Genomic DNA, 108,608 nt, shown 5'->3' on the forward strand with positions numbered 1-108,608 from the left:
GGGGACAGGGGGGCGGGACACGCAGGGGACAGCGAGCGCAGGGACAAGTAGTGCGACGGCCCGGGCGAAGCCCGACAGCTCGGCTTCGGCGCGCAGGCGGGACTCGCGCTCGTGGAGCAGCGCCTCATCGCTGCGGGCGAGCTCGGCGCGCACGCGCTCCAGTTCGTCAGCGTGGGAGCAGGACTCGTCACCGGGAAGCTGGTGGCCGACGTCGGGCGCGACGTCCGTGGGCGTTGGCCAGCGCGCCTCGGGCGGCAGGTCGCCGGGGATCACCTGGCTCGCGTCCTCCTCGGTGACGAGCTGCCCGGACAGCAGGCGCACCATGCCGGCGGGAACGGGCTCCTGGGCGGACACCTCCAGGGACGGAGGCATCACGGGACGTCGGCGAGGGCGAGCGGGAGGTGTGGGGCAGGTGCTCATGGGCTACGACTCCTCGGAGGTGTCGGACGCGATGGGGTGGGGCGGGGCCAGCCACGTGGGCGGCGTCAGCACGCAGGGCGGGTGCCGGCAGCAGCTGGGCGGCACGGGCTGGTCCACGCAGTCGGCCTGCCAGGCGATGCCGTGACGGCAGGTGGGCCACGGGCCCGGGTGCTTCCCGCGCACCGCCTCGGAGGCAGTGCGCGGGGCGTGGGGCGACGGCAGGCCCTCGTTGGTGATGGCGTCGCCCAGTCGGATGGCTCCGCAACGCTCGCAGCGCACGGCGGGCAGTCGGCAGCGGCTCACGGGGACCCCACCGCGGCGCAGGTATGCGGCGGGCAGCCGGGCGCAGTGCAGCGCCAGGAGCGGCACGTGCGACAGGGCGTCATCGCGCGCCGGCATGTGCACATGCGCAGGACGCGCTCGCGGAGAGTGGCGGGCTCACGGCTCTCTGCGCGCGCGGCACGGGCCTCGTAGGTGTCCCAGCGCGCCCGGTCCGCCTGGGCCACGGAGCCGAAGGCCAGACGCACGCGGGCCAACGTCGGCGCGGGCAGCTCCCACAACGCGTCCGCCGGACCGGGAGGGCAAGCCACCGGCTCCGGCAGTGCTACCGGCTCCTCCAGCCAAAGCCCTACCGGGCCCACGTACCAGCGCGACTGCTGCTCGCCGTCCGGCCACAGTGACACCGCGGCGACGCGAGCCACCGCCACAACCGCGCTGGTGGGCACCTCGCCCGCGCGTGGGGCGCTGACGCCCGGCCCGTGCCAGGAGGCCATCCACTCGGCCAGTTCGGGCACGTACTCCGCCGCCGCGCACACCGCGACGTAGGTGCCCAGGACATCCGGCGCCGGGGGCCGATGCAGGTTGAGGACGGGCGCGTTGCGGACCTGGACAGCCCAGGCCCACGGCTGGAGTGCGGTCGCGCCGAAAATGGGCACGCGCATGGGGGCGTCGCAGGGGCTCATGCCGCCTCCAGCTCCTGAAGGGCGACGACGACGCGGAGGACAGCGAGCGCGACGAGGACGCCCGCTAGCGTGAGCAGGTCACGCATGGGACGCCTCCTCACCGACAACGGCGCGGACCTGCTGCCGCCAGGACGCCTCCCGACTGCGCGCCTCGCTCCACAGCTCGCGGCACCGCTCGCTGCTGCACGTGCCCGCCGGTACGTCGGCGCGCTCGTGGTAGACCTCCGCGAAGGACCGCGGCGCCCAGCAGACGGCGCAGCCGCCGAGCTGCATCAGCTGCGCCTCGTCGTGGAGGCGCTTGCGCAGTAGCCCCAGCTGGCTCGCCGGCGTCGTCTCCAGCAGGTAGGCCACGGCCGTCCGGCGCATGGCGGGAGTCGTCAACAGGGGCGAAAGGGCAGGCGGGGGGAACACGGCCACAGCGGCGCGGAGCTGCTCGACGTTGACGCTCACGCGCGCCTTGCCGCGGACGTCGAGCACAATGACGTGCCCCTGCGTCTGGGCATCGTCGGCCTCATCGCGCAGATTCAGGGTGGTGCGGGCCCAGTCCACCAGCGGGCGCACCGCTTCGACCTGCGCCCGGAGCGCCACCAGCTCGCGCTCCAGGGTGTCGACGGCGGTGGACGCGGCTGCACTCGCCGCTTTGCGGCGGCCACGTCTGGCGCTACCGGCAATGAGCCCCAGCGACTGCCGGATGACTGCCGTCAGCGCCGCGCTCAAAGGGCGCCTCCGTTGTCACGGAACGCCTGCACCTGGACGTCGAGGGTCCTCAGCAGCTGGCCGGGGACGGCCTTGCGCTCTCCGAAGGTGTCAGCCAGGGCGCGCACCAGCGCATGGACATCTTCGATCTGCTGCCGGAGGCGCGCGGCCTCGTTCACGGCCGCCGGGAGAGCGTGCTGCCAGCAGGCCATGGGGGGCTGCCCGCCCATGGTGCTGGCGCTGCACACCGCGCAGCCCGGCACCAGCGGGAGTGAGCGCCGGAACGCTGTCACCGCGTCGGTGTCCGTCCCCGAGGGCGTGAGCGGCCCGGCCTGCCTGGCATGCCCAATCGCGTTGAGGACGGCCAGGCACTCCGAAGGCTCCAGGCTGACCCCGAGGCCTGCCGCGCCGGTAGACAGGTACGCGCGGAGCTTCTCTCCGAGCAGCCTGGGGGAGGCGTCCGGGACACTGGACGGTCCAGCAGGACGCTGGACGGTTCGGGACTGGGTGCGAGACGAACGTTTCATGGTGAGGCTCTCTCCGCCGCGCGCTTCGGCGCGCGGTCAGCGGGTGGCGGGGCTCGTTCGCGCCCCGTGCGGCAAGGGCAGGGCGTTACGAACGGAGGCGTTCCGGGAGGAGCCGCACGGCGGCTTCCAGTGCGTGTTGGAGGCATGCCTGGGCGGCGGTGCAGTCCGCGCATCCCGCGACGGCAGGGACACGAGCGCGGAAGACGTCGGCCTGAACCCGTGTGCTCGCTGCGTGCTCGCCAGCCGTCACCAAGAGGCGCGAGGAAGCAACAGCATCAAACCCACTGCCGCGCGAAGTCCTCGGAAACTCTGAGGAATCAACACGGTTCAACAGCGTGATGGGAGGCTGGTTTCTTTCTCTTCCAGAACGGCATCGACGGGCGCATGGTGCGCTTCGACGTCATCTCCGTCGTGGGCCAGGGCGAGCACGCCCGGGTGGAGCACCTGCCCGCCGCCTTCGACGCTGGCATGTAAAGGAATCCATCCCTTGGCTGGAACGCTCTACCTCGTGGCCACGCCCATCGGGAACCTGGGGGACGTCACCGCCCGGGCCCTGGAGACGCTGCGCACCGTGGGCTTGCTCGCGTGCGAGGACACCCGGCACTCGCGCATCCTGTTGGACCACTTCGGCATCGCCGGGAAGGACCTGGTGAGCCTGCCCGCATTCGCGGAGGGGCAGCGCGCCGGGCGCATCCTGGACCGCATCGAAGCGGGGGAGGACTGCGCGCTCATCACCGACGCGGGCAGCCCCGGCATCAGCGACCCGGGTGAGAAGCTGGTGGCGGAGGCGCTGGAGCGCGGCCTGAAGGTGGAGCCGGTGCCCGGGCCCACGGCCCTGGTGGCCGCCTTGAGCGCGTCGGGGCTGCCCACCGGGCGCTTCCACTTCCTGGGCTTCCTGCCGCGCAAGGGGCCGGAGCGCCGGGCCATGCTGGACGAGGTGGCCCCCCTGTCCGCCACCTGCGTCCTCTACGAATCCCCGCGCCGCCTGGCGGAGACGCTGGTGGACCTCCAGGAGGCCTGGGGGGACCGGCGCGCGTGCGTGGCGCGCGAGCTGACCAAGTTGCACGAGGAGTTCGTCCGGGGGCCGCTGTCCACCCTCGTCGCGCGCTACGCGGGCGAGGAGACCCGGGGCGAGGTGGTGGTGCTGGTGGAGGGCCGCACCGGCGAGCAGCGCTGGAGCGAGGACGAGCTGCGCCGGGCGCTGGAGGCGGGCCTGGCTCGCGGCGAGAAGCTCAAGCCGCTGAGCACGGAGCTGGCCCGCCGCGCGGGGTGGCCCGGCCAGGAGGTGTACCGGCTGGGCCTGGGGTTGAAGCAGCGGTAGGGGAGGCCCTCCGCTGCTTCAGGCGTGGCGCTTCAGAAGCTGAAGGTCGCGCCCAGGTCGAAGCGGAACGTGGTGCTCTGGATGGCCCGGAAGCGGCGGGACACCAGGTCGTAGCGCCAGTCGAACGTGGGGTTCAGCTCCGGCGAGCCCACCGCGGTGTCCACGGTGCCGTCGCCGTTCACGTCCTGGCCAATGGCCTCGGTCGTGAGCAGGTGGTCCGTGTTGTAGAGGAACTTGCCGGAGGCGTAGATGGTGAAGGCCTGGGCGGCGCGGGCGGTGACGCCGAACTGACCGCCCACCTGGAGGTAGTCGTCGGAGGTGAGCAGCTTGCGCAGCGCGGAGCTCAGCTCGTTGTAGTACCGGCCGCGGCCCACGTAGTTGCCCAACAGCCGCAGGTCCAGGGTGAGCTTCTGGGACTTCGCCGCGCTCTCGAAGGGCACCAGCTCCATGCCGAAGGTCAGCGCCGTCTGCGAGGGGGCATGGATGCCCGTCTCGTTGCGGGTCCACGGCTCCTTGTAGCAGTTGCCCGGGGCGCCCAGGTTGGGCGGGTTGGCGCCGGACTGGTCGCAGTTGGAGTAGGCGCCGGGGCCGCGCACCGGGATGGTGTAGGACGCCTTGAAGTACGGCTCCGCCACGCCCATGCGCCGCGAGAAGGCCGTGTAGAGCTGGTACTTGTGGACGCGGTCGCCCACGTTGCCGCGGTCGCCATCCGGGTCGGTGTTGTCCAGGCTCGGGTCGCGCTGCTTTGCGGTGGGCGCCTCGTAGTCGATGCCGATGATCCACGTGGGCTTGGTGTCGTCCTTCTCCTGGTTGAAGAAGGCGTACGCCAGACCGAAGTGAACATTGCCCACGCCGCCCCGGTAGCTCTCCTGGGGCACCTGGAACAGCCGGCCCACGCAGCCCTCGGCGGAGTAGGGCGAGCCGTCCGCGTTGAAGCAGCTGTTGGTGATGGTGGAGTTGCCCTGGTTCGTGCCCGACACGAAGTTCCAGGTCTCGTTCTGCTGGAAGACGATGGGCAGCTTGAAGCTGAACTCCAGGTCCTTCCAGAGGCCGAAGGCCACGGCCAGATTCAGCCGCGCGTCCACGCCCTTGTACCAGAGCTCGTTGACCTCCCTGACGTCGGTGGCGTCGCCGCCAGCGAGCTGCTCGCGGACGATCTTCGCGCGCGTCTGCGTGCGCTCGAAGCCCACATCGAGGAAGAGGTCAAACGGATCATCATCCTCGAACGAGGAAGCAATCCGGGTGATGTCCGCCGCGCTGGCGGCGAAAGGCACGCCCAGCGTCAGCGCGGCGATGACGGCGCGAAACCTGTGCATCCACTACCTCCGACGACCACGGCCCAGGCCTGCCAGCTAGCCGTGCCGTCGGAGGAGTGTCAAGAAATGGGTGGGCCTTACTTGCCCGCCACGGGCGTCCCGAGCAGTCCGTCCAGCCGCTGGACCTCGGCGTCGAAGGCGCCCTTCTGGGTGGCCACCAGGGCGGCCCGGTAGGTCTTGTGCTGGTCGAAGGGGTCCAGGACCCGGTCGTCCCCGGTCATGAGCTGGTAGTGCAGGTGGGGGGCGAAGGAGTGGCCCGTGTTGCCGCTCTGGGCCAGCACCTGGCCCGCGGACACGCGCATCCCGGCCTGGACCGAGCGGGGCAGCTCCGACAGGTGCAGGAAGAGCGCGCGGCGGCCCTTGCCCCCGGACTCCACCAGCTCGATGCAGTTGCCGTTGCTGCCGAAGTTCCAGTTCTTGCGCTTGACGACGCCCGCGAAGGGCGCCCGGACGGTGGTGCCCACCGGCGCGCGGAAGTCCACGCCCTTGTGGCCGCGGCCGTCGCGCAGCAGGGAGGTGATCTGCTCGTAGCTGTCGATGGGCGACTTCTCCATCCGCAGCTCCAGCTCGTCGCCGCCAGGCAGGTAGTAGTGCGAGTTCGGCTCACCCGCGGGCGTGAAGCGGTAGGCGCGGTGCGTCTGGCCCGTCTTGCCGCTCACGAAGCGCACCGCGTACACCAGCGGCTCCTCGTTGGGGCGGCGCTGGAAGAGCACGTCCAGCGTGTCCCCCCGGAGGATTTCACCGGGGACTCGCACCCACCACACCAGCGTGCGCGTCACCACCTGCGCCAGGGCGGGGCCCACGGTGGCGTCGGAGGCCTGGACGAGCGCCGTCTCCAGCGGGCCCTCGATGCGGATGGACACGCGCTCCAGGCCGGCGGCCTTCACGGGGTCGGCGGGCACGGGCGCGGCCACGGGGGCTTCCGCCACGGTGCCGGCGTCCAGCGCGGTCACGGTCTGCGAGGCGACGTCCATGGGGACATCCGCCATGCGCTGTTTCCACCACCACACGCCACCCGCGGCCGCGCCGAGGATGACGGAGACGGCAACCACCGGTCCGAAGGGATTGCGCTTCGGTGGTCCACCGAGGGTGGGAAGATTCGGCCGCATTCAGGCTCCCTGAGGGTAAGAAGGTACGCGGGGGCCGAAACCGCTGGCGAAAAGGCGATATTTCGGCGCCCCGGGGGCTACTCGTCCGGGCCGTCGTCCTGACCGTCCGGGGTGGTGTCGCGCAGGCCGAACTCCTTCATCTTCGTCTGGAGCGACTTGCGGCTGATCTGCAGGAGGCGCGCGGCGCGCGTGACGTTGCCGCCCGTCTCGTCCAGCTTCTTGACGATGAGGTCCCGCTCCAGCTCCGCGGCCTTCATGCGCACGATGTCCTTGAGGCCCACCTCGCCCACGGGGACATCCAGCGTGCCCAGCGAGGCGGCGACCGGTGCCCCCGCCTGCACGCCCGCTCCCCCGCGCACCGGCTCCGGCAGATCCCTGGCGGTGATGAGGGGGCCGTCCGCGAAGAGCAGCACGCGCTCGATGAGGTTCTCCAGCTCGCGGATGTTGCCCGGCCACGCGTACGCCTGGAGCAGCGCGAGCGCGTCGTCGGCGATGCCTTCGATCTTCTTGTGGAGGCGCCGGTTGTACTTGTCCACGAAGTGCTGGGCGAGCATCGGGATGTCGCTGCGGCGCTCGCGCAGGGCGGGCAGCACGATGGGCACCACGGCCAGCCGGTAGTACAGGTCCTTGCGGAAGCGGCCCGCTTCAATCTCCGCCTGGAGGTCGCGGTTGGTGGCGGCCACCAGGCGCACGTTCACGCGCGTCGTCTTGATGCCGCCCACGCGCTCGAACTCGCCCTCCTGGAGCGCGCGCAGCAGCTTCACCTGCATCTCGACGGGGATCTCGCCAATCTCGTCCAGGAAGAGGGTGCCCTCGTCGGCCAGCTCGAAGCGGCCCGGCTTGGACGTGACGGCGCCGGTGAAGGCGCCCTTCTCGTAGCCGAACAGCTCGCTCTCCAGGAGCGTGGCGGGGATGGCGGCGCAGTTGATCTTGATGAACGGCTTGTCGCGGCGGCTGGACGCGCCGTGCAGCGCGGTGGCGATGAGCTCCTTGCCCGTGCCGCTCTCCCCGGTGATCAGCACCGTGGAGGGCGTGTCCGCGACCTTGTCGATGATCTTGTAGACGTCCTGGATCGGCGGCGACTCGCCGATGATGGCGGACCGGGCCTTGTGGTCCGCGCGCACGGAGCGCTTGGCGCTCTCGTTCGTCTTGGCGGCCTTGGCCACGACGGAGGACAGCTCCGCCTGATCAAAGGGCTTGGTGATGTAGTCGAACGCGCCCGCCTTGATGGCCTCCACGGCGGAGTCCACGGTGCCGTGCGCGGTGATGATGATCACCGGCACGTCCGGGTTGGCGGTGCGCACGGCGGCAAGGACTTCCATGCCGCCCAGCTTGGGCATCACCAGGTCGGTGACGACGATGTCCGCGCCGTTCTTGTGGAACTCGGCCAGGCCCTGCTCGCCGTTCTCCGCCACGGTGACGTCGAACCCGTCGCGGCGCAGCAGGGCGGCCAGCACCTTGCGCAGGTTCGTCTCGTCGTCGATGACCAGGACCTTCGCCATAAGCCTCCGTGCGTGGAAGGAGACTAGCGCCGCGCCGGGGGAGCGGCGGGAAGGGCGCCTTCCAGCGTGCAGATGGCGTCCGGGTGCTTGATGCGCAGGAGCAGCGACTCCAGCACGCGGAACGGGTGGTTCATCTTGCTGGCGCCCAGGTAGGCCGCGACCATGTCCATGGCCACCGCCAGGTCCATGTTCTCCCGGCCCGTGGACACCACCACGCCGGACTCACCGCGCAGGCGGTTGGACTGGTAGACGCCGTCGGACGCGAGCTGGCGGATGGTCTCGATTTCGAGCACGCCCGTCTTCTCGTAGATGCGGTGCAGCTGCGAGTACAGCCGGGGCGACAGCACCACGGCGTAGGGCCCGAAGTGGCCGGCCTCGTTGAGCTTGCGCGTGGCCTCCACGATGGTCTGGAAGCCGCCGCCCGGCGCCGTCCAGTCCCCCAGCGTGGCGGTGAGGCGGCCGTTGGCCGTCATCAGGCCCTCGTAGCCCAGGCGCTGGTCGCCGTAGAAGATGAGCTCGTCTTCCTGCTGCGCGCACAGCGCGGCGGCGCCGGCGGCGGCGGACACGTCCAGCGGCATGTTGTGCGTGCGCGCCGCCTCGATGTCCCGCCAGTGCAGCAGGAAGTCCTTGTAGATGATCGGGATGGTCTTGAACTTGCGCACGTCGGTGAAGACCATCGCGGTCTCCTGCTCACCGACGATGTCCACCGCGCCCGGGGACACGCCCTGGAACTCGTCGTAGGCCACGGTCTGCACGCCCGCGCCCAGCGGCCCGTAGATGTCCAGGATGCGGCGGCCCACCAGCGAACGGCGCGCCACCTGGATCACCGTCTCGTTGAGGCGCGCCCACTCCTCTTCGCGCAGTGGGTTCTCGGCATGTCCAAGGAAGTCAGGCATCAGTGTCTCCGGCACGAGCGGCGGCAGAGGAGGGGAGAGGAGGAAGAGGGCGAAAGGATTTCAGCGACCGCTACCGGAGCCACCGCCACCACCCCGGCGCAGGCTGCCGATGGTGAGGGGATGGCTGTTGGCCGAAGGCGGCGGCGCGGGGACGCCATAGATGAGGCGCTGGGGCGGCAGGTTCGTCAGGGGCTCGTTCGCCAGGCGACTCACCGCGGGCGGCGCCTGCGTGATCACGGGCGAAGGCACGGCGGGCTCGGAGGGGACGTTTCCAACGGCGGCCTGGAAGTGGCCGGGGACGAAGGGCTTGGCGAAGTGCGCGTCCTGGCCCTTGTCGAGCATCCGGAGCATGTGGGTGGCTTCGGACACGTGCTCCTTCTCCTCCGCCGCCAGGTGGAGGAAGAAGGCGCGGACCTCCGGATTGGAGGAGTCCTCGGCGTAGGCCTCGTACTCGTTGATGGTCTCGAGTTCGCGTGCCAGCACGGCGCGGATGCGCGCGACGTCGGACCTCTCGGTGTCGGACTTTCCGGCCATTGGGGGCGGACCCTCGCAACCCATGGCGAGACCGTCAAGTGAAACAGCGGTCGCCGGGTTTCCTGCTGCACGAAGAAAGACGGTGGACGTAGAGTCCGCGCCTTCGTGACCGCCCCTGCTCCTGCCTCTCATTCGCAGCCAGTCCCCCCGGCAGCTCCTGTGCCGGCCGAACCCAAGCACGCGGGGGGACGCGGCGCCACGCTGGTCGCCATCGGCATCCTGGCGTCGCGCTTGATGGGCCTGGTGCGCGAGCGGGTCTTCGCGCACTACCTGGGCAACGCGGAGACGGCCGCCGTCTTCAAGGCCGCGCTGCGCATCCCCAACTTCCTCCAGAACCTCTTCGGCGAAGGCGTGCTGTCCGGCTCCTTCATCCCCGTCTACGCCCAGCTGCTGGGCAAGAAGGACGCGGACGAGGCGGACCGGGTCGCGGGCGCGGTGTTCGGCCTGCTGGCCCTGGCCACGGGCATGATGGTGGCGCTGGGCATGCTGGCCACGCCGCTGTTCGTGGACCTCATCGCGCCGGGCTTCGAGGGCGGCGATCGCGACCTGGCCGTGCGGCTGGTGCGCATCCTCTTCCCTGGCACGGGCTTCCTGGTGTTGAGCGCGTGGTGCCTGGGCATCCTCAACAGCCACCGGCGCTTCCTGCTGTCGTACCTGGCGCCCGTGGTGTGGAACCTCGTCATCATCGCCACGCTGTTGGGGGTGGGCGGCCGGTACGCGTCCGGCGGGCGCGCCGCGGAGGAGGCCCTGACGGAGTGGCTGGCCTGGGGCGTGGTGCTGGGCAGCTTCCTCCAGTTCGCGGTGCAGGTGCCCACGGTGCTGCGCCTGCTGGGCCACTTCCGCCCGGTGGTGTCGCTGGCGAGCGCGTCCGTGCGCCAGGTGATGAAGAACTTCGGCCCGGTGGTGCTGGGGCGCGGCGTGGTGCAGTTCAGCGCGTGGGTGGACACCGCCTTCGCGTCGCTCATCTCCAGCCGCGCGCTGTCCTCGCTCCTCTACGCGCAGACCATCTACCTCATCCCGGTGAGCCTCTTCGGCATGGCGGTATCCGCCGCGGAGCTGCCGGAGATGGCGCGCGCCACGGCGGATGGGGAGGCCCAGGCCCACGAGAAGCTGAGAACCCGCATCGACGCGGGCTCGCGGCGCATCGCCTTCTGGGTGGTGCCGTCCGCCGCCGCGCTCCTCTTCCTGGGGGACATGGTCAGCGGCGCGCTCCTCCAAACGGGCCGCTTCGGCGCGGCGGACTCGCGCTACCTCTGGTACCTGCTGATGGGCGCGGCGGTGGGCCTGGTGGCGTCCACCGTGGGCCGGCTCTACGCGTCCGCCTTCTACGCGCTGAAGGATCCGAAGACGCCCCTGCGCTACGCCATCGTGCGCGTGGCCCTGGGCACCGTGAAGGCGTGGTTCCTGGCGCTGTGGCTGCCGGAGCGGCTGGGGCTGCCCCGGGAGCTGGGCGCCGCCTTCCTCACCCTGTCCAGCGGCATCGTGGCCTGGGTGGAGACCACGCTCCTGCGCCGCAAGCTGCGCTCCATCGTGGGTCCCGTGGGCCTGCCGGCGGGGCTCCTGCCCAAGCTGTACGGCGCGGCGGTGGTGGGCGGGCTCGTGGCGCTGGCCGTCAAGCAGGGCCTCACCGGCCTCCTGGGCCCCATGCCCGACGTGGGCCTGGAGTGGGGTGGGGGGCTGCTCGTGCCGCCCCGGCTGCACCCGGTGCTGGGCCTCCTGGCCACCGCGGTGCCCTTCGGGGTCGTCTACTTCGCGGTGTCCGCCGCCCTGGGGGTTCCAGAGGCGGGCGCCGTCTTCCGCAAGGTGGGCCGGCGGCTGGGGCTCGCCCGCTAGACGCGGCGCGGCGCCCGGCGGCCAGGCTGCCCTCCAGGCGGTGTCTGGGGGCTCCTACGGAATGCAGGACAGGCCCCTTTCCGTTGCGATAGGAGGCCGATTGTGAGGGGAAGTCCGCATGCGGCTTCCTCCGGGCATGGCGCGCGTGTAGAGTGCGCCGCCTTTTTCAAGAGGCCCCGACTTCAAGGAAGTCCCGGGCCGAAATCGTCAACGGAAGGTCTCGGCAGTGAGCGACGAGAAGAGCGGCGGAAATTCGGGCGGTCCTGGCGGTTTCGGTCCCAAGAAGCCGAAGGCCACGTTTGGCGACGTGATGCTGGGCATCCCTTCGGGGAGCCAGGGCAACGAGCGCGGCGGTGGCCGTGGCGGTGGCGGCCGCGACGAGAAGAGCGGCCCGGGCCGGGGTGAGCGCGGTCCGCGCGACGCCCAGTCTCAGCCGCGTCCCCAGGGCGATGCGCCCCGCGGCGGCGGCGAGCGCGGCGGTGGCCGTGGCGGCGAGCGCCGGGGTGGCAGCGGGGGCGGCGAGCGCCGTCCCTCCGGCCCCATGGTGGTCGTGAAGCGCGCCTCGGGCTCCATCGAGACGCGCGCCCTGGAGGGTGAGAAGCCCGCCGAGGCGACCGCGACCGCGGAGCAGACGGGCGCCGACGCGCAGGCCTCCGCGGCCTCCACGCCGGCCCCGACGCCGCGTCCGGTGACGCCGGCTCCCGCGCCTCCCAGCCCCCTGTACGAGGAGGTCCCGGAGACGGAGTCCTTCGCGGACATGTTCGAGGCGCAGGTCAAGGACGGTGGCGCTCCCGGCCGCCGCGGCGTGCGCATTGGCGAGAAGGTCGCCGGCACCATCTTCCAGCTGGGCGCGGACACCGCGTTCGTGTCGCTGGACGGCTCCGCGAAGTCGGAGGCGATGATCGAGCTGCGCGAGCTCAAGGACGACGAGGGCATCCTGCGCTTCGGCGTGGGTGACCGCCTGGAGGCGCACGTCGTGGAGATGGGTGCCCGGGGCATCCTGCTCAGCCGCGCGCTGGCCAAGGGCAATGCGTCCTTCGCGATGCTCGCGGAGGCCCGCGCCTCCGGCATGCCGGTGGAAGGCCTGGTCCTCAGCGTGAACAAGGGCGGCGTGGAGGTGGCGATCGGTGAGACGCGCGCCTTCTGCCCCATCAGCCAGCTGGACATCCGCTTCGTGGAGAAGCCGGATCAGTTCATCGGCGAGAAGCTCCAGTTCCGCGTGACGGAAGTGCGCGATCGCAACGTGGTGCTGTCGCGCCGCTCGCTGCTGGAGGACGAGCAGCGCCGGCTGGCCACGGAGACGCGCAAGACCCTGGCCGTGGGCAAGACGGTCAAGGGCAAGGTCTCCGGCGTGCGCGACTTCGGCGTGTTCGTGGACCTGGGCGGCGTGGAGGGAATGATCCCCGTCTCCGAGCTCTCCTACACGCGCGTCGCGCATCCCAGCGACGTGGTGAAGCAGGGCGACGAGGTGGAGGTGGAGATCCTCCGCATGGAGGAGGGCCAGCCCAACTCCGCCGACAAGGCCAAGCAGAAGGAGCGCATCACCCTGTCGCTGCGTTCGCGTCAGGAGGATCCGTTCAAGAAGGCGCTGGAGGAGATCAAGGAGGGCGACCGCCTGCAGGGCAAGGTCGTCCGGCTCCAGCCCTTCGGCGCGTTCGTGGAGCTGCGCCCGGGCGTGGACGGCCTGGTGCACATCTCCGCGCTGAGCGACCGGCGCATCGCGCACCCGCGCGACGCGGTGAAGGAAGGCGAGGTCATCTGGGTCTCCGTCGAGAAGATCGACCCCAATGACAAGCGCATCGGCCTGCGCCGCATCTCCGAGGAAGAGGCCCAGCGTCCTCCCGAGGAGCGTCCCGCGAAGGCGGCCCAGCCGTCGGCTCCCTCGCAGCCCGCGGCGCCCCGTCCCCAGGTGGGCGCGGTCGTCACCGGCAAGGTGGACCGGCTGGAGCCCTACGGCGTGTTCCTCGCGTTCCCGGGCGGCAAGGGCCTCATCCCTGCCAGCGAGACGGGCACGGATCGCGGCACGGACATGCGCAAGCACTTCTCCATCGGGCAGGAGCTGAAGGTGGCGATCATCGACATCGACGCCTCCGGGAAGATCCGCCTGTCCATCCCCGGCGCGATCCGCGCGGAGGAGCGCGCCGAGGTCGAGGCGTGGCAGAAGACGCAGCAGCCGCAGGGCGCTGGCAAGAAGGGCTTCGGCACCTTCGCGGATCTGCTCAGCAAGTTGGGCAAGTAGTGGCGTCACGCCTTCTCGGCGCTCGTCGCGACAATGCGATGGGGCGCCGAGATAGGTGTTGACGGTAGCGAGTGGCTTCGGTACTTACCCTCTCGTTCTCGCCGCGGGGTGGAGCAGCCTGGTAGCTCGTCGGGCTCATAACCCGAAGGTCGCAGGTTCAAATCCTGCCCCCGCAACTTGAAAAGCCCGGAGTCGAAATGAAAGTTTCGACTCCGGGTGTTCAAATCGAGAGCAGCAGTAGCAGCGCAGCACGGTGACGCGGGGTGGAGCAGCCTGGTAGCTCGTCGGGCTCATAACCCGAAGGTCGCAGGTTCAAATCCTGCCCCCGCAACTCTGAGAGGGCCCCGGTGGAAACGCCGGGGCCCTTTCTCTTTTCCGCGTCTGGCTTACTTCGTTGGCGGCTCGCGCTTGGAAGGGCGCCACGCCTCGACAGGCTGGAGCGGGTGCTCCTCGAAGTGGCTGCGCACCGTGCGGACGAACGCGCCCACGTTCGCGGAGGCGCTCCGGCGTCCGGGGTAGATGACGCTCACCGGGACCGGTGGCGGCGCGAACGACCCGAGCAGCAGCACCAACCGCCCCGCGAGCACGGCGTCCATCACCTGGTACGAGAGCGTGCGCGCGATGCCGATGCCTCGCTCCGCGGCCGCGATGGCAGCGTCCGCGCTGTTCAGGATGAGCCGGGGCTGCACGCGGACGGGCTTCTCCTTTTCTCCGAACCTCCACTCGTTCGTTGTGTCGAGGTTCTCGAAGGCGATCAGCTCATGGCGGATCAGCTCGTCAGGCGACTTCGGCGCCCCTTTCCGCTTCACGTACTGCGGGCTCGCCACCAGCACGCGGCGGACGGTGCCGACCTTGAGGGCGATCAGCCCACTGTCCTTCAGGTCCCCCAGGCGGACGGCCGCGTCGATGCCTTCGTCCACGAGGTGCTGGTTCCGGTCGGACAGGTGCAGCCGGACGGACAAGCCCGGATGCGCGGCGAGCAGCTTCTGGACCAGCGGCAGCACGTGGAGCCGTCCGAAGACGATGGGCGCGGAGAGGCTCAGCTCGCCTCGGGGTTCGGCGTTCTCACCCCGCACACGGCGCTCGGATTCGTCCAGGTCCTCGAGCAGCCGCTGGCAGCTCTCCAGATAGACCTGGCCCCGTTCGGTGAGGCGCACGGAGCGCGTCGTGCGCGTGAGGAGCGCAAGGCCGAGCCGCTCCTCGAGCTGGGCGATGGCCCGGGTCGCCACGGAGGGAGAGATGCGAAGCCGGCGGGCCGCGCCAGAGAAGCTTCCCTGTCTGGCGACGGCGACGAAGGTCCGAAGCGTGAAGAGCTGGTCCATGATTCTTGCGGAGTTGGCAATGAAGCCTTGCGGGTCCGGCTGATTATTTCACGGCGCTGGATGGCTAGACATGGGGCATCGGCAATTCCGCCGTGTCGCCCGTGAGTGGTCCATGCCCCGCTTCGCCAGACTTGCCTTCACGCCCGCGGTCAAGGCGCTCCAGGAGCAGTTCGGGAGCCGCGCGGCCTACGCCCGTGTCGAGCGGGCAGGGGACGCACCGGATGTGATCGGTCCGGACGAGACCGCGTTCCTCTCCGAGCGTGACAGCTTCTACATGGCGAGCGTCGGCGCCCAGGGCTGGCCGTACATCCAGCACCGGGGCGGTCCTCCGGGCTTCGTCCGGGTGCTGGACGCCCACACGCTGGGCTTCGCGGACTACCGGGGGAACAAGCAGTACATCTCCGCGGGCAACGTCAGCGAGAACGACCGGGTCGCGCTCATCTTCGTGGACTACCCGAACCGCGCGCGCCTGAAGGTCCTGGCGCACGCGTCCGTCATCACCCGCGAGACGGACGCAGCCACGCTCGATCGCCTGGTGGTCCCCGGGCACGGCGCAAAGGTGGAGCGCGGCTTCGTGCTCCGGGTCGAGGGCTTCGACTGGAACTGCCCCCAGCACATCACGCCACGGTTCACCGAGGCCGAAGTCGACACCGCGATGCGCCCGATGGTGAGCGAGCTCCACACGCTCCGCGCCGAGAACCGCGCCCTGCGCGAGGAGCTTGCTCGCTTGAAGCGTTCCCCGGTTTGACCCCGAACCTACGGTTGGGTAGGTTACGGTTCGGTAGGTTCGGCCATGGAGGCGAGAGCCATGAACAGCCAGTCGCCGGGAACACGGAAGAACGCGGAGGCCCTTCGGGGTGCCAGCCGCCTCGCGGTGCAGGCCACCCGGGGCGTGATGGGGCTCGTCGGGGAGGTGCACTGCACCATCGCCAGCGGTCCGTCCATCCTGGGCAGGCCGCTGGAGCGCCCGGCGCGGGCCGTGACGGGGTGGATCTACTCGGCACTCCAGGAGGTCACGCGGCACGTCGGGGCAGGGCTCGATGCCGTGCTCGCGCAGCTCTCACCGTGGCTGGGTGACAGTGCTCCGGGGCCCCAGCGGGAGGCGGTGGTCTCCGCGCTGAACGGTGTGCTGGGGGATGCGCTGGAGGAGCAGGGCAACCCGCTCGCCATCCCGATGACGTTCCGGGTCCACGGGCAGCCGTTGCGCCTGGATCCCGAGGCCCTGCGCGAAGCCCTTCCGGAAGCAGGGAGCCGGCTGCTCGTGCTGATCCATGGCTCCTCGATGAACGACCTGCAGTGGAGCCGGCGAGGGCATGACCATGGCGCTGCACTCGCGCGCGACCTCGGCTACACGCCGGTGTATCTCCACTACAACAGCGGTCTGCACATCTCCCGGAACGGGCGTGCGTTCTCGGAGCTGCTGGAACAGCTCGTGTCCTGCTGGCCCGTGCCGCTCGAATCGCTGACGCTCATGGGGCACAGCATGGGGGGGCTCGTGGCGCGGAGCGCGTGCCTCACGGCGGAGGCCGTGGGCCATGGCTGGCGTCCGTTGTTGCGCAAGCTCGTCTGCCTTGGCACGCCCCATCACGGTTCGCCGCTGGAGCGCGGTGGAAGCTGGGTGGACGTGCTCTTGGAGATCAGTCCCTACAGCGCGCCGTTCGCACGCCTGGGACGGATCCGCGGTGCCGGGGTCACGGACCTGCGCTTTGGCAACGTGCTCGACGCCCACTGGGAGGGGCGGGAGCGCTTCGGGTGGGGTGGAGATGCCCGTCGAGGCCTCACGCTGCCGGAGGGCGTGGCCTGCTATGCGGTGGCCGCGACCACCGCGAAGGCGCTGGCGGAGCGGCTGCCCGGTGACGGGCTGGTCCCGGTGGACAGCGCGCTCGGGCGGCATGCCCAGCCGGAGCTCACGCTGTGCTTCCCGGAAGCGAACCAGCGCATCATCGTGGGCGCGAACCACCTGGACCTGCTCGACCACCCGGAGGTCTACGCCACGCTTCGCACGTGGCTCGCTTCCTGAGCGGCCCCCGCCATCGCGTCACCGTTGCGGCCATGGGGTCCTCCAGTTCGTACCAGACGCGAGCCGCGAGTGTGAGTGGACCCGAGCCGTACTAACCGCCTTCTCCCCGCTGGCGTCGGCGGAACTCCTCCACCTTCGCCTTGTTGCCGCAGCCCGACATGGAGCACCAGCGCCGCTGTCCGGAACGCGAGGTGTCCACGAAGAGGAGCGCGCAGCTTTCGCCCTCGCAGTTGCGGATGCGCTCCGCCAGCGGGCCCCCCAGCAGCTCCACTCCGTCCCGCGCCACCGCCGCCAGCAGTGAGTGCACGCCACCGCGCGTCCACGTCAGACCCTCGGGGCCTAGCTGGGGCGCCGGAGGAGGCTCTGCCGCCCACCGGTTCACCAGCGCCCTGTCCTTGGAGTCCAGGCCCTCGCTTCGCAAGCGGGCGACCGCCAGCCGGTAGAGGGCCTCGCGAAGCTCGCGCGCGTGCCGCAGGTCCTCGTCGGTCGGCTTCGGATCCTTCGCCGCCAGCCCGGCGGCGACCAGCCACCGGCCCAGGTCGTGCGGTGTCTCCAGCAGGTCCTTCGGCTCGGCCTTCAGCCGTGCGGCCAACGACGCTGGCAGGTCCAGGCAGAGCCGTCCCGAGCGGAACTTGAACCCGTCCCGCAGCTCGCCGGCCGGCGCCGCGGACGGCTCCGGTGCCTGGGTTTTTCTGGGTGCCATGACAGCTCACAGGAAAGCATGAAACCGGATTGACAGGTTACGGAAATCCAATCATATCTCCGCTCGTAACCTGTTCATGGGGTTACGGTATTCCATCCGTCGCGGAGGAGCACCCATGCAGCTGGAAGGCCGGAAGGTGATTGTCGTTGGGGCGGGCTCGGGCATCGGCAGGGGCGTGGCCATCGCCGCATCGGAGGCGGGCGCCCACGTGGTGCTGGCGGGCCGCAAGCGGGAGACGCTGGAGGCCACCTCGGAGTTGATGAAGGGCCCCCTCGAGGTGCGCGTCCTGGATGCTTCCGTGGAAGCGGAGGTGGCGGCCTTCTGCGAAGCGGTGGGCCCCTTCGACCATCTGGTAAGCACCGTGAGTCAGGGCGTCGCCGGGCCCCTCACCGGGCTGGGCTTTGCGTCCATCGAGCGGGCCTTCGCCGCCAAGCTCTGGGCGCCCATCTACCTGGTGAAGCACGCCTCGTCGCGCATCTCTCCGGACGGCTCCTTCACCTTCTTCTCTGGGTTCCGCGCCTGGAAGCCTGCCGTCGGCACCTCCATCACCAGCCTTGTGAATGGAGGGCTCGAAGCCTTCACCAAGGCCATGGCCGTGGAGCTCGCTCCGGTGCGGCTCAATGCCATCTCTCCGGGAGTGGTGGACTCCGGCTCCTTCTGGGACCGGCTCGGTGCCGAGGCCCGCGAGCGGCTCTTCGCGGACTACGCCAACAAAGCCCCAGCCCGCCGTGTGGGGACGACAGCGGACCTGGCCGCCGCGACCCTCTTCGCCATGACCAACCCCTTCCTCACCGGCACCGTCCTCTCCGTGGACGGCGGTGCGGTGCTGATGTGAGAGGACCCACTCCGATGAATCGAATCCATTGGCGCGCACTCACGGCCGGGTCCCTGCTGCTCCTGGCGGTCCTCTTCATGTCGCGCGACGCGGACGCCCGGGAGAAGTCGCTCCAGGAGCAGCTCGTGGGGACCTGGACGCTCGTCCTGGTCGACAACGTGCTCCCGGATGGGACGCGGGTGCAGCTCTACGGTGCGGCTCCCCAGGGCCTCCTCATGTTCGATGGCCAGGGGCGCTACTCCATCCACATCCTGCGCGCGGGCCGGGCCCGGTTCGCGTCCAGTGACAAGAGCCAGGGAACGCCAGAGGAGAACCAGGCCACCGTGCGGGGGACCAACTCCCACTTCGGCCGGTACTCGGTGAACGAGAAGGAGCGCATGTTCACCTTCCACATCGACCACGCCTCGTTCCCGAACTGGGAGGGAACGGAGCAGCGGCGCACCTTCACGCTGACGGGCGATGAGCTGACATACCTCGTCCCCGCGCCGACGACCGGTGGGACGGGGACCGTCGGCGAGGTGAAGTGGAGACGCGCGAAGTAGCCGCGCACGCCCGCGCTACAGCGGCTGGACGTGATCCGCGATGCGGCCCGTGGCGAGCAGTTCGCGCAGCTCGTCGGCCATGCGGTCGCCCTCGGTCAGCACCTGCTTCCACGCGCGGATGCGGTCCTCGTCCTTCATGTTCGTGAAGTCCGAACGGTCCGGGATGCGTCCGCCGGGCAGCCGCGCCAGGTGCGCGGGTGACGGGGTGATGATCAGCGCGCGGCGGAAGTTGAGCGGTCCCGCGCGGCGCCACTTGAGCGACTTGTCGAACCAGCCGGGCACCACGTACGGGTAGAAGTGCGGATAGAGCACCAGCCCGTCGCCCGCGCCGTAGTCGACGTCCAGGTGGTAGTCGACGACGCCGCCGTCCCGGTACGTGCCGGGCGGCGCGCCGGGGATGTCGTGCACGCCCGCGAGCACCAGCGGAATCGAACCCGACGCGATGAGCGCCGGACGCAGGTTGTCGCGGGTGAGGGGACGGTGGACCGACGGCAGGTCCTTGAGACCGGCGAAGGGACTCGAATCCCCGGCGGTGTGGAAGACCACGCGCTCCATGTGCAGCCCGAGCGTCCGGCGGCTCACCGCGTTCGTGAGCGCGCCCAGCACGAAGCCCGCGAGCTGCACGCTGGACTGCTCCATCGCCAGCAGGCCCTTGCACCGGGTCGTCACCACGTGCAGCCGTGCCCACGGGTGCGTCAGGATCTGCTCCGCGCCCTCCGGGCCCAGGAGCGATTCGAGGACCGTGGCGCTCACCTCACTGACCAGCGTGGGCGGCGGCTTGGGCGGATAGCGCTGTTCCAGGTATGCGTCCGCGAAGCGCCTGAGCGCGGCCACCGGCTCCTTCTGCGCCAGGCACGCGAGCCGCCAGCTCCCGATGGAGCTGCCAATGAGGTGCAGTGGCCGGGTGCGCGGCTGCTGGAGGAGCTCGCCGAACAGCACGCGGTCGATTCCCTCCAGTCCCAGCCACTTCGGCCCTCCGGAAGCACCCGGAAGGATGTCCACGTCCTCCGCGCGCAACCCGCGCTCCCGGAGGATGCGCAGGGCGTCGGGGCCCGCAAGCAGGGTCAGGCTCTGGCTCATCGCGGGCGCGGACCCTAGCAGTCCGGTGCCGGGAAGCGCTCGCGAAGCGTGCTTCGTGAGCGCCCCGGTCCTGGGGAAAGGTCAGCGGTCGTCGCCCTTCGGCTCCGAATCCAGCGGATGGATGGTCACCACCTGGTGTCCGTCGTGATCCGGATCACTGCGCGCCTCCTCCAGTTCCTCCGGTGTCCGGGGCGCCCGTTCGGAAAACGCGTCGTTCTCGAGGTGGCGCTGACGCTGCTCGCTGGTCTCGCCGTACCCCTCCAACTTCTTGCCGGCCATGGTCGTGCTCCCTCGTGAAGGTGAACCACAAGGGTTGCGACGACGGCCGGTGGGCGCAAGCGGTGGTCTGCCCGCGTGGCCGCACGCTCCAGGAGCAGGGCTCCGGCAGGCGCTCACTCCTCCAGCGTCCCCACGGAAGGGGCCACGCCGTCGCGCTCGCGCTGGGCCTCCAGGTAGGCGGAGAAGCCCGCCTTGGACTGGATGCGGAACACCGGGAGGCGGGCGAGCACCTCCTCCGCGAAGGCGTACTGCTCGCAGACGAGGCTCGCGCGCAGGGCGCCTTCCGGGCCGCCGGTGAAGGGCTGGACCTCGTGCTGGAGGTTTCCCCGGAAGTGGACCAGCAGGCCCGGCCTGGGTCGCACCTCGCCCTGGAGCTGGTTGTCGCGCAGCAGCCGCAACGCACCTCCCTGCGCGCCTCGCGGAACCCGGAGGTAGAGGACGCTCACGTGTTCGGGCGTCGCGTCCGGCACGCCGCTGGGTTCCTGCAACGTCGCGTCGATGTGGCGTCCCACCGGTGTGCCCGCGTCCAGCAGCAGCAGGTTCAGATAGAACGCGTTGGGACGCGGACGCGTGTCACGGCCGCCGAACCAGCGCTGTGTCCACGGCAGGAGCCCGCGTGCACTGTCGTCGTCGAGGATGCGGCGCAGGTAGACGGACAGGAACGGGAAGCGCGACTCCAGGTTCGCTCGGCCCTCTCGCGTGAAGATGAACGCGAAGCCCCGGCTCGCCCGGAACGTCCCCATCAGCGGGCTGCGCGCGACGAAGCGGGAGCCGAGCAGGGCGTCCCCCAGGGACTCAAGCTCCGCGCGGGGCAGGGCGTCGCGGTGGGTGACGTACTCGGGCACGGCCCAACGCTAGCGCCTTCCCGGTGCGCGCGAGAGGGGGAACCGCCGCCGCTCGCCTCCCTCCCGGCCGGGCCCTGGCTACACGGCCGCCTGCTTCGCGCCGCCCTTCGTCTTGCCCAGCATGTGGAGCAGCGCCTTCTCCGAGCAGTGCATGCCTTCGCCAGCACTCGCCGCCAGCTCGTCCACGGAGTGGAAGTAGCGGTCCACCACCTGGCCCCGCTCGAAGAGCACCAGCACGGACGGGTAGATGTACGACGCCTTCGCGACCGCGGGCGTGTTGCCCAGATGCTCGGAGGCCTCTCGCACCGCGGCCACCATGCTCTTCTTGATCACGGTCTTCTTCACCGGGCCGCCGTCGCCGCACTCCTTCACTCGCTCGCGGGCCTTCGCCAGCGCGCAGGCGCAGATGAGCGTGCCCGCCCAGGTGCGGAAGTCCTTCGCGCTGTAGCCCGGGCCCATCACCTGCTGGATGTACTCGTTGATGTGCCGGCGCCGCACGTCCACCACCGCGCCGTCGTCGACCACGAACTTGAAGACGTCGCGCCCGCGCACCTTCAACAACTGCCGCACGAGCGTCGCCACGCGCCGGTCCTTGAGCTCGCGGTGCTGCCGCACGCCGGACTTGCCCGGGTAGTCGAACACCACCGTGTCGCCCGTCACCTTCACGTGCCGCGCCCGCAGCGTGGCCAGTCCGAAGCTGCCGTGCTCCTCCGCGTAGCGTTCGCTGCCCGGACGGATGAAGCACGTCCCCAGGATGCGCAGCATCCCCGCCAGCACCCGCTCCCGGCCCAGGCCCCGCTTGCGCAGATCCTTGCTCACCTGGCGCCGCATCTTCGGCAGCGCCTGCGCGAAGCCCACGATGCGCTGGTACTTCGCGTCCCGCTGCTTCTGCGTGTGCGCCTCGCTGTAGCGGTACTGCCAGCGGCCCGCGCCGTCCTTGCCCACGGCCTGGAGGTGCGCCGAGGCCTTGGGCGAGATGGCCACGTCCGTCCAGGCGGGGGGCAGCCTCAGCGCGTCGATGCGCTCACGCTCTGAGTGAGACACCGCACGGCCTCTCGCGTCCACGTACCGGAAGCCTCGCTTCATGGATCCCAGCCGCCGGTGGCCGTCCTGTTGGAGCCGCTCCAGCTGCGTCATCCCCCGGTGACTCGTGGACTTGGGCGGCTCGGATTCTGAGACGGCGGCATGAGAGGGCATCGCTTCCCTGTAGTGCGCAGCCTACGCCGGGGCGGCAACCCGGTTGCCCCCTGGCGGCATGGCCAGCAGGCGGCCGGAAAAGCCCCGGGTGGCATTTTCGGATACGGGTGCAGTCGTTTAGAGTTGGTTGCGACTCCCACCTCTCAATTTATTCCCGAGGCATGACCACCTTCCTCGCCGCCCTGCTGGCGTTCCCGACCGCCATCTTCACCATCCTCCTCGGTGTGGTGCTGGCCTACTGGCTGTGCGTGATCGCCGGCGCGGCGGGCATCGACATGCTGGACGGCGACGTGGACCTGGAGGGCGGCGCCAAGGCGGTGAGCGGCGCGTTCGAGGGCGGCGCCAAGGCGACGTCGGGCCTGCTCGAAGGCGGCGCGAAGGCCGTCGGGGGCCATGACGTCGGCCACGCGGGCCACTCGCACGTGCACGACGCGGAGGCCGCCACGGGGCTGCTCGCGGCGCTGGGCTTCGGCGGCATCCCCGTCACGGTGTCGGTGAGCCTGGTGGTGTTCCTCTCCTGGTCGCTGTCGCTGCTCAGCGGACAGGCCACGCACGGGGCGCTCTCCATGCTGCCCTCGTGGCTCGTGAGCACGGGCCTGGGCTTGGTCTGCGCGACGGTGGGCACGGTGGTGGGCGGGCTCGCGGTGCGGCCCCTGCGCCCCGTCTTCATCGCCCGGCGCGCTCCGGGCCGCGAAGCGCTGATGGGCCGCGTGTGCACCATCTCCAGCGGCAGCGTGACGGCGAAGGACGGCCACGCCACCTTCGAGGACGGGGCCGCGGGCCTCATCCTCAACGTCTTCTGTGACAAGCCCAACCAGCTCAAGCGCGGCCAGCCGGCGTTGATCCTCGGCTACGACGCGGAGCGGGGCGTGTACGAGGTGGAGCCGGTGGACTGGCTCCTCCCCCAGGAAATGGAGCAGCTGCGCGATCCGCTCAAGGCAGCGGCCATCGCGCGAGCCCGCGCCCAGCGATGAACATTGGCGTCCTCCGGCACCTGCCGGAAGGGCGCGACAATCGGCACCGGGTGGCTTTCGCGGGGGACCCCGAGTGCTTGGAACAAGGCCCGCCCAACGGACTTCTCAGGATAGGCCATGGATCCCATCAGCATCGCGGCAATCACCGGCGGCGGCGTCATCATCCTCTTCGGCATCTTCGTCAGCGTGGCCAAGTTCTACCGCCAGGTGGACCAGGGCAAGGTGCTCATCGTCAACACCATGAAGGTCGAGCCCACGGTCACCTTCACCGGCGCCGTGGTGCTGCCCATCGTCCACCGCGCGGAGGTGATGGACATCTCGCTGAAGACGGTTGAAATCGACCGCCGCGGCAAGGAAGGCCTCATCTGCCAGGACAACATCCGCGCGGACATCAAGGTCACCTTCTTCGTGCGCGTGAACAAGACGCGTGAAGACGTGCTCAAGGTGGCCCAGTCCATCGGCTGCGCGCGCGCGTCGGATCAGGAGACGCTGGAGAACCTCTTCGAGGCCAAGTTCTCCGAGGCCCTCAAGACGGTGGGCAAGTCCTTCAACTTCGAGCAGCTCTACACCAAGCGCGACGAGATCAAGGACAAGGTCGTCGAGACCATTGGCCGCGACCTGAACGGCTACATGCTGGAGGACTGCGCCATCGACTTCCTCGAGCAGACCCCGGTGGAGATGCTCGACAAGGACAACATCCTGGACGCCCAGGGCATCCGGAAGATCACCCAGCTCACCACCGAGCAGAACGTCTTCACCAACGAGCTGCGCCAGTCCGAGCGCATGGCGGTGACCAAGCGCAACGTGGAGGCCGACGAGGCCATCTTCGCCCTCGAGCGTCAGCGCGAGGAGGCCGCCGCCAAGCAGCGCCGCGAGATCGACAGCATCCAGGCGCGTGAGACGGCCGAGGCCGACCGCGTGAAGAGCGAGGAGTTCGCCAAGGCGCAGCTGGCGCGCATCAAGGCGGAAGAAGAGATCGCCATCAACGAGGAGAACAAGCAGCGCCAGGTGCAGGTGGCCCAGAAGAACCGCGAGCGCGTGGTGGGCGTGGAGACCGAGCGCGTGGAGAAGGACCGCGCCCTGGAGGCCATCAACCGCGAGCGTGAGACGGAGCTCCAGCGCATCGCGAAGGAGAAGGCGCTGGAGACGGAGAAGAAGGCCATCGCCGACGTCGTCCGCGCCCGCATCGCGGTGGAGAAGACCGTCGCCCAGGAAGAGGAGAACATCAAGGACCTGCGCGTGACGGCGGATGCCAATCGCACCAAGGCGGCGATCATCATCACCGCCCAGGCGCACGCCGAGGAGTCGTCCGTGAAGGACATCCAGGCCGCGGACGCGAGCGCGAAGATCGCCGTGTTCCTCGCCAAGGAGAAGCTGACCCTGGCCGAGGCCGACCTGGAGGCCGCCGACAAGCAGGCCAAGGCGAAGATGCGGATGGCCGAAGGCATCCAGGCCGAGTCCGCCGCGGCGGGCCTGGCCAGCGTGCGTGTGCGTGAGGCGGACGCGGTCGCCACGGAGAAGCTGGGCATGGCGCAGGTGCGCGTGAAGGAGGCCGAGGCCTCCGTCATCGAGAAGCAGGGCCAGGCGCAGGCGTCCGCGGTGCGCGAGAAGCTGCTCGCCGAGGCCGCTGGCGCGGAGCAGAAGGGCATGGCCCACGCCCGCGTGCAGGAGGCGGAAGCGAGCGCCATCCACAAGCGCGGCGAGGCGGAAGCGTTCGCCACGCGCGAGAAGCTGCTCGCCGAGGCCGCCGCCATCCAGGAGAAGCTGATGGCCGAGGCCCGGGGCCTGTCGGAGAAGGCCACCGCGATGAAGGCCCTGGACGGCGTGGGTCGCGAGCACGAGGAGTACCGCCTGCGCCTCAACAAGGAGCGCGACGTGGAACTGGCCGCCATCAACGTGCGCAAGGACATCGCGCAGGCCCAGGCCACCGTGCTGGGGCAGGCGTTCAGCAACGCGAAGTTCCAGATCGTCGGCGGCGACGGCAAGTTCTTCGAGAACTTCATCAAGGCCGTGTCCTTCGGCACCTCGGTGGACGGCGCGCTGGACCACGGCGAGGCCCTGAAGAAGTCGCTCGGTGGCTACCTCAACGGTGAGAAGGACCTGCCGGCGGACCTGAAGGAGATCCTCTCCAAGCCGGGCCTCAGCAACGACGCGCAGAACCTGGCCGTCGCGGCGCTGCTCAACCGCATGTCGGTGAGCCCCACGGAGACCACCGCCGCCGGCATCAAGGCGCTGGTGCAGACGGAAGCCGCGGCCCTCGCGCAGAAGCAGCAGGGCTGAAGCGTCCCGCCAATCGCAATCCCTTCTTCGGTGAACATCCATGGCAACTGACAGCACCAAGACCCCGGGCACCCAGGTGCCCGGGGGCGAGGCGACGCTGGAGGGCGGCAGCTACGAGGTCATCCGTGCGCGCCTCGTCTCCCAGGCGGACGCGCTGGCGACCCGGGCGAACGACCTCAACGGGCGGCGCAAGGCGCTGTTCGGTGGCACGGAGCTCACCGTCATTGGCAACGAGCGGGTACGCACGGAGAACAACAGCGTCCCCCGCGACATCGTCAGCGTCGGGAAGTACCTCCTCTTCGGCTACAACGTCTTCATCGGCCTGAAGAAGGAGACGAACGTCTCGGACGTCTTCTCGCTGCATCGCTTCGAGAAGACGGCCGAGGGCTTCGACTTGTCCGCCGTGCCTCCCACGGAGGCCGGCGGCTTCCTCGCGGACCCCCGGTTCGTGAAGGACTTTGGCGAGCTGTACAAGTACTACAAGGACGCGAAGCTGCTGCAGCTGCGGCGGCGGGACTCGCGCCTGCTCGCGGTGTTCCAGACGGGCCAGTCCGCGCGCGACCTCAAGGTCTTCCGCTTCAACGTGGACGTGGAGGGCCGCGCCACCTACGTGGACAACCAGGGTGAGCGCGACCACGTCTACCCGCCGTCGCACGACTTCGAGTGGACGGTGGCCACGCGCGAGCAGTACGTGCTGGGCCAGCACCCGCACGTCAACGTGCTGGATCAGGTCTTCGTGGAGACGGTGAAGGGCGACCTCACCGTGAAGGTGGAGGACAACACCACCACCGGCCTGGGCATCTACAGCGAGCCGGTGGACGACCCGGACCAGTCGCTGGACGACGCGGAGTTCGCCTGGACGCAGGTGGGCGGGCTCATCCTCCTGCGCATCCTGCCGTTCCGGGAGAAGGCGCACCGCTACCTCGTCTTCAACTCGCGCACCCAGCACGTGGTGCGCATCGACGCCATCGGCCAGTCCTGCGTGCGGCTGCCGGAGGACCAGGGCATCGTCTTCCCGGGCGGCTACTACCTCCAGACGGGCGACTACAAGGTCTTCGACGGCGCGGCGGAAGGGATGGAGTTCCACCAGGCGGTGCGCTCGCCCAACGGGGAGGACGTGCTCTACGTCTTCCACCGCCGGGACGAGGGCGCCTACGTGCTCTTCCCGTACAACCTGGTGCGCAAGGAGGTGCAGACGCCGTTGCAGGCGCACGGCATGAGCCTCTTCGCGGACGGCGGGCTGGTGGTGTTCCGCGCCACGTCGCAGGAGCCCACCCGCGTGCACCCCATGCAGGTGTGGCAGACGCCGTTCGTCTCCGACGAGCACGCGGCGAAGCTGCCCCCCGCGCCGGGCTACCTGGGCAAGGTGGGCAACGCGGAGCTGGTGCGCGGCATCAGCGACGCGCTGACGCTGCCGCGCGTGGCGAAGACGGACAAGCCCACGCGCCGCACCTACGAGGACCTGGTCTCCGCGGCCACGCGCGCGCTGGACGCGTACTACTGGCTCTCCCACGCGGAAGTGGGGCTCCAGGAGCCCATTGAACTGCTGCGCCGCACCTCCGAGCTCATCATCGATGAGTTCGAGAAGGTCCTCGCGATGCGCAAGCGCGCGGAGGAGTCGCTCGCGCAGGCCACGCAGGCGCAGGAGACGCTGCTGCTCAACGCGCAGCCGGAGGGGCTCACCGACGCGGAGGGCTTCATGCGCGCGCTGGCGGACCTGCGCCGGCACCGCGGGCACCTCATCACCCTGAAGGACGTCCGCTACATGGACCTGGGGCGCGTGGATGCCCTGGAGCAGGCGGTGGTGGCCGCGTCCGACGCGGTGAGCACCGCGTGCGTGGACTTCCTCCAGAAGGGCGAAGCGCTCCAGCCCCTGGCCACGCGGTTGGACGGGCTGATGCAGCGGCTGGAGCCGCTGACGACGACCGCGGAGATGGCTCCGCTGGCCGAGGACGTGGATCGCACCGGCCAGGGCCTGGAGGTGCTGGGTGAGGTGGTGGGCGGGCTCCAGGTGGGCGACCCGCTGGCCCGCGCCCGGATCCTCGAAGGCATCTCCGAGCTGTTCAGCCGCCTGAACCGCGTGCGCGCGGGGCTCCAGGCGAAGCGCAAGGAGCTGTCCGGCAAGGAGAAGCGCGCGGAGTTCGGCGCGCAGTTCAAGCTGCTGGGCCAGAGCATCGAGAACGCGCTGTCACAGGCGGACTCGCCGGAGAAGTGCGACGAGGCGCTCTCCAAGCTCACCGTGCTGCTGGAGGAGCTGGAGGGCCGCTTCGGCGAGTTCGACGAGTTCCTGGGGCAGATCACCCAGAAGCGCGAGGAGCTGCTGGAGGCCTTCGGCGCTCGCAAGCAGGCGCTGGTGGATGAACGGCAGCGCCGGGCCACGGGCCTCTTTGGCGCGGCGGAGCGCATCCTCCAGGGCGTGCAGCGGCGGGCGAAGTCGTTCAAGGCGGACGACGAGCTCAACGCCTACTTCGCGTCCGACGCGATGATCCTCAAGCTGCGGCAGCTGGCGGAACAGCTGCTGGCGCTCCAGGACAGCGTGCGCGCGGACGAGGTGCTGTCGCGGGTGAAGTCCGCGAAGCAGGACGCCCTGCGCGCGCTGCGCGACAAGCAGGACCTGTTCGAGGGCGGCGAAGGCCTCATCAAGCTGGGGCCCTACCGCTTCCACGTCAACACCCAGCCGCTGGAGCTGACGCTGGTGCCGCGCGACGGCGCGCTGTACCTCCAGCTCACGGGCTCCGACTACACGCAGAAGCTGGAGGACCCGGAGCTGCTCAAGTACCGCGAGCTCTGGGAGCAGCACCTGGTCTCCGAGACGCGCGACGTCTACCGCGCGGAGTACCTGGCCGCCGGGCTGCTGATGGACGCGGAGGAGGGGAAGGGCGGCCTGACGCCCGCGGCGCTGTATGAGGCCGGCGCGCAGGGGCAGCTGCTGGAGCGCGTGCGCGCGTACGCGGCGGACCGCTTCGACGAGGGCTACGAGCGCGGCGTGCACGACGCGGACGCGGTGGCCATCCTGGAGAAGCTGCTCGCGCTGCACCAGGGCGCGGGGCTCCTGCGCTTCGCCCCGGTGCCTCGCGCCTGGGCCGCGCTCTACTGGGCCTTCGATGGCGACGACACGCTGCGGGGTGTGTTCCACCGGCGCGCGCGGAGCCTGGCGCGGCTGCGGCAGGCGTTCGACACCGGCGCGGACCTGGTGGCGCTGGGAGACGAGCTGGGGGAGCGCGTGCTCGCGTTCCTCCAGGGGCACGGCCTGACGGCTTCGCCCGCAGAGGGACGGCAGGCGGGCCGCTACCTCGTGGAGGAGCTGGCGGTGGACCGCCCGCGCTTCACCACCAGCCGCGAGGCCCTGGCGTTGAAGGACGCCTTCCTCGCGCACCTGGACCGGCACGGGTCGCGCACCGCGTTCGACGAAGACCTGCGCGGCCTGGAGAAGAACCTGCCGGAGCGCCTGCGCATCGCCCGCGCCTGGGTGGACGCGTTCCTCGCGAAGCGCGAGGGCGGCCCGGCCGAGGCGGCCCACGTCGCGCTGGAGACGGCGGTGGTGCTCCTCACCGAGCGCAAGCTGGACCGCGAGACGGCGGGAGCCATCACCGCCACGGAGGCCACGGGCCTGCTGGGCAGCCATTCGCGCATCCAGGACCGCAAGCTGTCCCTGCGTCTGGACGAGTTCCTGGCGCGGCTGGGTGAGTTCCGCCAGGTGCGGGTGCCCGCGTACGTGGCCTATCGCGCGTACCTGCGCGACCTGCTGGACCGCGAGCGGCGCAAGCTGCGGCTGGAGGAGCTGACGCCCAAGGTGCTCACCAGCTTCGTGCGCAACCGGCTCATCGACGAGGTGTACCTGCCGCTCATCGGCGCGAACCTGGCCAAGCAGCTGGGCGCGGCGGGCGAGGGCAAGCGCACGGACCGCATGGGCATGCTGCTGCTCATGTCGCCGCCGGGCTACGGCAAGACGACGCTGATGGAGTACGTGGCCAGCCGCCTGGGCCTCACCTTCGTGAAGGTGAACGGGCCGGCGCTGGGCCACTCCGTGAAGTCGTTGGATCCGTCGGAGGCGCCCAACGCCACCGCGCGGCAGGAGGTGGAGCGCATCAACCTGTCCTTCGAGATGGGCAACAACGTGATGCTCTACCTCGACGACATCCAGCACACGGACCCGGAGCTGCTCCAGAAGTTCATCTCCCTGTGCGACGGCCAGCGCCGCGTGGAGGGTGTCTGGAATGGCCAGACGCGCACGTATGATCTGCGCGGCAAGAAATTCTGCGTGGTGATGGCGGGCAATCCGTACACGGAGACGGGCGAGCGCTTCCGCATCCCGGACATGCTCGCCAACCGCGCGGACACGTACAACCTGGGTGACATCCTGGACGGCAAGGAGGAGCTGTTCGCGCTCAGCTACCTGGAGAACGCGCTCACCTCCAACCCGGTGCTGGCGCCGCTGGCCACGCGCGACCCGCAGGACGTGCACCGCCTCATCCGGATGGCCAAGGGCGAGGAGGTCCCTTCCGGCGAGCTGAAGCACGGCTACGCGGCGGCGGAGCTCCAGGAGATCATCGCCATCTTCCAGCGGCTGTTCCGCGTGCAGCAGGTGCTGCTCAAGGTGAACCTCCAGTACATCGCGTCCGCCGCGCAGGACGAGCGCTTCCGCACGGAGCCGCCGTTCAAGTTGCAGGGCAGCTACCGCAACATGGGCAAGCTGACGGAGAAGGTCGTCTCCGCGATGACGGACGACGAGCTGGAGCGCCGCATCGACGACCACTACCAGGGCGAATCCCAGACGCTCACCACCGCGGCCGAGCAGAACCTGCTCAAGCTCCAGGAGATGCGCGGGCGCCTGACGCCGGAGAAGGCGAAGCGCTGGGAGGAGATCAAGCAGGGCTTCGCCCGCGTGAAGCGCATGGGGGGCAAGGAGGACGACCCCGTGGCGCGCGTCACCGGACAGCTGGGTGCCATCGAGGAGCAGCTGGGCTCCGTGCGCGACGCGGTGGTGCAGGCCGCCGCGCAGGCGAACGCCCCCAGCGAGGACACGCCCGTGGCCCCGCACCTGGAGGCCCTCCGCGAAGCCGTGCTGGAGGTGGCCCGCGTCAGCCGTGAGGCCGCCGCCAGGCCCCCCGCCCCGGTGCAGGTGTCCCTCCCGCCGGCCGCGCCCCAGGCAGCCCAGGCTCCGGCCACGGACATGGCCCCGTACCTCAAGCACCTGGCGCAGCTGCTCAAGGCCCTCACGGAGCGCGTGGCCACCCAGGCGGAGGCGCCCACGCTGGTCAACGCGCCCATGCCTCAGCCGGCCGCGCCGGACTTCGGCCCGTACATGGCGCAGCTCTCCAAGGCCATCACGGCGCTGGCGGACCGGCCGGTGTCGGTGTCACTGCCGTCCCCCGCGGAGTCGCTCCAGCGCGCCGCGAACGGCCCGTCTCCGGCGGAGCTGAGCCGGCAGATCGAGCTGGTGGAGGGCGCGCTGCTGCCCCTGGAGCGCGCCGCCCGCCGCAACGTGCAGGGCGAAGGCGAGGGCATCAAGGCGCTCCAGGTCTGGCAGGGCGTCACCGAGGCCCTGGAGCTGCTGCGCGGCATGCTGCGGCGGTAGGGATTACGAAAAGCGGTTTCGATGTCTGGCATTGCGCTTTAGGACTGGGGATGCTGTCTACCCCCAACCCTGGAGTGCAATGCCATGCATCTCTTCAAGTCCGTTGTTTCCCTTGGCGCGGCCGTCGCGGTCACGGCGTGTGGTGGCGCAGAAGGGCAGGGCGCGCTCACCACCCGGGAGTCCGCGCTGGTGACGGGGACCTCCCAGGGCTGCACCTTCACGGTGTCGTCCGCGCCACGGCAGCCCGGTCCGTTCCCCTACATCTTCGACATCACGGTCACGCGTGAAGCGAGTGCCACCTGCCCCTGGAGCGCCAGCAGCGCGGTGGTGGGGTTCTCCAACGGCACGCCGTCCACGGTGTCCCTGGCGGCCAACGACCTGGGCGTGGCCGTGAGCTACACGTACCGGACGGGTGGGCCCTCACCCCAGCAACTGGGCATCAAGCATGTGGCGCCGGACACGCTGGCCATCACCCGGTCCACGGGCCTGTACTTCAACGCGCTGGGCAAGTTCATCTACGCCGGAGACCTGTCCATTGAACCGGACGGCATGACGCTGACCGTCAGCGGCACCAAGAATGCCCCGCTCATCGGCGAGACGGGATCCGGCGACAACTACGTGGCCACCTTCCCGGACTTCTTCACCAGCGAGACGGCACCGTCCATCGTCGCGTTCTGATGGGTGACTTCGCACCCCAGGGTTTGGATGGCAGGCATTGAGGATGAAATGTTTTCAGTGTCTGGTGTTTGCCTTTATAGGGATGGCGCTGCAACCACCCCAACCCTGGAGTGCAATCCCATGCTGAACATCAAGTCTGTTGTTTCACTTTGCGCCATCGCGGGCCTCACGGCATGTGGTGCTGGCGTGGAGGGGGAGGACGGCCTCGCCACCCAGGAGTCCGCGCTGCTGACGGGGACCTCCCAGGGCTGCACCTTCACGGTGTCGTACGCGGCGCGGCCCGGAACCCTGCCTCCCATCTACGACGTCACCGTCACGCGCGCGGCGGATGTCACCTGCGCGTACGGCGCGGGCAGCGTCGGGGTGGGGTCCTCCACCGGCACCGCGCCCACGCTGTCGCTGGCGGCCAACGACCTGGGCGTGGCCGTGAGCTACACGTACAAGACCAGCGTCAGCGGCAGCTCGCCCCAGTCCCTGGGCCTCAAGCACGTGGCACCGGACACGCTGTCCATCGTCCGCTCCACGGGGCTGTCCATCTTCCTGGGCTCGGGCTCCATCTACTCGGGCAGCCTGTCCATCGCCTCCAACGGCACGACCCTCACCGTGTCCGGGACGAAGAACGGCACCATCTCCGGCCAGACAGGCTCGGGTAACAACTACGTGGCCAGCTACCCGGACTTCTTCACCAGCACCACGTCCCCGTCCATCATGACGTTCTGATGCTCTGACGCAGTGACGGACGGGGCGGTGGGGCGCGGCCTACTTCTGGGGCGCGAACTGCGCCGCTCCGTCCGTGGAGTCGTCGTTGAGCACCTTCTCCACGGTGTCGATGAGCTGCTGGCCGTCGGTGGCGGTGACGCGCAGCTGGAAGCGGCCCTCGCCGATGCCCTCGAAGACGAAGTAGTTGTAGCTCTGGCGCTCCAGGGCCTTCCAGTCGCCGTCGCGCTTCCACTCCAGCTTCTTGATGGGCAGCCGGTGATTGCGCACCTGGATGGCCGTCCACCAGGGATTGCTGCCGTCCTTGAAGTGGTATTCCACCGGGCCGGCCACGTCGCAGGACACCGGCGTCCAGGTGATGTCCACGCGGCCGTCCTTCGCCTCCGCCACCTTGTCGAAGGCCTCGCGCGACAGGTCCAGGTGACCCTTATCGCAGTCGGGGCACTGGTCCACGATGCGCACGCGCACGCTGCCCTTGGGGCCGACGATGTCCACGCATTCGCCGCAGACGGCGCTGTTGTCGTACTGCGCCTGGTTCATCGCGGCCACCATCTGGTCGCCGCCGGGCTCGAACGAACAGTTGCCGCCCCCGTTGGCGTCGTAGAAGGTCGCAATCCCTTTCTGCTCTGAACCCAGGCTCACGCCACCCCCGGAGGCAGAGTCTCCGCATGCCCCACAGGCAAGCGTGGCCAGGGTCAAAACCAGCGAGGATTTCCAGAAAGCGGGTCGGTTCATACCGCGCACTATACACGCGGCGCTCCGCGTCAACGGCAGACAGAACTCCCCGTCTTGGTTCTGTCAGACGGGCTTGTTAGCGTCCGGGCCTTCCCCCTCCCCGAAATCGGAAAGGAATTCCCATGATGAACAAGTTGACGTCCGTGGTGTGTCTGGGTTCTGCCCTCGCGCTCTCCGCCTGTGGCGCTCCGGAGCAGGAGGATGGCGCGGAGCTGGCGCAGCAGTCCGCGCGGCTGACGACGGCGTCCTCGCAGGGCTGTGACTACGAAGCGACCACGGTGCAGATCACCACCTCGCCGCCGCAGTACAACGTCGTGATCACCCGCACGGGCGGCGCCAGCTGCACCCTGACGACGGGCGCGTCGCAGGTCGTCCAGACCGTCCCGTTGAGCGCGCCGGGCACCGTGTCCCTCTCCGGCTCCAGCCTGGGGCTCGCGGTGGGCTTCGTGATGAAGAACGGCTGGAGCGGCTCGGCCGCCTACGTCTACGCCGTGCGCGCCGTGGACCCCACGACGCTGTCCACCACGCGCAACGGGGACATCTACTGCGACTACAACACGGGCAGCATCAGCACGGGCAGCCTCGGCATCTCCAGCAGCGGGACCAACCTGAGCGTCTCCGGCACCAAGGCATGCAAGATCGGCGGCCGTTCGGGGACCTACTGGTACGGGACCTTCACCGACTTCTTCACCACCACCACGCCCCCGGTCCTCGGCGTCATCTGACGCACCCCTGAAAAAGCCCTGCCCGCCACCGGCTCATTCCGGTGGCGGGCAGGGCCCCCCTTGCTGCGCGTTCCCCGGTGCTGCGTGCTGCGTGCTGCTTCAGCGGCCGTTGGCCGACGCGGTCGTCAGCGCGCGGGCCTGGCCGATGAGACGGACGAACTCGGTGCGGTCGGAGTCACCGGCCACGGCGCCCTCCGCCAGCTTCTGCGTGGTGGCCAGGGTCCAGCCCTCCGCGGCGGGCGCGGCGCGGAGGATGTCCGCGGTGGCGGCCACGGCCACGGCGAAGCGGAAGTCCGTGGACGCGGCCTCCATGGACGGCTTCAGGTTGGCGCGGGTGAGCGGGAAGGCCTGCTCCTTGGCCTCCGTGCCGTTGGGCGCCTTGGCGCGGATGCGCACGGTGGCCAGGTCCTGCGCCTCGCCAGTGAGCTCCACTTCGTACAGCGCCGTCACGGTGTGGCCCGCGCCAATCTCGCCCGCGTCCACCTTGTCGTCGCGGAAGTCCTTGTCCGCGATGTCGCGGTTCTCGTAGCCCATCAGGCGGTAGCGGCTGACGGCCTTCGGGTTGAACTCCACCTGGAACTTCACGTCCTTCGCGATGACCTCCAGCGTGCCGGTGAGCTGCGTCTCGAAGACCTTGCGCGCTTCCTTCATGCTGTCCACGTAGAAGCTGTTGCCGTTGCCCTTGTCCGCCAGCTGCTCCATCAGCGAGTCATGGTAGTTGCCCATGCCGAAGCCCACCGTGGTGAGGGTGACGCCCTCGGACACGTACTTCTGCACGCTGGCCAGCATGTCCTTCGGGGTCAGGTTGGGGCCGATGTTGGCGTCGCCGTCCGTGAGCACCACCACGCGGGACACCACGCCGCCCGCGGCCTTCTTCACCGCGTGCTTGTAGGCCGTCTCCATGCCGGAGCCCATGGCCGTGCCGCCGCCCGCGACCAGCGTGTCCAGCGCCGCGTGGATCTTCTTCACGTCCGTGGCGGGCGTGGGGGCCAGCACGTCCCGCGTGGAGCCCGCGTAGGTGACGAGCGCCACGGTGTCGTTCTCGTTGAGGTTCTTCACCGCGACCTTGATGGATTCGATGGCCAGCGGCAGCTTGTCCGACGACGCCATGGAGCCGCTGGTGTCCACCAGGAACACCAGGTGCGCGGGCTTGCGCTGCGAACGGGAGACGACCTTGCCCTGCACGCCCACGCGCACGAACTGGCGGCGCGCGTTGAAGGGCGACGGCGCGCCCTCCATGTGCACCGTGAAGGCGCCTTCCTCCGGCGGGGTGTAGCGGTACTTGAAGTAGTTGACGAACTCCTCCACGCGCACCGCGTGGGTGGGCGGCAGCTGGCCATTCTGCAGGTAGCGCCGCGCCATGGAGTAGGAGGCCGTGTCCACGTCCGCCGCGAAGGTGGACAGCGCGTCCTTCGCCGTCTCCGTGAAGCCGTTGGGCTTGTAGACCTCGAAGGTGTTGCCGCCCTGGGCGATGCCCTTGTCATCGCCCAGATCCTGCTGCTTGGACTTCTCCATCGGCTGCTGGAGCGGAGCCGGGGCGACGATTCCGCCCACGGCGCCCGCGCCCATGGGCAGGCTCATGGCGGCCTTGGACTCCTTCTTGGGCATCTCGCGGCGCATCGCCGGCTCCGGCGCCACGGCTCCGGAAGAGGACGGGGCGCTGGCCAGGGCATTGGCGGACTCGCTCTCCTCGACGGTCACGGGCGCGGCGGCGTCACGGGGCTTCTTGGCGGCCGGGGTGGAGGGCGGAGGCGGAGGCGCGGCGAGAGCCCTGGCGTCGCCCTCGTCCTTGGAGGGAGTGCTCTGGGTGGTCGCGACGGCCTGGGGGCGGAGCTCGGTGCGCGACACGCCCTGCGCCGGCTCCATCGAGGAGCACGCGCTCACGAGGCTGGCGCAGACGAGGGCACCACTGACGAAGGACACGCGGCGCTTCGAGAAGAACGGGGACATTCAGGCTCCGGGGCAGGAGAAAGTCAGCGTGCCCCTGGAAACGGCCGACCTCCGGAATGGGTTTATCCGGTGAATTTTTCCCGGGTCCGCCCGTGGCCCGCGCTTGCGTGGGGGGACCCCTTTTTGCGACGGTCCCCGGCCATGGAGACGACACGACCGTTCCGGATTCTGGGCATCCAGCAGATCGCCGTCGGAGGGCTGGACAAGGGCGCCCTGCGAAAGCTGTGGGTGGACACGCTGGGCCTGACGGCCCACGGCACCTACCGCAGCGAGAAGGAGAACGTGGACGAGGACATCGTCGTGGCGGGCGCGGGCCCCTTCAAGGTGGAGGTGGACTTGATGCAGCCCGTCAATCCCGACGGCCGTCCCAAGGTGCACGACCCCGCGCTCAACCACGTGGGCCTGTGGGTGGACGACCTGGCCGTGGCCGTCAAGTGGCTGGAGGGGCAGGGCATGCGCTTCACGCCCGGCGGCATCCGCAAGGGCGCGGCGGGCTTCGACGTGTGCTTCATCCACCCGAAGGCGAGTGATCAGTTCCCGCTGAGCGGCGAGGGTGTGCTGATCGAACTGGTGCAGGCCCCGCCGGACGTCATCCGCGCCTTCGAACAGGCCGCATCCAGCGCGCACTGAGCAGCAGCTGGCCCGCGCGCGTGAAGGCCTTCTTCACCGCGCGCTCCACCGGATCCCACGCGAGGCACAGCACGAACGTGCACGCGATGAGCAGCGCGAGCAGGCCCGAGAACTTCAGCCACCCGCTGGAGTCGCCCCATACCTTCTGGAACGAGAAGACGCCGAAGACGCGGTAGTACAGCAGCATCTCGTGGAAGAAGTACGCGGACAGCGACGCGGTGCCAAAGACCTCCAGGAAGCGGCGCGCGCGGGAGGGCTTCGCGTCCGGCGCCATCCGTCCCTCCACCCACAGCATCACCAGCAGCACCGCGCAGACCCACATGAAGCGGGTGGCGGAGTTGGACGGGTTGGTGACGAAGAAGCGGTGCGGCGGGTAGAGGTCGCTGAGCACGCGCGGCATCAACGTCCCCGCGAGCCCCACTGCGATGAGGAAGCCCAGGGCCCACGCCAGCCCCTTGCGGCCCCACGCGCCCGCGATGCAGCCAGAGAAGGCGCCCAGCCACGCGAAGCCCACCCACGGCACCAGCGGGAAGGGGGCCCAGGAGGACTTGCGAAGGAACGACGCCCAGGGCTCGCCCGCGGAGTCGCTGAAGGGCGCCAGCGCGAACGCCACCATCGCCAGCACGAACGCGGTGCCCGCGAGCACGCGAGGCCGTGAGGCGAGCAGCGCGGCCATGGGCAGCGTGATCAGCAGGCACAGGCCCACGCAGTGGAGGATGTCCAGGCGCAGCAGCCACACGGGCTCGGTGCGGATGGGGAACCAGACGGCGTTGACGAGCGCGGCGACCGCGAACACCTCCGCGATGCGGCGCAGGTTGCGGGGCACGCGCTCGTGCAGCACGCCCGCGGCGGCGCTGCGCACCATGAGCAGCGCCAGCGCGAACCCGGCGGAGAAGATGAACGCGGGGGCCACCAGGCCGTCCACCTTGAGCAGCCGTCCGGTCCACTCGCTCTTGCGCAGCTCGGGAGTGAGCAGCACGAGCGCGTGGGTCTGGATCATCACGAGGACGGAGAGGCCGCGCAGCCAGTCAATGGCGCGCACGCGCTCGCGGGAGGCCGGGGCGGCGGAGGGCAGGGTGCTCACGGGGGGCGCTACCCTACGTCGGTCCCGCGGGCGGTTGCACGCACCCGCGGGACCGGGAACTCGTTGGACTACCAGCTGACTGCGTCGAGGTACGCCGTCCCCTTCCACGTGCCGGTCGTCTGGAACTCCACGCCCAGCTGGTACAGCGGGGTGGTGGAGCCGGAGGGCAGCTTCACGGTGATGGCGTTCCAGGCGCCGGCCTTGAGGCTGCCGACGGCGATCCAGTTGCCAGTCCAGCGCCAGTTCGAGGACGCGCCTTCGATGGCGTAGGGCTGGACGCCGGTGATCTTGCTGCCAGTGGGCAGCCACAGCCGGAACGTCACCGTCTTGCCGGACGGCACGGCCGCGTTGGCCACGGCCACCGTGCCCTGGCCGGACGTGCCGTTGAAGGGCACGGCCAGCGAACGGGCGCCCGCGTAGGCCTGGGTCGTCGTGGTGCTCACGGCCGACAGCGCGGCGCCGCTGGCGCTCCAGCCCTGCGCGCTGGACTCGAAGCCGTACTTCGACGTGTCGCCCGGGGTGCCCGCGTCGGAGGAGCCAGTGCCCGCATCGGTGCCTGCATCGGGACGCGTGCCGCCGTCCACGCCACCGTCGGTGCCTGCATCGGGACGCGTGCCGCCATCCACGCCGCCGTCGGTGCCCGCGTCGACCGGCGGGGTGCCAGCGTCCACGGTGCCACCGTCGGTGGAGCCGCCTCCGCCCGGGGGCGGAAGGGTGGTGCCGGCCGCGGGCAGGAGGAGGCCGCCCGCGTTGAGGAACACGCCCGCGCGCTGCTTCAGGTAGGGCTGGCCGTCGGTGGCCTGGTCGTTCTGGTAGGAGCTCTGGCCGCCCGCGCCCGCGCCGTACAGCAGGGCGACGACGCCCACGTTGGCGAACTTGCGCCGGTGCGCGTCACCGCTCGCGCCGAAGAAGTACTCGGTGCGGTTGTCCTTGTATCCCTGGCGCGGCCCGCCGCTGTTGTTGATGTTGAGGTGGTTGGAGTTGCCCAGCGGGATCTGCCACAGCATCCAGCGCTTGCCAGAGGTCTGGTTCCAGAGGCGCAGCCACTCCGCGTAGCGGTTGTACGAGCGCGACGTGAGGGACGCGGTGTCGCTCATGTCCCAGGTGTGATCCGCGCCCTGGGTGAGCCGGTAGAAGTCCGCGTCGCGGTCCAGCGGGTCGCCCACGATCACGTCGTAGGTCGCCCCGGTGACGTTGGTGGCGAGCCCCAGCGGCTTGAGGAAGTTGACGACCTTGTCCACCTCCGGCTGGAGCGGATCCGTCAGCGAGTTGAACGCGATGTCCTTGCCGCTGGCCCACGCGGAGATGTGCAGGCCCAGCACGACGTTGTTCGCGCCCACGGCCTTGCGCAGCTGGAGGAACGCCAGGCTCCACCCGGCCACGGTGTTGGGCAGGCCCGCGAGCTCCGGCATGCCGGTGGAGGCGATGGCCGCGGGAGCGTTGGGGTTGGAGGCCGTCTGGAACTGGAGCAGGCCCACCACGTCCGGCTCCACGTGGACGATGACCGGGCCGCCAAAGGTCTTCGCGCGCTGGAGGAGCAGCTTCACGTCCTCGAAGTAGGTGCGCATGGTGCTGGCGTTCTTCAGCTTCGCGAGCGTCTCCTGCTCGCCGCCGCCCGCCTCACCGAAGAGCTGGTACCAGGTGACGACGGGGACGTAGCCCTGGGCCTTCGTCTCCGTGAAGAAGCTGGCGGCCCAGCTGCCGTCATGGGCGCCGTAGCCCCAGTTGTCCGCCCAGCCCTTGGTGAAGTAGCGGTAGCGCGCGTCCCACGGCACGTCGCTGTCCCGCATCCAGTTCTGGCCGGCCTCTTCGAAGAGGCCCACCATCAAGCGGTTCTGGAAGGCGGGGGGCACGGGGCCCTGCACACCCGTGGCGGCCTGGGCGGTCAGCGCCCCGAGACACGTCAGCGTCAGCAGCGCCGCGAAGGCGCGTCGAATGGTGTTGGTCATGGAGGCGCTAGTACGCTCCGGCGCCCCCAGTCCTTCCGGTCTGCCCGCGTCCCACACTTGGCCGTCCGCCCATCGGACATGCCGCCGGGGCCTTATCAGGCCGCTATGCGACCAAGCTCTCTTCGCGTGGATGTTTCACGGAGGGCAGACCAGACCCGGTTCACCGGCGTCCACGTCCTGCAACGCGAGCAGACACGTGAGCGCGTCCGGATCCACGGCATCCATCAGGTAGGTGCGGCGCCAGAGCAGCGCGGCGAAGCGCTTGGGCAGCTGCGAGTCCGGAGCGACGAGCGCGCGGTGCACACCGTTGCTGCCCACCGCGGCCTGCGCCTGCGCGGCCTCCAGCTTCGCGACCTCGTCGGGGCAACCCTCCGGGCAGTTGTAGAGGAACACCGCGTGACCGTGCTCCAGGTTGTGGATCCACGAACAGCGTGGCTGCTCCGTGTCGAAGCTTCGGCACGACAGCCACGTGGGACAGTGCATGCCGGAGTTGGGCGGATTCTCCCCGTTGCCGCACCCGGTGCTGCTGCACGAGCTCACGTGACTGGCTGACGAGGTGTCCGACAGCGGGAACGAATACTTCTCGCAGGCTTCGCCACCAGGATTGGGCGGATCATCGTTCGTTGAACCGCAGGCGAGGAACAGCGAGAAGAGGAGGGCGGAGAGGGCGCGAGGCATCCACCCCGTCATATCGCAATGGCCCTTCGGGACTCATCCCGGCGCGACCCCGCGCCGCTCCACGTCCCGGCCGCTCAGCCCCCGGAAGCCCAGGGCGTCCATCAGGCGCAGGAAGTCCGCGGGAGGCAGGCTTCCGCCCGTGGCCCGCGAATGGCCATGCGCGAACGCGCCTCCCATCTGCGGCAGGTCCAGCTCCTGCAACAGCGCGAGCAGGTCCACCGGCGCGCGGCTTCGCAGCACGAAGTTCACGCGGCCGGGCAGGTAGCCCGTGTTGGCGGCGATGACGATGTGCTCCGGCAACCGTTGCACCCAGCGCATCGCCACCAGTGGGTGCACCTGCGCCTCGGAGCTGAACATCAGGAGCGCCAGGTTGCCCGCGAAGCGCGGTGGCGTCTTCGCGCACCGGGCCACCTCGCGCTGCACCTCCAGACGGCAGTCGCGCAGCGCATCCACGCCGGGCACACGTCCCTCCGCGATGTCCGTCGCGTTGCCCGCGCGCAGCAGCACCTGCATCGCCAGTGGAGCCGCGAACCGGCTGGAGCGCCGGGCCGCGTTGATCAGCGCCACCGCCTCCGTGACGGACGAACGCTTCGCCCGCCGCAGCGCGTCCTTGAGGAACGGCATCGGCGCGTCCACGCCCAGGTCCGCCACCGTCCCCAGCACCGCCAGCCACTCCAAGGGGCCGGGCACGACGAACGACGACATCAGCACGTACGTGAGCAGGCTCGTGTTCGCCACGGGCTCATGGCCGTAGGCGGTGAGCACCTGCGCGCCGGGTGGGAACGCGTCCGAGGCATGGTGGTCCACCACCAGCGTGGGCACCCCGGGCAGCAGCGGCTCCGCGCGGCTGCCCATGTTCAGCACCACCAGTGCTTCCGTGGAGGAGGCGCCCAGCCGCTCCAGGAAGGCCGGATGGTGGATGTCCTCTCCCTTGCCCGGCAGGCGCGCCGTCGGCCGCGCTCCCAGGGATTGAAGCGCCCGGAGCATCAGCACTCCGGACGTGAGCCCATCCACGTCCGTGTGCGGCGCCACGAGCACGTGCTTGTCCCGGCAGGCCTCCAGGAACTCGCGCGCCTGGTCCATCGCCGCCTCTGGCGCCGGCCAGTGCGCGTCCTTGGTGTGTCCCAGAAGCATGAACCAAAGCTGTCACTGCCTGTAGCGGCACGGCAGGGCGCGCCCGTCATGGCTGGCTGCCCTCCGGACGGCCCCCGGTCCGGGCTCACGTTCGTCGCCGCATTGCGTCTGGTTCATGCGCGGTGAACAGGGCACGTGGGCGCCGTGACTTGGCGGGTGCGAGGGCAGGGCACTTCCCATAGTGTCCGCGCCCATGACCCGTCCTCCCCAGTCCTTGATTCGCGCGGCCCTGGCCGCCCTGTCGCTCGCGGCGCCCGCCGCCAGCGCGCAGACGACGCCCGCTCCGGCCGCGAAGGCCACGCCCGCGGAGGCGAAGCAGTTCGCCGACAAGCTCAACGCGGACCTGAAGCAGCTCTGGACCCGCCAGGCCACCGCCGAGTGGATCAAGAGCACGTACATCACCGACGACACGGAGCGGAACGCGGCCTCCGTCAACGAAGAGGTGATGGCCTACGTCAACAACGCCATCAAGGACTCGCGCCGCTTCGACGGGCTCAAGCTGGACGCGGACACCGCGCGCATGCTGCACCTCTTGCGCGTGTCCCAGACGCTGCCCGCGCCGGCGAACCCCGCCCAGCGCTCGGAGCTGGCCTCCACCGCCGCGAAGCTGGAGGGCCTCTACGGCAAGGGCAAGTACTGCGGCAAGGACGGCAAGGGGAAATGCCGCGACCTGGAGGAGCTGTCCGATGTGATGGCGGAGAGCCGTGACGCGAACGCGCTGCTGGACGCGTGGACGGGCTGGCACGCCATCAGCCGCCCCATGCGCCCGCTCTACACGCAGCTGGTGAACCTCTCCAACGCGGGCGCGAAGGACATCGGCTTCAACGACCTGGGCACGCTGTGGCGGTCGTCCTACGACATGCCCCCCGCGGAGTTCGAGGCGGAGGCGCAGCGGCTCTGGGGCCAGGTGAAGCCCATGTACGACGAACTGCACTGCTACGTGCGCGGCCGGCTCGCCAAGCAGTACGGCGAAGCGGCCGTGCCTGCTGGCAAGCCCATCCCCGCGCACCTGTTGGGCAACATGTGGGCGCAGGAGTGGAACAACATCTACCCGCTGGTGGAGCCGTTCCCCGGTCAGGCCAGCCTGGACGTGAACAGCGCCCTGGTGAAGCAGGGCTACGACCCGCAGAAGATGGTGAAGCTGGGTGAGAAGTTCTTCACCTCGCTGGGCCTCAAGCCGCTGCCGCAGACCTTCTGGGAGCGCTCGCAGTTCACCAAGCCGAAGGACCGCGACGTCGTCTGCCACGCGTCCGCCTGGGACGTGACGTACGACAACGACCTGCGCATCAAGATGTGCATCAAGCCCACCGAGGAGGACCTGGTCACCATCCACCACGAGCTGGGCCACGACTACTACTACACGTACTACTACAAGCTCCCCGTCCTCTTTCAGGCCGGCGCCAACGACGGCTTCCACGAGGCCATTGGCGACGCGCTCACGCTCTCCATCACCCCGGCCTACCTCCAGCAGGCGGGCCTGCTCTCCGCGGTGGAGAAGAACGACAAGAACGTCATCAACCTCCAGCTGAAGGACGCGCTGGAGAAGGTGGCCTTCCTGCCCTTCGGCCTGCTGGTGGATCAGTGGCGCTGGGACGTGTTCAGCGGGAAGGTGAAGCCGGCGGACTACAACAAGAGCTGGTGGGCGATGCGCACGAAGTACCAGGGCATCGCGGCGCCGGTGGCCCGCACGGAGCAGGACTTCGACGCGGGCGCCAAGTACCACGTGCCGGCCAACGTGCCGTACACGCGCTACTTCCTCGCGCGGATCCTCCAGTTCCAGTTCCACAAGGCGCTGTGCGAAGCGGCCGGCATCAAGGGCCCCCTCAACGAGTGCTCCATCTACGGCAACAAGGCCGCGGGTGCGCGCCTCCAGGCCATGCTGGAGCTGGGCGCGAGCAAGCCGTGGCCGGATGCGTTGGCCGCGATGACGGGCACGCGCCAGATGGATGCCACGCCGATGCTGGAGTACTTCGCCCCGCTGCGCCGCTGGCTTCAGGAGCAGAACAAGGGTCAGAAGTGCGGGTGGTGACGTTTGCCTGGTGATGTTTCCAGGGAGTGGACTTCGCCCGGGACGGGCGCTTAGGCTTGCGCCCGTCTTGTAGGGTTGAACTCTGTAGGACCGGACGGCGACTCTTCCTGTCCGCGATGAAAGAAGAACAGCAAATGGCGACTGGTACCGTGAAGTGGTTCAACGACGCGAAGGGCTTCGGCTTCATCACGCAGGACGGTGGCGGCGAGGACGTGTTCTGCCACCACACCGCCATCAACATGGACGGCTTCCGCACCCTGGCCGAGGGCCAGAAGGTGGAGTTCGAAGTCACCAAGGGCCCCAAGGGCCTGCAGGCGCAGAACGTCCGCGCCGCCTGAGCCTGACCGTTTCCTGATTCACCCAAGAAGGTCCGACTCTCTCCGGGTCGGGCCTTCTGTATTTTCCGGAGCCCGCATGTCCGCCCCTTTCTTCCGCCTGCGCTTCCTCCCCCTCGTCGCCGCCCTCGGGTGCGCCACGTCCTCCACCTCCACGGCCCCCACGCCGCCGGCCACCGCCACCGCGCCGTCGGCGCCCGTGTCGAAGCAAGCGCTGGCCGCGCTCAAGCAGGAGCTGGTGAAGCAGCACGGCGAGGCGCAGCGCGCGCGCATCGAGCGCGGCGTGGATCAGGTGGCCACGCTGTGGCGGCCGGAGGACGGGGACCTGGCGGCCTTCGCGCGTGAGCAGTTCCTGCCCACGGGTTCCCAGCTGGACGCGACGTTCACGCGCCTGGAGGGACTGTTCGAACAGTTCGACGGCCACATGAACGAGCTGGGGCGCGAGCTCCAGTGGTTCACCGACCTGGACCTGGGGCCGCTGTTGCCGGTGGAGCCGCTGCTCGCGGCGTATGACCCGTCCTCGAACGTCACGTCGGACCTGTTCCAGGCGAAGCCGGGCTTCGTCGTGCTGCTCAACTTCCCGCTCACCACGCTGGCCGAGCGCGTGAAGGAAGGCCCGTCCTGGACGCGGCGGCAGTGGGCGGAGGCGAAGCTCGCGTCGCGCTTCAACCGGCGCGTGCCCGCGGCGGTGGAGCAGAAGGTGTCGCAGGCCATCGCGGACGCGAACCTCTACATCGCCGAGTACAACGTCTGGATGCACCACCTGGTGGACGCGAAGGGCCAGCGCCTCTTCCCCCAGGGGCTGCGGCTGATCAGCCACTGGAACCTGCGCGACGAGCTGAAGGCGGACTACACGGACGCGAAGGGCCTGGCGAAGCAGCGGATGATCGTCCAGGTGATGGAGCGCATCGTCACGCAGACGATTCCCGCCGCCGTCATCGACAACCCACGCGTGGACTGGGACCCCTTCACCAACAAGGTCACGGCGGCGCCGCCGGAGTCGGTGGAGGCGAACGCGCCGCAGCGCCCCGTGAAGGCGGACGCCGCGCCGGAGCCGGACACGCGCTACGCGCGGCTGCTGGCCACGTTCCAGGCGTCGCGGAAGGTGGATCCGTATTCGCCGGTGGCGCCCACGCGCATCGCGCGTGCCTTCGAGCTGGATCGCGGCCTGCCGGAGGAGCGCGTGCGTGCGCTGCTCACGCAGTTGCTGGAGTCCCCGCTGGTGCCGCGCGTGGCGAAGCTGATTGAAACCCGCCTGGGCCGTCCGCTGGAGCCGCAGGACTTGTGGTACCCCGGCTTCCGTCCGGGCTCGAAGGTGCCGGAGGCGCAGCTGGACGCGCTGACGCGCAAGCGCTACCCCACGGCGGACGCCTTCGCGCGCGACATCCCTCGCATCCTCCAGGGCCTGGGCTTCACGCGGGAGAAGGCGGACGTGCTCGCCTCGTACATCCGCGTGGACGCCTCACGCGGCGCGGGCCATGCCCAGCAGGCGCTGCGCCGGGGTGACTTCCCCCGCCTGCGCACGCGCGTGGAGAAGGGGGGCATGGACTACAAGGGCTACAACATCGCGGTGCACGAGCTGGGGCACAACGTGGAGCAGGTCTTCAGCCTGTACCAGGTGGACCACACGCTCCTGTCCGGTGTCCCCAACAACGCCTTCACGGAGGCCCTGGCCTTCGTCTTCCAGGCGCGCGACCTGGAACTGCTGGGCCTGGGCCAACCAGACGCGGCCAGCGAACGCGAGCGGGTGCTCAACGACTTCTGGCAGGCCTGGGAGATCGCCGGCGTGGCGCTGGTGGACATGGCCACGTGGCACTGGATGTACGAACACCCGGACGCCACGCCCGCCCAACTGCGCGACGCGGTGGCCGGCCTGTCGCGCGACGTGTGGAACCGCTACTACGCGCCGGTGCTGGGGCGGAAGGACAGCCCGGTGCTGGGCATCTACAGCCACATGATCAGCTACCCGCTGTACCTGCCGGACTACCCGCTCGGGCACCTCATCGCCTTCCAGATTGAAGAGCACCTGAAGCAGCACGGCCCGCTGGGCGTGGAGTTCGAGCGCATGGCCACCTTCGGCTCCGTCACTCCGGACGAATGGATGCGGCACGCCACCGGCGCTCCCGTCAGCGCGGAAGCTTTGTTGCGCGCCACCGAAGCCGCGCTGTGATAGTCCGGGCATTCCCCATTTCACTTATCTGGAGGATTGACCTTGAATTTCATCTCTCGTGCGCTGGTGCTGGGTTCCCTGTCGACCGTGGTGGGCTGTGCGTCGATGAAGGGCGGCACGAAGTCCCCGGACACGACGGAGCCGACGCCTCCGCCCGCGACCGCGTCGCTGGTGGACAACTGTGACGACACGCAGAAGGGCGTCTCCAAGGAGGCGGACGCGCTGGCCAGCCCCTACGGGATTGATCAGCACGTGGACAAGAACTTCCCGGACCGCAAGGTGTCGTGGCTGATGACGGACGGCGCGTACCAGAAGTTCGTGGTGCAGACGGGCGCGAAGAACTTCGGCCGCTGCAACGACGTGGCCTGCTACCTGTTCGCGGCGCCGTCGGCGTCCATCCAGGGCGCGGTGGAGAAGTCGAAGACGGCGGACGGCAAGCACGACCCCGCGGTGCTGGGCCAGGCGCTGGGCCTGCCGGCGAAGAACTTCGAGGGCCCGCTGCGGATGATGACGCTGGACCTGGCGGCGCAGAAGGTCTGCACGCGCCTGCCGGTGGACGCGGACCCCGGCGTGTGGAAGTGCACCACGCCCGACGACAAGGACTGCTTCAAGTTCGGTGGCTACACGTCCGGCGGCGCGCCGGAGGTGATGGTCATCAACGCGCCGGTGGCCGACACGCAGGTGGTGGAGATTCCGTGAGCGACGAGGAGGTGCTCCTCCAGAGTCCGCTCCTCTACCGCGTGCTGCGCGGGCGGGACGGGGCGCTGTCCATCGAGGTCGTGGTGGGCGGCATCGTCCAGTTCGAGGTGCGCGTGCGCCTGAACGCGGAGGAGACGGAGTCCTTCCAGCGTGAGGGGCGCGCCTTCGCGGACCGGATGGCCCAGGCCATCATGGCCAATCCGCCCTTCGGTGGCCGGTCGGTGAAGTCGCCGGTGTAGTGCGGCCTTCGCGGGGGCCCGTCGCATGCGGGCCCCCGTTGAAGCGGGTTACGGGGTGGTGGCGGTGTTGCCGGGGATGTCCACCAGCTCCACTTCGAAGGTGAGCACGGCGTTGGGCGGGATGCGCGAGCCCGTGGGCGGGCGCTCTCCGTAGGCGGTGCTCCCGGGGCAGGTGAGCTTCGCCTTGCCGCCGACCTTCATCTTCTGCACGCCCTGGGTCCAGCAGGGGATGACGCCGTTGAGCGGGAACTCCACCGCGAGGCCGCGCTTGTAGGAGCTGTCGAACTCCGAGCCGTCCACCAGCGTGCCCTGGTAGTGCACCTTCACGGTGTCGGTGGCGCGGGGCGACTTGCCGGTGCCGGCCTTGAGCTCGCGGTAGATGACGCCGGAGGGCAGCCGGTTGGCCCCGGGCTCCTTGGACGCGCGGTCCAGCGTGGCCACGTTGACCTGGGCCATGCGCGCCTTGGCGAGCGCCTGGATCTTCGGGGTGTACTCCTTCGGATCCACCGCGGGCGCGGTGCCGCTGAGCGAATCCTGGAGGCCGCGCTGGAGCAATTGCACCTCCTCCGGGGTGAGCGCGAGCGCCGTCACGCTCTGGCCCAGGGTGATGCCGAGCGAATAGATGGCCTTCTGATCATCCGTCTTGAGCTCCAGGGGTGCCGGGGCGGCAGGGGCGGCCTTCGCGGCGGCCTCGGGCGCGGCGGCCGGCTTGGAGGTCTTCGTCGGGGCCTGGGCCAGGGCGAGGCCCGGAGCACCGAGCATCAGGACCAGCGCCGCCTTCCACTGCATACGCATGCTTCCGCCTTTCACGAGAATGGGGGGACTATAGGGCCGCTCATGCGCTGCCGGTCATCCTTCGCGTTCGCGGTGCTGCTGGGAACACTCGCCACCCTGGCCTGTGGCGGGCCGACCGTGCCGGAGGACGACACGGTGTGTGGCCTGTCCTTCACGGACACGGGGAATGTGCGCGTCTTCGTGGTGGGGCACGCCTTCACGCTGGACGACGCGGCCTCGCTGGAGCACTTCGACGCATCCTTCCGCGAGGACGTGGTGCGCATCGCGCCGTGCCTGTCCTCGACGCGGCCCAACCTGCTGCTGTTCCCGGAGGACGCGGGGCTCATCGCCTGGTTCACGGGCCGCCGCGCGATGCTGGCGCGAGGCGCGGGCGACACGGAGCTGGCGTTCAACGCAATGTACTCGGGGTGGTTCCGCGCGGCGGATGAGTACCGGCGGCGCTTCCCGGGCATCTCCGCGGCCCGGTCGCTGACGCTCGCGTTGGGGGACCCGGCGTGGCGGGCCATGGAGCACACGTTCGGAGGCATCGCGAAGCGCTACGGCGTGTGGGTGATGACGTCCGCGAACGTGCCGTACGTGGAGGCGCGCCGCGACTCGGATGCGGTGGACCTGTTCCGCGACGTGGACGCGGACGGGGACGCGCCCGCGTACGTGGCCACGGGACCGGAGTGCTTCAACGCGGCGCTGCTGTACGCGCCGGACGGGACGCTCGCGGGCCGGAGCGACAAGGTCTACCTCACGGAGACGGAGGAGGAGGACCTGGACCTGAGCTCCGCGTCACTGGAGCGGCTGGGTGCGTTCGTGCTGCCGTTCGGCAAGGTGGGGGCGGCCATCTCACGCGATGCGTTCTATGCGCCGTTCCTCCAGCGGCTGGAGGACGTGGGCACGGAGCTGGTGACGCAACCGGAGGCGTGGAGTGGCTGGACGGTCGGGGATGAACAGGGCGGCTGGTTGCCGGACACCATCCTGTCGTCGGGATGGAGCCACACGCAGAAGTACCGGGGCTTCCGGTACAGCGCGGCGCCGATGCTGAGCGGCAACCTCTTCGACCTCGTGTTCGACGGGCAGGTGTGGGTGACGGGCAAGAGCACGCTGGAGCAGACGCCGCGCGCGTTCGTGGGAAGCCAGCCGTTGACGGGCTGGGTGGACGTGGGGCGGTGGACGTTCCCGGATCCGGTGGAAGCGGATGCATCGCTGTCACTGGAGGCACGACAGGCGCGGCTTCGCGAGGCAGGCGATGCCCTGGCTCCAGGGTCGGGGGACAAGCGGGAGGGGAAGTACGCGCGGAGCCTCATCGCGTCGGACCTTTCGCTCGCCGGGGATGGGCCGGGGCCGAAGGTGGCGGTAACGCCCACGGGTGCAGGACTGCCGTCGCGGGAGGTGGCATCCGTGGACGTGGGCGCGCAGACGAATCCCGAGGGTGCATACGACGCGGCGGGACGGCTCTACGTGGTCTTCAGCGACGCACGGAACGGCAGGCCTCAGGTGTACGTCACGACCCGTAATGACGATGGCCGCACGTTCACGCCCGCGCAGCCGGTGTCACCGGGCCCGGGCCGGCAGCTGCGTCCCTCGATCGCCGCTGGCCCTGCGGGCAGCGTGATGGTCGCGTGGCAGGAAGCGCGTGAAGGCGCGAAGGAAGTGCTGTGGACGGCGGCCTCCACCGACGGCGCGGTGAGCTTCAGCACGGCCATGCAAGTGGAGGCGACGGGTTCATCGCAGTGGGAAGCAGCGCTCGCGTGGCAACCAGGTACAACCCGCGTGGCGCTGGCCTGGACGGACTTCCGTGAAGGGCTCGCGCCGAAGGTCCGCATGGCGCGCTCGGAGGACGGGGGCCACACCTGGTCCGCATCCGCGCGAGTGGATCCGGGCAACACCGTGACCGACCGGCACGAAGGCTCGCAGCTCCAGCCCACGGTGACCTGGAGTGCCGAAGGCTGGTCGATGGCGTGGATCGACTACCGCGAGCGGGACTGGGAGGTGTACGCGGCGGTATCGACAGGGGAGGGGTTCACGGCCGCGGTGCAGGCGTCGCCGCCCTCCGAGGCGGAGACGCTGGCGAGCGATCCGCATCTGACCTCCGCGCCGGATGGCAGCGCGGTGCTCGTCTGGGACGACCTGCGTGAACGACGCGGTCACCACGATGTGCGCGGTGCGCGACGGGTGCAGGGTGTCTGGGAGCCACTGCCCCTCGTCGCCGGAGGCGCGGACACCGGAGCCTTCCTCAGCCGCTTCCGACCTTCGGTGGCCTGGGTCCGCGATGCGTGGCACGTCGTGTTCCAGGACCTGTCGCCGGGAAAGAGCGGGCTCGGCGTCGCGCGCATGTCACCGGTTGCCAGCACGTCCCTCGTCGATGCCGCACGGCTCGATGACACGGGCGCGTCCCCCAACCAGCTCACCCGGCCTCGTGTGGTCGCGCGTTCGGACGGAAGCGCGGGCGTGGTGCTCTTCGAGGACGACCGGGAAGGCTTCAGCCGCGTGCGCGTGACGGATCCGCTGTGACGCACGCCCTCACGGGCCGCCGAAGCGATAGCTGCCCCCCAGCACCAGTCCCAGCGCTCCACGCCCTCCAGGTGTGAGCCACTCCGCGCCAGCGACCGATGCGTCGTAGCTCGGCCAGTACCAGCCCAGCTCGACCTGGAGCGCGAAGCGTCCGAACGGAACCCGCGTTCCGGCGGCCAGCGACCACAGCACGTCCGACTCCACCACGTCGTACAGCGCGGATCCGGAGACGTACGTGAGGAAGCGCTCGCGCAGCAGCCAGCTCGCCGCGGCCGTCGCCTCGCCATGGAACAGCGCGCCCGTGTCCAGATCGCTGAACACGTAGCCACGTCCCGTCAGCGCCACCGCGGGCCGCCCGCCGTCCTGCGCCAGCGCGAGCCACGTCGCTCCCACATCCATCCCCGCCACACCCAGGAGCAGCGGCGTGAGGTGCGCATGAGCGCTCACGTCCCACCGATCACTCAAGCCGTAGCTCGCGCCCAATGTGGACAGGGGCAGGGGAACGGGCGTGCCCTCCAACCGGACCGCCGGTCCCCCCACGCCTGCCTCCAGCGCGAGCGTGCCCGCGGGCACGGGCCGCACGTGCGCCGGCAGTCCGCAGGCACAGGCCAATGCGAAGAATCCAGCGAGCGGAAAAACGCGGCGCATGCAGGCCAGCCTAGCGTGCCTGAAGGGCGCCGTTTTCTTGCGCGCATGACGTCTGAACGTACTGTGCCTTCAGGTTGCTGCACCCCCGCAGCAGCCTGTTGCATCAGCCGGAGGTCATGAGCCAATGAGCGAGAAGCGGAAGGCCAATCGAGCGCCCCTGGACATCTACCTCAACAAGTACATGGGTGGCGTGCCGTACATGACCCGCGCCGCGGACATCAGCCAGGAAGGTGTCAGCCTCTCGCGTCTCATCGAGCCCCAGCACGACGCGCGCCGCGTGGGCCTCCAGTTCCAGCTCCCCGGCTCCGAGGAGATCATCTACGCCGAGGGTGAAGTCGTACGCGAGTGGAAGGAACTGGGCCGCAAGGAGCAGTCCGGCGTCCGCTTCACGCTGCTCACCGAGCGGCACCGCAAGATGATCGACGCCTACGTCGACCGTCACACCGACGGCAACTGACGCCAGGCGTTACCCTCCGCGTGTGCCACCGCGATTGCGCGGTGCCACCGGCGGTTCGCGGTAGTCGCGCTGAGGTCGTCTGGCGGATCCGTGCGTTCCCCGGGTCGCCTTGACTTCGCGCGAAGTGACCCCCTTGAATGACCGGAGAGGTTCCCTGTGCGCTCGCCGACGTTCGGCGGCGACAACGGGAGGAGTGCTCCGTGAGGCGTTCGCTGTGGGGATTGTTGCTGGTCGTGCCGCTGACGGCGCTGGGCCAGGGCAAGGACGCGAAGGTCGCCGCACCCGCTGCTGAAGCCGCGCGCGGCGTGGGCACTCCGGGCATCAACTGGGAGGGCCAGGTCCTGCGCGCCACGGGCGCCGGGGCCCCGGACCTCAAGGCCGCCAACCCTGGCCAGGCCCGCCTGGGCGCCGAGCGCGCCGCGAAGCTGGACGCCTTCCGCAACCTGCTGGAGCAGGCCAAGGGCATCCAGGTGAGCGCCGGCCGCACCGTGGGCGACGAGCTGGCGCGCGACGAAGTGAAGGGCCGCGTCGAGGGCGCCATCCGCGGCTACAAGATCCTGGCCACGCGCTACTTCTCCGACAGCGGTGTGGAGATGGACGTGGAGGTGCCGCTCGCGGCGCTCACCGCGGCGCTGACGCCCGCGCAGGATCCGGCCATCGTGCTCAATGACGGCGCGGCGAAGTACACGGGCCTCGTGGTGGACGCGCGCGGGCTGGGCGCGAAGCCGGTGCTCGCGCCCAGGCTGGTGGACACGACGGGCAAGGCGCTCTACGGCGCCGCGGTGCTCACGGCGGAGGCGCGCGGCACCACGGGCGTCGCGGCCTGGTTCGACAGCCTGGACGCCGCCCGGAAGGCCTCGCGCGTGGGCGACAAGCCGCTGGTGGTGAAGGCCGCGCAGCTCCAGGGCTCCGACCTGGTCCTGAACGCGGAAGGCATTCGCGCGCTCACCGAGGCGAACACGCGCTTCCTGGCCGAGGGCCGCGTCGTCATCGTCACGCAGTAGCGCCGCCGTCCTGCGCGCCCGAGGAACAACGATGTCCCCGAAACCCTTCGCGCAGGCCGTGATGCCGTGAGGCCGCTCCGGAGGATGACGCTGGTGGGCCTGTCGGTGGCGTTGATGGGCGGCTGCGCGGCGAAGCAGGAACAGCCCGCGACTGTGGCCCGTGCGGAACAGCTGATGACCTCCAACGCGGCCAAGCGCGGCGACTTGGTGCTCCGGTGCGAACCCTCGGACGCCCAGGTGCTGCTGGACGGGGTGGAGCAGGGGGCCTGCAGCGACTTCGCCGGGGTGTCCCGCAGCTTGCGGCTGAACGACTCGGGCTTCCACCAGGTGGTGGTGAAGAAGCGCGGGTTCTATCCGTACACGACCTACTACGAGCCCAGCGGGGCCCGGGTGACGCTGAAGGTGAAGCTGCGGCCCCTGGCGCCGGAGGGTGGCGGCGGGTCTCCGTAAGGCTCCTGGTACAGCGTGGCCCCGGTCCCGCCAAGGCTGGCACCCTGGACCGCAAGGTGGCGGGCGACGCCCCGGGTGCGCTCATGGACCGCAATCAGGGGCCGAAGACGCCGTAGGATGGGCGGGGACAGGAGGCGGTCATCGGACGTCGCAAGAAAGGCAGTGAGCGCGCGGTGAAGGTCCCCCAGCCCATCGCGACCCCAGAGGTGTCCCCGGTGTTGCACGTGGTGCACCCGGAGCCCGTGCCCCCGGCCGGCGACCCCGCGGCCCTGGACGAGGCGGAGGCCCGCCGGGTCGACTTCGTCTGGTCCGGCGTGATGGTGGGCTCGCTGGCGCTGGTGTTCGCGCTCCTGTCCGTGTTCGGCGGGGTGGCGGTGCCGGTGCTCCTGGCGCTGACGGGCGCGTACGCGTTCAACCCGCTGGTCACGCTCCTGGAGAAGCGCGGCGTGGACCGCACCTGGGGCACGTCCATCCTCTTCTTCGCGGGCACGCTGCTGATGGTGGGCGCGGGCCTGTACCTGGTGCCGGTGTTCCGCGACGAAGCGGCGAAGCTGCCCGGCTTCTTCCAGCGCGCCAGCACCCAGGTGGTGCCGCAGGTGGAGTCGCTGCTGGGCGTGTCGCTGCCAGACCTGGTGAGCCAGCGCACCGCGGAGCTGGGAGAGAAGGCCTCCGAGCTGCTCCAGAGCGCGGGCCCCACGGCGGCGCGGCTGGTGGCGAGCTTCGCCGGCAACACCGCGCGCTTCGCGGCCACGCTGCTGGGCCTGTCCGTGGTGCCGGTGCTGGCGTTCTTCTTCCTCCAGGACTACCCGCGCCTCATGGGTCGCATCCAGGACCTGCTGCCGCGCCGCTCCGTGGCGCTGCTGAGCCAGCGCTTCCGTGAGGTGGACGAGGTGCTGTCCGCCTTCGTGCAGGGCCAGCTCACCGTGGGCGCCATCCTGTCGGTGCTCTACGCGGTGGGCCTGTCCGTGGCGCGCATCGACCTGGCCATCGCCATTGGCCTCATCGCGGGCTTCGGCAACATGGTGCCCTACCTGGGCACGGGCATCGGCGTGGTGCTGGCGGTGCTGGGCGTGCTCCTGTCGTGGCAGGGGCCGTGGCAGCTGGCGGTGGTGGCGGCGACCTTCATCATCGGGCAGTTGGCCGAAGGCTTCGTCATCACCCCGCGCGTGGTGGGGGAGAAGGTGGGCCTGGCCCCCGTGGCGGTCATCATCGCCGTGCTCGCGTTCGGTGAGCTGTTCGGGTTCGTGGGCATCCTCCTGGCCGTGCCTGCCAGCGCCATCCTCAAGGTCGTCCTCAGCGTCGTCCTCCAGCGCTACCGCCGCACGCAGCTCTACAAGGGGAGCGTGCAGGGGCCGTGACGAAGCTGGAGCAGCTGCACCAGGAGATGGTCGCGTGCCGGGCCTGTCCCCGGCTGGTGGAGTGGCGCGAGGAGGTGGCCCGCGTGAAGCGGCGCGCCTACCGCGACTGGGACTACTGGGGGAAGCCCGTCCCCGGCTTCGGCGACCCGAAGGCCCGGCTGATCATCGTGGGGCTCGCCCCCGCCGCGCACGGGGCCAACCGGACGGGGCGGATGTTCACCGGGGACCGCTCCGGCGACTTCCTCTTCGCGGGCCTGCACCGCGCGGGCTTCGCGAACCAGTCCCACAGCGAGCGCCGGGACGACGGGCTGAAGCTGACGGACGCCTTCATCGTCGCCGCCGGCCGGTGCGCGCCGCCGGACAACAAGCCACTGCCGGAGGAGCTGGCCCGCTGCGCGCCGTTCCTGGACCGGGAGATGGCGCTGTTGCCCGGCCGGGTGCTGCTCGCCCTGGGGGCCATCGGGTGGAACGCCGCGCTGGCGTCGGCCGCCCGCACCGGTGGCCCGTTGCCCACGCCCCGGCCCGCCTTCGGCCACGGTGCCGAGTTCCGGCTGCCGGACGGCCGATGGCTCGTGGGCAGCTACCACGTCAGCCAGCAGAACACGCAGACGGGGAGGCTCACCCCCGCCATGTTCGACGCGGTGATGAAACGCGTCCGCGCGTTGTTGGAGACGTGAACGCCGGGAAGAGAAGTGCCCGCGCTCATGTTCCTTGACAGGTGCGGGAGCCCGCTGTTATTCCCCGCGCCCATCCGCACGACGGGTCGTTAGCTCAGCGGTAGAGCACTACCTTGACACGGTAGGGGTCAGTGGTTCGATCCCACTACGACCCATCATCAGTAAGCGTTCCATCTCGCGGGCGGCCGGCTTTTCCAAAAGCCTGCCGCCCGTACTTTTTTCCAGCGCAGGGGTTTTTCCGCCATGTCCGAATCCATCACGGTGACGCTCCCCGACGGCAGCCAGAAGCAGACCGCCCGGGGCACGACCATCGCGGACTTCGTGAAGGGCAGCATCGGCGTGGGGCTCGCGAAGGCGGCCCTGTTCGCCCGGGTCAATGGTCAGGACGTCGACCTGTCCCGCACGCTCGACGAGGACGCGAAGCTGCAGATCTTCACGCCCAAGAGCCCTGAAGGCCTGGACCTGATCCGCCACGACGCCGCGCACGTGGTGGCCAGCGCCGTGCAGAAGCTGTTCCCCGGCACGCAGGTGACCATCGGTCCCTCGACGGAGGAGGGCTTCTACTACGACTTCTTCCGCGAGAAGCCCTTCACCCCGGAGGAGCTGGAGAAGATCGAGGCGGCCGCCAACGCGGAGCTCAAGCAGGACGCGCCCTTCGTCCGCACCGAAATCTCCATGGAGGACGCCATCAAGCTCTTCGAGGAGAAGGGCGAGAAGTTCAAGGTGGAGATCGTCAAGGACATCGCCGCCAAGGGCGCCAAGACGCTCACGCTCTACACCCACGGCGACTGGGTGGACTTCTGCCTGGGGCCCCACGCGCCCAGCACCGGGAAGATCGGCGTCATCAAGATCCTCTCCTCCAGCGGCGCGTACTGGCGCGGTGACCACCGCAACCCGATGCTCCAGCGCGTGTACGGCACGGCCTTCTTCGACAAGAAGGCGCTGGAGGCCTACCTCACGCGCATCGAGGAGGCGAGGAAGCGCGACCACCGCAAGCTGGGCAAGGAGCTGGACCTCTTCCACTTCCACCCGTACTCGCCGGGCGCCGCCTTCTGGACGCCCAAGGGCACCACGCTCTACCAGACGCTGTCCAACTGGATGCGCTCGCTCACGGCCGGTGACGGCTACGTGGAGATCAAGACGCCCCTGATGTTCAACAAGGGCCTCTGGGAGACGAGCGGCCACTGGGGCAAGTACAAGGAGAACATGTTCCTGGTGCTCGACAGCGAGTCCGGCGAGCACGACTTCTCCCTCAAGCCGATGAACTGCCCGTCGCACCACCTGTTCTACGGCTTCAAGAAGCACAGCTACCGCGACCTGCCCCTGCGCCTGCACACCCAGGACGTGCTCCACCGCAACGAGGCAGCCGGTTCCCTGGGCGGCCTCACCCGCGTGCGCCAGTTCGCGCAGGACGACGCGCACATCTACTGCATGGAGAGCCAGATCACCGACGAGGTGCGGCGCTTCGTGCAGCTGTTGGACCGCGTCTACAAGGCGGTGGGCCTCACCTACGCGGTGAAGCTGTCCACGCGCCCCGAGCAGCGCCTGGGCGATGACTCCCTCTGGGACCGCGCGGAAGGCGGCCTCAAGGCGGCGCTGGAGTCGCTGGGCCTCGAGTACGAGCTGGCCCCCGGCGACGGCGCCTTCTACGGCCCGAAGATCGACTTCGCCGTCTCCGACAGCATCGGCCGCAGGTGGCAGCTGGGCACCATGCAGCTGGACTACCTGGCCCCGGAGCGCTTCGACCTCACCTACGTGGGCGAGGACAACGCCGCGCACCGCCCGGTGGTCCTCCACCGCGCCATCTTCGGCTCCTTCGAGCGCTTCACCGCCATCCTCATCGAGCACTTCGCGGGCGCGTTCCCGGCGTGGCTCGCCCCGGTGCAGGCCACCCTCGTCACCGTGGCGGACCGTCACCTGGACTACGCCCGCAAGGTGCGGGACGACCTGCGCGCCAAGGGCTTCCGCGTGGAGCTGGACGAGCGCGGCATGACGCTCAACGCGAAGATCCGCGAAGCCCAGCTGCAGAAGATCCCGTTCACCCTGGTCGTGGGCGACAACGAGGTCGAGGCCGGCGCCGTGGCCCCCCGCCGCTACGGCGGTGAGGACCTGAAGACGATGAAGTTCGCCGACTTCGAGGCCCTGCTGCTGAAGGAAGCCACGCTGCCCTGAGCAGTGTGGGGGGACTTGACTCCCCGTCCGGGCTGGACTACTTGCGCGACTTCCGGGGATTGAGGCACGACCTCATCCCCCGAGTCGTCGGAGGGTCCTCCCATCGTTCGCGATCAGAGAACCAATCGCCGTATCCGAGCCCGGGAGGTCCGCGTCGTCGGACCGAACGCCGAGCAGCTCGGGGTCATGTCCCTCGAAGCAGCCCTGACGCGCGCCCAGGCGGACGGTCTCGACCTCGTCGAGATCTCCCCCATGGCGAAGCCGCCGGTCTGCAAGATCATGGACTACGGCAAGTTCAAGTACGAGGAGAAGAAGAAGGCCTCGGAAACGAAGAAGAAGCAGGTCGTGGTCCACCTCAAGGAGGTGAAGCTCCGCCCCAAGACGGAGGAGCACGACTACGAGTTCAAGGTCCGCAACGTCCGCCGGTTCCTGGAGGAGGGGAACAAGGCGAAGATCACCATCATGTTCCGGGGTCGTGAAATCACCCACAAGGAGCTGGGGAGCGCGATCCTGGACGATGTGACCAAGGACCTGAAGGAAATCGCGGTGGTGGAGCAGAACCCCCGGATGGAAGGGCGCCAGATGTTCATGATCCTGGCCCCCAACCCGAAGGTGGCCCAGCGCGCCCGGGAACTGGCCCGTCAGCAGGTGGAGGCGGCCGGGAAGAAGCAGGAAGGCAGGCCGGCGGACGTCAAGCCGGCGGGGGAGCGGGTGTCGGAGGTTCCGGCGGCGGTGGTTTCCGCAGCGGCTGTAGGAAACACTACCCCCATCGCATCAAAAGAGTGATAGAGGCTTCCGCCCAAAGCGTCCGGGAACCGTGCGTCCCGGACCGCCGTCAGTCACGAAGACTGCCGGCCGACAGGAAGCAGAAGGAAGGTTTGGGATCATGCCCAAGTTGAAGACCCGCAGCGCCGCGAAGAAGCGCTTCCACGTGAAGAAGAGCGGCCAGGTGAAGTTCGGCAAGGCGTTCAGCAAGCACCTGTTCACCTTCTCCAAGTCGCCCAAGCAGAAGCGCGGCAACCGTGGCACCAGCCACCTGCGCGACATGGACGCGAAGAAGGTCATCAAGGAGCTGTTCCCCTACGGCGCCTAGTCGTTCCTCGGGTTTGAACCAATCGTGAGTCCTGGCGGAGCGGCGTGAAGCCAGCGCCCCGGGGCCACCTTCCAGAAGTCAGGAGTGTGTCATGCGCGTCAAAAAGGGATTCAAGGCTCGTCGTCGTCGTAATCGCATTCTCAAGCTTGCCAAGGGCTTCCGCGGCCGTCGCAAGAACTGCTACCGCCGTGCGAACCAGGCCGTCGAGCGCGCCCTGGACTACGCCACCCGCGACCGCGCGGTGCGCAAGCGCAACTTCCGCTCGCTGTGGATCGTCCGCATCAACGCGGCCGCCCGCACCGTGGGCCTGTCCTACTCGAAGCTGATCGCCGGTCTGGCGAAGGCGAAGATCAGCCTGGACCGCAAGGTCCTGTCCGACCTGGCCATCACGGACCCCGCGGGCTTTGCCGCCATCGCCAACATCGCGAAGGCAGCCTGAGACACGGCCGGCGGTGACGCCGGCCCCCGAAGCTGAAACGGGCTGCCTCCACCAGGGGGCGGCCCCTTTTTTTTGCCCGGCGCTTGAGGCGTCCGGGGTGTGAATGGAAGGCGGGAAGAGGACCATGCGAGACCGGTTGCAGGCGTTGGCGGACGCGGCGCGCCAGGAGATCTCCGGCGTGTCGGAGCCCTCGCAGGTGGAGGCGTTGCGCATCCGCTACCTGGGCAAGAAGGGCGAGCTGTCCGCGGTGCTGGGCGGCATGGGCAAGCTGCCCCCGGACGAGCGGCGCGCCCTGGGTGAGATCGCCAACACCGTCAAGGCGGAGCTGGAGCAGCTCTTGGCGGACGCCACGCGGCGCGCGGAAGAGGCCGCGCTGGAGGCCCAGCTGAAGGGCCCCCGGCTGGACGTGACGCTGCCCGGGCGCGCGGTGCTGCCCGGTGGGCGGCACCCGGTGTCGCGCACGCTGGAGGACATCGTCCGGACGTTCGCGCGGCTCGGGTTCGAGGTGGCCGTCGGCCCGGAGATCGAGCTCGACTACTTCAACTTCGAGGCGCTGAACCTGCCCAAGGACCACCCCGCGCGGGACATGCAGGACACGTTCTACGTGGACGAGCCCACCCTGGGCCACGCGAAGAAGGCGGACAGCCCGTCGCTCTTGCGCACGCACACGTCGCCGGTGCAGGTGCGGCACATGCTGGCGCGCAAGCCGCCCATCCGCGCGGTGATGCCGGGCCGGGTGTACCGGCGGGATTCGGACATCACGCACACGCCCATGTTCCACCAGGTGGAAGGCCTGCTCGTGGACAAGGACGTGAGCTTCGCGGAGCTGAAGGGCACGCTGGACGCGTTCGTGAAGGCGTTCTTCGGTTCGGAGACGCGCACGCGCTTCCGTCCGTCGTTCTTCCCCTTCACGGAGCCCTCCGCGGAGGTGGACGTCACCTGTGCGTCGTGCGGCGGCAAGGGCTGCCGCGTGTGCAAGCAGACCGGGTGGCTGGAGGTGCTGGGCAGCGGCATGGTGCACCCGAACGTCTTCACCGCCGCGGGCTACGACCCGAAGGAGGTGACGGGCTACGCGTTCGGCATGGGCGTGGAGCGCCTGGCCATGCTGCGCTACGGCATCGACGACCTGCGGATGATGTTCGAGAACGACGCGCGCTTCCTCGCGCAGTTCTGATTCCAGCTTCCAGCCAGATGAAGAGGGTGATCCTGTGAAGATTTCGGTGAAGTGGCTGGGTGATTACGTGGCGCTGCCGCCGTCCGTGGACGAGCTGGCGCGCAAGCTGACCGCGGCGGGCCTGGAGATTGAAGGCGTGGAGCGCCCCGGCGAGGGCCTGCGCGGCGTCGTGGTGGCGCAGATCCGCGAGTCGGTGCAGCACCCCAACGCGGACAAGCTGTCCGTCACGCAGGTGGACATCGGCGGCTCCGCGCTGTTCCAGGTGGTGTGCGGCGCGAAGAACTTCAAGGTCGGCGACAAGGTGCCGCTGGCCACGGTGGGCGCGAAGCTGCCCAACGGCATGGAGATCAAGCAGGCCGCGCTCCGGGGCGTGGACAGCTTCGGCATGCTCTGCTCCGCGAAGGAGCTGGGCATCACGGAGGACTCGTCCGGCCTGCTCATCCTGCCCGCGGACACGAAGCTGGGCATCCCCATCGCGGAGGCCCTGGGGCTGGATGACTCCGTGCTGGAGGTGAACGTCACGCCGAACCGGCCGGACGCGCTCAGCCACCTGGGCATCGCGCGCGAGGTGGGCGTGGTGACGGGCGCCGCGCTGAAGCCGCCGCAGCCGAAGCCCGCCGAGTCCGGCAAGCCGGTGGCGGAGCTGGTGAAGGTGCGCATCGACGCGAAGGACCGCTGCTCGCGCTACGCGGCGCGCGTGGTGGAGGGGGTCACCATCCAGCCGTCGCCGCAGTGGATGCAGGACCGGCTGAAGGCGTGCGGCGTGCGCGCCATCAACAACGTGGTGGACGTCACCAACTTCGTCCTCCTGGAGTACGGCCAGCCGCTGCACGCGTTCGACCTGGAGAAGGTGGCGGGCCAGGAGATCGTCGTCCGCACCGCGAAGCCGGGCGAGAAGCTGCGCACGCTGGACGACAAGGAGCGCACGCTGGACGCGGACGACCTGGTCATCGCGGACCGCGACCGGGCGCAGGCGCTGGCGGGCGTGATGGGCGGCGGCGACAGCGAGGTCACGCAGGGCACGAAGCGCATCGTCATCGAGTCCGCGCACTTCCACGGCTCCGGCGTGCGCCGGTCCGCGAAGCGCTACGCGCTGCACACGGAGGCGTCGCACCGCTTCGAGCGTGGGGCGGACCTGGACGCGGTGCTGCCGGCGCTGGACCGGGCCGCGCAGCTCATCGCGGAGCTGTCGGGCGGCACGGTGGTGCCGGGCCGGGTGGACGTGCAGCCCGAGCCCCTGGCGCCGCGCCGGGCGACGCTGCGCTACGCGCGGGTGGAGAAGGTGCTGGGCGTGGCGGTGCCGGAGGCGGAGGTCCGGCGCATCCTGACGGCGCTGGGCTTCAAGTCCGTGGAGGAGGCGCAGGGGCAGACGACGTACGAGGTGCCCCGGGCGCGCGTGGACGTGGAGCGCGAGGAGGACCTGATGGAGGAGGTCGCCCGCGTGTACGGCTACGACAACATCCCGGCGCGGCTGCCGCGCGGGCTGGAGACGCTGGCGCCGGAGCCCCTGTCCATGGAGGCCGAGCGCCGGCTGCGCCACGCGCTGGGCGGCGTGGGCCTGTCCGAGGTGGTGAACTACTCGTTCGTGGCGCCGAAGTCGCTGGAGGTGCTGGGCGGGAAGGAAGCCCCCATCGCGCTGCTCAACCCGCTGAGCGTCGAGCAGTCGGTGATGCGCACCAGCCTGCTGCCGGGCCTGCTGGAGAACCTGTCGCGCAGCGTGCGCCATCAGGTGGAGTCCGTGGGGCTCTACGAGACGGGCCGGGCGTACTTCCGGGACGCGCAGGGCGGGCAGGGGATGCGCCCCGCGGCGCGTGAGGTGCCGCGCGTGGCGGGCCTGGTGTGGGGCCTGCGTGGCGGTGGCCGGAGCTGGACGCAGAAGGACTCGCGCGTGGACTTCTACGACGCGAAGGGCGCGGTGGAGGCGCTGCTGCACGCGCTGCACGTGGAGGGCGTGACGTTCACCCCGGCGGAGGCGCCGGCGTACCACCCGCGCAGCTGCGCCCAGGTGGCGCTGAAGGACGGGACGGTGCTGGGCCTCTTGGGGGAGGTGCACCCGCGCGTGACGAAGGCGCTGGGGCTGCCGGAGGGCGTGTTCGTGTTCGAGCTGGACACGGATCCGCTGTACGCGGCGGCGCGGCTGGTGCCTCAGGCGGAAGCGCTGCCCAAGTACCCGGCGGTGCTGCGCGACCTGGCGGTGGTGGTGCCGCTGGAGCTGCGCAACGAGGAGGTGCGCCGGGTGATTCTGGAGGTAGGGGCGCCGCTGGTGGAGGACGCGCTGGTGTTCGACGTCTACACGGGCAAGCCCATCCCCGAGGGGAAGAAGAACCTGGCGTACGCGCTGAGGTACCGCTCGCCCGAGCGGACGCTGACCGACGCGGAGGTCACGGCGGCCCACCAGCGCATCATCGCGGAGGTGAACCAGCGCCTGGGGGCGGCCCTGCGCGCCTGAATTCCTGAATGAAGTCAGGACGTTGACACGGTTCGGGGAAGGCTGACACCATGCCCCGCGTTCACCGGCCATTCACGGGTGCCAGAGGACTCGCATGACGAAAGCGGACATCATCGAGGGGGTCTACGAGAAGGTCGGCTTCTCCAAGAAGGAGTCGGCGGAGATCGTCGAGCTCGTCTTCGACACCGTGAAGGAGACGTTGGAGCGCGGGGACAAGATCAAGATCTCCGGGTTCGGAAACTTCCAGGTGCGCCAGAAGAAGGCGCGCGTGGGACGCAACCCGCAGACGGGCAAGGAGATCGAGATCAGCGCCCGCCGGGTGCTGACCTTCCGGCCGAGCCAGGTGTTGAAGAGCGCCCTGAACGGCGAGGCGCCGCCGGAGAACCACGCGGAGATCGACGCGCAGGAAGAGGCGGCGGCGGACGCGGCGGAGGCCCGGGGCGAGGACTTCGACGAGGGAATGGAAGAGGGCGACGAGTAGGTTTTTCACCGGCGCCCGTCACCTCGCGCTTGACCCAGGAAAGCGGCGAGGGCATAAGGGCGCACCGTTTCACGACGGCGGTTTTCGGGGCGTAGCGCAGCCTGGTAGCGCACTTGCTTGGGGTGCAAGTGGTCGCAGGTTCAAATCCTGTCGCCCCGACCAAATAGAGGCCCTGGAGTTTCCGGTGCAAGCCGGTGACTCCAGGGCCTTTGTTTTTGGATCCGAGTCTCGGGCCGGCGAGTGGAACAAGCGGGGCGCGGCCCGATCCGAAGGGTGCTCCACGCTGGGCGCTCGTGCGCCTCATCGCGCATGAAGGCGCTCATGCGGATGGGCCGGTGTTCGCCCCGCCCTGGTGGGTTGCATCGAGCCACGCGCGTGCGCTGCCTTCGACGTCACCCTCAGCCCCGCGTTCATCAGGGCCACGCGGTCGTCGCACACCTGGCGACGCTGCGAGTCCACGTCCAGCGTGGGGAGCTGGACATGGGACACCGTGTGGCCGCCCACTTCGTGACCGGCGGCCTGGAAACGCCGGATCTGATCAAGTGTCAGGTAGCCCGGGATGCCGAGCCGCCCGCTGCTGACGAAGAAGGTCCCGCGCAGACCGCGTGCCTCCAACAAGGAGGCCGCGTTGACCTGGCTGGCCCTCGCGTCATCGAAGGTGAGCGAGACGACGAGCTGCCCGGGCTCCAGGACGAGGCGCGGCGACTGCTGCTCCAGCGCGTCTTCGGGCCCGGAGCCCTGGCACGCCAGGGTCATCAAGAGAGGAATCACGAGCAATGACAACTCAAGCGCGCGGACAGGCCGGGGGGCGCGGAAGAACGGGGGCATGGTGCGTGCTCTTCTCGGGCTGCCCAGCGGCCCGGAAGCACGGCGCGGCTGCTCACGGATGAGCACAATCAGTGCGCTGCCAGTCGCTCGCGCAACCCGGTGACCACCCGCTCTTTCGATTCGCTCAGCGCGGGACTCACGTCCACCGGATAGGACGGCCGTACCGGCTCCAGCCTCCGCATTTCCGGAGGCAGGCTCGCCAGGGTCTCCCGCGCGTGCGCCCGCAGCACCGTCAGCGGTGGAGAGGCGCCCTCCAGCCGCCGGCCCGCGTGCATCACCCGCCGCAGCAGGGGACGCCCCGGCAGCACCTCGTCATGGCACGCGAGCACGTCCCGCCTCGCCACGCCGTCCTGCTCCTCGCGAAACACCTGCTTGCGTCCGGGTAGCAGCACCTTGCCCGGTGACAGCTTGAGCCGCCCCCGGCCCGCGTACTCCACCAGCTTGTAGGCCATGTCCAACGAGGGCGCGTCCTCGGACACTCCCATGGACGTCCCCACACCGAAGGCATCGATGGGCGCCTGCTGCGCCAGCAGCCGCGCCACTTCGTCCTCGTCCAGCCCGCCGCTCGCGAGGATCCGCACGCGCTCCAGCCCCGCGGCATCCAGCAGCGTGCGAGCCTGCTGCGAGAGCGACGCCAGATCCCCTGAATCCAGCCGCACCGCTTGCACGTGGAAGTCCGGCCCGAGCTCCCGCGCGAGCGCCACCACCTTCCGCACGCCCTCGAGCGTGTCGTACGTGTCCACCAGCAGCGTCGTTTCAGGGAAGCGGTGGACGTAGGCGCGGAAGGCGGCGAGCTCGTCGTCGTGCGCCTGGATGTAGCTGTGCGCCAGGGTGCCCGCCACGGGGATGCCGTAGCGCTGCGCGGCTTGAAGGTTGGACGTGGCGCTCACCCCGGCGACATGGGCCGCGCGCGCCACCTTGAGGCCCGCGTCCTCGCCGTGCATGCGCCGCACGCCGAAGTCCACCACCGGCCGGCCACGCGCGGCCTCCACCACCCGCGCCGCCTTGGAGGCCGCCAGCGTCTGCAGGTGCACCTGGTTGATGAGATACGTCTCCACGAGCTGCGCCTCGGGCAGGGGCGCCACCACCTCCAGCAGCGGCTCCTGGCCGAAGACGGGGGTGCCCTCGGGCACGGCGTGAACGTCCCCGGTGAAGTGGAAGTGCTCCAGCCAGTCCAGCAGCCGCCGGGAGAAGCGCCCCAGTGACTCCAGCCAGGCGAGTTCCCCGGGGGAGAAACGGAGCGTCTCCAGATAGGTGAGGGCCTGCTCCAGGCCGCACGCCAGCAGGAAGTTCCGGCGTGCGGGCAGCCGGCGGACGAAGAGGCTGAAGGCCGCCTCCTCGTGGAGCCCCTCGGCGAGGTAGGCGTCCACCATCGTGAGCTCATAGAGGTCCATGAGGAGCGCCGGCACCATGGGTTTCCTCCCTCCGCGCAACTGTCATGAAGGTATGGCCACGGGCTGTGGCCCGGGAGCGTCCTCCGCGGAAGTCCTCCCTGGGATACCCGCCACGGCGAGCACCCTCCCATCGAGTGTCAGGTGAAGGCGTGCGCGTCTCATGGCGTGAAGACCTCCGCCGACTCCTCGTCCGTTTCGGTGTTGGGGGGTGTTCCGGCGACGAGCGCCCTGCCGTCGAGCAGCGCCGTCACCGAGTACCCGCTACGAAGGATGGCCGGCGCAGGGGCCATGCTCCACGTGCCCGAGCCCGGTTCGTACAACTCCGCCACCCAGCTCACGACGAATCCCCTGCCGTCGAGCAGCCGCACCGCCGGGCCGCCAATGGGCTCGAGCGGCATGGCCGTCAGGCTCCAGGTGTTCAGGACGGGGTCATACAACTGCGCCGCCCTGCCTCTCACGTCGAGCACGTTGCCCGTGGGCAGCACCACCGGCCAGACACCGAGGGGCGCGAGCGGAGGACCAGTCGGGCTCCAGGTGCTCGTGGCCGGGTCATACACCTCGGCATCGGCTTCTCCCGTGGTGAGCACCTTGCCCGTGGGCAGCACCGCCGCCGAAAAAGAGTGGGGGGCGGCCATGGCCCCCGCCGCGCTCCAGGTGCCCGTCGCCGGGTCGTACACCTCCGCGGACGTGAGGCCGCCGCTCATGTCCTCGCCTCCCGCCACGAGCACCTTGCCGTCGGGAAGCAACGCCGCCAGGTGTCTGGCGCGGCCCTGGGCCATGGAGCCTGTCGGCGTCCAGGTGTTCGTGGCCGGGTCGTACAGCTCCGCCCGCGCGGAATAGAACTCGAAGCCCTCGCCTCCCGCGACGAGGACCCTGCCGTCGCGCAGCAACGTCGCCGAGTGGTAGAGGCGGCGCACGTTCATGAGCGGGCCCGGGGTCCAGGTGTTCGTGACCGGGTCGTACAGCTCCGTCGTTGCGAGGAAGAAGCTCAATTTCTGGGCACTTCCCCCCGCGATGAGCACGCGGCCATCCGGCAGCAGCGTCGCGGTGTGGCCCCACCGGGGCCCGCCGCCCATGGGGCCCGTCGGATTCCACTGTCCCACGAGGGCACAGTCCGGCAGCCCCGCCACCGTGAAGCTCCGGGTGGCCGTGAAGCCAAAGGCATTCGTCACGGTGACGGTGATGGACGGAGTCGTGCCCGGGCGGATGCACACGGGCGCCGTCCAGGTGATGCGGCTGTGGTTGCCGACCTGCGCCGGAGCGCCTGGCGTGCCGGTGGTGGCCTGCCAGGAGAAGGTGAGCGCGGAGCCCTGCGGGTCGCTGGCGGCCACCTCATACGTGAGCACCTCACCCGGGTTGGCGGTGTCCGCGGAGCGGTAGGAGCGCAGGATGACGGGCTCAAGCGGGTTGACGGGAGGCGTGTCACTGACGCACAGGGCGACGGTGCCCGTGTTGTGCCCTCCGCGTCCGTCGGACACGGAGACCGTCAGCCGGCAGTTGTTGCAGGCCCCGGCGGGCACGAGCGACGGCGTGAATTGGCCGAGGGCGGAGGTTTCATCGGTCCAGGTGCCCGGGCATGACGCGCTCCAGGCGTAGGTGAGGTTGTCCTCGTCCGGGTCCGTGGCCAGCGCGAAGACCGTGGTCATCTGCCCGACGGAGAGTCGCGTCGCCGTCGCGGTGATGGAGGACACTTCCGGTGCGCTGTTGAAGGAGATGGACAGCTCGGCCTCGCCCTCGCCGTCAGGCACGACGTTGACGCGCAGGAGCGCGCTGGAGGCCAGGCCGCGCGAGTCCGTCACGGTGAGCGTCAGCGTTTGAAGCCCGGTGGAGGCGGGCGCCGTCCATGTGGTGTCGCGCTCGGAGGGCGAGGAGATGGAGCCCGCGGTGGCGCTCCACGCGTAGCTGAGCGTGTCCTCCGGGTTCGGGTCATGGGCAGAGGCATAGAGGGAGACAGTACCTCCGGCCGCCACGGTGCTCGGATAGACCGTGACGAAGTCGATGAGGGGCGCCTCGTTCTCGAACGGCGGCGGTGGATTGAGCTGCTGGAGGGTGATGGCGACGAAGGTCGTCTGGTTCGCGAGGATGGAGACGCCGTCGGCGGAGCCGGAGAAGAGCAGGGTGCCCGAAGCGTCATAGGCGCGTGCGGCGAAGGCACGGCCGGTGCCCGCGGGGATGTTGCCGATGGTGCCACCCCACACGCCATTCGTGGGCGCCAGGTCCACCCAGACGGTACGGATGTCCGGCCCGCCCGAGGCGACCGCGACGCGGGCGATGGTGGATGAGAGGGGTTGTGGCACCGACACGGCGAACCGCGCTGTTCCAGTGTCCCCCGTGGTGTCTCCACAGCCCGCGCACAACACTGCCGCGAGCGCCAGCATCAGGTGAAGGCCTGCTCTCTTCATGCTCATCCCCCTCGCCGCGAGCGTGATGCTCGCGAAGCAGTCACAGTGGATGAGATGATTTGAAACGGAGCGCGAGAATTCTCATCCTGATTGCGATTGAGGCGACTATCCAGGATTGGAGGCATTGCCGCCTATGACCCGGACATGTGGTTCGCCGTCATTTGGCGGACGACGGGGGAGCCTTTTCGGGCCTCTGGCGTCGTCTGTCTCAGCCCGACACTCTCTGCGTCCGCTTCGTCTCAACGCCGAGCGTGCCTCGCTCGTGGAGTTCGATTCATGCCCAAGACAATCGTTCCCCTCTGGTGGTCCTGGGGGCTGGTGTCGCAGGCGGCATTCAGCCAGGCGATGAGGTCGCGAAGGGCATTCTGCGTAGGGTTCAGAAGCTCGTCCCAGCGGAAGGCCTTGGCCTCGGGACTGGCGGTGGGTGTGAACAGGCGGTGAGGCGTTTCAGTCTGGGGACGCGGTTCCAGGGAGAAACCATGGCAAGCGGAGCCACCCCGTGAACCAGGCAAGGGGGGACGGAGCGAGGAACGGCCGGGGCTGGGATGCCCGTGCGTCCCCTGCCAGGGGCGCTGGCAGGCGCCCCGGATTCCCCTGGCTGGAGACAATGGCTAACAGAAAGGTATGGACCTGACGGCTGGTGTCGCGACCCAAGGCTCGCCGAGGCAGGCGCGCTTGAAGACAGACGTCATGGAGCAGCTCTCATCACTGCTCGGCGATGTCCAGATGAAGCAGCGGCGGAAGAAGCGGTTGCTCTCCACCATGCAGATGCTCTGGGATGAACTGGAGACGCACGTCTCCCAGCTTCAACTGTGCGCCATCCGGTTGAGCACCGAGAGCCCGCTGACCCAGGAGCAGGCGTTCATCATCCAGCAGTGCATCCAGCGGCTGACACGGGCCCGGGAAAGCATCGACCGTCGCTGGAGGCAGCCCTTCTGCTTCTGGCAGTGGTGCATGACGTGGAGGCGCGCGCCCGAGGTCGTCATCGGTCCGGATGAAAGGACACGAACTCGTTGCGCGCGGCGGTCAGCGGAATGGACCGCTGGACGCGCGGGTGCGTCTCCGGGCGCACCTTCACCATCGCGCTCTCGGCCCAGATGGCTGGACGCGAAGGATGTGCCAAGGCCAGCTGGCTCCCCAGCAACAACAGGCAGGCCAGTCCCAGTTTGATGGAGTGCATGACCTCCCAGGCTGGGCGCTGAGAGGAATTGCGGCAATCCCTCTCAAGAGCCGATGCCTGTGGGGCACCTGACACCGGGATGGCACGTGGGTGCTTTCCCCTGGGTGCCTCACGGATACAGGCGCAGGAGGAACGGATCAAAGATGTCCGGCGTGGTGGGCTGGAGCGTCCCCGTGCCGAAGTCCACCGGGCCGCGGAAGCCGCCCGTCACGGCGACCTCCCCCTCGCGCGAGACGGACAGGCCGCTGAAGAGCGTGGTCTCCTCGGGGAAGGTGCGTACCCAATCGCGTGCTCCCTCCACACGGTCGTACTTGTTGACGAAGGCATACAGCGAGGACGTCGGGGGCAGCGGGCCGGAGCCCACGTCGTCCCCCGGCATGGCCACGCCGAGCACCGTCATGTGGTCCTCGTGGTCCGAGCGCACCTGGAAGACGTTCCCGCCCAGCTTGCGGCCCCAGCGGTCCTCCCCGTCGCGCGTCAGCGCGAGCACCATGCCCGCGCTGCCCACCGCGGGCGCGATGAACGTGCGCCCGCCGAAGTGGAAGCGGCCCGTGAAGCGGCCCACGGGCACCACGCGATTGCCGTGCACCGCGATGTCGCTGAACCGGCTGAGGGCGGTCGCATCCTCCAGCGTGCGAGACCAGACATGTTGTCCGGAGGGGCTGAAGCGGGCCACCACGGCCGTCTCCACACCCGGCGCGGACGGCTGCAGCGGGCCGCCGCCGAAGTCCGTCGCCTCGTCGAAGGAGCCGGCGATGTAGAGGTGATCCTGCTCGTCCGTGGCGACGCCTCCGAGGAAGGCAGTGGCCGGGGAGGCGAAGACTCTGTCCCACAGCCACGTCCCCTCGCGGGTGTACTTCACGAGGAAGGCGGAGACGGGGCCCGTGGTGCGCGGCCCGCCGCCGAAGTCCGCTGGCCCCTCCACGGCGCCCGCGAGGATGACGTGGTCCCCGCTGTCGACGGCCAGCCCGGGAGAACCGTCGTAGTTGCCTCCCAGGTTGCGCACCCAGCGCACCTGGCCCTCGCGCGTGAACTGCACCAGGAAGAAGCCCGTCACCGTGACGCCGCCGAGCACCACCGGGTGTGACGTGTTGCCGCGCACGGTGATGTTGCGCTGGCGGTCCGTGGCGGCGACCTCGAAGTAGGTGTCCGGGAAGAGGGCCCCCGCCGCCGCGCCATAGCCATGGGACCACAGCAGCCGCCCGTCGCGCGCGTACTTCACGATGAAGGCGTTGGCCCCGGACTCCGCGGCGACCGCTGGCAGCGGGCCTCCGCCGAAGTCCGGCGAGCCCTCGTACGTGCCGACGACGATGTTGGCGCCGTCCCGGTCCGTGGTGACGTCACCCGGCAGGACGTCATCTCCCGGAGAGCCCACGCCCCGGCGCACCCAGCGCGTCTGGCCCCCGGCATGCCGCGTCTCCAGCGAGTCCTCCGAGGCCCGTGCTCCGGACGTCTCCTCGGGGCCCTGGCCACAGCCCGCGCCCAGCGCCACGCCCAGGCTGAACACCGTGAGGGCCCACACCTTCATGCCTGTCATTGCCGCCTCCCGCCCACCGGAACCCGCGCCAGGGATGGGCGCGGTGCGGAAGGGAGGGTTGGCAATGCCAGACGCCCCGGACACCCGTGCGGAGGTCGCACGGGCGTGTCGCCGCGAACCGTGTCAGGGCTGCGCGGCGTAGAGCTGGCCGCGCATCTCTCCGTAGTAGGTGTGCGCCTTGGTGTGGAGGTTGAAGTAGAGCACGCCCTTGCGCGCCAGGGACTCCAGGCCCGCCAGCGTCTTCGTCTGGGTGGGCAGGAAGCCCAGCTCCGCGGGACAGCTCTCCGGCAGGCCGGACTTCATGCCCTTCATGTCCTTGATGAAGGTGATGTTCTCGTTCTTGAGCTCCAGGGTGAACCTGCCGTCGACGACCGTCTTCGACAGCGCGCCGGCCTCCCCCAGGTCCACGATGATGGGGCCCAGGACGCCCGGCGGGCCGCAGTGGATGTGGAACATGAGGATGTCCTCGGGGTTCACCCCGGTCATCTGCACGTCCACATAGGCCCGGGTCAGGTCCTTGGTGAACCGCAGCTGGCCATGGCCCCTCGACTTGCGCTGCTCCCGCGGTGTCGAGGGCGCGGTGGCGCCGAGGCTCTTCTGCAGGAGCTTCGGCGTCTCCGACTCCTCGCCGGGCTGCTGCGCGGGGCTCAGGAAGGCCTCGTAGACCGTGTAGGTCGTCGCGCCGAGCGAGGGATCCCCGGCGTGGGCGGACAGCGTGAAGAGGGCGGTGGCGAGGGCGAGAGGCAGCGGCTTGCGCATGGTGGGCTCCAGCGGAACGAAGACGCTGGATCCGTAGCGCGTGCGCCGGACGCCGGATGGCCGCAGGTGGACACCGGGTGTGCCGCTCCTGGCCACCGTGGCGCCGTCACGCAGGGAGGCCCCTCACAGGGGTTCGAGGAACCGCTGGATGTGTGCGAGCACGAGCTTGATTTTTGGAATCTCGCAGAGCGCCTCGGGCACGCTTACGCGCAGGGGGCGCTCACGTCCCACCACGTCGGGGAGCACGGGCACCAGGACGTCCCCGGCCTCGCCCGGGTCCGCGAGGTCGACGCTGGGCACCCAGCCGATGCCCTGGCCGGCGATGCAGCAGGTGCGGATCAGATGGATGTCCGCCGAGATGAGCGCGGGCTCCACCCGGAACGAGGGCCCCCGGCGCAGGGGCCACAGGCGCGCGTCGGCTCCTGGCGCCTGCCAGGAGAAGAGCTCGTGGTCACGCAGGTCCTCCACGGCGCGGGGAACGCCCCGGCGCTCCAGGTACGCCTTGCTGGCGACGAGCCCTTCCGGGACGCGCAGCATCACCTGGGAGAGCCAGGGTCCCTTGGGCACGTCCTCCCCGAAGTGGACGGCGAGGTCCACGTTGTCCAGGGGTTCGATGAGCGGGTTGTCGCTGAAGCTCGCGTGGACGCGCAGCAGGGGATGGGCGGTCCGCAGCAGGCCGAAGAGGGGCGCGAGCAGGTGCGGTGGCAACCCGACGGGCAATACCACCCGCAGCGTACCCGAGGGCGCCTGGCCCACCTCGCGGATGGAGGCCAGCAGCGCGCTCGTCTCCTGCATCATGATGCGTCCGCGCTGGGCGAGCACCTCACCGGCCTCGGTCAGGACGATGCCCGTCCGCGTGCTCTTGAGGAGCGGGACGCCCGCGCGTGCCTCGAGCGCCTCGACACGCCTGCGCAACGTCGTGCGCGACACCCCCAGGGCGTCCGCGGCCGCCAGGAACGAACCGGTCTCCGCGACGTCGATGAAGGCGCGCAACTCTTCCAGGTCCATGCTCTTGCCTCGCTGCCAGGAGTCTAGCTCCTGGGCCTGCCCGCACTCGCTCCCGTGACGCTCCCTCCGTCTTCGTCCCGTAAACGACGACGGGCCACCTCTCCGGGTCATGGCTGGCGCGGTCCTTCAACCTGGATAGTCCATGTCCAATCGCTCGCGGGATGCGCGCTCGTCGGTGGTGCCAGCGCGCCACCGCTCGAAACCCATCCGCTTTGGATTGGTCCGCGAGCATCACGTTCGCGGCGGGGGGGACGCTTCATGAAACGAGTATGGATTCACCTGATGTTGGCGCTCACGGCGGCGCTGCTGGCGGGCTGCGGAGTTTCCTCTGGCGACACGGGGACGGCGCGGTTCGCCGTCTCCGTGCCCCAATCCCTCTCATCCAACATCGCGCGCGTCGCGGTCGCCTCGGGGGGGCCGGACATCCGTACCGTGTGGGTGGACCTGGCGCCCACGAATGGCGTGTGGGGTGGCACCATTGGCAACATCCCCGCGGGCACCGGCCGTGCCTTCGCGGCGCGGGCCTACGACGCTTCGGGCACGCTGCTCTTCGCGGGCTCCGCCTCAGGCGTCACCATCGCCGCCAACCAGACGGCCTTCGTCGCCATCACCCTCCAGCAGCTCAACCCGCCGCCGCCGTTCGAGAACGAGGCGCCGCTCATCGACTCCCTGGTGGCTTCCACGACCACCGTGCCAGCGGGAGGCATCCTCTTCCTGTGGGCCTCCGCGCATGACCCGAACCCGGGTGACACGCTCAGCTACGCGTGGAGCGCCACCGCGGGCTCGTTCTCCTCGATCTCCGACGGCTTCGCCGTGTGGGTGGCGCCCGCCACCACCGGCATCCAAAGGGTCACGCTGACGGTGACGGACTCCCGCGGCCTTTCCTCCAGCGCCCTGCTGTCCATCAACGTCCAGCCCGAAGGGGAGGGCGAGGCCGACCTGTCCATCTCCTTCAACAGCGCACCGGAAGTGTCCTCCATCACCGCGACGGCGACGCGGCTGGCCGTGGGACAGCCGACCACCGTCTCCGCGCTGGCCACGGACCTGGATGGAGACAGCCTCTCCTACGCCTGGAGCGCCTCGTGCGCGGGCAGCTGGGTGGATGCGTCCTCCAGCACCGCCAGGTTCACGCCCTCGCTCCTGCCCGCCGCGGCCTGCAACAACTGCCGCCTGACGGTCTCCGTGTCCGATGGGCACGGGGGACACAACTCGGGCACCGTCGCCCTGTGTGTCTGCGACACGCCTCCCGGCAATCACCTCGCGCCCGTCATCCTCCGTTCCTACCGCTCCTCGGACACCGCCACTCCGGGACAGGTGCTCACCTACGAGGTGGCCGCCAGCGACCCGCAGGGCTCCGCGCTCACCTTCTCCTGGGACGCCACCGCCGGCACGCCAGGCACCCCGGCCGGGGACGCCACGCACAGCCGAATCATCTGGACGGCGCCCCCTTGTCTCGATGTCGCGGCCCCGGCCATCACCGTCACCGTCACGAACGCCTTTGGCCTCACGGCCACCCGGAGCTTCACGGCGGCGGGATTGCCGGCCTGCTCCACGCCGGGGACGTGGGCCCTGACGGCACCCAGGGCCTTCAACTCGTTTCGCCTGGTCAGCACGGCGACGCTGCTGCCGAACGGCAAGGTGCTTGTCGCGGGGGGACGTGAGGAGCAAGGGCACACCTGCAACAGCGCGGCGGAGCTGTATGATCCGGCCTCGAATACCTGGAGCGCGACCGGCTCCATGCTGGACTGTCGATACGGGCACACGGCGACGCTGCTTCCGGACGGCAAGGTGCTCGTCGCGGGAGGACGAGGCCAGGTCGTCAACACCCAGACGGCGGAGCTTTACGACCCGGCCACGGGCACCTGGAGCGCGACGGGGTCCATGGCGGAACCTCGTGCCGGCCACACGGCGACGCTCCTGCTCAATGGCAAGGTGCTCGTCCAGAGCGGAATGACGGCGGAGCTCTATGACCCGGCTTCGGGGACCTGGAGTGCGACCGGCTCGCTGGTCGATCCTCGCGGAGGGCGCTCGGCGACACTGCTTCCGGACGGCAAGGTTCTCGTCGTAGGGAGTCAGGTCGGCAATCCGACCACGGCGGAGCTGTATGACCCGGCTTCGGGCACCTGGAGTCTCACGGGCTCTCCGGTCGCGCCAGCTGGCGGCTCGGCGGCGCTGCTGCCGGACGGCAAGGTGCTCGTCGTGGGGGAGCGGGTGGCGCAGCTCTACGACCCGACCTCGGGCACCTGGAGCCTCACCGGCTCACCGCTCGCACCTCTCGGAGGCCCGGCCACACTGCTCCTCAACGGCAAGGTGCTCGTCACGGGGAGTCAGGGCGGCATTCTGGACACGCCGGAACTGTACGACCCGGTCTCGGGGACCTGGAGCCTGACCGGCTCGATGATCGAGCCCCGCTCCCCTTGGGAATACACGGCGACGCTGCTGCTTGACGGAAGGGTGCTCGCCGTAGGCGGGCGCTACGACTCCTACTCATCCGAGCTCTACACCCCCTGAGCCAGGCGTCTTCCGGTCCGGTGGACAGGTTGACCCCGCCCCGGGACAGGCGCAGGAGGAAGACGATGAGCGCGCCGCTGAGCGCGATGAGCACCGCCGTGGCCGCCCACACCCGTCTCCGCGCTTCGCCGAGTCAGTCGGCCATGACCAGCGCGACGAGGAGCGCGAGGATGAGCGCGGTGGAGTTGGTCATCGTCTCCACCACCACGCAGGCCATCACCGGGCCGCGCCCCACACCGCGCCGCTCCAGGCCGTGGACGATGAGCGCCGCGCCGCTGATGCCCGCGGAGGGGAGGGCCTGGTCGACGAAGAGCTTCGCGAAGCTCATCACGTAGAGGGCCCCCAGGGGCACGCGGAAGCGCGTCCGCCGCAACACCGCGCGCCACACCGCCGACTGCGCCAGGTACGTCGCCGCCTGGAGCAGCGCGGCGACGAACAACCAGGCGGGGGCGGACTGCTTCAGCAGCCGCGCGAACTCGCGCTCGTCGGAGGCGCGCGTCACCCCCAGGATGAGCGCGGCCAGCAGGGCCAGGCCAAAGACCCAGCCGTGCCGTGCCCGCCGGGCAGGCGCGTCAGGCAATACGCCGCCAGTCATCGGCGTCGTGACGCGCGCGGGCCCTGTGCGGAGGCGGCGCCGCCGTCACCCTCATTCCGCCTCGTGCCGCGCGTAGCCGTCCGACAACGTGCCCAGGAAGGCGACGAGGGCGTGCTCCTCCTGGGGGCTGAGCCGCAGGTTGCCCACCTCGCGGGTGTTGAGGTTCAGCCCCACCTCTGGCACCGGCCAGCAGTCCACGCCGGGGACGCCGCTGACGTCCGCGAGGCACACCGGCAACACGTCACGCGTGTTGTAGAAGTGGACGATGGACTCCAGGCTCTTGAAGTAGCCGTTGTGGCCATAGGCCTTCACGAAGCTGGGGTAGGGCCGCTTGTCCACGTTGCGCAGCGTGGGGACCTTCACCTTGCCCAGGTTGGCGCGTGCGTAGGGGGTCCACTCGTCACGCGTGAACAGGAAGCCCCCCAGCCCCAGGTCCACGTAGAAGGGGCCCTCCGGGTTGAACTGGATCTGCCAGTACCAGGGGTTGAGCAGGTTGCGCGGCACGCCCAGGTTGTCGAAGGTGTAGTCGGTGAAGAGCGGCGGCTCGCCCCCGGGGCCGGGCCGGCTCGTGTGACAGTTGGAGCAGCGGGCCTTGCCCTCGAAGAGCTCCAGGCCCCAGCGCTCCTTCCGGGTGAGCGCGGCCCGGCCGGCCAGCCATGCGTCGTACTTCGAGGAGAAGGCATTGACCTCGCGCGAGCCCTCATAGGCGGCGATGGCCAGGGCAATGGAGTCGTAGGCGTGCGGCACGTCGCCGCAGATGCCGGTGCCGTAGACGGCGCGGAAGAGATCGCCGTAGCGGCCTCGGCAGACCTTGGCGACCACGGCGGCCGCGCTGGGGTTGTTCTGCTCCACGGGGTTGAGGAAGGGGCCCTGCGCCTGGTCCGCGGCGGGGTTGCCCAGCTTCTCGCCGGTGGCGCGGCCATCCCAGAAGTTGCCGCCCACGAAGCGCGCCCGTTGCGGCACGTCCAGGTGGAGGATGGGCGCCTGGGTGGCGTACGCGGACGAGGGCGGCTTGCGGTTGCCGAAGCGTCCCCTCACGGCGCCCTCGTAAACGGAGCCGGTGAGGTTGATGAACAGCTCCGGTCCCGTCCAGCCCGCCTCGGGGCCGTGGCAGACGGCGCAGGCCTGGCCCCGGGGCTCGGACAGCTCGCGGTCGAAGAAGAGCAGCTTGCCGAGCCGCTCCACGGGCTTCAGCGGCGAGGCGCTCCCCTCGGCCAGCGTGGCCTCGAAGGTGGCCGAGGCCTGGACGGCCTCCGGAGCTTGGGACTCCAGCGCCGGAGCGACGGTGGCGGCCGGCGGGACGCCCAGCGCCAGTAGGAGCAACAATCCAGACCGTGACATGCGTGGCACCTCGGCTTCGAGCGGGGGGCAAGGGTGGCCACGCCGCCCGGCCTCCACCACGGGCCCGCGGCCGGAGCGGAGTGTCGGCTGGAGGCGTGACGCCCGGGCTTCGCGGTCCCACGGGGAGGGGCGGCGCTCGCCGTTCCGCTCTGCCCCGCGGGGTTGCATCCCTCCGGGGCGGTGCGCTGCTTTCCTGGGAGGAGGACGTGCGCGGGACATCCTCGCCATGCGTCCGGGGAGGCTCCATGTCGCTCGCGAGGTTCTGCCGCAAGACGGTGGCCGTCATCCAGCCCGAGCAGAGCGTGGCCGAGGCCGCGCAGCGGATGCGGGACCAGCACGTGGGGGCGCTGGTGGTCGTCCAGGACGACCTGCGCCCGGTAGGGGTGCTGACCGACCGGGACATCGTCACCCGGCTGGTGGCCGAACGAAAGGACGCCAAGGCCGTCGCCATCTCGGAGGTGATGTCGCCGGGGCCCGTGGTGGTGCGCGTGGAGGACACGCTCGACCAGACGCTCTTCGCCTTCCGGAAGCAGGGCGTGCGCCGCCTGCCCATCGTCGATGGACAGGGGCGGTTGGTGGGGCTGGTGTCAATCGACGACCTGCTGGTGCTGCTGTCGGCGGAGCTGGACCAGACGGCCTCCGCCGTCCGTGAGAACCAGGGGCCTTGAGGCACCTGCCGCTTCGGCACCGCCAGGCCCGCGTCAGGGAGACGGGGCCTCCGGGGCCGACTCCACCGGGGCGGGGAAGCCTTCGCGTTCCGGCCGCAGCTCCGCGGCCACGCTCCGGGCCCACCGCTGGATGTGGCCGGAGTCACGCCAGTCCCCCGCGTGCGTACGGGCCATGGCGTGGGCGATGAAGCCCTTTGCATCCTTCTCCAGCCGCCCACCGAACGTCATGTGGCCGCGAGCGCCCACCTGGCTCAAGAGGACCTGGACCTGGGCGGTCGGCGCGATCTCGTGCTGCTCCGCCGTGTCGTCGAGCGGGCCGCTGGAGAAGAACCAGACGGGCCTCTCGCGCAGCTTTTGCGCATGCCGGTGCACGAAGTGCCTGGCGGACCGGAACCAGCGATTCGCGTACAGCGCCCCGCCGACGATGACGGCGTCATAGGCCGACACCTCGTCGATGTCCTCGGGAGGATGCAGCTCCACGTCGAGGCCCTCGTCGCGGAGGGTCTCCGCGATCCGCCGGGCAATGCCTTCCGTTCCCCCTCGCTTCGAGCCGTAGGTGACCAGGACCCGCATCGTGCGCCTCCAGGGTGAGTCCACCGCACTCAATGCATGCAGCGGGCCGGCGGCGTTGGCGAGGTGCCGCCAGGCGAGGGTGTTTTCCGTCCCTCCGTCCAAGATGGCGGAGGCCCGGGGGCTACGGACCGAGGCGTTTGCGCAAGAGGTGGAAGGCCGCCACACCGAAGAGGATGCCCGCCGCGCCCAGGCCCAGCAGCACGGTGATCCGCTGTTCCAAGAAGCTGGCGCCCAGGTAGACGGTGCCCACCGCGTACGGGAGCTCCGCCAGCGCGAGCACGAGCAGGTAGCGGCGCAGCCCATAGCGAGCCAGGCCGAGCACGTAGCCCGGGATCTCGGAGGGGACGGCGAGCTGGAAGAGGAGCACCAGGCCGAAGGAGGCATGCCGGGAGATGCGCTCTTCGTAGTGGGCGAGCAGCCGGGGAGAGGTGAGCCGGCGGAGGATCGGCCGGCCCCAGGCGCGGGCAATGCCATACGCGCAGGCGCCCCCCAGCATCCAGCCCGCCCAGAGCAGGAGCGCGCAGACGGACTTCCCCCAGGCGTCGAGCGCGACTGGCAACAGCAGCGCGCTGGAGAAGAAGGCCAGCATGGCCGACAGCGCGGAGAGGAGGACGAAGAGCACCGCGCCCCAGAAGGGGTGCGCGGCGATGACCGGGGCGGCCGCGTCGAGCACCCGGCGGAGGAGGGACTGGAAGGTGTCCGAGGAGGCCAGGAGGGCGAGGCCGACGAGCAGGAGTCCCAACAGCAGCGCCCGGCTCCACATGGACGGGGACCCGCGCGTCTCCTTCCCTGGCGGGGCGTTCGGATCCATGGCGCCGGCCCTTCAGAAGATGCACGCCCAGAGGGCCTCGACGCATTCCTTGAAGACTGGGGCAGGAATCTGGGGACAGGGCTCGGAGCCACAAGCGGTGCCAGGGATTGGGGAGAGCTTCGGCTGGCGGACAGCGCAAGCAGGCAGCCTGGCGAGCGCAGCTCAAGCTTCCGGTATGATGCGCACCCCAGCGCATCCCGCCGGAGACAGGCCCTTGATCAGCTCCCTCATCCGCCAGGTCGTCACCACGGTCCAGACGGCGATCGCCAAACCGCCGGTGGCACCGCCTCCGCCCGCTCCCCCGCCCGCCACCGCCGCGCCCTATTTCAAGGACGGCCTGGACGCGGCGAAGTCCAGCCCGGTGGAGCTCAGCGGCTACGGTAACGCGCCGTCCGCGGCGGCTCCCGCGAGCGTGGATTCCCCCCTGACGAAGGCGAGCAGCGGGGAGAAGGTCGGCCCGGAGTTCATCCACCTGGACGCCGGGTGGACGCCGCAGGGACAGGGCTACGACGCCAGGCGCGGCGAGGTGCTCACGACGTATTACAACGACGACCACCGCGTGCTCCTGTCCGTGCAGGACAAGGACTCGGGGAAGGAGACGCACCAGGCCGTGCTCGGAGGACCGCCGCCCGCGGGCCCCCCCAGCCATGGCGGCGGCGTCTCCACGGACGGCGACCACGTCTATGTCTCCGACACGGACCACGTCTACGTCTACACGCGCGAGGAGATCGAAGCGGCCCAGAACGAGTGCCGCGAGGCCATGCCCTCCCAGGTCATGGATGTGCCGAAGCCCGAGGGCTTGACGGATCCGGCCACCGGCATCGGGCTCGTGTCCTCCGGCAGCTACATGACCGTCAAGGACGGCTACGCGTACGTCGGCGGCTACAGCCCGGATGGCGACGGCAAGGCGGGCGCCGTCTGGCGGTACAAGGTCGATGAGCAGACCGGCGCCCTCATCGAGGACTCGCGCGAGGGCCCCATCCGCGCGCCAGACCGCGCGCAGGGGATGACCATCGTGGACGGAGGCATCCTCTTCACCACGGGCGACAAGAAGCTCATCTACCAGCCGTTCGAGTCCACCGAGGACACCTTCTCCGCGGACATCCGCAAGCGGGCGGACATCGGCAACGGGCTCATCGACCCCTATGCCCAGGGCATCAACATCATCGACGGCGAGCTGTGGGTCACCTACGAGAGCGGCTCGCACAAGTACCGCGACAACGTGGACGAGCCCCGGGAGCACATCCAGCGCATCCCGCTGGAGGACCTGGACCTCGCGGCGGCCTGCCTCACGGCGGAGCAGCTGGAAGGCTGAGTCTTTCGGGCACGGCGCTCAGGCGCGCAGCGCGTCCAGGATGGACAGGCGCGAGGCGCGCAGCGCGGGCAACAGCCCACCGAGCAGCCCCATCCCCGTGCCGAACAGCAGCGCGCCCAGCAGGATGGCCGGGGTGGGGGAGAAGCCGAAGCTCACCGCCGCGAAGGTCTGGAAGTTGAGCGTGCGGATGTGGATGAACCGCGTGGCCAACGCGCCCAGGGCGCCCAGCACCCCGCCCGCGGCGCCCAGCATCGCGGACTCCACCACCACGCTGGCCAGCACGCTGCGCCGCCGGAAGCCCACCGCGCGCAGCATGCCCAGCTCCGCGACGCGCGTTGCCACCTGGGCGTACATGGTGATCATCGCCCCCAGCACCGCGCCCAGGCTGAAGACGAAGGACACGAAGAGGCCCAGCACGCGGATGAAGGTGGCAAGGCTGCTGGCCTGATCCGCCCAGTACGCCGGCTCCGGCTTGCCCTCCAGCGTGAAGCGCGGGTTGGCGTTCACGCGCTTCACGAAGGCGTCCACCTGCGCGGGCGAGCGCAGCCGCACCAGCGCGGAGCTGAAGTCCTCGCGTCCGAAGGCCGAGCCCAGGCGCATGCCGTCCGCCCACACCTCGGACTCGAAGGCCCCGCCCCGGGCGGCGAACACGCCCACCACCGGCCAGCGCTGCTGGGCGAATCTCAGCTCTCCTCCCAGCGTGGCCTCCGGTGAGGTGCCCACGAGCGAGCGCCCCAGCGCCACCTCGTTGGTGCCCGGCCGGGGCCTCCTCCCGGAGACGAGCTGGACCTCCGGCCGCGCCGCGAAGCTCTCCGCGCTGATGCCGCGCGCGGTGGTGTTCATCGCCTGCGTGCCGCCGCTCGGCAGCGTCAGCAGCACCACCCGCTCCCCGGCCACCAGCGGCAGGCCGTCCGGCCCGGACGCCACCTCTGGGTCCGTGGTGAGGATGCGCACCGCGTCCCGCTCCACGCCGCTGACCAGCTCGCTGGTGGCCCCCTTGCGCAGCACGACGACGTTGGACGCGTCCCCGCCGGAGGCCAGCGCGGACTCGATGCCGTTGGCCAGCATCAGCACCGCGGAGAAGACGAAGACGACGAGCCCCAGGCCCACCACCGTGACGCCGGTGGACAGCCGGCGCGCCCACAGGCTGCGTGCGTTGTAGAAGAGCGGCACCATGGCTCAGGCCACCTTCCGCAGGCCTTCCGCCACCGGCAGCCGCACCGCGCGCAGGGCCGGCCCCACGCCCGCCAGCAGCGACACCGCCACCGCCGCGAGCGCGGAGACGAGCAGCGTGTGTCCGCGCGTGAGGTGATCCGGGAGCGGGCCGAAGCGCGAGGCGATGAGCTTCGCGAACAGGCCCACCAGCAGCGGCGCGGCCGTCACGCCCAGCGCCGCGGAGCACAGGCCGATGACGGAGGACTCGGCCAGCACCAGCGCCACCACGGTGCGCGGGCGGAAGCCCATGGCGCGCAGGGTGGCGATGTCGCGGGTGCGCTCGCGCACGCCCATGGCCAGCGTGTTGCCGATGACCAGCAGGATGATGAGCAGGATGACGCTGGACACCACCTTCACCGCGGTGACGATGGCCGACGACATGGCCACGAAGCCCAGCTGGAAGGCCTTCTCGCTCTCCGTCTTCGTCGGGTAGGGGCTGTTGTCGAACATGTGGTCGATGGCCGCCGCCACCTGGGCCGAGCGCGCCGGATCATCCACGCGCACCGCGTAGATGCCGACCTGGTCCTTGCGCGCGTCGGTCAGCGCTTCGCTCTCGTTGATGCAGCGGTAGCCGAACACCATCGCGGTGGTGTCCACTCCGGCGCGTGTGCCGGTGTAGATGCCGTGCACGTTGAAGGTCCAGTCGCCCGGGTAGATCTGCCCCTTGAGCGTCACCCGGTCCCCGGGCTTCCAGCCGAAGCGCCGCGCCAGCTGCTCTCCCACGAGCGCGCCGCACGGGTCGCCGCGGAAGGCGGTGAGCTGCTGGGGCGGGACGGCGAACTCGGGGAAGACCTCCAGGAAGGTGCGGGGGTCGATGGCGAAGTTGGGGAAGAAGTCCTTCTGCGTGTCGCCGAGCGTGCCGCCGAACCACTCCTGGTGCGTGACGGCGGTGACGCCCGGCAGCGCGGCGATGCGCGCGTAGTAGGACAGGGGCAGGGGCTGGGTGAAGGACACCTTGTTGCGGACGATGAGCCGGTCCACCTGCGCGGCCCGCGCGTTGTAATAGAAGATGTCGATGACGGTGCTCAGGAAGACGAACGCCGTCACGCCCACCGCGCCCGCGAGGATGGTCAGCGTCAGGCGCAGCGGGTTGCGCAGCAGGTCCCGTCCCGCGAGTCCCAGGTAGTTCACTGGAGCACCCCCTTGTCCAGCTGGTGCACGCGCCCGGCGCGCTCCGCGGCGTGCGGGTCGTGCGTCACCATGACGAGCGTCTTCTTCAGGTCCCGGTGGAGCACGCCGAAGAGGTCCAGCACGGCCTCCGCCGCCTTGCGGTCCAGGTCCCCCGTGGGCTCGTCCGCGATGATGAGGTCCGGGTCGGAGACGATGGCGCGGGCAATGGCCACGCGCTGCTGCTCGCCGCCGGACAGCTGCGGCGGGCGGTGGCCCACGCGGTGGGTCAGGCCCACCAGCTCCAACGCGGCGGCGACGTGCCGGCGCCGCTCCCCGCGCGTCAGCGGCGTGAGCAACAGCGGCAGCTCCACGTTCTCCGCCGCGGTGAGCACGGGGATGAGGTTGTAGAGCTGGAAGACGAAGCCCACGTGGGCGGCGCGCCAGTCGCTCAGCTCGCGGTCGTCCATCTGCGCCAGGTCGCGGCCGGCCACCTCCGCGATGCCGGTGGTGGGCTGGTCCAGCCCGGAGATGAGGTTGAGCAGCGTGGACTTGCCGGAGCCGGACGGGCCCATGAAGGCCTCGAAGGCGCCCGCGTCGATGGTCAGGTCCACCGCGGCCAGCACCGGCACCTCCACCGTGCCGCGCCGGTACGTCTTGGACACGCCCCGGAGGCGCACCATGGGGGGCGGGGCTGGCAGGGGCTCCTCTCTCATCCGCCCCCCGCCTCCACCTTCACGCGCCGCCCGTCACGCAGGCGCCGCGGCTCCGGCGCCACCACCACCTGCGTCCCCGCGCCCGGCCCCTGCACCAGGGAGACCTCGTCGCCCACGCGCTCGCCTACGCGCACCGGCTGGCGCGCGAGCCGCCCGTCCTTCACCACCCACACGGCGCTGCCCTGCGCGTCGCGCACCACGGCGCTGGCGGGCACGCGCTTGGGCTGGGCCCGGGCGTTCAGCTCCTCCGGGGGCAGCGGCTGGCGGAGGAAGGACACCTTGGCGCCCATGTCCGGCAGCGCGCCCTGGGGGACGGCCTGGAAGCGCACCCGCACCGTGGCGGTGGCCTTGGAGCGGTCGATGGCGGGGCGCACCGTGGCCACCTGGCCGGGAAAGGCACGCTCCGGCAGGGCGTCCAGGAAGATGAGGGCGGGCTGGCCGGTGCGGATGCGCGTGAGCTGCTCCTCGCTGACCTCGGCTTCGATCTCCAGGGCGTGGAGGTCCACCAACTCGACGATGCCGCCCAGGTTGGTGCCAGAGAGCGCGGCCGGCGCGAGCACCGCGCCCTCGTCCGCGAGCTTGCGGGACACGGTGCCGTCGAACGGCGCGCGCACCACGGTGTGGGTGAGCTGGAGGCGGGCCGCCTCGCGGGCCCGCCGGGCGACGGCGAGCTGCGCCCGGGCCAGGTTGAGGGATTCGCGCGTGGCGCGGCCCGCGGTCTCCACGTCGAGCAGCTGCGCCCGGGGGACGGCGCCCTGTCTTGCGAGGTTGCGCGTTCGCTCCGTGGTGCGATCGGCGTTGAGGGCCTGGGCCTCGGAGGCGGCGAGCCGGGCCCCGGCGGCCTGCACCTCCGCGTTGGCGCGCTCCAGCACCACGCGGGCGTCCCGGTCATCCAGGCGGGCAATCACCTGGTCCCGCCGCACGGGCTCTCCCTCCTCCACGGCGACCTCCACGAGCCGGCCCGCGATGAGCGGCGCGATGACCGAGCGGCGCCGCGAGTCGACGTAGCCGGACGCGGACAGCTCGGTCTGCTGCTCACCCGGAAGAGGCTCGCGCACCTCCGCCACGCGCACGGTGGGGGGGCGGCGCGCGAGCGAGACGCCGATCAGGCCGAGCACCACGAGCAGGAGCGCCGCGGGGATGAGCCAGCGCCGCTTGCGGCGGCGGCGCATGGGGGCGGCGGAGCGGTCGATGCGCAGCGCGCTCAGCGCGGTCTGTGCCTGTGAGTCGGTCACGGCGCTTCCCCGGACGGATCCAGGCTCCTCGAAGATGAGGGTAGGGAGGCGGGAGGCCGGGTGCCATGGGCGGGGATGGGCGCGCCGGGCGCTACTCCGCGCGCTCCACCTGGACGGCCGTGACCTTGTAGTCGGGCGTGTGGGTGTACGCGTCCTGATGCGGGCCGATGACGGCGTTGATGAAGGTCTCGGCGGTGTGGAAGGTGGTGAAGAGCTCACCGGGACGCAGGCCCTCGGCGTGGTGCATGGGCAGCACGGCTTCTCCGTACCGGCTGCGCACCCGCACGCGCGCGCCGTCCTCCAGGCCCAGCCGCTCGGCGTCCACCGCGGCCATGTCCAGCCAGTCGCCGGGCTGGAGCCAGGCGTTCGGCGTGCGCGACGTCATGGTGCCCGCGTTGAACTGATACAGCCGCCGGCCCGTCATCAACACGAAGGGGAAGTCCTCCGTGCGTGCTTCCGGCGAGGGCGCGTAGCTGATGCGGCGCAGCGCCGCCCGGGGCCCCAGCGCGAAGCCGTGGGTGTGCAGTACCCGGGTGCCCGGGTGTTGCTCGTCGGGACAGGGCCACTGGAGGCCGCCGTGCTCCAGGCGCGCGTACGACAGCCCGGCGCCCGCGGGCCACACGCGCCGCACCTCCTCCCAGACCTCCTCCGGTGACGCGAAGGCGAAGCCCTCGGGGTGTCCCAGGGCCCGCGCCGCGCGGCAGAGGATCTCCCAGTCCGGAAGCGAGTCCCCCGCGGGCGGCAGCGACGCGCGCACCCGTTGCACGCGCCGCTCGCCGTTCATGAAGGTGCCGTCCTTCTCGAAGGCGGTGCAGGCGGGCAGGAAGACGTGGCCACAGGCCCGTGCCGTCTCGGTGAGGAACAGGTCCTGCACCACCAGCAGCTCCAGCCGCTCCAGCGCCTGGCGCGTGGTGTTCGCGCCCGGGTTGGTGAGCAGCACGTCATAGCCAAAGGCCCACAGCGCCTTGAGCTGCCCGCCGCGCGCCGCCTCCATCATCCGCATCAGGTCCAGCCCCGGCGTGGGGGGCAGGGGGGCGCCCCAGGCGTCCTCGAAGCGGGCCCGGTGCTCCTCCAGGGGGACGTAGCCGGTGAGCTGGCCCGGCTCACAGCCCATGTGCGCGGAGCCCTGCACGTTGTTCTGCCCGCGCAGCGGGTTGACGCCCATGCCGGGCCCGCCCAGGTTGCCCGTCAGCAGCGCCAGGTTCACCAGCGCCATGACCGTCTCGGTGCCTTGGACGTGCTCCGTCATGCCCAGCCCGTGCACCATCATGGACGGGCCGTGCGTGGCGTACAGGCGCGCCGCCGCGCGGAGGTCCTCCGCGTCCACGCCGCAGAGCGCCGCGGCGCGCTCGGGGGGCCAGTCGCGGATGAAGGCCTGGAAGGACTCCACGTCGTCCACGCGCGCGTCCAGGAAGCCCGGGTTCCAGAGCCGCTCGGTGACCACCACGTGCGCCAGCGCGTTGAGCAGCGGCACGTCCGTGCCGGCCCGGGGACGCAGGTGCACGTCCGCGTAGCGCGCCAGCTCCGTGCGCCGCGAGTCGATGACGATGAGCTTCGCTCCCCGGAGCACCGCCTGCTTGATGCGGGCGCCCACGACGGGGTGGCATTCGGTGGTGTTGCTGCCGGCGACCAGCAGCGTGCGCGCGTGGTCCACGTCCTCGAAGGAGTTGGTGGCGGCGCCCGTGCCCAGCATCCGCTTCAGCCCGGCGGCGCTGGGGGCGTGGCACACGCGGGCGCAGCAGTCCACGTTGTTCGTCCCCAGCACCACGCGGGCCAGCTTCTGCGCCAGGTAGTTCTCCTCGTTGGTGGCCCGCGCGGAGCCCAGCATCCCCACCGCGTCCGGGCCGTGTGCGTCCCGCAGCCGGTGCAGGCGCTCCGCGATGAAGCCCAGCGCCTCGTCCCAGGAGGCGCGCCGCCAGCCGCCCGCCTCGCGCAGCAGCGGCACGGTGACGCGGTCCGGCGCCGTCACGAAGTCGAAGGCGTAGCGGCCCTTGGAGCACAGGTGGCCCTGGTTGGACGGGCCCTCTCGCGAGGCGCGCACGGTGACGATGCGCCCCGCGCGCGTGCCCACGTCCATCTCGCAGCCCACGCCGCAGTAGGAGCAGGTGGTCCGCGTCCAGGCCTCGGGCCAGCCCCGGTCCAGCAGCGTCCGGTCCTCCAGCGCGCCGGTGGGGCAGCTGTCCACGCACGCCCCGCAGGAGACACAGGAGCTCTGTTTCAGGTCGGGCCCGTCCGGGAGGATGCGCGTGTCCGCGCCCCGGTCCCACACCCGCCAGACGAACTGTCCCTGCACGTCATCGCAGATGCGCACGCAGCGGTAGCAGTGGATGCACTGGGACATGTCCACGTGGAGGTACGGGTGCGAGTCGTCCCGGAGCTCTGGCCGCGGCTCGCCGCGCACCTCGCCCTCCAGGCCGTACTCGCGCAGCGCGCGGTGGAAGGGCTTGTCCGGATGGCGCGCCACCGCTTCAGCCGGGTACTCCGAGGCCAGCAGCCGCAGCAGCACCCGCCGCTGCGCCTCCAACTGGGGGCTGCGCGTACGCACCACCATCCCTTCGGCCAGCGGGGTGGTGCAGGAGGCCACCGGGCGCTCGCAGCCCTCCACCTCCACGATGCACGTGCGGCACGCGCCCACGGGCGCCAGGCGCGGGTCGTTGCACAGCGCGGGGACGGACAACCCCAGGGCCTCCAGCGCTTGCAGGACGGTGCCCGGCGCGCACTCGCGCGGCTGTCCGTCGATGGTCACCCGAAGCATGACTCCACCTCCTCCCGGTAGTAGCGCAGCACGCTCCGGGCGAACTCCCCGAGCCCCGTGCCATGGCCACACAGGCTGGTGATGCGCAGCGCCTGGGCGATCTCCTCCCAGTCCGCCGCGCTGGAGCGGGGCGCGGCGCCGGCGTCCAGCACGCGCGCGAAGAGCCGCTCGACGTGCCGTGCCCCCATGCGGCACGGGGTGCATCTTCCGCACGACTCGTACGCGCCGAAGGAGAAGACGTGGTGCACCAGCGCGGCGATGGACGTGTGCGAGTCGAAGGCCACCACGCCGCCGTGCCCCACGGAGGCGCCCACGGACTGGAGCTCGTCGAAGCCCAACGGGGTGTCCAGCAGGTGCGGAGGAAGGATGCCCGCCAGCGGCCCCCCAATGAGCACGCCCTTCAGCGGTCCGGTGCGCAGCCCGCCCCCCAGCTCCTCCACCACGGTGCGCACCGGCGTGCCCAGCTCCACTTCGTAGAGCCCCGGATGGTGGAAGAGGGAGTTGAGCGACAGCACCTTCGTGCCCCGGCTGCCCGGGACTCCCAGCGCCGCGTAGGCGTCGCCGCCATGCCGTGAGATCCACGGGAGGTTGACGAGCGTCTCCACGTTCTGCACCAGGGTGGGTTGGCCGAACAGGCCCGCCTGCGCGGGATAGGGCGGCCGGGCGCGCACGAACGGCCGGCGTCCCTCCAGGGCGTTGAGCAGCGCCGTCTCCTCGCCACACAGGTAGCTGCCACGGCCCACCTCGATGGAGAGCTCACAGGAGAAGCCGCTGCCCAGGATGCGCGGGCCCAGCAGGCCCTCCCGGTGGGCCTCGTGCAGGGCCACGTGCAGGCCGCAGGCGGCGAGCGGATACTCCTTGCGCACGTAGATGACGCCCCGGCGGGCGCCCACCGCGTACGCCGCCAGCAGCAGCCCCTCCAGCACCGCGTGGGGATCCTCCTCCATCAGGAAGCGGTCGATATAGGCCCCGGCGTCGCCCTCGTCCGCGTTGGCCACGACGTACTTCTCCGCGCCGGGAGCGGCGGCCACCGCGCGCAGCTTGCGGCCGGTGGGGAAGCCCGCGCCGCCACGGCCGCGCAGCCCGGACCGCTCCACCTGGGCGATGAAGGCTTCAGGCGGGAGGGACAGCGCCTGCTCCAGGGTGGCGTAGGCACCCTGGCGGGTGGCCTCTGTCAGGGCGCGGGCTCCACCGCTGGCGACGCGCCCCAGCGTGATGGCGTGAGGGGCCCGCACGTGCACCTCGGGGCGGGTGTCCTCGCCGGTGACGGCGGGGGCCCGGTAGCACTGGCCCAGGCAGTAGACGCGGGTTTCGTCCGAAGTGGCCTGCCGCCAGCGCGCGCCATCGAGGTGGCGCGCCACGAAGCAGGCGGTGCCCTGACAGGCATGCGTCCCGAGCGGGCCTTGCCCGAGGTGGAAGAAGGACTCGACCTCTGGTGTGTGTTGCCCCGGCTTCATGCACTGCCTCCCCCGGGACGGCCGCCCCATGGCGGCCCCCCCGGTCGTCAGTCATCCGCGACTGTTTCCGCTCAAGGGCTCGCCTCCATGTCGGAGAGCGCGAAGTCATCCATCGTCAGCGTGCCGACCTGGTCGATGGACAGCCCCACGCTGAGGGCCTTCGCCGCGGAGGGCGCCGCGGGCGTGGTCCACTCGGCGAAGGTGTAGCTGCTTCGCGCGGGCAGCAGCGGGCCCTGGGACCAGTAGGTCCAGGCGCCCGCGCTGTCGCGGTAGTACGCCTTGAACCGCACCTGCGTCGTCGCCTTGTACCAGGCGGTGATCCGGTAGTGATGCCCCGTCGCCGGCGTGGGCGTGCAGCTGCTGTCGTCCTGCCGGGTGATGAGCTTGCGGTCTCCGTCGGTGATCTGCGTGATGCGCACCTGCTGGGCCCAGCTGCCTCCGTGCGCATCCGACGTCCGCGTCCACGTGAAGGTGTTGTTGCCGAAGCCGCCTCGCTGCCAGCAGTCCGGTGTCCCATCTCCGTTGCTGTCCGCTTCGAGCGACGGATTCTTCAGCAGCTGCGCGGGGGGCCAGCTCACGGGGGGCTTGAGCACTCCGCCGATGATCGCGTCCATCGTGGCCACGGTGGTGCCTCGCGATGCGCGGGTGGCCAGCCAGTCGATGAACGCCGTCAGGTTGGCGGGCGAGACGGAGTAGGTCTGCGGCGGATTGCAGGGCCCGCAGATGTGGTGGAAGACGATGGGCACCCAGCCGCCTCCGGACTCCTCGGCGCGCAGCACGTAGTTCTTCAGGTCCGTGAGCGTCGTGGTGTCCTGCACCGAACCGTGGGTCCGGATGGCGTACGGATCCGCGGGAGGCACGGGCTCCGCGTAGGGACTGCTGGAGCCGCCGGTGGACGTCCGCAGCCCGCCGCTCTCCCTCGCGGAGTTGTAGTTGCAGTCGATGACGATCTGCCGCGTGGTCGCATCCTTGTCGCCGAAGGGATAGGCGAACGACGTGACCCGGAAGCCCGCGTTCAGCAGGGCGACCCGGTCGTTGCAGATCTCCTTGCGCTGCGCATCCGCCGACAGCTCGGTGAGATGCGGATGGGTCAGCGTGTGACCTCCAATCTCATGGCCCTTGTCCCGGAGTGCACGCACCTGGGCGAGCGTGAGGCGGCCCGACTGTCCAAGCCTGCTGCTGTTGATGAAGAACGTCCCTCTCATTCCGCGGGCCTCCATGGCGGAGGCCCCGATGAGTTGTGACGCCAGGCAGTCGTCGAAGTTCAGCGAGACGACGACCTGACCGGGCAGGAGGACGATGGCTCGGGTCTCGGGTTCCATGGTGGGGGCTCCCCCTTGTGCGAAGGGCTCACCCCGCAACCTGTGCACCCTCCGCTATTCGAGCTTCGACGTGGCGTCGATGGTCAGCTCCGTCGTCGTGAGCGCCGGATCCGCGAGGATGTCCGCTGCGTTGAACAGCACGGGCCGGAAGTGCTTGCCGGAGAAGAGGTCCGTCTGGTCCGCGAAGTGCGGGGACGCCGGGTCGGTGGACTCCGCGTAGGAGAGGACCGCGTTCGCCTTGGGCCCTTCCGGCGTGAACTCCATCACCATCAGGAAGCTGGTCCCGAAGTCGACCAGGTAGCCTTCCGGCGTGAGCCCCGTGCCAGGAGAGAGCAGCGGGCCCTGCGGCTGGGACTGCGGCAGCAGCGTCGCGTTCGCGCCGGAATAGCCGACGACGTTGGTGACGCCCTCGAAGGCCGCGCCACCGTGCAGCGGCACCTTGCGGTCTCCCTTCCAGGCGAATTGCACGTCCCCCAGCTTCGTCCCCACCGCGATGCCCGCCTTGCCCAGGAGCGCCACGGCCTCACCCAGCTTCTGGTTCACCGGGTCCACACCGGTCGCCGGAGCGGGCACCAGGCCGGCCGGCGTCACCGCCGCGCGTGCAGGATCGAAGGGCTGTGCGAAGAGGGCGCCCTGGTCCACGAGGGAGGAGCGGCTGAAGCCGTTCAGGAACTCGCGCCAGACAATGGCGCCCGTGCGATCCAGCTCCAGGCGGCCATCCCACGCCGCGATCAGCTGGCACGCCTGCGAGATGTCCACCGGCGCGCCCTCGACGATGACGGGCGCCGCGCCCTGGCAGCGCTGCACCACGGCCGTGCGCAGCTGCTCCGCCACCCAGGTCCGGTTGCTCAGGATGGCCTGCTCGGCCTCTTCGCGCGTGAAGCGGCCGTCGCTCCCGGCCGCGGCGGTGGCTCCCTCCTCTGTGATCAGGGTGAGGTTCATGTGCGAGCGCGTGCTCATGCGCCCGCGCGTCCCGAAGATTTCGTAGAGGAAGGGCAGGTTGAGCAGGGGCTCGGCGGGGTTCGTGAAGGTCGCCGGATCATTCGCGTTCATCACGAAGTCCGTCCGGCGCAGCTGCGGCATGACCGTCGTCGGCACCAGACCGTGCGACTCACCCTCCAGGCCGACCCATTCATCGCGGGACGTGCTGCCATCCAGGAGGACGAGCCCCAGCGACGCGAACACCGGCGCGTCCGGAGAGGATTCGAGAGAGTCGCGATAGGCCGCGACGGTGGCCGGGCTCAGGGAGGGGACCCGGGACGCGTCCACATAGCGCGTATCCCCGTCCGCGCTCGCCAGGAGCGTGTTGACCCAGGGCGCGCCGCGCACCGTGCGCTCCACATCCGCCGCTTCGTCGATGCTGTGCGCCGTGTTCAGGCGCAGCCAGTGCTCCGCGAACCGGGGGTTGTCCTCCGTCGCATCGCGCGTCGTGTACGCGGTCTCGCCCGTCCAGTCCGCGCCAGGGCCCGCCAGGATGGGTCCGTAGTGGCTGCGCCAGAACGTGCGCGTCTCCTTCGTCAGGCCGCCGCCGTCCCCCTTCACGTCGACGGTGACCGTTTGCGAGGTCATGCGGCGGACCGCGCCGTCATAGACATACGCCGTGGGGTCGCCCGGCACGAGCTTGAGCCGGTACAGCGTGAGGTGGCTCGACGCCGTCACGGTGTGCGTCCACGCGATGTCCCGGTTGAAGCCGATGTTGATCGCCGGCACGCCCAGCAGGGACACGCCGTACACGTCGAGCTTGCCGGGGATCGTCTGCTGGCTCTCGTGGAACCGGAGGCTGCCCTCCCAGGGGAAGTGCGGATTCGCGACGAGCATGCCCCGGCCGCTCGCGGTCTTCTCCCGGCCCAGCGCCCAGCCGTTGCTGCCCAGTTCATCCTTGCGCGGCGACAGCGCGAGCGGCCTCGACTGGAGACGCTGGCCCCCCGCCTCCGGGCTCGGAGGCTGCGCGTTGCCCACGTAGCCCAGCAGCGGCACCAGCGTGTCGAACAGCGAGAGGTCGAAGTGGTACGCCAGCAGGTCGTACGCGCTGATGGGCTTCACCCAGGCCGCGCCACGGCACGGTGCGGGACGCTGATCCGCCGGCACGTCCGCGAGGTACTGGTTGTAGCCCGCGGCGTAGCCCTGCACGAGGTCCCGCATCTCCTGGGACTGTTCCTCGAAGGCGGCCTGGGCGCGCGTCCGCAGTGCGAGGCCACGGTAGGTGAAGTCGCTTTCGAGGAAGGCGTCCTGGGGGCCTCGGCCCAGATAGCGCGCGCGCTCACCCCGGACCTTGAGGAACTGATCCGCGAGGATGCAGACCGCGTCCTGCGCCTGCGCGTAGCCGATGCCGGCCCCCAGGCTCCGGTACCCGTCGGCCTGGATGTGGGGGACGCCGTAGGCCGTGCGGTGGAGGGTGGCCTTGAGCCGGGAGGGCGCCGGTGGATCCTCGTTCCGGCAACCGCTGAACGCCGTGACGGTCAGCAACAGGGGGAGGGAGAAGCGGGAGGTACGCATGGGTCGTCAGCCTCGCAAACAGGGCTGACAAGGTTATTCGCTTTAAGCCCGTATTTCACTTTGAGGGGGAATGCTGTCCTGACGCACCTGTCTCAGATGGAAAATTATCGTGGACTTCAAGGGTATCCGCGTGTGTTGTTCAGCCCGCGCCGAGCCCTTCCCCCGGGGGCCGCGCGGAAGTGAGACCTTTCGCATGCCCCAGGCCTCCGCCACTCCCATGACCCTTGATGCCTCGCGCATCGACCCCAATGCCCTGGCCATCCTCGAGCGCCTTCGCGGCGCGGGGTTCCAGGCGCTGCTCGTGGGCGGATGCGTGAGGGACCTGCTGCTCGGGCAGACGCCGAAGGACTTCGACATCGCCACGGACGCCCGGGCGGACCAGACGCACGGCCTCTTCGAGGACTGCCTGATGCTGGGCGGCCGGGGCTCGGTGATGACGCTGGTGTTCCAGGGCGGGAAGCCCTTCGACGTGGCCACGCTTCGTCCACTGCGGACTCCCGCGTCCACGCCAAGGGTGCCCCTGGACGCCGACCTGCTCGCCGTGGCCCGCGAGCTCCCGGTGGGCACCGTGGCCGAGGACGCTGCCTCGCGCGACTTCTCCATCAACGCGCTCTTTCATGATCCGGCCACGGGCCAGACGCTCGACTTCGTGGGCGGGGTGGATGATGTCCGCGGCCGCGTGCTGCGCTCGCTGGGCGAGCCCTCCGCGCGTTTCCGGGATGATCCGTCGCTCGTCTACCGGGCCCTGCGCATCTCCGCCCGGCGCGGCCTGACGATGGAACCCCGGACGTTGGAGGCCCTGCGCGAGGGTGTCGCCGCGCTGCCGACAAGTCCGTTCGCCTTGCGCCTCCACGAGCTGTTGGAGTGCCTGAGCCTGGGCGTGGCCGGGGCCTGTCTGCGCCGCATGCGCGAGCTCGACGTCCTGGCGCGGACGCTCCCGTCCCTGGGACGACTGGGGCCTTCCGCGTGGGAGGCGCTGTTCTCGCTCGGGGACGCCATGGACCGGGGTCATGCCCAGGGGCGCGTGCTCGGCCATCCGGCGCGGCTCGCGGCCCTCCTGCTTCCCCTCGCGGACCCCCAGGCGGTCTCGGGCGGTGACGCGCCCGTACCCCTGGCGGAGCTCGTGCCGGCGGAAGACGGCGCGGAGCGGCCTCCCCTGGTGGAGGACGGCCTCACGGTGCTGGCGGCGCAACGGGTGTTGAGACAGGGCCCCGACAGCGCGGGCGCGCCGGAGCTGCTCGGCTCGCACCTGCTGACGGAGGCGCTGGACGTGTACGCGCTGACGCTCGATGCCACGGGCGGTTCACGGCAGGGCCTGGATGCGTGGCGCGCGAGGCAGGGCGCATGAACCTGCTGTCGCTCCTGTTCCAGGCCTCGAAGGGCCGCTTCCTGGCCTCCGTGCTGTCCGGCCTCGTGTCCGGCGCCTGTGGGGCCGGGTTGATCGCGATGATCAACCGGACCCTGTCCGGCAACCAGACGCACGGGACCTTCGAGGTCGCCGCCTTCGTGGGGCTGGTCGCCGTGGCGCTGGTGTCGCGCATCGCCGCCCAGGTGTTGATCAGCCAGATCAACCAGGACGCGCTCTTCGACCTGCGGTTGAAGACGAGCGCGCAGATCGCCCATGCGCCGCTGCGTCAGTTGGAGGAGCAGGGCTCCCACCGGCTCCTGTCCGCCCTGACCGAGGACCTGTTCCACCTCACCAACGCCATGGCGATGCTGCCCCGGCTGGTCATCAACGCCTCCACGGTGTTCGGCTGCCTCGTCTACATGGTGATGCTGTCGCGGACGCTGCTGCTCGCGCTGGTCATCTGCCTGGTCCTCGGCATCGCGACCTACCGGCTGTCCACCGCGCGGGCGGTGCGCGACATGCGCAGGGCTCGCGAGGTGCAGGACGAGCTCATGCTGCACTTCCGCGGGCTGACCGACGGCATCAAGGAGATCAAGCTCCACGCCCGGCGGCGTGACGACTTCCTGTCGCGCGTGGTCGCGGATGCCGCCGGCCGGGTGAAGGACCTCCAGCGGCGGGCCGCGACGGCGTTCGCGGTGGGCTCCAGTTGGGGGATGTTCCTCTTCTTCGTCGTCATCGGGGTGCTGCTCTTCCTGCTGCCGCGCCTCACCGAGGTGAGCGCGGCGGCCCTGGTGGGGTACACGCTCGCGGTGCTCTACTTGCAGACGCCCCTCATGTCCCTCATGGAGGGCATGCCGTTGCTCTCCCGCGGGGAGGTTTCCCGCGTGAAGCTGGAGGCCCTGGGCCTGTCGCTCGCGTCGTCCACGGAGATGGCGCGCGGGACGGCGGCGACGCTGGACACCCGGCCGTCCTTCCAGACGCTGGAGCTGCGGGGCGCCACCCACCGCTACCAGCGCGAGCACGACGATCAGACCTTCACCCTGGGGCCCATCGACCTGGAGCTGCGCCCGGGCGAGCTGCTGTTCATCGTGGGCGGCAACGGCAGCGGGAAGACCACGCTCGCCAAGCTCATCACCGGCCTGTACTCCCCCCAGGAGGGGCAGATCCTCCTGGACGGGCAGCCCGTGACGGCCCAGTCCCAGGAGCACTACCGGCAGCACTTCTCCGCGGTGTTCTCCGACTTCCACCTCTTCGACCGCCTGATGGGCATGGACGGAGAGCTGTCCCAGGTGCAGGGCTTCCTGGAGCGCCTGAAGCTGGAGCACAAGGTGCGCCTGGACGGGAAGGCGTTCTCCACCACGGCGCTCTCCCAGGGGCAGCGCAAGCGGCTGGCGCTGGTGACGACGCTGCTGGAGGACCGCTCCATCTACCTCTTCGACGAGTGGGCGGCGGACCAGGACCCGGCCTTCAAGACCGTCTTCTACCGGGAACTGCTGCCGGAGCTGAAACGGCGTGGCAAGGCCGTGGTGGTCATCTCCCACGACGACCGGTACTTCGACGTGGCCGACCGGCTGCTGCGCGTCGAGTCCGGCCGGCTTGTCTCCGAGCCCCTCTCGCCCCCTCTCGCCGAGCCCCCGCGCGCCGTCTCCTGAGCCGTTTCCCGGTCGTGTGACAACCGCGTGGCTGACGCATTGCGTGTGAGGCCCGGCCCGTCCGCGCTTCATTTCTCCAGCCGAGTCGCTGCGGACACGGAGAACCGGCTTGAGCGGGTTGGCGATGAATCAAAAGCTCTATTAGAAACTCAGAAATACAGTTATTTCTTGCAGTTGAATGAGCCCGGCCTTCTCGCGACCGTCCTCCCTTCCAGATTTCACTCAGCGCCCCCCGTTCGAATCCCTGGTGGGCCTGCTCCGGCAGCGGAGCGCTGAGGCGGCGGCACGCGCGGCCCGATACACGTTCCTGGGGGAGACGGGAGAGGTCGAGGCGTCCTGGTCTCACGCGGAGCTGGACCTGTACGCGCGGCGCATCGCGGTGGCGCTGGCGGGCGTGGAGCCTGGCGCGCGGGCGGTGCTGCTGTATCCGCCGGGGCTCGACTACATCGCGGGTTTCTTCGGCTGCCTCTACGCGGGGCTGGTGGCGGTGCCGGCATATCCGCCGGATCCCTCACGGCTGGAGCGCACGCTGCCCCGGCTGCGCGCCATCATCGAGGACTCGCGCGCGACGGTGGTGCTGACCACGTCCTTCATCCTGTCGATGAAGGAGTTCCTCACGGATCAGGCGCCCGAGCTGAACGGGCTGCACTGGGCCGCCACGGATGCGCTGGAGCCCGGGGCCGAGGACGGATGGCGTCCGCCGGTGGCGCGCCCGGACACGCTGGCCTTCCTCCAGTACACGTCGGGCTCCACGGGCGTGCCCAAGGGCGTGATGCTCACGCACGGGAACCTGCTGCACAACCTGGACGCCATCCACCACAGCTTCCGGGCCAGCGCCGACAGCGTGGGCGTCATCTGGCTGCCGCCGTATCACGACATGGGGCTCATCGGCGGCATCCTGGAGCCGCTGCGTGGCGGGTTCCCGGTGGCGCTGATGTCGCCGCTCACGTTCCTGCGCCGTCCGCTCGTCTGGCTGGAGGCCATCTCCCAGTACCGGGGCACCATCAGCGGCGGCCCCAACTTCGCGTTCGACCTCTGCGCGCGGCGCATCTCCGAGGAGGACCGGGCCCGGTTGGATCTGTCCTCGTGGGAGGTGTCGTTCTGCGGCGCGGAGCCCATCCGGACGGAGACGCTGGAGCGCTTCACCCGGACGTTCGGGCCCCAGGGCTTCCGGGCTCCGTCGCTGTACCCCTGCTACGGCCTGGCGGAAGGCACCCTCATCGCCACGGGCGTGGCGCAGGGCGCGGGCGCGACGGCGCTCACCGTGGAGGGGGAGGCACTGGCCCGGTCCCGGGCGGTGCGCGTGGAGCCGGGCACTCCGGGCGCGCGGGAGCTGGTGGGGTGTGGCCGTCCGGTGCCGGACCAGTCGCTGATCATCGTCGAGCCGGAGGCTCGCACGCCGCGCGCGGATGGCGAGGTGGGGGAGATCTGGCTGCGGGGCCCCAGCATCGCGCAAGGCTACTGGCAGCGGCCGGAGCAGACCGAGGAGACCTTCCAGGCGCGCCTCGCGGCCACGGGCGAGGGCCCCTTCCTGCGCACGGGCGACCTGGGCTTCGTCGTGGACGGGGAGCTGTACGTCACCGGCCGGCGCAAGGACCTCATCATCCTGCGCGGGCGCAACCACTACCCGCAGGACCTGGAGCTGACGGCGGAGCGCGCGCACCCGGCGATCCGTCCGGGCTCTGGCGCGGCGTTCAGCGTGGACGTCGCGGGCGAGGAGCGGCTGGTCCAGGTCCACGAGGTCAGCCTGCGCGACGGCGTGGACCTGGCCCCGGTGCTGGCGGCGGTGCGTCAGGCGCTCAGCGAGGAGCATGAGCTCCAGCCCCACGCGCTGATCCTGGTGGAGCCGGGAAGCGTCCCGAAGACGTCCAGCGGGAAGATCCAGCGGCGCGCGTGCCGCGAGAGCTTCCTCGACGGTTCGCTGCGTGCCGTCGCCCAGTGGATGGAGGGCGGTGCGCTCGAAGCGCAGGCGGACGCTCACGAGGACGCCGCGCCGGGGAACACCGCTGAGTCGCTCGGCGCCTGGCTGCGGGGCCGCGTGGCCGCGCGGCTGCGCGTCCGGCCCGAAGAAGTGTCCTCGTCCGAGCCCATCACCCGGCTGGGCCTGGATTCGCTCGCGGCCGTGGAGCTGAGCCACGAGATTGAAAAGAGCCTGGGCGTGCTCCTCCCCATGGAGGCGCTGCTGCAAGGACCCAGCGTGGCGGAGCTGGCCGGTCGTGTGCTCGCGCACCGCGCGGGTTCCACCGCCCGGATGCCGTCGCCGTTGAAGCCCGGGAACCGCGAGGCGCTGCCCGCGCTGTCCTTCGCGCAGCAGCGGCTGTGGTTCCTGGATGCGCTCGTCCGGGGCAGTCCCGCGTACCACATCCCCGTCGCGGTCCGGCTGGTGGGGCCGCTCGACGTGCCGGCGCTCCAGCATGCGTTGGATGTGCTGGTGCGGCGCCATGAAACCCTGCGCACCACCTTCGTCTCCCGGGACGGCGTTCCCTCGCAGCGCATCCTGCCGGACCTCCGCGTGACGCTGGAGCAGGTGGACGTGAGCGGGCGGGAGGACCGTGCGCGGGAGACAGCGCGGCTGGCGAAGGCGGAGGCGGCGCGCTCCTTCGACCTGGAGGCGGGCCCGCTGATGCGGACCCTGCTGGTGAAGGAGGGGGAAGGGGAGCACGTGCTGGTGGTGGTGATGCACCACATCGTGTCGGACGGCTGGTCGATGGGCGTGATGGTGAGGGAGGTGGGGAGGGCGTACGAGGCGAAGGTGAAGGGCCTCCCGGCGCGGGAAGAGGCGCTGGAGGTGCAGTACGCGGACTGGGCGGCGTGGCAGCGGGAGTGGCTGGAGGGCGGGGCGCTGGAGGAGCAGCTGGGGTGGTGGAAGCAGCGGTTGGCGGGAGCCCCCGCGGCGCTGGAGTTGCCTGGCGACAAGCCCCGGCCGGTGAATCCCACCTTCCGTGCCCACACCGTCGACGCCAGCCTGTCCCTGCCGCTGTCGGAGGCAGTGAAGGCGCTGGCGAAGCAGGAGGGCGTGACGCCGTTCATGGTGCTGCTGGCGGCGTGGCAGGTGGTGCTGGCGAGGCATGCGGGGCAGGACGACGTCAGCGTGGGGACGCCCATCGCGGGGCGGCAGAGAGCGGAGACGGAGGGCCTCATCGGCTTCTTCGTGAACACGCTGGTGCTGCGCACGAAGGTGGAGGGCGGGGCGAGCTTCCGGGAGCTGTTGGCGCAGGTGCGGGAGACGACGCTGGGTGCGTACGCGCACCAGGACGTGCCGTTCGAGAAGCTGGTGGAGGCGCTACAGCCCGCGCGGGATCTCGCCCGGCACCCGCTGTTCCAGGTGATGCTCGCGTTCCAGCAGGACTCGCTGCCCGAGCTGAAGCTGCCGGGACTGGCCTTGAGGGCCGTGCCGCTGGACTCCGGCGCGGTGAAGTTCGACCTGTCGCTGAACCTGTCCGAGACCGCGGAGGGCTTCACCGGCACGCTGATCAGCGCCGCGGATCTCTTCCACCGCGCGAGCACCGAGCGGATGGTGCGGCACTGGCACACGCTGCTCGGGGCCGCCACGCTTCAGCCCGGGCTGCGGGTGGAGGCGCTGCCGCTGCTGGATGAAGAGGCGCGGCGCGCGGTGCTCGAGGCGTGGCCGGAGGAGCGGCTGGAGGCGGGCGACGACACGTGCCTGCATGCGCTCTTCGAGGCGCAGGCGGCCCGCGTGCCGGACGCCGTGGCGGTCGTGGGCGGTGGCCAGTCCCTGACGTACCGCGCGCTGGACGCGGGCGCGAACCAGCTCGCCGGTGCGCTGCGCGCGATGGGCGTGGGCCCCGACGCTCGCGTGGGCCTGTGCGTGGACCGGCGTGCCGACGCGATGCGCGGCCTGCTGGGCATCCTCAAGGCGGGTGGCGCCTACGTGCCGTTGGATCCCGCGAACCCCGGGGAGCGGTTGCGCCTGATGCTCGACGAGGCGCGCGTGGACGTCGTGGTGACCCTCCGTGAGCTGGCCTCGCGCTTCGATGGCCACCCCGGCCGGCTCGTGCTGCTGGACGAAGGGGACGCGCCGTTCGCTTCGTTCCCGGCGGAGGCGCCGCCCGTTCGTGGCGCCGTGCCGTCGAACCTGGCCTACGTCATCTTCACGTCGGGCTCCACCGGCCGGCCCCGGAGCGTGGGCATCGAGCACCGGCAGATCGTGCGCTATGTGCGCGGGCTCGTGCGGCGCCTGGACCTGGCGCAGGGGGCGTCCTTCGCGTCCGTCTCCACGCTGGCGGCGGACCTGGGACACACCGCGCTCTTCCCGACGCTGGCCCGGGGCGGCACCGTGCACCTGGTGGACACCGAGACGGCGTCCGACCCGGCGGCGCTTGGCGCGTACTTCGCCCGGCATGGCGTGGAGGGACTGAAGATCGTCCCGTCGCACCTGCGGGCCCTGCTGGCGTCGGAGTTCCCGGAGCGCCTGTTGCCGCGCCGCTGGCTGGTGCTGGGCGGCGAGTCATCCGACTGGGCGCTCGTGGATCAGGTGCGCTCGCTCGTGCCGGGCTGCGCGGTGTTCAACCACTACGGCCCCACGGAGACGACCGTGGGCGTGCTCACGCTGCCGGCCTCCGCGATGGCGCGTGAGGACCGTCCGGTCGTCGTGCCGCTGGGCCGGCCCCTGCCGGAGGTGCGCGCCTACGTCCTGGACGCGGGCCTGCGCCCGGTGCCTCCCGGCGTCGCGGGCGGGCTCTACATCGCGGGGGGCACGGTGGGCCGGGGCTACCTGGGCCGCCCGGAGCTCACCGCGGACCGCTTCATCCCGTCACCGTTCGCGAAGACTCCCGGCGAACGCATGTACCGCACGGGTGACCGTGCGCGGCTGGGGCCCGACGGCGCCATCGTGTTCCTGGGGCGCGAGGACGACCAGCTCAAGGTGCGCGGCTTCCGCGTGGAGCCCGGCGAGGTGGAGGCGGTGCTCAAGCAGCACCCGGCCATCGCCGAGGCGGTGGTGGTCGCCCGCGATGCCGGTGGGGGAGAGCGGCGGCTCGTGGCCTATGGGGTGCTCGCGCCGGGAAGCCGGTTGGGGGAAGGCCTCCTCAAGACCTTCCTGGAGGATCGGCTGCCGTCGTACCTGGTGCCCTCCGCGGTGGTCGTGCTGGACGCACTCCCGCTCACCGCCAACGGCAAGGTGGACCGCCGCGCGCTGCCGGAGCCCATCGACTTCGCGCGCGCGGAGCCCTCCGCGCCGGGCACTCCCTACGAAGCGCTGCTCGCCTCCGTGTGGGCGCAGGTGCTGGGCGTGAGCGACGTGGGCCCTGGCGACGACTTCTTCGAGCGCGGCGGCCACTCGCTGCTGGCCACGCGGGCGGTGTCCCGCATCCGTTCTGTCTTCCAGGTGGATCTGCCCCTGCGCGCGCTGTTCGAGACGCCGAAGCTGGGGGCGCTCGCGCGGCGGCTGGAGGCGCTGTCGCGCACGGGCGCGGATGCCGTGCGGCCTCCTGTCGTCCCGGTGCCTCGGGACTCGCCGCTGCCGCTGTCGTTCGCGCAGCAGCGCCTGTGGTTCCTCGACCGGCTGGAGCCGGGCAACGCGCTCTACAACGTGCCCGCGATGCTGTGGCTGGACGGGGCGCTCGACACGGTGGCCCTGGAGCGCTCCCTGGCGGAGATCCTCCGGCGCCATGAGGTGCTGCGCACGACCTTCCATGAGACGCCGGACGGCGCGCTCCAGCGTGTCTCGCCGGCACCCGCACGCGCGCTGACGCACGTCGACCTGCGCGACGTTCCTCCGGATGCGCTGGAAGCGCGGGCGCGCGGATGGGCGCGCGAGGAAGCGTCGCGGCCCTTCGATCTCGTTCAGGGCCCGCCCGTGCGCATGTCGTTGCTGGCGCTGCGGGACGACCGGCACCTGCTGGTGCTGGTGCTGCACCACATCGTCGCGGACGGCTGGTCGCTGGGCGTGCTCGTCCGGGAGCTGGGCGCGCTGTATGGCGCGTTCGCGCGCGGCACCGCCTCCGGCCTGCCGGAGCTCGCCGTGCAGTACGCCGACCATGCCGTCTGGCAGCGCGGCTGGCTCCAGGGAGAGGTGCGGGAGGCGCAGCTCTCCTGGTGGCGCGGACAGCTCCAGGATGCGCCCCGGGTGCTGGACCTGCCCGTGGCCCGCCACCGCCCGAAGGTGCGCACGTCGCAGGGCGCCCAGGCCACCCACGTGCTGCCTCGCGCGACGGCGGAGGCCGTGCGGCAGCTCGCGCTGCGCGAGGGTGCCACACCGTTCATGGTGCTGATGGCCGCCTTCCAGGCGCTGCTGCACCGTTACACCGGCCGCACCGATCTGCTGGTGGGCACGGACATCGCCAACCGGCACCACGCGGAGACCGAGGCCCTGGTGGGCTTCTTCGTCAACCAGGTGGTGCTGCGCACGCGCCCCACGCCCGTGTTGCCGTTCCGCGCGCTGCTGGGCCAGGTGCGCGAGGCCGCGCTGGGCGCGTACGCCCACCAGGACCTCCCCTTCGAAGAGCTGGTGCGGGACCTGAACCCGGAGCGCAGCCTGGGCGCTTCGCCCCTGTTCCAGGTCAAGCTCATCTTCCAGAACGCGCGCGACGCGGAGCTGGCGCTGCCCGGCGTGTCCCTGCGGGTGGAGTCCATCGATCCGGGCGCGTCGAAGTTCGACCTGACCGTGGCCTTCAGTGACACCGCGGAGGGCCTGTCCGGACTCTGGGAGTACAGCACCGACCTCTTCGACGCGGCGACGGTGGCGCGCATGCAGGAGCACCTGCGCACGCTGCTGGAAGGCGCCCTGGCGCGGCCCGACGTCGCGCTGGAAACGCTGCCGCTCCTGACGGAAGCGGAGCGCACCGACGTCCTGGGGACCTGGAACGCCGCCACGCTTCCCATCGGGGAGCCACTGCGGGTCCACCGCCGCTTCGAGGCCGCGGCCGCGACCTTCGCCGACAGGCCCGCCCTCCGCTTCGGAGGGCATGACGTCAGCTACCGGGAGTTGGAGGCGCGGTCCAACGCGCTCGCGCGCCACCTGCGCGCGCAGGGCGTGGGGCTGGAGACGCGCGTGGGCATCTGCCTGGAGCGTTCGCCGGAGCTGGTGGTCGCGATGCTGGCGACACTCAAGGCCGGCGGCGCCTTCGTGCCGTTGGATCCGGCGTACCCCAGCGCCCGGCTGACCTTCATGCTGCAGGACTCCGCGGTGCCCGTCGTGGTGACCCGTTCGGAGCTCGCGGACGAGCTGCCGGAGACGGGAGCCCACCTCGTGTGCCTGGATGAGGACGCCGCACGGCTGGAGCGTCTGCCTGGAGCGCCGCTGGAGGACGCGGGCGCGCCCGGACACCTGGCGTACGTCATCTACACGTCGGGCTCCACGGGCAAGCCCAAGGGCACGTTGCTGACGCACGGAGGCCTCTGCAACACGGCGGTGGCGGTGGGGCGCGCGCACGGCGTCCACCCGGACAGCCGCGTGCTGCAATTCGCCTCCAGCAGCTTCGACGCCGGCGTGTGCGAGGTCTTCTCGACGCTCCTGTCCGGTGCGTGCCTGGTGCTCGCGCCAAAGGACGCCCTGCTGCCGGGACCCGCGCTGGAGCGGACGCTGACGGAGCAGGCCATCACCACCGTGACGCTGACGCCGTCGGTGCTCGCGCAGCAGCCGCCGGAGGGACTCACCGCCCTGGAGACCGTCATCTCCGCGGGCGAGGCCTGCCCCCCGGAGGTGGTGCGGCGCTGGTCGCCGGGCCGCCGGTTCATCAACGCGTATGGGCCCACGGAGATCACCGTGTGCGCCACGCTGACGGATCAGCCGCTGTCGGCGGACCGGGTGACCATCGGCGGACCGTTGGCCAATGTGCGCGTGTACGTGCTGTCCCCGGCGCTCGAGCCGATGCCCGCGGGTGTCCCCGGCGAGCTGTACGTGGGCGGCGCGGGCGTGGGACGTGGCTACCTGGGCCACCCGTCGCTCACCGCCGAGCGCTTCATGCCAGACCCCTTCGCCACGGAGCCCGGCGCGCGGATGTACCGCACGGGCGACCGGGCGCGGTGGCTGGAGGGCGGAGCCCTGGAGTTCCTGGGCCGCTCGGACGCGCAGGTGAAGGTGCGCGGCTTCCGCATCGAATTGGAAGAAGTGGAGGCCGTGCTGGGCGCCCAGGCCGGCGTCCAGGCCGCGGCGGTCGCGGTGCGTGAAGAGGCGTCCGGCGTGCGCCGGCTGGTGGGCTACGTGGTGCCCTTCGAGGGCGCGACGCCCGACGAGGCCGCGCTGCGCGAGGGACTGCGGCGGCGGTTGCCGGAGCACATGGTGCCGTCGGCGTTCGTGGTGCTGGACGCGCTGCCGCTGACCACCAACGGCAAGGTGGACCGGGGCGCGCTGCCGGCGCTCGGTGGCCGCATCGCACGCGAGGAGACCTCCTTCGTGGAGCCCTCCACGCCCGCGGAGCGGCTGCTCGCGTCGCTCTGGTCGCAGATCCTCCGCGTGGAGCGGGTGGGGGCGGACGACAACTTCTTCGAGCTGGGCGGCGACTCCATCATCAGCCTCCAGGTCGTCGCGCAGGCGCGGCGGGCCGGACTGGCGCTCACGCCCAAGCAGCTCTTCGAACACCAGAAGCTGCGGGACCTGGCGGCCGCGGCCACGTTGGAGGCCGCGCCGGCGGTCGCGGATGCCGGGCCGGTGAGCGGGACGATGCCGCTCACGCCCATCCAGCGCTGGTTCCTGGAGCAGGGCTCGCCCGCGCCGGAGCACTACAACCAGGCGGTGCTCCTGGCGGCCCGCGAGCCGTTGGACGCGGGGCTCGTCGAGGCCACGCTGCGGGCGCTCTGGCGGCACCACGACGCGCTCCGGCTGCGCTTCACCCGCGCGTGCGACGGGTGGTCGCAGCAGTACGGTCCGCCCGATGAAGCGGTGACCTTCCTCGTCCGCGAGGACCTGTCCGGCGTGCCCGACGACGCGCGCGAAGCACGGCTGGAGCAGGTGGCCACCCGCGTCCAGGGCAGCCTGGACCTGGGTTCGGGGCCGCTCATGCGGGCGGTGCTCTTCACGATGGGCGCGGGACAGCCGGCGCGGTTGCTCTGGGTCATCCACCATCTCGTCGTGGACGGCGTGTCCTGGCGCACGCTGCTGGAGGACTTCGAGTCCGCCTACCTGGCGCTGCGCGACGGACTCGCGCCCGCGCTTCCTCCGCGCACCACGTCCTTCAAGACGTGGGCGGAGCGGCTGGAGGCCTACGCCGCGACGGACGCGGTCGCCGCGGAAGCGAACGCCTGGATCGCGCAGTCGCGGGTGCCCGTGGAGCCCTTCCCGCTGGAGGGTCCTGGCGGCGAGAACACCGTGGCCTCCGCGCGGACGGTGGCGGTGGAGCTGGACGCGGAGACGACGCGGCTGCTGCTGCGCGAAGCGCCCACGGCGTGGCGCGCGCGCGTGGACGAGCTGCTGCTGTCCGCGGTCGCGCGGTCCCTGGGCCAGGTGCTGCGCGTGGGCCGCGTGCGCGTCACCCTGGAGGGCCATGGCCGCGACGTGGCGCTTCCTGGCGTGGACGTGTCGCGCACCGTGGGCTGGTTCACCGCGGCGTATCCGGTGGTGCTGGACGTCGCGGGCCGGGGCTCGGAGGGAGACCTGGTGCGCACCGTGCGTGACGCGGTGCGGACGGTGTCCGGCCGTGGCGCGTCCTACGGCTTGCTGCGCCACCTGCGCGCGGACGACGTCTCACGGGACCTGGGCGCGCAGCCCGCCCCCCCGGTGGCCTTCAACTACCTGGGCCAGTTCGACGGCCTGGCCGCGGGGCTGACGCTCCTGGAGCCCGCGAACGAGCGCACGGGCCTGTCGAAGGCACCCGGCGCCCTCCGCACGGAGGTGCTGTCCGTGGGGGCGCGCGTGTTGAAGGAGCGCCTGCGCCTGGAGTGGACCTACAGCGAGCACCTGCACTCGCGCGCCACGGTCGAAGCGTTGGCCGGCGCGAGCCTGGAGTCGGTGCGGGCCCTGGTGGCCCTGCGCGCCACGCCGGATGCCCTGCGCTACACGCCGGTGGACTTCCCGCTGGCGACCCTGTCCGCGGACGTCCTGGAGCGCATCCTGCCTCCCGGCGAGGCGGTGGAGGACGTGTATCCGCTGTCCCCGCTGCAGGAGGGCCTGCTCTTCCACGGCATCCTGTCCCCGGAGTCGGGGGCGTACTTCGAACAGGTGAGCTGTTCGTTCCACGCGCCCCTCAACGTGCAGGCCTTCCATCGCGCGTGGCAGGAGGCGGTGGCGACGGAGCCGGTGCTGCGCACCGCGTTCCGGTGGGAAGGGCTGGAGCGTCCCCGGCAGGTGGTGTTCGCCCGGGCCGAGCTGCCCTGGCGCGAGCTGGACTGGCGCGGCCTGTCTCCCGAGGAGCAGGAGGCGCGGCTCGTGGCCCTTCGCGCGGAGGACCGTGCCCGGGGCCTGGAGCTCACGCACGCGCCGCTGATGCGCATGTCGCTCATCCGCGTGGACGCGCGCGTCCATCACCTGGTGTGGAGCTTCCACCACCTGCTGATGGATGGCTGGAGCGTGGGCCTGCTCCTGCGGCGGATCTTCTCCCTCTACGAGGCCTTTGGTCAGGGCCGCGCGCTGCCCCGGAGCGGGGGCGCGACCTTCCGCGACTACATCGCGTGGTTGCAGCAGCAGGACCTGGGCCGCGCGGAGCGCTACTGGCGCGAGGCGCTGGCGGGCTTCACCCAGCCCACGCCGCTGCCGGAGGACCGGGGTGTCGCGCGCGCGAGCGACTCGCGGACGTTGCGCCGGCTGTCCCTTTCGAACTCCGTGACGTCGGCCCTGCAGGAGTTCGCCCGCCAGCAGCAGGTCACCCTCAACACGCTGGTGCAGGCGGCGTGGGGCTTGATGCTCGGGCGCTGCGCGGGCCTGGAGGACGTCGTCTTCGGAGCGACGGTGTCCGGACGTCCGCCGGAGATCGAAGGCGTCGAGTCCACGGTGGGCCTGCTGATCAACTCGCTGCCGGTCCGTGTCCGGCTGCCGGGGGACGCGGTGCTGGGGCCCTGGCTCCAGGCGTTCCAGCAGCGGCAGGCGGAGCAGCGGCAGTACGAGTTCAGCCCGCTGGTGGAGGTGCAGGGCTGGAGCGGGCTGTCGCGCGGGGCTTCGCTCTTCGAGGCGCTGCTCGTGTTCGAGAACTACCCGCTCGACTCGGCGGTGTGGGAGTGGGCGCGAGACCTGGAGGTCCGCGGCTTCGTGGTGAGCGAGTGGACCAACTACCCGCTCACGTGCGTCGTCGTCCCGGGCCGTGAGCTGGAGTTGAAGCTGCTGCACGACGCGGGGCGCTTCGCTCCGGAGTCCGCCGACTCGATGCTGCGCCACCTGGGCGCGCTGCTGGAGTCCTTCGTGTCGCACGCGGAGGCGCGGCTGGACGCGCTGCCCATGCTGTCCGCCCAGGAGCGCCAGCAGGTGCTCGCCTGGGGCCAGCCCCGGGCACCGGTGTCCGACCCCGTGCCCAACGTGCACCAGCGCTTCGAGGCCTGGGCCGCGAAGACGCCGGACGCCGTGGCGGTGACGTACGAGCAGGCGTCGCTGACGTATGGCGAGCTGAACCGGCGGGCCAACCAGCTCGCGCACCACCTGCGCAAGCAGGGCGTGGGGCCCGAGGTGCGCGTGGGCCTGTGCGTGGAGCGCTCGCTGGAGATGCTGGTGGGCCTGCTCGCCATCCTCAAGGCGGGCGGCGCGTACGTCCCGTTGGATCCGTCGTACCCCGCGGAGCGGCTGGCCTTCCTGCTGGAGGACGCGGACGTGCCGCTGCTGCTCACGCAGGAGCGGCTGGTGGCGACGCTGCCGGCGGACCGCCCGGTGTTCCGGCTGGATGCGGACTGGCCGCGGGTCGCCGGTGAGCCCACGCACGACCTGGCTCCGACGGCCGGGCCCGAGCACGGCTGCTACGTCATCTACACCTCGGGTTCGACGGGCAAACCCAAGGGCATGCAGATTGAACATGCCCGGGTGACGCGCCTCTTCACGGCGACGGCGCCCTGGTTCTCCTTCGGCTCCGGCGAGGTGTGGACGCTCTTCCACTCGTACGCGTTCGACTTCTCCGTCTGGGAGATCTGGGGCGCGCTCATCCACGGGGCGCGGCTGGTCATCGTCCCGTATCTGGTGAGCCGTTCGCCGGAGGCCTTCCGGACGTTGGTTCACGACGAAGGCGTGACGGTGCTCAACCAGACGCCGTCCGCGTTCCTCCAGTTCGTGCAGGCGGACGCGGCCCGGAGCACGGGCGGCGCGTCGAGCCTGCGGTGGATCATCTTCGGCGGCGAGACGCTGGAGTTCTCCAGCCTCCGGGCCTGGTTCGACCGGCATGGCGACGCGCGGCCGAAGCTCGTGAACATGTACGGCATCACGGAGACGACGGTCCACGTGACGTTCCGTCCGTTGACGGCCCACGACGCGGCCGGCGCGCAGCCGAGCAGCGTGGGCGTGCCCATCCCGGACCTCCAGGTGTACGTGCTGGACGCGCGCGGCGAGCTGGCGCCCGTGGGCGTCCCGGGCGAGCTGTTCGTGGGCGGTGAAGGGCCCGGCCGTGGCTACCTGAAGCGCCCGGCGCTGACGGCGGAGCGCTTCGTGCCGGATCCGTTCTCCGGACGTCCGGGCGCGAGGCTGTACCGCACGGGAGACCTGGGGCGCTGGCGCTCGACGGGGGAGCTGGACCACCTGGGCCGCATCGACCACCAGGTGAAGGTGCGTGGCTTCCGCATCGAACTGGGTGAGATCGAAGCCGTGCTGCGCACCCATCCGGCCGTGCGCGACGCGGTGGTGCTGGTGCGGACGGTGGCTGGCGACGCGCGGCTCGTGGCCTATGTGACGGCTCGGGAAGGCGCGCACGTGGAGCCCTGGGAGCTGCGGCGCGTACTGCGCGAACGGCTGCCCGACTACATGGTGCCGCAGGCGCTGGTGCCCCTGGAGGCGTTCCCGCTCACGTCCCACGGCAAGCTGGCGCGTGAGGCCCTCCCGCTGCCGGAGACGGTGGACACCGAGGAGTCCGCGTCCGCCGACGTGGCGCCGCGGACGCCCACCGAGGAGCTGCTGGCGGACATCTGGGCGTCGGTGCTCGGCGTGGCGCGGGTCGGCCGCGACGACGACTTCTTCGAGCTGGGGGGCCACTCCCTGCTGGCGACGCAAGTGGTGTCGCGGTTGCACGCGGTGTTCCCCGTGAAGGTGCCGCTGCGGGAACTCTTCGAGCACCCCACGGTGGCAGCGCTGGGGCAGTGGCTGGATGCTGCGCTCGGTGCGAGGACCGGAGCCGAGGCCTTCGCGCGCATTCCGTCGCGGGTCCGTGGCGAGGGAGAACAGCTCCCGCTGTCGTTCGCGCAGCAGCGGCTGTGGTTCCTCGACCTGCTCACGCCTGGAAGCGCCGCATACAACATCCAGGCGGCGCTGCGGCTGAAGGGGCCCCTGGACCTGGCCGCGCTGGAGCAGGCGTTCACGCAGGTCGTCCAGCGGCACGAAGCGCTGCGCACCACGTTCGGCTCGGTGGAAGGGCGTCCGTTCCAGCGCATCGCCTCCGGCGCGTCCTTCGCGCTGCGGCATGTGGACGTGAGCGGGCGGGAGGACCGTGCGCAGGAGACCGCGCGGGTCGCGGCGGAAGAAGCGCAACGGCCGTTCGACCTGGAGGCCGGGCCGCTGATGCGGGCCTTGGTGGTGAAGGAGGGGGAGGGGGAGCACGTGCTGGTGGTGGTGATGCACCACATCGTGTCGGACGGCTGGTCGATGGGCGTGATGGTGAGGGAGGTGGGGAAGGCGTACGAGGCGAAGGTGAAGGGCCCCCATGCGCGGGAAGAAGCGCTGGAGGTGCAGTACGCGGACTGGGCGGCGTGGCAGCGGGAGTGGCTGGAGGGCGGGGCGCTGGAGGAGCAGTTGGGGTGGTGGAAGCAGCGGTTGGCGGGAGCCCCCGCGGCGCTGGAGCTCCCTACCGATCGTCCCCGGCCCGTCGTGCCCTCGACCGCGGGCGCGAGCCTGGACGTGCGGCTGT

81 protein-coding genes and 4 tRNA genes are annotated in these 108,608 nt (G+C 70.5%); 42 read left to right on the forward strand and 43 right to left on the reverse strand.

Features of this window, described 5'->3' with window-relative positions:
* The 5 genes from D7X32_RS04180 to D7X32_RS04200 form a co-directional block, all read right to left on the reverse strand.
* On the reverse strand, positions 1-372 hold a 372-nt coding region (locus D7X32_RS04180), incomplete at its 3' end, for a hypothetical protein (RefSeq protein ID WP_147450023.1).
* 51 nt (positions 373-423) lie between these two features.
* Positions 424-723, reverse strand: coding sequence for a hypothetical protein (locus D7X32_RS04185; RefSeq protein ID WP_120601274.1), 300 nt, complete (start codon positions 721-723; stop codon positions 424-426).
* Positions 720-1,382, reverse strand: a complete 663-nt coding sequence (locus D7X32_RS04190; RefSeq protein ID WP_120601202.1) for a hypothetical protein — start codon at positions 1,380-1,382, stop codon at positions 720-722. Before D7X32_RS04190 ends, D7X32_RS04185 begins: the two co-directional genes overlap by 4 nt.
* Before the next feature lie 78 nt (positions 1,383-1,460).
* Positions 1,461-2,099, reverse strand: a complete 639-nt coding sequence (locus D7X32_RS04195) for a hypothetical protein (RefSeq protein WP_120601203.1) — start codon at positions 2,097-2,099, stop codon at positions 1,461-1,463.
* Entirely contained in the window at positions 2,096-2,605 is a 510-nt protein-coding gene (locus D7X32_RS04200; RefSeq protein WP_120601204.1) for a hypothetical protein, read from the reverse strand. Before D7X32_RS04200 ends, D7X32_RS04195 begins: the two co-directional genes overlap by 4 nt.
* A 487-nt stretch (positions 2,606-3,092) precedes the next feature.
* On the opposite strand from D7X32_RS04200, the gene rsmI reads away from it, so the two are divergent.
* A complete protein-coding gene (rsmI, locus tag D7X32_RS04210; RefSeq protein WP_120601205.1) occupies positions 3,093-3,926 on the forward strand; it encodes a 16S rRNA (cytidine(1402)-2'-O)-methyltransferase in 834 nt (277 codons plus the stop codon).
* Between the two features lie 32 nt (positions 3,927-3,958).
* On the opposite strand, the gene D7X32_RS04215 is transcribed toward rsmI, so the two are convergent.
* From D7X32_RS04215 to encB, 5 genes are all read right to left on the reverse strand, one after another.
* On the reverse strand, positions 3,959-5,242 hold the full coding sequence (locus D7X32_RS04215) for a hypothetical protein (RefSeq protein WP_120601206.1): 1,284 nt from the start codon (positions 5,240-5,242) through the stop codon (positions 3,959-3,961).
* Between the two features lie 77 nt (positions 5,243-5,319).
* Positions 5,320-6,351 carry a peptidoglycan DD-metalloendopeptidase family protein gene (locus D7X32_RS04220; RefSeq protein ID WP_120601207.1) on the reverse strand — a complete coding sequence of 344 codons (1,032 nt, stop codon included), beginning with the start codon at positions 6,349-6,351 and terminating at the stop codon, positions 5,320-5,322.
* 77 nt (positions 6,352-6,428) lie between these two features.
* Positions 6,429-7,853 (reverse strand): sigma-54-dependent transcriptional regulator, encoded by a 1,425-nt coding sequence (locus tag D7X32_RS04225; RefSeq protein ID WP_120601208.1) that lies wholly within the window; start codon positions 7,851-7,853, stop codon positions 6,429-6,431.
* 23 nt (positions 7,854-7,876) lie between these two features.
* Complete coding sequence (gene encA, locus D7X32_RS04230) at positions 7,877-8,749, reverse strand: encapsulin nanocompartment shell protein EncA (RefSeq protein ID WP_120601209.1); 873 nt, start codon at positions 8,747-8,749, stop codon at positions 7,877-7,879.
* Between the two features lie 60 nt (positions 8,750-8,809).
* Positions 8,810-9,283 (reverse strand): encapsulin nanocompartment ferritin-like cargo protein EncB, encoded by a 474-nt coding sequence (gene encB / locus D7X32_RS04235; protein WP_120601210.1) that lies wholly within the window; start codon positions 9,281-9,283, stop codon positions 8,810-8,812.
* A gap of 159 nt (positions 9,284-9,442) precedes the next feature.
* On the opposite strand from encB, the gene murJ reads away from it, so the two are divergent.
* The 4 genes from murJ to D7X32_RS04255 all read left to right on the forward strand — a co-directional run bounded on the left by murJ (position 9,443) and on the right by D7X32_RS04255 (position 13,686).
* Positions 9,443-11,116, forward strand: coding sequence for a murein biosynthesis integral membrane protein MurJ (gene murJ, locus D7X32_RS04240; protein WP_279635558.1), 1,674 nt, complete (start codon positions 9,443-9,445; stop codon positions 11,114-11,116).
* A gap of 226 nt (positions 11,117-11,342) precedes the next feature.
* On the forward strand, positions 11,343-13,355 hold the full coding sequence (locus D7X32_RS04245) for a S1 RNA-binding domain-containing protein (RefSeq protein WP_120601212.1): 2,013 nt from the start codon (positions 11,343-11,345) through the stop codon (positions 13,353-13,355).
* Between the two features lie 102 nt (positions 13,356-13,457).
* Positions 13,458-13,531: transfer RNA gene (locus tag D7X32_RS04250), tRNA-Met, on the forward strand.
* A gap of 81 nt (positions 13,532-13,612) precedes the next feature.
* Positions 13,613-13,686 (forward strand) — tRNA-Met (locus D7X32_RS04255).
* Positions 13,687-13,741: 55 nt separating this feature from the next.
* Here D7X32_RS04255 and D7X32_RS04260 read toward each other — a convergent pair.
* Positions 13,742-14,677 carry a LysR family transcriptional regulator gene (locus D7X32_RS04260; protein WP_120601213.1) on the reverse strand — a complete coding sequence of 312 codons (936 nt, stop codon included), beginning with the start codon at positions 14,675-14,677 and terminating at the stop codon, positions 13,742-13,744.
* Between the two features lie 70 nt (positions 14,678-14,747).
* Between D7X32_RS04260 and D7X32_RS04265 the strand changes: the two genes are divergently transcribed.
* Both D7X32_RS04265 and D7X32_RS04270 read left to right on the forward strand, forming a co-directional pair.
* Positions 14,748-15,425, forward strand: a complete 678-nt coding sequence (locus D7X32_RS04265) for a pyridoxamine 5'-phosphate oxidase family protein (RefSeq protein ID WP_244238840.1) — start codon at positions 14,748-14,750, stop codon at positions 15,423-15,425.
* A 60-nt stretch (positions 15,426-15,485) separates the two neighbouring features.
* Positions 15,486-16,697 (forward strand): esterase/lipase family protein, encoded by a 1,212-nt coding sequence (locus D7X32_RS04270; protein WP_120601215.1) that lies wholly within the window; start codon positions 15,486-15,488, stop codon positions 16,695-16,697.
* A gap of 91 nt (positions 16,698-16,788) precedes the next feature.
* Here the strand turns inward: D7X32_RS04270 and D7X32_RS04275 are convergent, their stop codons facing one another.
* A complete protein-coding gene (locus D7X32_RS04275; RefSeq protein WP_120601216.1) occupies positions 16,789-17,400 on the reverse strand; it encodes a CGNR zinc finger domain-containing protein in 612 nt (203 codons plus the stop codon).
* 115 nt (positions 17,401-17,515) lie between these two features.
* Between D7X32_RS04275 and D7X32_RS04280 the strand changes: the two genes are divergently transcribed.
* The gene (locus D7X32_RS04280; protein ID WP_120601217.1) at positions 17,516-18,235 is read left to right on the forward strand and encodes an SDR family oxidoreductase; all 720 of its coding nucleotides are present in this window, start codon (positions 17,516-17,518) and stop codon (positions 18,233-18,235) included.
* 14 nt (positions 18,236-18,249) lie between these two features.
* A complete protein-coding gene (locus D7X32_RS04285) occupies positions 18,250-18,777 on the forward strand; it encodes a lipocalin-like domain-containing protein (RefSeq protein WP_167506435.1) in 528 nt (175 codons plus the stop codon).
* 15 nt (positions 18,778-18,792) lie between these two features.
* On the opposite strand, the gene D7X32_RS04290 is transcribed toward D7X32_RS04285, so the two are convergent.
* From D7X32_RS04290 to D7X32_RS04305, 4 genes are all read right to left on the reverse strand, one after another.
* Complete coding sequence (locus D7X32_RS04290; RefSeq protein WP_120601218.1) at positions 18,793-19,857, reverse strand: patatin-like phospholipase family protein; 1,065 nt, start codon at positions 19,855-19,857, stop codon at positions 18,793-18,795.
* A gap of 81 nt (positions 19,858-19,938) precedes the next feature.
* Positions 19,939-20,136, reverse strand: coding sequence for a hypothetical protein (locus D7X32_RS04295; protein ID WP_120601219.1), 198 nt, complete (start codon positions 20,134-20,136; stop codon positions 19,939-19,941).
* A 113-nt stretch (positions 20,137-20,249) separates the two neighbouring features.
* Positions 20,250-20,981: a 2OG-Fe(II) oxygenase gene (locus D7X32_RS04300; RefSeq protein ID WP_120601220.1), complete on the reverse strand. Its 732-nt coding sequence runs from the start codon at positions 20,979-20,981 to the stop codon at positions 20,250-20,252.
* A 78-nt stretch (positions 20,982-21,059) separates the two neighbouring features.
* Complete coding sequence (locus D7X32_RS04305) at positions 21,060-22,118, reverse strand: DNA topoisomerase IB (protein ID WP_120601221.1); 1,059 nt, start codon at positions 22,116-22,118, stop codon at positions 21,060-21,062.
* A 221-nt stretch (positions 22,119-22,339) separates the two neighbouring features.
* Here D7X32_RS04305 and D7X32_RS04310 point away from each other — a divergent pair, with 221 nt between their 5' ends.
* The 5 genes from D7X32_RS04310 to D7X32_RS04330 all read left to right on the forward strand — a co-directional run bounded on the left by D7X32_RS04310 (position 22,340) and on the right by D7X32_RS04330 (position 32,408).
* Complete coding sequence (locus D7X32_RS04310) at positions 22,340-23,152, forward strand: hypothetical protein (protein WP_120601222.1); 813 nt, start codon at positions 22,340-22,342, stop codon at positions 23,150-23,152.
* 117 nt (positions 23,153-23,269) lie between these two features.
* Complete coding sequence (locus tag D7X32_RS04315) at positions 23,270-25,432, forward strand: flotillin family protein (protein WP_120601223.1); 2,163 nt, start codon at positions 23,270-23,272, stop codon at positions 25,430-25,432.
* Between the two features lie 40 nt (positions 25,433-25,472).
* On the forward strand, positions 25,473-31,010 hold the full coding sequence (locus tag D7X32_RS04320) for a DNA repair ATPase (protein ID WP_120601224.1): 5,538 nt from the start codon (positions 25,473-25,475) through the stop codon (positions 31,008-31,010).
* 84 nt (positions 31,011-31,094) lie between these two features.
* Positions 31,095-31,688: a hypothetical protein gene (locus tag D7X32_RS04325; protein ID WP_120601225.1), complete on the forward strand. Its 594-nt coding sequence runs from the start codon at positions 31,095-31,097 to the stop codon at positions 31,686-31,688.
* Between the two features lie 120 nt (positions 31,689-31,808).
* Positions 31,809-32,408, forward strand: a complete 600-nt coding sequence (locus tag D7X32_RS04330; RefSeq protein ID WP_120601226.1) for a hypothetical protein — start codon at positions 31,809-31,811, stop codon at positions 32,406-32,408.
* A 39-nt stretch (positions 32,409-32,447) separates the two neighbouring features.
* Here D7X32_RS04330 and D7X32_RS04335 read toward each other — a convergent pair whose 3' ends face one another.
* Positions 32,448-33,047: an expansin EXLX1 family cellulose-binding protein gene (locus tag D7X32_RS04335; RefSeq protein WP_244238841.1), complete on the reverse strand. Its 600-nt coding sequence runs from the start codon at positions 33,045-33,047 to the stop codon at positions 32,448-32,450.
* A 215-nt stretch (positions 33,048-33,262) separates the two neighbouring features.
* On the opposite strand from D7X32_RS04335, the gene D7X32_RS04340 reads away from it, so the two are divergent.
* Positions 33,263-33,865 carry a hypothetical protein gene (locus tag D7X32_RS04340; protein WP_120601228.1) on the forward strand — a complete coding sequence of 201 codons (603 nt, stop codon included), beginning with the start codon at positions 33,263-33,265 and terminating at the stop codon, positions 33,863-33,865.
* A 99-nt stretch (positions 33,866-33,964) separates the two neighbouring features.
* Here the strand turns inward: D7X32_RS04340 and D7X32_RS04345 are convergent, their stop codons facing one another.
* Complete coding sequence (locus D7X32_RS04345; protein ID WP_120601229.1) at positions 33,965-35,815, reverse strand: vWA domain-containing protein; 1,851 nt, start codon at positions 35,813-35,815, stop codon at positions 33,965-33,967.
* A 141-nt stretch (positions 35,816-35,956) separates the two neighbouring features.
* On the opposite strand from D7X32_RS04345, the gene D7X32_RS04350 reads away from it, so the two are divergent.
* Entirely contained in the window at positions 35,957-36,445 is a 489-nt protein-coding gene (locus D7X32_RS04350; protein WP_120601230.1) for a VOC family protein, read from the forward strand.
* Here D7X32_RS04350 and D7X32_RS04355 read toward each other — a convergent pair.
* From D7X32_RS04355 to D7X32_RS04370, 4 genes are all read right to left on the reverse strand, one after another.
* The gene (locus D7X32_RS04355; protein ID WP_120601231.1) at positions 36,405-37,529 is read right to left on the reverse strand and encodes a heparan-alpha-glucosaminide N-acetyltransferase domain-containing protein; all 1,125 of its coding nucleotides are present in this window, start codon (positions 37,527-37,529) and stop codon (positions 36,405-36,407) included. The two genes, D7X32_RS04350 and D7X32_RS04355, sit on opposite strands and share 41 nt — an antisense overlap.
* 68 nt (positions 37,530-37,597) lie before the next feature.
* Positions 37,598-39,478 (reverse strand): hypothetical protein, encoded by a 1,881-nt coding sequence (locus D7X32_RS04360; protein ID WP_120601232.1) that lies wholly within the window; start codon positions 39,476-39,478, stop codon positions 37,598-37,600.
* A 135-nt stretch (positions 39,479-39,613) separates the two neighbouring features.
* Positions 39,614-40,156 carry a thioredoxin-like domain-containing protein gene (locus D7X32_RS04365; RefSeq protein ID WP_244238842.1) on the reverse strand — a complete coding sequence of 181 codons (543 nt, stop codon included), beginning with the start codon at positions 40,154-40,156 and terminating at the stop codon, positions 39,614-39,616.
* 33 nt (positions 40,157-40,189) lie between these two features.
* Positions 40,190-41,290: a single-stranded-DNA-specific exonuclease RecJ gene (locus D7X32_RS04370; RefSeq protein ID WP_120601234.1), complete on the reverse strand. Its 1,101-nt coding sequence runs from the start codon at positions 41,288-41,290 to the stop codon at positions 40,190-40,192.
* A gap of 193 nt (positions 41,291-41,483) precedes the next feature.
* On the opposite strand from D7X32_RS04370, the gene D7X32_RS04375 reads away from it, so the two are divergent.
* The 5 genes from D7X32_RS04375 to D7X32_RS04395 all read left to right on the forward strand — a co-directional run bounded on the left by D7X32_RS04375 (position 41,484) and on the right by D7X32_RS04395 (position 46,762).
* Positions 41,484-43,319: a M2 family metallopeptidase gene (locus D7X32_RS04375; protein ID WP_120601235.1), complete on the forward strand. Its 1,836-nt coding sequence runs from the start codon at positions 41,484-41,486 to the stop codon at positions 43,317-43,319.
* Positions 43,320-43,453: 134 nt separating this feature from the next.
* Positions 43,454-43,657, forward strand: a complete 204-nt coding sequence (locus D7X32_RS04380) for a cold-shock protein (RefSeq protein WP_014397260.1) — start codon at positions 43,454-43,456, stop codon at positions 43,655-43,657.
* Positions 43,658-43,733: 76 nt separating this feature from the next.
* Positions 43,734-45,824 carry a hypothetical protein gene (locus tag D7X32_RS04385; protein WP_120601236.1) on the forward strand — a complete coding sequence of 697 codons (2,091 nt, stop codon included), beginning with the start codon at positions 43,734-43,736 and terminating at the stop codon, positions 45,822-45,824.
* A gap of 42 nt (positions 45,825-45,866) precedes the next feature.
* Positions 45,867-46,523: a hypothetical protein gene (locus tag D7X32_RS04390; RefSeq protein WP_120601276.1), complete on the forward strand. Its 657-nt coding sequence runs from the start codon at positions 45,867-45,869 to the stop codon at positions 46,521-46,523.
* Positions 46,520-46,762, forward strand: coding sequence for a hypothetical protein (locus tag D7X32_RS04395; RefSeq protein WP_120601237.1), 243 nt, complete (start codon positions 46,520-46,522; stop codon positions 46,760-46,762). The genes D7X32_RS04390 and D7X32_RS04395 overlap by 4 nt, the downstream gene beginning before the upstream one ends.
* Positions 46,763-46,810: 48 nt before the next feature.
* Here D7X32_RS04395 and D7X32_RS04400 read toward each other — a convergent pair whose 3' ends face one another.
* A complete protein-coding gene (locus tag D7X32_RS04400; RefSeq protein ID WP_120601238.1) occupies positions 46,811-47,557 on the reverse strand; it encodes an FKBP-type peptidyl-prolyl cis-trans isomerase in 747 nt (248 codons plus the stop codon).
* A 42-nt stretch (positions 47,558-47,599) separates the two neighbouring features.
* Between D7X32_RS04400 and D7X32_RS04405 the strand changes: the two genes are divergently transcribed.
* Positions 47,600-50,059 carry a hypothetical protein gene (locus D7X32_RS04405; RefSeq protein WP_120601239.1) on the forward strand — a complete coding sequence of 820 codons (2,460 nt, stop codon included), beginning with the start codon at positions 47,600-47,602 and terminating at the stop codon, positions 50,057-50,059.
* A gap of 9 nt (positions 50,060-50,068) precedes the next feature.
* Here D7X32_RS04405 and D7X32_RS04410 read toward each other — a convergent pair whose 3' ends face one another.
* Positions 50,069-50,707: a hypothetical protein gene (locus D7X32_RS04410; protein WP_147450024.1), complete on the reverse strand. Its 639-nt coding sequence runs from the start codon at positions 50,705-50,707 to the stop codon at positions 50,069-50,071.
* Between the two features lie 124 nt (positions 50,708-50,831).
* Between D7X32_RS04410 and D7X32_RS04415 the strand changes: the two genes are divergently transcribed.
* The 14 genes from D7X32_RS04415 (at position 50,832) to D7X32_RS04480 (ending at position 62,623) form a co-directional block, all read left to right on the forward strand.
* The gene (locus D7X32_RS04415; protein ID WP_120601241.1) at positions 50,832-51,164 is read left to right on the forward strand and encodes a PilZ domain-containing protein; all 333 of its coding nucleotides are present in this window, start codon (positions 50,832-50,834) and stop codon (positions 51,162-51,164) included.
* A 200-nt stretch (positions 51,165-51,364) separates the two neighbouring features.
* Positions 51,365-52,168, forward strand: a complete 804-nt coding sequence (locus D7X32_RS04420) for an LPP20 family lipoprotein (protein WP_120601242.1) — start codon at positions 51,365-51,367, stop codon at positions 52,166-52,168.
* 84 nt (positions 52,169-52,252) lie between these two features.
* The gene (locus tag D7X32_RS04425; protein ID WP_244238843.1) at positions 52,253-52,618 is read left to right on the forward strand and encodes a hypothetical protein; all 366 of its coding nucleotides are present in this window, start codon (positions 52,253-52,255) and stop codon (positions 52,616-52,618) included.
* Between the two features lie 173 nt (positions 52,619-52,791).
* The gene (locus tag D7X32_RS04430; protein ID WP_208752308.1) at positions 52,792-53,976 is read left to right on the forward strand and encodes an AI-2E family transporter; all 1,185 of its coding nucleotides are present in this window, start codon (positions 52,792-52,794) and stop codon (positions 53,974-53,976) included.
* A complete protein-coding gene (locus D7X32_RS04435; protein WP_120601244.1) occupies positions 53,973-54,653 on the forward strand; it encodes a uracil-DNA glycosylase in 681 nt (226 codons plus the stop codon). Before D7X32_RS04430 ends, D7X32_RS04435 begins: the two co-directional genes overlap by 4 nt.
* An 83-nt stretch (positions 54,654-54,736) precedes the next feature.
* Positions 54,737-54,808: transfer RNA gene (locus tag D7X32_RS04440), tRNA-Val, on the forward strand.
* A gap of 88 nt (positions 54,809-54,896) precedes the next feature.
* Positions 54,897-56,825: a threonine--tRNA ligase gene (gene thrS / locus D7X32_RS04445; RefSeq protein WP_120601245.1), complete on the forward strand. Its 1,929-nt coding sequence runs from the start codon at positions 54,897-54,899 to the stop codon at positions 56,823-56,825.
* 102 nt (positions 56,826-56,927) lie between these two features.
* The gene (gene infC / locus D7X32_RS04450; protein WP_120601246.1) at positions 56,928-57,611 is read left to right on the forward strand and encodes a translation initiation factor IF-3; all 684 of its coding nucleotides are present in this window, start codon (positions 56,928-56,930) and stop codon (positions 57,609-57,611) included.
* A gap of 100 nt (positions 57,612-57,711) precedes the next feature.
* Positions 57,712-57,918, forward strand: a complete 207-nt coding sequence (rpmI, locus tag D7X32_RS04455) for a 50S ribosomal protein L35 (protein ID WP_120555699.1) — start codon at positions 57,712-57,714, stop codon at positions 57,916-57,918.
* Between the two features lie 91 nt (positions 57,919-58,009).
* Positions 58,010-58,357 (forward strand): 50S ribosomal protein L20, encoded by a 348-nt coding sequence (gene rplT, locus D7X32_RS04460; RefSeq protein ID WP_120601247.1) that lies wholly within the window; start codon positions 58,010-58,012, stop codon positions 58,355-58,357.
* Positions 58,358-58,481: 124 nt separating this feature from the next.
* Positions 58,482-59,531, forward strand: coding sequence for a phenylalanine--tRNA ligase subunit alpha (gene pheS / locus D7X32_RS04465; protein ID WP_120601278.1), 1,050 nt, complete (start codon positions 58,482-58,484; stop codon positions 59,529-59,531).
* Positions 59,532-59,565: 34 nt separating this feature from the next.
* On the forward strand, positions 59,566-61,980 hold the full coding sequence (gene pheT, locus D7X32_RS04470) for a phenylalanine--tRNA ligase subunit beta (RefSeq protein WP_120601248.1): 2,415 nt from the start codon (positions 59,566-59,568) through the stop codon (positions 61,978-61,980).
* A gap of 94 nt (positions 61,981-62,074) precedes the next feature.
* On the forward strand, positions 62,075-62,461 hold the full coding sequence (locus tag D7X32_RS04475; RefSeq protein ID WP_014397244.1) for an integration host factor subunit alpha: 387 nt from the start codon (positions 62,075-62,077) through the stop codon (positions 62,459-62,461).
* Positions 62,462-62,546: 85 nt separating this feature from the next.
* Positions 62,547-62,623: transfer RNA gene (locus tag D7X32_RS04480), tRNA-Pro, on the forward strand.
* Between the two features lie 138 nt (positions 62,624-62,761).
* On the opposite strand, the gene D7X32_RS04485 is transcribed toward D7X32_RS04480, so the two are convergent.
* The 7 genes from D7X32_RS04485 to D7X32_RS04520 form a co-directional block, all read right to left on the reverse strand.
* On the reverse strand, positions 62,762-63,289 hold the full coding sequence (locus tag D7X32_RS04485) for a polysaccharide deacetylase family protein (protein ID WP_120601249.1): 528 nt from the start codon (positions 63,287-63,289) through the stop codon (positions 62,762-62,764).
* A 68-nt stretch (positions 63,290-63,357) separates the two neighbouring features.
* Positions 63,358-64,701, reverse strand: a complete 1,344-nt coding sequence (locus D7X32_RS04490; RefSeq protein ID WP_120601250.1) for a nicotinate phosphoribosyltransferase — start codon at positions 64,699-64,701, stop codon at positions 63,358-63,360.
* A gap of 140 nt (positions 64,702-64,841) precedes the next feature.
* The gene (locus D7X32_RS04495) at positions 64,842-67,085 is read right to left on the reverse strand and encodes a Kelch repeat-containing protein (RefSeq protein ID WP_120601251.1); all 2,244 of its coding nucleotides are present in this window, start codon (positions 67,083-67,085) and stop codon (positions 64,842-64,844) included.
* 982 nt (positions 67,086-68,067) lie between these two features.
* A complete protein-coding gene (locus tag D7X32_RS04505) occupies positions 68,068-68,265 on the reverse strand; it encodes a hypothetical protein (RefSeq protein ID WP_208752309.1) in 198 nt (65 codons plus the stop codon).
* Positions 68,266-68,374: 109 nt separating this feature from the next.
* Positions 68,375-69,793: a hypothetical protein gene (locus D7X32_RS04510; protein WP_147450025.1), complete on the reverse strand. Its 1,419-nt coding sequence runs from the start codon at positions 69,791-69,793 to the stop codon at positions 68,375-68,377.
* A gap of 132 nt (positions 69,794-69,925) precedes the next feature.
* Positions 69,926-70,561, reverse strand: coding sequence for a CHRD domain-containing protein (locus D7X32_RS04515; RefSeq protein WP_120601254.1), 636 nt, complete (start codon positions 70,559-70,561; stop codon positions 69,926-69,928).
* A gap of 123 nt (positions 70,562-70,684) precedes the next feature.
* Positions 70,685-71,569, reverse strand: coding sequence for a LysR family transcriptional regulator (locus D7X32_RS04520; protein WP_120601255.1), 885 nt, complete (start codon positions 71,567-71,569; stop codon positions 70,685-70,687).
* A gap of 282 nt (positions 71,570-71,851) precedes the next feature.
* Here D7X32_RS04520 and D7X32_RS04525 point away from each other — a divergent pair, with 282 nt between their 5' ends.
* Entirely contained in the window at positions 71,852-74,080 is a 2,229-nt protein-coding gene (locus tag D7X32_RS04525; RefSeq protein ID WP_244238844.1) for a Kelch repeat-containing protein, read from the forward strand.
* Positions 74,081-74,213: 133 nt separating this feature from the next.
* Here the strand turns inward: D7X32_RS04525 and D7X32_RS04530 are convergent, their stop codons facing one another.
* Together D7X32_RS04530 and D7X32_RS04535 are read right to left on the reverse strand one after the other, a co-directional pair.
* Positions 74,214-74,660: a lysylphosphatidylglycerol synthase domain-containing protein gene (locus D7X32_RS04530; RefSeq protein ID WP_158625609.1), complete on the reverse strand. Its 447-nt coding sequence runs from the start codon at positions 74,658-74,660 to the stop codon at positions 74,214-74,216.
* Between the two features lie 66 nt (positions 74,661-74,726).
* A complete protein-coding gene (locus D7X32_RS04535; RefSeq protein ID WP_120601258.1) occupies positions 74,727-76,016 on the reverse strand; it encodes a cytochrome-c peroxidase in 1,290 nt (429 codons plus the stop codon).
* 245 nt (positions 76,017-76,261) lie between these two features.
* On the opposite strand from D7X32_RS04535, the gene D7X32_RS04540 reads away from it, so the two are divergent.
* The gene (locus D7X32_RS04540) at positions 76,262-76,684 is read left to right on the forward strand and encodes a CBS domain-containing protein (RefSeq protein ID WP_120601259.1); all 423 of its coding nucleotides are present in this window, start codon (positions 76,262-76,264) and stop codon (positions 76,682-76,684) included.
* 33 nt (positions 76,685-76,717) lie between these two features.
* On the opposite strand, the gene D7X32_RS04545 is transcribed toward D7X32_RS04540, so the two are convergent.
* Both D7X32_RS04545 and D7X32_RS04550 read right to left on the reverse strand, forming a co-directional pair.
* On the reverse strand, positions 76,718-77,257 hold the full coding sequence (locus D7X32_RS04545; RefSeq protein ID WP_120601260.1) for a flavodoxin domain-containing protein: 540 nt from the start codon (positions 77,255-77,257) through the stop codon (positions 76,718-76,720).
* Positions 77,258-77,378: 121 nt separating this feature from the next.
* Positions 77,379-78,068 carry a TVP38/TMEM64 family protein gene (locus tag D7X32_RS04550; protein WP_244238845.1) on the reverse strand — a complete coding sequence of 230 codons (690 nt, stop codon included), beginning with the start codon at positions 78,066-78,068 and terminating at the stop codon, positions 77,379-77,381.
* A gap of 214 nt (positions 78,069-78,282) precedes the next feature.
* On the opposite strand from D7X32_RS04550, the gene D7X32_RS04555 reads away from it, so the two are divergent.
* Positions 78,283-79,383: a hypothetical protein gene (locus D7X32_RS04555; protein ID WP_120601262.1), complete on the forward strand. Its 1,101-nt coding sequence runs from the start codon at positions 78,283-78,285 to the stop codon at positions 79,381-79,383.
* An 18-nt stretch (positions 79,384-79,401) separates the two neighbouring features.
* On the opposite strand, the gene D7X32_RS04560 is transcribed toward D7X32_RS04555, so the two are convergent.
* The 8 genes from D7X32_RS04560 to D7X32_RS04595 form a co-directional block, all read right to left on the reverse strand.
* Complete coding sequence (locus D7X32_RS04560) at positions 79,402-80,559, reverse strand: ABC transporter permease (protein WP_120601263.1); 1,158 nt, start codon at positions 80,557-80,559, stop codon at positions 79,402-79,404.
* 3 nt (positions 80,560-80,562) lie between these two features.
* Positions 80,563-81,729, reverse strand: coding sequence for an ABC transporter permease (locus tag D7X32_RS04565; RefSeq protein ID WP_120601264.1), 1,167 nt, complete (start codon positions 81,727-81,729; stop codon positions 80,563-80,565).
* On the reverse strand, positions 81,726-82,421 hold the full coding sequence (locus tag D7X32_RS04570; RefSeq protein ID WP_208752313.1) for an ABC transporter ATP-binding protein: 696 nt from the start codon (positions 82,419-82,421) through the stop codon (positions 81,726-81,728). The genes D7X32_RS04565 and D7X32_RS04570 overlap by 4 nt, the downstream gene beginning before the upstream one ends.
* Positions 82,418-83,656, reverse strand: coding sequence for an efflux RND transporter periplasmic adaptor subunit (locus tag D7X32_RS04575; protein WP_120601266.1), 1,239 nt, complete (start codon positions 83,654-83,656; stop codon positions 82,418-82,420). Before D7X32_RS04575 ends, D7X32_RS04570 begins: the two co-directional genes overlap by 4 nt.
* 91 nt (positions 83,657-83,747) lie before the next feature.
* Positions 83,748-86,411 (reverse strand): formate dehydrogenase subunit alpha, encoded by a 2,664-nt coding sequence (gene fdhF / locus D7X32_RS04580; RefSeq protein ID WP_120601267.1) that lies wholly within the window; start codon positions 86,409-86,411, stop codon positions 83,748-83,750.
* Positions 86,399-87,868, reverse strand: a complete 1,470-nt coding sequence (locus D7X32_RS04585) for an NADH-ubiquinone oxidoreductase-F iron-sulfur binding region domain-containing protein (protein ID WP_120601268.1) — start codon at positions 87,866-87,868, stop codon at positions 86,399-86,401. Before D7X32_RS04585 ends, fdhF begins: the two co-directional genes overlap by 13 nt.
* A 71-nt stretch (positions 87,869-87,939) precedes the next feature.
* Entirely contained in the window at positions 87,940-89,190 is a 1,251-nt protein-coding gene (locus D7X32_RS04590) for a polysaccharide deacetylase family protein (protein ID WP_120601269.1), read from the reverse strand.
* Between the two features lie 54 nt (positions 89,191-89,244).
* Positions 89,245-91,686 carry a penicillin acylase family protein gene (locus D7X32_RS04595; RefSeq protein ID WP_120601270.1) on the reverse strand — a complete coding sequence of 814 codons (2,442 nt, stop codon included), beginning with the start codon at positions 91,684-91,686 and terminating at the stop codon, positions 89,245-89,247.
* A gap of 193 nt (positions 91,687-91,879) precedes the next feature.
* Between D7X32_RS04595 and D7X32_RS04600 the strand changes: the two genes are divergently transcribed.
* From D7X32_RS04600 to D7X32_RS04610, 3 genes are all read left to right on the forward strand, one after another.
* Positions 91,880-93,034, forward strand: a complete 1,155-nt coding sequence (locus tag D7X32_RS04600; protein ID WP_120601271.1) for a tRNA nucleotidyltransferase/poly(A) polymerase family protein — start codon at positions 91,880-91,882, stop codon at positions 93,032-93,034.
* The gene (locus D7X32_RS04605) at positions 93,031-94,686 is read left to right on the forward strand and encodes a cyclic peptide export ABC transporter (RefSeq protein WP_147450026.1); all 1,656 of its coding nucleotides are present in this window, start codon (positions 93,031-93,033) and stop codon (positions 94,684-94,686) included. The genes D7X32_RS04600 and D7X32_RS04605 overlap by 4 nt, the downstream gene beginning before the upstream one ends.
* Before the next feature lie 247 nt (positions 94,687-94,933).
* Positions 94,934-108,608 (forward strand): non-ribosomal peptide synthetase (locus tag D7X32_RS04610; RefSeq protein WP_120601273.1); only part of this gene is annotated, 13,675 nt, incomplete at its 3' end.

It is taken from the genome of Corallococcus carmarthensis, from assembly GCF_003611695.1.
In the GTDB taxonomy this organism is placed as follows: domain Bacteria; phylum Myxococcota; class Myxococcia; order Myxococcales; family Myxococcaceae; genus Corallococcus; species Corallococcus carmarthensis.

Coding starts and splice junctions, on each gene's coding strand:
- D7X32_RS04190 (WP_120601202.1), bottom strand. CDS start 1,382: ATGAGCCCCTGCGACGCCCCCATGCGCGTGCCCATTTTCGGCGCGACC.
- D7X32_RS04200 (WP_120601204.1), bottom strand. CDS start 2,605: ATGAAACGTTCGTCTCGCACCCAGTCCCGAACCGTCCAGCGTCCTGCT.
- D7X32_RS04215 (WP_120601206.1), bottom strand. CDS start 5,242: ATGCACAGGTTTCGCGCCGTCATCGCCGCGCTGACGCTGGGCGTGCCT.
- D7X32_RS04220 (WP_120601207.1), bottom strand. CDS start 6,351: ATGCGGCCGAATCTTCCCACCCTCGGTGGACCACCGAAGCGCAATCCC.
- D7X32_RS04225 (WP_120601208.1), bottom strand. CDS start 7,853: ATGGCGAAGGTCCTGGTCATCGACGACGAGACGAACCTGCGCAAGGTG.
- encA (WP_120601209.1), bottom strand. CDS start 8,749: ATGCCTGACTTCCTTGGACATGCCGAGAACCCACTGCGCGAAGAGGAG.
- encB (WP_120601210.1), bottom strand. CDS start 9,283: ATGGCCGGAAAGTCCGACACCGAGAGGTCCGACGTCGCGCGCATCCGC.
- D7X32_RS04260 (WP_120601213.1), bottom strand. CDS start 14,677: ATGGACCAGCTCTTCACGCTTCGGACCTTCGTCGCCGTCGCCAGACAG.
- D7X32_RS04265 (WP_244238840.1), top strand. CDS start 14,748: ATGGGGCATCGGCAATTCCGCCGTGTCGCCCGTGAGTGGTCCATGCCC.
- D7X32_RS04270 (WP_120601215.1), top strand. CDS start 15,486: ATGAACAGCCAGTCGCCGGGAACACGGAAGAACGCGGAGGCCCTTCGG.
- D7X32_RS04275 (WP_120601216.1), bottom strand. CDS start 17,400: ATGGCACCCAGAAAAACCCAGGCACCGGAGCCGTCCGCGGCGCCGGCC.
- D7X32_RS04280 (WP_120601217.1), top strand. CDS start 17,516: ATGCAGCTGGAAGGCCGGAAGGTGATTGTCGTTGGGGCGGGCTCGGGC.
- D7X32_RS04285 (WP_167506435.1), top strand. CDS start 18,250: ATGAATCGAATCCATTGGCGCGCACTCACGGCCGGGTCCCTGCTGCTC.
- D7X32_RS04290 (WP_120601218.1), bottom strand. CDS start 19,857: ATGAGCCAGAGCCTGACCCTGCTTGCGGGCCCCGACGCCCTGCGCATC.
- D7X32_RS04295 (WP_120601219.1), bottom strand. CDS start 20,136: ATGGCCGGCAAGAAGTTGGAGGGGTACGGCGAGACCAGCGAGCAGCGT.
- D7X32_RS04305 (WP_120601221.1), bottom strand. CDS start 22,118: ATGACGCAGCTGGAGCGGCTCCAACAGGACGGCCACCGGCGGCTGGGA.
- D7X32_RS04310 (WP_120601222.1), top strand. CDS start 22,340: ATGACCACCTTCCTCGCCGCCCTGCTGGCGTTCCCGACCGCCATCTTC.
- D7X32_RS04315 (WP_120601223.1), top strand. CDS start 23,270: ATGGATCCCATCAGCATCGCGGCAATCACCGGCGGCGGCGTCATCATC.
- D7X32_RS04320 (WP_120601224.1), top strand. CDS start 25,473: ATGGCAACTGACAGCACCAAGACCCCGGGCACCCAGGTGCCCGGGGGC.
- D7X32_RS04325 (WP_120601225.1), top strand. CDS start 31,095: ATGCATCTCTTCAAGTCCGTTGTTTCCCTTGGCGCGGCCGTCGCGGTC.
- D7X32_RS04330 (WP_120601226.1), top strand. CDS start 31,809: ATGCTGAACATCAAGTCTGTTGTTTCACTTTGCGCCATCGCGGGCCTC.
- D7X32_RS04340 (WP_120601228.1), top strand. CDS start 33,263: ATGATGAACAAGTTGACGTCCGTGGTGTGTCTGGGTTCTGCCCTCGCG.
- D7X32_RS04345 (WP_120601229.1), bottom strand. CDS start 35,815: ATGTCCCCGTTCTTCTCGAAGCGCCGCGTGTCCTTCGTCAGTGGTGCC.
- D7X32_RS04350 (WP_120601230.1), top strand. CDS start 35,957: ATGGAGACGACACGACCGTTCCGGATTCTGGGCATCCAGCAGATCGCC.
- D7X32_RS04360 (WP_120601232.1), bottom strand. CDS start 39,478: ATGACCAACACCATTCGACGCGCCTTCGCGGCGCTGCTGACGCTGACG.
- D7X32_RS04365 (WP_244238842.1), bottom strand. CDS start 40,156: ATGCCTCGCGCCCTCTCCGCCCTCCTCTTCTCGCTGTTCCTCGCCTGC.
- D7X32_RS04370 (WP_120601234.1), bottom strand. CDS start 41,290: ATGCTTCTGGGACACACCAAGGACGCGCACTGGCCGGCGCCAGAGGCG.
- D7X32_RS04375 (WP_120601235.1), top strand. CDS start 41,484: ATGACCCGTCCTCCCCAGTCCTTGATTCGCGCGGCCCTGGCCGCCCTG.
- D7X32_RS04380 (WP_014397260.1), top strand. CDS start 43,454: ATGGCGACTGGTACCGTGAAGTGGTTCAACGACGCGAAGGGCTTCGGC.
- D7X32_RS04385 (WP_120601236.1), top strand. CDS start 43,734: ATGTCCGCCCCTTTCTTCCGCCTGCGCTTCCTCCCCCTCGTCGCCGCC.
- D7X32_RS04400 (WP_120601238.1), bottom strand. CDS start 47,557: ATGCGTATGCAGTGGAAGGCGGCGCTGGTCCTGATGCTCGGTGCTCCG.
- D7X32_RS04405 (WP_120601239.1), top strand. CDS start 47,600: ATGCGCTGCCGGTCATCCTTCGCGTTCGCGGTGCTGCTGGGAACACTC.
- D7X32_RS04410 (WP_147450024.1), bottom strand. CDS start 50,707: ATGCGCCGCGTTTTTCCGCTCGCTGGATTCTTCGCATTGGCCTGTGCC.
- D7X32_RS04415 (WP_120601241.1), top strand. CDS start 50,832: ATGAGCGAGAAGCGGAAGGCCAATCGAGCGCCCCTGGACATCTACCTC.
- D7X32_RS04425 (WP_244238843.1), top strand. CDS start 52,253: ATGACGCTGGTGGGCCTGTCGGTGGCGTTGATGGGCGGCTGCGCGGCG.
- thrS (WP_120601245.1), top strand. CDS start 54,897: ATGTCCGAATCCATCACGGTGACGCTCCCCGACGGCAGCCAGAAGCAG.
- rpmI (WP_120555699.1), top strand. CDS start 57,712: ATGCCCAAGTTGAAGACCCGCAGCGCCGCGAAGAAGCGCTTCCACGTG.
- rplT (WP_120601247.1), top strand. CDS start 58,010: ATGCGCGTCAAAAAGGGATTCAAGGCTCGTCGTCGTCGTAATCGCATT.
- pheS (WP_120601278.1), top strand. CDS start 58,482: ATGCGAGACCGGTTGCAGGCGTTGGCGGACGCGGCGCGCCAGGAGATC.
- D7X32_RS04475 (WP_014397244.1), top strand. CDS start 62,075: ATGACGAAAGCGGACATCATCGAGGGGGTCTACGAGAAGGTCGGCTTC.
- D7X32_RS04485 (WP_120601249.1), bottom strand. CDS start 63,289: ATGCCCCCGTTCTTCCGCGCCCCCCGGCCTGTCCGCGCGCTTGAGTTG.
- D7X32_RS04490 (WP_120601250.1), bottom strand. CDS start 64,701: ATGGTGCCGGCGCTCCTCATGGACCTCTATGAGCTCACGATGGTGGAC.
- D7X32_RS04495 (WP_120601251.1), bottom strand. CDS start 67,085: ATGAAGAGAGCAGGCCTTCACCTGATGCTGGCGCTCGCGGCAGTGTTG.
- D7X32_RS04505 (WP_208752309.1), bottom strand. CDS start 68,265: ATGCACTCCATCAAACTGGGACTGGCCTGCCTGTTGTTGCTGGGGAGC.
- D7X32_RS04510 (WP_147450025.1), bottom strand. CDS start 69,793: ATGAAGGTGTGGGCCCTCACGGTGTTCAGCCTGGGCGTGGCGCTGGGC.
- D7X32_RS04515 (WP_120601254.1), bottom strand. CDS start 70,561: ATGCGCAAGCCGCTGCCTCTCGCCCTCGCCACCGCCCTCTTCACGCTG.
- D7X32_RS04520 (WP_120601255.1), bottom strand. CDS start 71,569: ATGGACCTGGAAGAGTTGCGCGCCTTCATCGACGTCGCGGAGACCGGT.
- D7X32_RS04525 (WP_244238844.1), top strand. CDS start 71,852: ATGTTGGCGCTCACGGCGGCGCTGCTGGCGGGCTGCGGAGTTTCCTCT.
- D7X32_RS04535 (WP_120601258.1), bottom strand. CDS start 76,016: ATGTCACGGTCTGGATTGTTGCTCCTACTGGCGCTGGGCGTCCCGCCG.
- D7X32_RS04540 (WP_120601259.1), top strand. CDS start 76,262: ATGTCGCTCGCGAGGTTCTGCCGCAAGACGGTGGCCGTCATCCAGCCC.
- D7X32_RS04545 (WP_120601260.1), bottom strand. CDS start 77,257: ATGCGGGTCCTGGTCACCTACGGCTCGAAGCGAGGGGGAACGGAAGGC.
- D7X32_RS04550 (WP_244238845.1), bottom strand. CDS start 78,068: ATGGATCCGAACGCCCCGCCAGGGAAGGAGACGCGCGGGTCCCCGTCC.
- D7X32_RS04560 (WP_120601263.1), bottom strand. CDS start 80,559: ATGGTGCCGCTCTTCTACAACGCACGCAGCCTGTGGGCGCGCCGGCTG.
- D7X32_RS04570 (WP_208752313.1), bottom strand. CDS start 82,421: ATGAGAGAGGAGCCCCTGCCAGCCCCGCCCCCCATGGTGCGCCTCCGG.
- fdhF (WP_120601267.1), bottom strand. CDS start 86,411: ATGCTTCGGGTGACCATCGACGGACAGCCGCGCGAGTGCGCGCCGGGC.
- D7X32_RS04585 (WP_120601268.1), bottom strand. CDS start 87,868: ATGAAGCCGGGGCAACACACACCAGAGGTCGAGTCCTTCTTCCACCTC.
- D7X32_RS04590 (WP_120601269.1), bottom strand. CDS start 89,190: ATGGAACCCGAGACCCGAGCCATCGTCCTCCTGCCCGGTCAGGTCGTC.
- D7X32_RS04595 (WP_120601270.1), bottom strand. CDS start 91,686: ATGCGTACCTCCCGCTTCTCCCTCCCCCTGTTGCTGACCGTCACGGCG.
- D7X32_RS04600 (WP_120601271.1), top strand. CDS start 91,880: ATGCCCCAGGCCTCCGCCACTCCCATGACCCTTGATGCCTCGCGCATC.
- D7X32_RS04605 (WP_147450026.1), top strand. CDS start 93,031: ATGAACCTGCTGTCGCTCCTGTTCCAGGCCTCGAAGGGCCGCTTCCTG.